Annotated in this window: 98 protein-coding genes and 3 tRNA genes (2 of these 101 running past the window's edge); 50 read left to right on the plus strand and 51 right to left on the minus strand. The window is 64.5% G+C overall.

Annotated elements, in window-relative coordinates; all coding sequences use genetic code 11:
- A protein-coding gene (locus AB4136_RS22690) for an MATE family efflux transporter (protein WP_024925993.1) crosses the window boundary here: on the plus strand, positions 1–916 show its 3' portion. 422 nt of this gene lie to the left of the window's left edge; the window shows 916 of its 1,338 coding nt (coding positions 423–1,338); its start codon lies off the left edge, out of view; its stop codon occupies positions 914–916.
- Here AB4136_RS22690 and AB4136_RS22695 read toward each other — a convergent pair.
- Positions 913–1,989: a quinone-dependent dihydroorotate dehydrogenase gene (locus AB4136_RS22695; protein WP_024925994.1), complete on the minus strand. Its 1,077-nt coding sequence runs from the start codon at positions 1,987–1,989 to the stop codon at positions 913–915. The genes AB4136_RS22690 and AB4136_RS22695 overlap by 4 nt on opposite strands.
- A complete protein-coding gene (locus AB4136_RS22700) occupies positions 1,986–2,336 on the minus strand; it encodes a DUF952 domain-containing protein (protein ID WP_024925995.1) in 351 nt (116 codons plus the stop codon). The genes AB4136_RS22695 and AB4136_RS22700 overlap by 4 nt, the downstream gene beginning before the upstream one ends.
- Positions 2,337–2,446: 110 nt before the next feature.
- Between AB4136_RS22700 and AB4136_RS22705 the strand changes: the two genes are divergently transcribed.
- Together AB4136_RS22705 and AB4136_RS22710 are read left to right on the plus strand one after the other, a co-directional pair.
- On the plus strand, positions 2,447–2,881 hold the full coding sequence (locus AB4136_RS22705) for a hypothetical protein (RefSeq protein ID WP_024925996.1): 435 nt from the start codon (positions 2,447–2,449) through the stop codon (positions 2,879–2,881).
- A gap of 163 nt (positions 2,882–3,044) precedes the next feature.
- Positions 3,045–3,701 carry a response regulator transcription factor gene (locus tag AB4136_RS22710; protein ID WP_024925997.1) on the plus strand — a complete coding sequence of 219 codons (657 nt, stop codon included), beginning with the start codon at positions 3,045–3,047 and terminating at the stop codon, positions 3,699–3,701.
- A 1-nt stretch (position 3,702) separates the two neighbouring features.
- On the opposite strand, the gene AB4136_RS22715 is transcribed toward AB4136_RS22710, so the two are convergent.
- A complete protein-coding gene (locus tag AB4136_RS22715) occupies positions 3,703–7,197 on the minus strand; it encodes a NahK/ErcS family hybrid sensor histidine kinase/response regulator (RefSeq protein WP_171020907.1) in 3,495 nt (1,164 codons plus the stop codon).
- 246 nt (positions 7,198–7,443) lie between these two features.
- Here AB4136_RS22715 and mscL point away from each other — a divergent pair, with 246 nt between their 5' ends.
- From mscL to AB4136_RS22735, 4 genes are all read left to right on the plus strand, one after another.
- Entirely contained in the window at positions 7,444–7,863 is a 420-nt protein-coding gene (gene mscL, locus AB4136_RS22720; protein ID WP_137900272.1) for a large conductance mechanosensitive channel protein MscL, read from the plus strand.
- Positions 7,864–7,972: 109 nt separating this feature from the next.
- A complete protein-coding gene (locus AB4136_RS22725) occupies positions 7,973–9,139 on the plus strand; it encodes a pyridoxal phosphate-dependent aminotransferase (protein ID WP_137900271.1) in 1,167 nt (388 codons plus the stop codon).
- An 80-nt stretch (positions 9,140–9,219) separates the two neighbouring features.
- Complete coding sequence (locus tag AB4136_RS22730; RefSeq protein ID WP_137900270.1) at positions 9,220–10,299, plus strand: branched-chain amino acid aminotransferase; 1,080 nt, start codon at positions 9,220–9,222, stop codon at positions 10,297–10,299.
- 82 nt (positions 10,300–10,381) lie between these two features.
- Positions 10,382–10,870: a molybdopterin-dependent oxidoreductase gene (locus AB4136_RS22735; RefSeq protein ID WP_137900269.1), complete on the plus strand. Its 489-nt coding sequence runs from the start codon at positions 10,382–10,384 to the stop codon at positions 10,868–10,870.
- A gap of 17 nt (positions 10,871–10,887) precedes the next feature.
- Here AB4136_RS22735 and AB4136_RS22740 read toward each other — a convergent pair whose 3' ends face one another.
- Positions 10,888–12,396 (minus strand): SecDF P1 head subdomain-containing protein, encoded by a 1,509-nt coding sequence (locus tag AB4136_RS22740; protein WP_171020906.1) that lies wholly within the window; start codon positions 12,394–12,396, stop codon positions 10,888–10,890.
- Positions 12,397–12,538: 142 nt separating this feature from the next.
- On the minus strand, positions 12,539–13,816 hold the full coding sequence (hemA, locus tag AB4136_RS22745; protein WP_024926004.1) for a 5-aminolevulinate synthase: 1,278 nt from the start codon (positions 13,814–13,816) through the stop codon (positions 12,539–12,541).
- A 260-nt stretch (positions 13,817–14,076) separates the two neighbouring features.
- On the opposite strand from hemA, the gene galE reads away from it, so the two are divergent.
- The 4 genes from galE (at position 14,077) to ggt (ending at position 19,762) form a co-directional block, all read left to right on the plus strand.
- Positions 14,077–15,075, plus strand: coding sequence for a UDP-glucose 4-epimerase GalE (gene galE, locus AB4136_RS22750; RefSeq protein ID WP_137900268.1), 999 nt, complete (start codon positions 14,077–14,079; stop codon positions 15,073–15,075).
- 121 nt (positions 15,076–15,196) lie between these two features.
- Complete coding sequence (locus AB4136_RS22755; protein ID WP_137900267.1) at positions 15,197–16,447, plus strand: D-amino acid dehydrogenase; 1,251 nt, start codon at positions 15,197–15,199, stop codon at positions 16,445–16,447.
- A gap of 261 nt (positions 16,448–16,708) precedes the next feature.
- The gene (locus AB4136_RS22760) at positions 16,709–17,872 is read left to right on the plus strand and encodes a dipeptidase (RefSeq protein ID WP_024926007.1); all 1,164 of its coding nucleotides are present in this window, start codon (positions 16,709–16,711) and stop codon (positions 17,870–17,872) included.
- 144 nt (positions 17,873–18,016) lie between these two features.
- A complete protein-coding gene (gene ggt / locus AB4136_RS22765; protein ID WP_024926008.1) occupies positions 18,017–19,762 on the plus strand; it encodes a gamma-glutamyltransferase in 1,746 nt (581 codons plus the stop codon).
- 35 nt (positions 19,763–19,797) lie between these two features.
- Here the strand turns inward: ggt and AB4136_RS22770 are convergent, their stop codons facing one another.
- Positions 19,798–22,896 (minus strand): efflux RND transporter permease subunit, encoded by a 3,099-nt coding sequence (locus tag AB4136_RS22770; RefSeq protein ID WP_024926009.1) that lies wholly within the window; start codon positions 22,894–22,896, stop codon positions 19,798–19,800.
- Positions 22,893–24,062 (minus strand): efflux RND transporter periplasmic adaptor subunit, encoded by a 1,170-nt coding sequence (locus AB4136_RS22775; protein WP_024926010.1) that lies wholly within the window; start codon positions 24,060–24,062, stop codon positions 22,893–22,895. The genes AB4136_RS22770 and AB4136_RS22775 overlap by 4 nt, the downstream gene beginning before the upstream one ends.
- 183 nt (positions 24,063–24,245) lie before the next feature.
- Here AB4136_RS22775 and AB4136_RS22780 point away from each other — a divergent pair, with 183 nt between their 5' ends.
- The 3 genes from AB4136_RS22780 (at position 24,246) to AB4136_RS22790 (ending at position 26,397) form a co-directional block, all read left to right on the plus strand.
- Positions 24,246–24,860 (plus strand): TetR/AcrR family transcriptional regulator, encoded by a 615-nt coding sequence (locus AB4136_RS22780; RefSeq protein ID WP_024926011.1) that lies wholly within the window; start codon positions 24,246–24,248, stop codon positions 24,858–24,860.
- Between the two features lie 64 nt (positions 24,861–24,924).
- Positions 24,925–25,134, plus strand: a complete 210-nt coding sequence (locus AB4136_RS22785; RefSeq protein WP_137900266.1) for a hypothetical protein — start codon at positions 24,925–24,927, stop codon at positions 25,132–25,134.
- Between the two features lie 9 nt (positions 25,135–25,143).
- Entirely contained in the window at positions 25,144–26,397 is a 1,254-nt protein-coding gene (locus AB4136_RS22790; protein WP_137900265.1) for an MFS transporter, read from the plus strand.
- Positions 26,398–26,428: 31 nt separating this feature from the next.
- Here the strand turns inward: AB4136_RS22790 and AB4136_RS22795 are convergent, their stop codons facing one another.
- The 4 genes from AB4136_RS22795 to AB4136_RS22810 form a co-directional block, all read right to left on the minus strand.
- Entirely contained in the window at positions 26,429–27,340 is a 912-nt protein-coding gene (locus AB4136_RS22795) for a polysaccharide pyruvyl transferase family protein (protein ID WP_024926013.1), read from the minus strand.
- Between the two features lie 339 nt (positions 27,341–27,679).
- Positions 27,680–27,931: a DUF1127 domain-containing protein gene (locus AB4136_RS22800; RefSeq protein WP_024926014.1), complete on the minus strand. Its 252-nt coding sequence runs from the start codon at positions 27,929–27,931 to the stop codon at positions 27,680–27,682.
- Between the two features lie 124 nt (positions 27,932–28,055).
- Positions 28,056–28,742 carry a hypothetical protein gene (locus AB4136_RS22805; RefSeq protein WP_024926015.1) on the minus strand — a complete coding sequence of 229 codons (687 nt, stop codon included), beginning with the start codon at positions 28,740–28,742 and terminating at the stop codon, positions 28,056–28,058.
- Positions 28,743–28,840: 98 nt separating this feature from the next.
- Positions 28,841–29,218: a MerR family transcriptional regulator gene (locus AB4136_RS22810; protein WP_024926016.1), complete on the minus strand. Its 378-nt coding sequence runs from the start codon at positions 29,216–29,218 to the stop codon at positions 28,841–28,843.
- A gap of 163 nt (positions 29,219–29,381) precedes the next feature.
- Here AB4136_RS22810 and AB4136_RS22815 point away from each other — a divergent pair, with 163 nt between their 5' ends.
- Positions 29,382–30,902 (plus strand): winged helix-turn-helix domain-containing tetratricopeptide repeat protein, encoded by a 1,521-nt coding sequence (locus AB4136_RS22815; RefSeq protein WP_171020905.1) that lies wholly within the window; start codon positions 29,382–29,384, stop codon positions 30,900–30,902.
- 22 nt (positions 30,903–30,924) lie between these two features.
- On the opposite strand, the gene AB4136_RS22820 is transcribed toward AB4136_RS22815, so the two are convergent.
- The 10 genes from AB4136_RS22820 to AB4136_RS22865 form a co-directional block, all read right to left on the minus strand.
- Positions 30,925–31,317, minus strand: a complete 393-nt coding sequence (locus AB4136_RS22820; protein WP_024926018.1) for a GFA family protein — start codon at positions 31,315–31,317, stop codon at positions 30,925–30,927.
- 188 nt (positions 31,318–31,505) lie between these two features.
- Positions 31,506–31,581, minus strand: a tRNA-Phe gene (locus AB4136_RS22825).
- A gap of 182 nt (positions 31,582–31,763) precedes the next feature.
- Complete coding sequence (yacG, locus tag AB4136_RS22830) at positions 31,764–31,976, minus strand: DNA gyrase inhibitor YacG (RefSeq protein ID WP_024926019.1); 213 nt, start codon at positions 31,974–31,976, stop codon at positions 31,764–31,766.
- 33 nt (positions 31,977–32,009) lie between these two features.
- Positions 32,010–32,639, minus strand: coding sequence for a Maf-like protein (locus AB4136_RS22835; RefSeq protein WP_024926020.1), 630 nt, complete (start codon positions 32,637–32,639; stop codon positions 32,010–32,012).
- Between the two features lie 22 nt (positions 32,640–32,661).
- On the minus strand, positions 32,662–32,880 hold the full coding sequence (gene infA / locus AB4136_RS22840) for a translation initiation factor IF-1 (RefSeq protein ID WP_006200926.1): 219 nt from the start codon (positions 32,878–32,880) through the stop codon (positions 32,662–32,664).
- Positions 32,881–33,104: 224 nt separating this feature from the next.
- Positions 33,105–33,590, minus strand: a complete 486-nt coding sequence (locus tag AB4136_RS22845) for a UPF0262 family protein (RefSeq protein ID WP_024926021.1) — start codon at positions 33,588–33,590, stop codon at positions 33,105–33,107.
- A 6-nt stretch (positions 33,591–33,596) separates the two neighbouring features.
- Positions 33,597–34,889, minus strand: a complete 1,293-nt coding sequence (hisD, locus tag AB4136_RS22850) for a histidinol dehydrogenase (protein ID WP_024926022.1) — start codon at positions 34,887–34,889, stop codon at positions 33,597–33,599.
- Positions 34,890–34,892: 3 nt separating this feature from the next.
- Positions 34,893–35,327 carry a DUF2948 family protein gene (locus AB4136_RS22855; RefSeq protein WP_024926023.1) on the minus strand — a complete coding sequence of 145 codons (435 nt, stop codon included), beginning with the start codon at positions 35,325–35,327 and terminating at the stop codon, positions 34,893–34,895.
- 302 nt (positions 35,328–35,629) lie between these two features.
- Positions 35,630–36,928: a UDP-N-acetylglucosamine 1-carboxyvinyltransferase gene (gene murA, locus AB4136_RS22860; protein ID WP_024926024.1), complete on the minus strand. Its 1,299-nt coding sequence runs from the start codon at positions 36,926–36,928 to the stop codon at positions 35,630–35,632.
- A 138-nt stretch (positions 36,929–37,066) separates the two neighbouring features.
- Positions 37,067–37,243 carry a hypothetical protein gene (locus tag AB4136_RS22865; RefSeq protein ID WP_162835301.1) on the minus strand — a complete coding sequence of 59 codons (177 nt, stop codon included), beginning with the start codon at positions 37,241–37,243 and terminating at the stop codon, positions 37,067–37,069.
- Positions 37,244–37,371: 128 nt separating this feature from the next.
- Here AB4136_RS22865 and AB4136_RS22870 point away from each other — a divergent pair.
- Positions 37,372–37,446: transfer RNA gene (locus tag AB4136_RS22870), tRNA-Thr, on the plus strand.
- Between the two features lie 702 nt (positions 37,447–38,148).
- Here AB4136_RS22870 and AB4136_RS22875 read toward each other — a convergent pair.
- Positions 38,149–38,319: a hypothetical protein gene (locus tag AB4136_RS22875; protein WP_161773078.1), complete on the minus strand. Its 171-nt coding sequence runs from the start codon at positions 38,317–38,319 to the stop codon at positions 38,149–38,151.
- A 74-nt stretch (positions 38,320–38,393) separates the two neighbouring features.
- On the opposite strand from AB4136_RS22875, the gene AB4136_RS22880 reads away from it, so the two are divergent.
- Positions 38,394–39,779: a helix-turn-helix transcriptional regulator gene (locus AB4136_RS22880; RefSeq protein ID WP_244431216.1), complete on the plus strand. Its 1,386-nt coding sequence runs from the start codon at positions 38,394–38,396 to the stop codon at positions 39,777–39,779.
- A 595-nt stretch (positions 39,780–40,374) separates the two neighbouring features.
- Here AB4136_RS22880 and AB4136_RS22885 read toward each other — a convergent pair.
- The 11 genes from AB4136_RS22885 to AB4136_RS22935 are packed head-to-tail and all read right to left on the minus strand — an operon-like array spanning position 40,375 to position 50,807.
- Positions 40,375–41,232, minus strand: coding sequence for a MipA/OmpV family protein (locus tag AB4136_RS22885; RefSeq protein ID WP_137900263.1), 858 nt, complete (start codon positions 41,230–41,232; stop codon positions 40,375–40,377).
- Positions 41,233–41,240: 8 nt separating this feature from the next.
- The gene (locus AB4136_RS22890) at positions 41,241–42,617 is read right to left on the minus strand and encodes a sigma-54-dependent transcriptional regulator (protein WP_024926027.1); all 1,377 of its coding nucleotides are present in this window, start codon (positions 42,615–42,617) and stop codon (positions 41,241–41,243) included.
- Positions 42,592–44,355: a sensor histidine kinase gene (locus tag AB4136_RS22895; RefSeq protein WP_024926028.1), complete on the minus strand. Its 1,764-nt coding sequence runs from the start codon at positions 44,353–44,355 to the stop codon at positions 42,592–42,594. Before AB4136_RS22895 ends, AB4136_RS22890 begins: the two co-directional genes overlap by 26 nt.
- Positions 44,356–44,386: 31 nt before the next feature.
- Positions 44,387–44,914 carry a DUF2147 domain-containing protein gene (locus AB4136_RS22900; protein ID WP_024926029.1) on the minus strand — a complete coding sequence of 176 codons (528 nt, stop codon included), beginning with the start codon at positions 44,912–44,914 and terminating at the stop codon, positions 44,387–44,389.
- Complete coding sequence (locus AB4136_RS22905) at positions 44,911–45,297, minus strand: DMT family transporter (RefSeq protein ID WP_024926030.1); 387 nt, start codon at positions 45,295–45,297, stop codon at positions 44,911–44,913. Before AB4136_RS22905 ends, AB4136_RS22900 begins: the two co-directional genes overlap by 4 nt.
- Positions 45,294–46,508: a GNAT family N-acetyltransferase gene (locus tag AB4136_RS22910; protein WP_024926031.1), complete on the minus strand. Its 1,215-nt coding sequence runs from the start codon at positions 46,506–46,508 to the stop codon at positions 45,294–45,296. The genes AB4136_RS22905 and AB4136_RS22910 overlap by 4 nt, the downstream gene beginning before the upstream one ends.
- A complete protein-coding gene (locus tag AB4136_RS22915; protein ID WP_024926032.1) occupies positions 46,483–47,358 on the minus strand; it encodes an alpha/beta hydrolase in 876 nt (291 codons plus the stop codon). The genes AB4136_RS22910 and AB4136_RS22915 overlap by 26 nt, the downstream gene beginning before the upstream one ends.
- Positions 47,358–47,729 carry a hypothetical protein gene (locus AB4136_RS22920; RefSeq protein ID WP_051504845.1) on the minus strand — a complete coding sequence of 124 codons (372 nt, stop codon included), beginning with the start codon at positions 47,727–47,729 and terminating at the stop codon, positions 47,358–47,360. Before AB4136_RS22920 ends, AB4136_RS22915 begins: the two co-directional genes overlap by 1 nt.
- Positions 47,723–48,655 (minus strand): hypothetical protein, encoded by a 933-nt coding sequence (locus tag AB4136_RS22925; RefSeq protein ID WP_051515440.1) that lies wholly within the window; start codon positions 48,653–48,655, stop codon positions 47,723–47,725. The genes AB4136_RS22920 and AB4136_RS22925 overlap by 7 nt, the downstream gene beginning before the upstream one ends.
- A 4-nt stretch (positions 48,656–48,659) precedes the next feature.
- Positions 48,660–50,087, minus strand: a complete 1,428-nt coding sequence (locus tag AB4136_RS22930) for an aminotransferase class III-fold pyridoxal phosphate-dependent enzyme (RefSeq protein WP_137900261.1) — start codon at positions 50,085–50,087, stop codon at positions 48,660–48,662.
- 18 nt (positions 50,088–50,105) lie between these two features.
- On the minus strand, positions 50,106–50,807 hold the full coding sequence (locus tag AB4136_RS22935; protein WP_137900260.1) for an MtnX-like HAD-IB family phosphatase: 702 nt from the start codon (positions 50,805–50,807) through the stop codon (positions 50,106–50,108).
- A gap of 363 nt (positions 50,808–51,170) precedes the next feature.
- On the opposite strand from AB4136_RS22935, the gene AB4136_RS22940 reads away from it, so the two are divergent.
- From AB4136_RS22940 to AB4136_RS22975, 8 genes are all read left to right on the plus strand, one after another.
- Complete coding sequence (locus AB4136_RS22940; protein WP_024926037.1) at positions 51,171–52,133, plus strand: sugar-binding transcriptional regulator; 963 nt, start codon at positions 51,171–51,173, stop codon at positions 52,131–52,133.
- 405 nt (positions 52,134–52,538) lie between these two features.
- Positions 52,539–53,849: an ABC transporter substrate-binding protein gene (locus AB4136_RS22945; RefSeq protein WP_024926038.1), complete on the plus strand. Its 1,311-nt coding sequence runs from the start codon at positions 52,539–52,541 to the stop codon at positions 53,847–53,849.
- A 357-nt stretch (positions 53,850–54,206) separates the two neighbouring features.
- Positions 54,207–55,079, plus strand: coding sequence for a carbohydrate ABC transporter permease (locus AB4136_RS22950; protein ID WP_024926039.1), 873 nt, complete (start codon positions 54,207–54,209; stop codon positions 55,077–55,079).
- Positions 55,080–55,258: 179 nt separating this feature from the next.
- A complete protein-coding gene (locus AB4136_RS22955; RefSeq protein ID WP_024926040.1) occupies positions 55,259–56,083 on the plus strand; it encodes a carbohydrate ABC transporter permease in 825 nt (274 codons plus the stop codon).
- A 60-nt stretch (positions 56,084–56,143) separates the two neighbouring features.
- Complete coding sequence (locus tag AB4136_RS22960; RefSeq protein WP_024926041.1) at positions 56,144–57,142, plus strand: ABC transporter ATP-binding protein; 999 nt, start codon at positions 56,144–56,146, stop codon at positions 57,140–57,142.
- Between the two features lie 2 nt (positions 57,143–57,144).
- Entirely contained in the window at positions 57,145–57,915 is a 771-nt protein-coding gene (locus AB4136_RS22965; RefSeq protein WP_024926042.1) for an L-iditol 2-dehydrogenase, read from the plus strand.
- A 162-nt stretch (positions 57,916–58,077) separates the two neighbouring features.
- On the plus strand, positions 58,078–59,556 hold the full coding sequence (locus AB4136_RS22970; protein ID WP_024926043.1) for a mannitol dehydrogenase family protein: 1,479 nt from the start codon (positions 58,078–58,080) through the stop codon (positions 59,554–59,556).
- A gap of 180 nt (positions 59,557–59,736) precedes the next feature.
- The gene (locus AB4136_RS22975) at positions 59,737–61,362 is read left to right on the plus strand and encodes an FGGY-family carbohydrate kinase (protein WP_024926044.1); all 1,626 of its coding nucleotides are present in this window, start codon (positions 59,737–59,739) and stop codon (positions 61,360–61,362) included.
- Positions 61,363–61,384: 22 nt separating this feature from the next.
- Here AB4136_RS22975 and dapA read toward each other — a convergent pair whose 3' ends face one another.
- From dapA to AB4136_RS22990, 3 genes are all read right to left on the minus strand, one after another.
- Positions 61,385–62,323 (minus strand): 4-hydroxy-tetrahydrodipicolinate synthase, encoded by a 939-nt coding sequence (gene dapA / locus AB4136_RS22980; RefSeq protein WP_024926045.1) that lies wholly within the window; start codon positions 62,321–62,323, stop codon positions 61,385–61,387.
- Between the two features lie 145 nt (positions 62,324–62,468).
- Positions 62,469–62,690, minus strand: a complete 222-nt coding sequence (locus AB4136_RS22985) for a hypothetical protein (protein ID WP_024926046.1) — start codon at positions 62,688–62,690, stop codon at positions 62,469–62,471.
- A 24-nt stretch (positions 62,691–62,714) separates the two neighbouring features.
- A complete protein-coding gene (locus AB4136_RS22990; RefSeq protein ID WP_024926047.1) occupies positions 62,715–62,897 on the minus strand; it encodes a hypothetical protein in 183 nt (60 codons plus the stop codon).
- A 293-nt stretch (positions 62,898–63,190) separates the two neighbouring features.
- Here AB4136_RS22990 and AB4136_RS22995 point away from each other — a divergent pair, with 293 nt between their 5' ends.
- Positions 63,191–66,829 carry a putative Ig domain-containing protein gene (locus AB4136_RS22995; RefSeq protein ID WP_161773077.1) on the plus strand — a complete coding sequence of 1,213 codons (3,639 nt, stop codon included), beginning with the start codon at positions 63,191–63,193 and terminating at the stop codon, positions 66,827–66,829.
- A gap of 25 nt (positions 66,830–66,854) precedes the next feature.
- Here AB4136_RS22995 and AB4136_RS23000 read toward each other — a convergent pair whose 3' ends face one another.
- On the minus strand, positions 66,855–67,574 hold the full coding sequence (locus tag AB4136_RS23000; protein ID WP_024926049.1) for a type 1 glutamine amidotransferase: 720 nt from the start codon (positions 67,572–67,574) through the stop codon (positions 66,855–66,857).
- Positions 67,575–67,781: 207 nt separating this feature from the next.
- Between AB4136_RS23000 and AB4136_RS23005 the strand changes: the two genes are divergently transcribed.
- Positions 67,782–69,098, plus strand: coding sequence for an NAD(P)H-dependent oxidoreductase (locus AB4136_RS23005; RefSeq protein ID WP_024926050.1), 1,317 nt, complete (start codon positions 67,782–67,784; stop codon positions 69,096–69,098).
- Between the two features lie 5 nt (positions 69,099–69,103).
- On the opposite strand, the gene proC is transcribed toward AB4136_RS23005, so the two are convergent.
- Entirely contained in the window at positions 69,104–69,919 is an 816-nt protein-coding gene (gene proC / locus AB4136_RS23010) for a pyrroline-5-carboxylate reductase (RefSeq protein ID WP_024926051.1), read from the minus strand.
- Between the two features lie 376 nt (positions 69,920–70,295).
- On the opposite strand from proC, the gene AB4136_RS23015 reads away from it, so the two are divergent.
- The 4 genes from AB4136_RS23015 to AB4136_RS23030 all read left to right on the plus strand — a co-directional run bounded on the left by AB4136_RS23015 (position 70,296) and on the right by AB4136_RS23030 (position 75,062).
- A complete protein-coding gene (locus AB4136_RS23015; protein ID WP_024926052.1) occupies positions 70,296–71,090 on the plus strand; it encodes a WecB/TagA/CpsF family glycosyltransferase in 795 nt (264 codons plus the stop codon).
- 259 nt (positions 71,091–71,349) lie between these two features.
- Positions 71,350–72,249 (plus strand): bifunctional methylenetetrahydrofolate dehydrogenase/methenyltetrahydrofolate cyclohydrolase FolD, encoded by a 900-nt coding sequence (gene folD / locus AB4136_RS23020; RefSeq protein WP_024926053.1) that lies wholly within the window; start codon positions 71,350–71,352, stop codon positions 72,247–72,249.
- A 61-nt stretch (positions 72,250–72,310) separates the two neighbouring features.
- A complete protein-coding gene (locus AB4136_RS23025; RefSeq protein WP_024926054.1) occupies positions 72,311–73,273 on the plus strand; it encodes a GlxA family transcriptional regulator in 963 nt (320 codons plus the stop codon).
- Positions 73,274–73,367: 94 nt separating this feature from the next.
- The gene (locus AB4136_RS23030; protein ID WP_024926055.1) at positions 73,368–75,062 is read left to right on the plus strand and encodes a vWA domain-containing protein; all 1,695 of its coding nucleotides are present in this window, start codon (positions 73,368–73,370) and stop codon (positions 75,060–75,062) included.
- A 53-nt stretch (positions 75,063–75,115) separates the two neighbouring features.
- On the opposite strand, the gene edd is transcribed toward AB4136_RS23030, so the two are convergent.
- The 3 genes from edd to zwf all read right to left on the minus strand — a co-directional run bounded on the left by edd (position 75,116) and on the right by zwf (position 79,175).
- Entirely contained in the window at positions 75,116–76,933 is a 1,818-nt protein-coding gene (gene edd, locus AB4136_RS23035; protein WP_036254523.1) for a phosphogluconate dehydratase, read from the minus strand.
- A 71-nt stretch (positions 76,934–77,004) separates the two neighbouring features.
- On the minus strand, positions 77,005–77,721 hold the full coding sequence (gene pgl, locus AB4136_RS23040) for a 6-phosphogluconolactonase (protein ID WP_024926057.1): 717 nt from the start codon (positions 77,719–77,721) through the stop codon (positions 77,005–77,007).
- Positions 77,703–79,175 (minus strand): glucose-6-phosphate dehydrogenase, encoded by a 1,473-nt coding sequence (gene zwf, locus AB4136_RS23045; protein ID WP_024926058.1) that lies wholly within the window; start codon positions 79,173–79,175, stop codon positions 77,703–77,705. The genes pgl and zwf overlap by 19 nt, the downstream gene beginning before the upstream one ends.
- 248 nt (positions 79,176–79,423) lie before the next feature.
- On the opposite strand from zwf, the gene AB4136_RS23050 reads away from it, so the two are divergent.
- Together AB4136_RS23050 and AB4136_RS23055 are read left to right on the plus strand one after the other, a co-directional pair.
- Complete coding sequence (locus AB4136_RS23050; RefSeq protein ID WP_024926059.1) at positions 79,424–80,899, plus strand: aldehyde dehydrogenase family protein; 1,476 nt, start codon at positions 79,424–79,426, stop codon at positions 80,897–80,899.
- Positions 80,900–81,005: 106 nt separating this feature from the next.
- Positions 81,006–81,752 (plus strand): SDR family oxidoreductase, encoded by a 747-nt coding sequence (locus AB4136_RS23055; protein WP_024926060.1) that lies wholly within the window; start codon positions 81,006–81,008, stop codon positions 81,750–81,752.
- 295 nt (positions 81,753–82,047) lie between these two features.
- Here AB4136_RS23055 and AB4136_RS23060 read toward each other — a convergent pair whose 3' ends face one another.
- On the minus strand, positions 82,048–82,920 hold the full coding sequence (locus AB4136_RS23060; protein ID WP_024926061.1) for an SH3 domain-containing protein: 873 nt from the start codon (positions 82,918–82,920) through the stop codon (positions 82,048–82,050).
- Between the two features lie 588 nt (positions 82,921–83,508).
- On the opposite strand from AB4136_RS23060, the gene AB4136_RS23065 reads away from it, so the two are divergent.
- The 3 genes from AB4136_RS23065 to AB4136_RS23075 all read left to right on the plus strand — a co-directional run bounded on the left by AB4136_RS23065 (position 83,509) and on the right by AB4136_RS23075 (position 86,165).
- The gene (locus AB4136_RS23065) at positions 83,509–83,892 is read left to right on the plus strand and encodes a hypothetical protein (RefSeq protein ID WP_024926062.1); all 384 of its coding nucleotides are present in this window, start codon (positions 83,509–83,511) and stop codon (positions 83,890–83,892) included.
- Between the two features lie 126 nt (positions 83,893–84,018).
- On the plus strand, positions 84,019–84,693 hold the full coding sequence (locus AB4136_RS23070) for a response regulator transcription factor (protein WP_024926063.1): 675 nt from the start codon (positions 84,019–84,021) through the stop codon (positions 84,691–84,693).
- Positions 84,690–86,165 carry a sensor histidine kinase gene (locus AB4136_RS23075; RefSeq protein ID WP_024926064.1) on the plus strand — a complete coding sequence of 492 codons (1,476 nt, stop codon included), beginning with the start codon at positions 84,690–84,692 and terminating at the stop codon, positions 86,163–86,165. Before AB4136_RS23070 ends, AB4136_RS23075 begins: the two co-directional genes overlap by 4 nt.
- On the opposite strand, the gene AB4136_RS23080 is transcribed toward AB4136_RS23075, so the two are convergent.
- Together AB4136_RS23080 and AB4136_RS23085 are read right to left on the minus strand one after the other, a co-directional pair.
- A complete protein-coding gene (locus AB4136_RS23080; protein WP_024926065.1) occupies positions 86,134–87,420 on the minus strand; it encodes an NAD(P)/FAD-dependent oxidoreductase in 1,287 nt (428 codons plus the stop codon). The two genes, AB4136_RS23075 and AB4136_RS23080, sit on opposite strands and share 32 nt — an antisense overlap.
- Positions 87,421–87,565: 145 nt before the next feature.
- Entirely contained in the window at positions 87,566–88,999 is a 1,434-nt protein-coding gene (locus AB4136_RS23085; RefSeq protein ID WP_024926066.1) for a glutamine synthetase family protein, read from the minus strand.
- Between the two features lie 138 nt (positions 89,000–89,137).
- Here AB4136_RS23085 and AB4136_RS23090 point away from each other — a divergent pair, with 138 nt between their 5' ends.
- Positions 89,138–89,854: an HAD family hydrolase gene (locus AB4136_RS23090; protein ID WP_024926067.1), complete on the plus strand. Its 717-nt coding sequence runs from the start codon at positions 89,138–89,140 to the stop codon at positions 89,852–89,854.
- Between the two features lie 104 nt (positions 89,855–89,958).
- On the opposite strand, the gene AB4136_RS23095 is transcribed toward AB4136_RS23090, so the two are convergent.
- From AB4136_RS23095 to aceA, 3 genes are all read right to left on the minus strand, one after another.
- Positions 89,959–90,366, minus strand: coding sequence for a transcriptional regulator (locus tag AB4136_RS23095; protein WP_024926068.1), 408 nt, complete (start codon positions 90,364–90,366; stop codon positions 89,959–89,961).
- A gap of 316 nt (positions 90,367–90,682) precedes the next feature.
- Positions 90,683–90,925 carry an SMc00767 family acetate metabolism repressor gene (locus AB4136_RS23100; protein ID WP_024926069.1) on the minus strand — a complete coding sequence of 81 codons (243 nt, stop codon included), beginning with the start codon at positions 90,923–90,925 and terminating at the stop codon, positions 90,683–90,685.
- 94 nt (positions 90,926–91,019) lie between these two features.
- Positions 91,020–92,309: an isocitrate lyase gene (gene aceA / locus AB4136_RS23105; RefSeq protein WP_024926070.1), complete on the minus strand. Its 1,290-nt coding sequence runs from the start codon at positions 92,307–92,309 to the stop codon at positions 91,020–91,022.
- Between the two features lie 457 nt (positions 92,310–92,766).
- On the opposite strand from aceA, the gene AB4136_RS23110 reads away from it, so the two are divergent.
- From AB4136_RS23110 to AB4136_RS23140, 7 genes are all read left to right on the plus strand, one after another.
- Entirely contained in the window at positions 92,767–94,209 is a 1,443-nt protein-coding gene (locus AB4136_RS23110) for a helix-turn-helix domain-containing protein (protein ID WP_024926071.1), read from the plus strand.
- Positions 94,210–94,289: 80 nt separating this feature from the next.
- Entirely contained in the window at positions 94,290–95,717 is a 1,428-nt protein-coding gene (locus tag AB4136_RS23115; protein ID WP_024926072.1) for a S41 family peptidase, read from the plus strand.
- A gap of 165 nt (positions 95,718–95,882) precedes the next feature.
- Positions 95,883–96,842, plus strand: coding sequence for a DMT family transporter (locus tag AB4136_RS23120; RefSeq protein WP_024926073.1), 960 nt, complete (start codon positions 95,883–95,885; stop codon positions 96,840–96,842).
- A 345-nt stretch (positions 96,843–97,187) separates the two neighbouring features.
- A complete protein-coding gene (locus AB4136_RS23125) occupies positions 97,188–98,288 on the plus strand; it encodes a polyamine ABC transporter substrate-binding protein (RefSeq protein ID WP_024926074.1) in 1,101 nt (366 codons plus the stop codon).
- A 69-nt stretch (positions 98,289–98,357) separates the two neighbouring features.
- Positions 98,358–99,497, plus strand: coding sequence for an ABC transporter ATP-binding protein (locus AB4136_RS23130; protein ID WP_024926075.1), 1,140 nt, complete (start codon positions 98,358–98,360; stop codon positions 99,495–99,497).
- A gap of 9 nt (positions 99,498–99,506) precedes the next feature.
- Positions 99,507–100,478 (plus strand): ABC transporter permease subunit, encoded by a 972-nt coding sequence (locus AB4136_RS23135; RefSeq protein ID WP_024926076.1) that lies wholly within the window; start codon positions 99,507–99,509, stop codon positions 100,476–100,478.
- Position 100,479: 1 nt separating this feature from the next.
- Positions 100,480–101,301: an ABC transporter permease gene (locus tag AB4136_RS23140; protein ID WP_024926077.1), complete on the plus strand. Its 822-nt coding sequence runs from the start codon at positions 100,480–100,482 to the stop codon at positions 101,299–101,301.
- 146 nt (positions 101,302–101,447) lie between these two features.
- Here AB4136_RS23140 and AB4136_RS23145 read toward each other — a convergent pair whose 3' ends face one another.
- Positions 101,448–103,454 carry an AsmA family protein gene (locus tag AB4136_RS23145; protein WP_024927274.1) on the minus strand — a complete coding sequence of 669 codons (2,007 nt, stop codon included), beginning with the start codon at positions 103,452–103,454 and terminating at the stop codon, positions 101,448–101,450.
- 182 nt (positions 103,455–103,636) lie between these two features.
- On the opposite strand from AB4136_RS23145, the gene AB4136_RS23150 reads away from it, so the two are divergent.
- Positions 103,637–105,595, plus strand: a complete 1,959-nt coding sequence (locus tag AB4136_RS23150; RefSeq protein ID WP_024927273.1) for an acetoacetate--CoA ligase — start codon at positions 103,637–103,639, stop codon at positions 105,593–105,595.
- A 290-nt stretch (positions 105,596–105,885) separates the two neighbouring features.
- Here the strand turns inward: AB4136_RS23150 and AB4136_RS23155 are convergent, their stop codons facing one another.
- The gene (locus tag AB4136_RS23155; protein WP_137900259.1) at positions 105,886–109,794 is read right to left on the minus strand and encodes a sensor histidine kinase; all 3,909 of its coding nucleotides are present in this window, start codon (positions 109,792–109,794) and stop codon (positions 105,886–105,888) included.
- 256 nt (positions 109,795–110,050) lie between these two features.
- On the opposite strand from AB4136_RS23155, the gene AB4136_RS23160 reads away from it, so the two are divergent.
- From AB4136_RS23160 to AB4136_RS23175, 4 genes are all read left to right on the plus strand, one after another.
- The gene (locus tag AB4136_RS23160; protein ID WP_024927107.1) at positions 110,051–110,500 is read left to right on the plus strand and encodes a phasin; all 450 of its coding nucleotides are present in this window, start codon (positions 110,051–110,053) and stop codon (positions 110,498–110,500) included.
- Between the two features lie 334 nt (positions 110,501–110,834).
- Positions 110,835–110,911, plus strand: a tRNA-His gene (locus AB4136_RS23165).
- A gap of 171 nt (positions 110,912–111,082) precedes the next feature.
- Positions 111,083–111,325: a DUF768 domain-containing protein gene (locus AB4136_RS23170; protein ID WP_024927108.1), complete on the plus strand. Its 243-nt coding sequence runs from the start codon at positions 111,083–111,085 to the stop codon at positions 111,323–111,325.
- A 55-nt stretch (positions 111,326–111,380) separates the two neighbouring features.
- A complete protein-coding gene (locus tag AB4136_RS23175; RefSeq protein WP_024927109.1) occupies positions 111,381–111,743 on the plus strand; it encodes a VOC family protein in 363 nt (120 codons plus the stop codon).
- 22 nt (positions 111,744–111,765) lie between these two features.
- Here AB4136_RS23175 and xseA read toward each other — a convergent pair whose 3' ends face one another.
- Complete coding sequence (xseA, locus tag AB4136_RS23180) at positions 111,766–113,355, minus strand: exodeoxyribonuclease VII large subunit (RefSeq protein ID WP_024927110.1); 1,590 nt, start codon at positions 113,353–113,355, stop codon at positions 111,766–111,768.
- 136 nt (positions 113,356–113,491) lie between these two features.
- Between xseA and AB4136_RS23185 the strand changes: the two genes are divergently transcribed.
- Positions 113,492–114,442: a DMT family transporter gene (locus tag AB4136_RS23185; protein WP_024927111.1), complete on the plus strand. Its 951-nt coding sequence runs from the start codon at positions 113,492–113,494 to the stop codon at positions 114,440–114,442.
- A 6-nt stretch (positions 114,443–114,448) separates the two neighbouring features.
- Here AB4136_RS23185 and AB4136_RS23190 read toward each other — a convergent pair whose 3' ends face one another.
- Positions 114,449–114,746, minus strand: the 3' portion of a protein-coding gene (locus AB4136_RS23190; protein WP_024927112.1) for a LysR substrate-binding domain-containing protein. Its footprint extends 659 nt past the window's final position; 298 of the gene's 957 nt are visible here — the last part of the coding sequence; its start codon lies beyond the right edge, outside the window; it ends in the stop codon at positions 114,449–114,451.

Here is a 114,746-nt window from a genome sequence, read left to right on the forward strand (position 1 = left end):
CCGCATCCGCCTGCTTGCCGCGCCCTTCTCGCTCGTCAACTACGCCATCCTCGGCTACGTGCTGGGCCGTGGCGAAGGCAATCTCGGCCTGTTCCTGCAGATCGTTCTCAACGGCATCAACATCGCGCTTTGCATCGTGCTCGGCCTGGAGCTCGGCTGGGGCGTGGCCGGCGTTGCCTGGGCGACGCTGACCGGCGAGTTTTGCGCGATGTTGCTGGGATTGGCGATTGTGCTGAGGCGCTTTTCCCGTGCGCCCCGCTTGCCGATGAGCCGCATCCTCGACTGGTCGGCCTTCAAGCACATGATGTCGCTGAACCGCGACATCATGATCCGCTCCTTCTCGCTTCTGGCCGCATTCGCTCTGTTCACGCGCCAGGGCGCGCAGTTCGGCACGGTCACGCTCGCCGCCAATGCCGTGCTGATGAACTTCTTTCTCATCGCAGGCTATTTCCTCGACGGTTTCGCCACAGCTGCCGAGCAGCTGGCGGGACGCGCCATCGGCGCCCGCGCCGAACGTTCGTTCCGGCGCGCGGTGCGGCTGACGCTTCTGTGGGGTTATGGCCTCGCCGGTGTCGCGACGCTGGTGCTGCTCTTTGGCGGTGCCGCCCTGGTCGGTGTCGTCACCACCTCCGATGCCGTGCGCACGGTGGCCGACACCTATCTGCCCTGGGCCGCGTTCACAGCGCTGAGCGGCGTGCTCGCCTTCCAGATGGATGGCGTGTTCATCGGCGCCACCTGGTCGCGCGACATGCGCAACATGATGCTGTTGTCGTTCTGCGTGTTCCTGGCAGCGTTGCTGACACTGACACCAGCCTTCGGCAATCACGGCCTGTGGGCGGCGCTGCACGTCTTCCTGCTGGTGCGCGGCATCAGCCTGTTCTCGATCATGCAGCGGCGGGTGCGCGAAGCCTTTTAGATCGGTTTCGCCAGCCAGTCGGCGAGCTTGCTGTCGCGAAGCTCGCGGATGGACTTCAGTCCCTCGCGGTCGGCGAGACTGGACATGCCGGCGACGATGCGTCCCGGCAAGGATGGTCCGGCATAGATCATGCCGGTATAAAGCTGCACGAGATCGGCGCCGGCGCGGATTTTCTCCAATGCGGTCTCTGCCGAATCGACGCCACCGACCCCGATGATCGCGCGATCCGCACCAAGCAGCTTGCGCATCCTGGCCAGCACGGCGGTCGAGCGCTCGAACAGCGGCTTGCCCGAAAGGCCGCCGGTTTCGCCGGCATGGCTGGTGCTCTTGAGCGCCGGCCGGGCGATCGTCGTGTTGGAAACGATGACACCGTCCACCGCGTTTTCGGTGACTTCCGCGGCGATGTCCTCGAGTTCGGCCTCGATGAGGTCCGGTGCGATCTTCAGAAACACTGGTGGCCTGGCGGCGGCGGCTTCACGCGCGGCCATGACGCGCGAAAGAAGCTCGGCCAGTTGCTCGCGCGCCTGCATGGTGCGCAGGCCAGGCGTATTGGGCGACGAGATGTTGACCGTGAGGTAAGAGGCAAGCGGTGCGAAACGCGCGATACCCTTCTCATAGTCGTCGATGCGGTCGGCGCTGTCCTTGTTGGCGCCGATGTTGACGCCGATGATGCCGCCACGCTGCCTGCGGGCAGCAAGCCGTCTTTCGGCGGCGTCGTGGCCTTCATTGTTGAAGCCCAGCCGATTGATGACGGCGTCGTCGCGCGTCAGCCTGAAGATGCGCGGCTTCGGATTGCCCGTCTGCGGCAGCGGCGTCACCGTGCCGACCTCGGCGAAACCGAAGCCGAGCGAGAGCAGCGCGTCCGGCACTTCCGCATTCTTGTCGTAGCCGGCCGCCATGCCGAGCGGGTTCGGGAAATCGAGCCCGCACAGGCTTACTTTCAACCGCTCGTCGCGTGGCGGGCGTGTCGCCACGGGCAAGCCGCAGCGCAAGGCGGCGATCGTGAGCCCATGCGCGGTTTCGGGATCGAAGCTGAACAGAACCTGCTGGCCGATGCGGTCGATCAGGCTCATTCGGCCTCCAGTTCCGGAAAGACATGGCTGCTGTCGGGGCCGAGCGGCAGAGATCTCACCCAGGCAACGGCGTCGAATTCGAGGGGGGCGTAGAGGTGGGGGAACAGCGCGCCGCCGCGCGAAACTTCATATTTCAGCGCTTCGCCGAGCTTGGTCCCGTCGATCGCGGCCAGCAAAAGGTCGTTCTGGCCGGCGAAGTAGCGAGCCGCGGTTTCCTGGACCTGTGTGGCGGTCGAGAAATGGATGTAGCCGTCGGCGAAATCGATCGGAGCGCCGTCGAAGCGGCCTGCAAGTTCAGCTTCGCGCCACAGGGCCTGCGGCACGATCTTGTAGATAAATCGTGACATGGTTGCGCTATAGTCTGATTGTGACGGCCGGAAAAGAGCGCAGAAGCGGCTCTCCCCATTTCCGGCGCAAAGCGCAGACAGATTGCGCGCAACGGCTGAAGGAGGAAACCATGCGTTTCGAACACCTCATCGTTCCCGCTACGCTGGCCGCGCTGTTTGCCGCGCCCGCATTGGCCGAGGATGCCGGCCGCTACCGGCTGGAAAAGACTGACCAGGGCTATGTCCGCATGGACACCCAGACTGGGGCCATGTCGGTCTGCAACGAACGCGACGGGCAATTAGTGTGCCGCGTCGCCGCCGACGAACGCGCTGCCTTCCAGGACGAGATCGACCGTCTGCAAGGCACGGTCAAGGCCCTGGACGGTCGTGTCACCAAGCTCGAGAATTCGTTGTCGGCCAAGCTGGAATCCAAGCTGCCCAGCGAGGAGGATTTCAACAAGACGATGAGCTACATGGAGCGCTTCGTGCGCGGCTTCATGGGCATCGTGAAGGACATGGACAAGGAAAACGGCGACCCGACCAAGCCAAGTCTGCAGAAGACCTGAGCTTTCTGGGCGCCACCCGGATCGGATCGAAGTGATCCTGATCCAGGCTAGCTTGTTGGGAACCTTCCGACTGTCGTCTTTGCTGCTTGAAAACGACGTCCGCCACCGCATAATCCAATCGCTTGATCCTGCGGGAAGAGAACAGGGATCGGGGAGGGACATCTTGCCGGCAGGCTACAGCTTCGTCATCGCCGACGATCACCCCCTTTTTCGCGGGGCGCTCAAGGCGGCGCTTACCGGCGTCGGCGATGTGGCCGTCATTCATGAGGCCGGTGACTTCGACAGCGTCAAGGCGCTGGTCACCGCCAATGAGGACATCGATCTCCTGCTGCTCGACCTGTCCATGCCCGGCGCCAGCGGGCTGTCGGGCCTGATCTCGCTGCGCGGCATCCATCCGTCGGTGCCGATGGTGGTGGTCTCGGCGCATGACGACCCGGTCACCATCCGCCGCGCGCTCGAACTGGGCGCTTCCGGCTTCATCTCCAAGTCGGCCAGCATGGAAGACATCCGCGAGGCGGTGAAGGCCGTGCTCGCCGGCGATATCGCCGTCCCCGCCGGCATCGATCTCGGCATCGAGCGCGATCAGGAAATCTCCGATCTCATCAAGCGCCTGCAGACCCTGACGCCGCAGCAGACGCGGGTGCTTGGCATGTTGGGCGAAGGATTGCTCAACAAGCAGATCGCCTATGAACTCGGCGTCTCGGAAGCAACCATCAAGGCGCATGTCTCGGCGATCCTGCAGAAGCTCGATGTCGACAGCCGCACCCAGGCGGTGATCCAACTCGCCAAGATCGGCGGCGACCCGCTGCAGAACGGCTGATCTATTCCGCCGCAGGTGCCAGCGGCTTCACCCTTGCCATCATCGTGCGCAGCGCCGCCGGCTTCACCGGCTTGTTGATCACTGGCACGTCGAGTTCGGCGGCCGCCATGCGCACCTCGCTGGTGCGGTCGGCCGTCACCAGAACCGCCGGTATCGCCTCGCGATAGTGCCGGCGCAGATGGGCGACGACATCCAGGCCCGTTTCCCCATCAAGGTGATAGTCGGCGAGGATCAGGTCGGGTTGCGCCAGCGCGCTGGCCCTTGCCTTGAAATCGGCGGAGCCCTGCAAGGTCGTTGCCGTGCATCCCCAACCCTCGATCAGCAGCCGCATGCCTTCCAGGATGCGGGTGTCGTTGTCGATGCAGACGACTGAGAGGCCGGCAAGTGTCGAACCGAGACGCGCCGCCATGCGGGGCCTGGCTTCGGGTGCCGCTTCCGCGGCTGCCGCCACCGGCATGACGACGGAGAATCGGGTACCTCTGCCCTGGTTGGAAAAAAGCCTGATCTCCAGCCTGAGCACGCGGGCGATGCGGTCGACGATGGACAGCCCGAGGCCGAGCCCCTCTGCCTCGCGCGCGCCTTCGTCGAGCCGCGTGAATTCGTGGAAGACAGTGTTCAATTTGTCGCCGGCAATGCCGATGCCGGTATCGATCACTTGCAGCTCCACCAGTTCGCCGCGCCGCCGCACGCCGACCAGTATGTGGCCCTTGCGCGTGTATTTGATGGCATTTGACACCAGGTTCTGGATGAGCCGCCTGAGCAGGTTGCGGTCGGTTGTCACCGACAGCGACGAGGGCACGATGGTCAGTTTCAGGCGTTTTTCAGCGGCGAGCGGTTTGAAATCCGTGCCGACCTGTCGAAGCAGGCCGTCGAGGCGGAAGGTCGTCTCTTCTGGTTTCATCGCGCCCGCATCCAGCCGCGAGATGTCGAGCACGGCACCCAGAATGGTCTCCACCGATTCCAGCGAGGATTCGATGTTGATCGCCGCTTGTCCGCTTGCGCCCTTGCCGGCCTTCTCGATCAGCGAGGCGCAATAGAGGCGGGCGGCATTCAGCGGCTGCAGGATGTCGTGGCCGGCGGCGGCCAGGAACCGCGTCTTGCCGAGATTTGCCTCCTCGGCCAGCATCTGCGCCTGCGCCAGTTCTTCGTTGACCCGGGTGAGTTCGGCGGTGCGGCTCTTAACGCGCTGTTCCAGCGATTCATTGGCGCGCTTGAGCGCCAGATCCGCCTCGACGCGCGCGGAGATGTCGGCATAGGTGGCGACCAGGCCACCATCCGGCATCGGGTTCGATCGCAGCTCCAGAATGCGGCCGCTGGTTTTGAGCTCGAGTTGCCAGGGGCCGACGAAACTGGCCAGCCGGTCGAGCACGGCAAGCCCGGTTTCGGGTGAAATGTCGCCCCGCTCGGCCAGATGACCGAGGATACGGTCGAGCGACACGCCGACCTGGCCCATGTCGTCGGGCAAATCGAACAGGGACCGATACTGACGGTTCCAGCAGATCAGCCGGAAGTCACGGTCGAAGACGGTGATGCCCTGTTCCATCTGGTCCAGCGCGATCTGCAGAAGGTCGCGGTTGTGTTGCAGAGCCTCGGTGGCATCGTCGAGCAGCCGGAAGGCATCGCGGGACTCTCGGTCGTTGCGGCGAAACAGCAGCGACAGCACAAGCCTTGCCGAGGACGAGCCGACGGCGCTGGCCAGGAGCTGCTCGGAAAACCGGATCGTCTCCATGCTGGCCTGTTCGTTGCCATGCAGGGAAATGCCCTGGTCCCGTTCGAAGGTCTGGAACGAACGTTCGGTGCGTTCGACCCCGAGGTAACGGCCGATCGTGTCCTTCAGGTCGTTGACGGTGGTGGCGGTGCGAAAGCGACGCAGGCTGGGCTTCGGGCTCGTGTCGCGCGGCACGAAGATCGCGGCCTGGATGCGCTCAAGCGGAACCGAGGCGCGCGACAGCGAGCCGAACACGAAGAACAGCGCGTTGATGGCCAGGCTCCACATGACGCCGTGGTTGAGCGGTTCGGCAATCGTGCCGAATAGCGCCTGCGGTCGCAGCGCCTGGATGCCGAACAGGCCCTGCGCGACGATGGTGTTGTCGGGTGACGCGATCGAGGGAAACAAGAGCGTGAAGGCCCATATGGCAATGCCCGCCACCATGCCGAGCGCAGCACCCCGTCCGTTGGCGCGGCGCCATATCAGGCCCCCGATCAATGCCGGCGCGAATTGCGCGATCGCCGCGAAGGACATCAGGCCGATGGAGGAGAGCCGCGCGCTGTCGGTGGAGGCGCGATAGTAGAGAAAGGCGATGAACAGCACGATGAAGATCGAGGCGCGGCGCACATTGAGGATCAGCGTCGACCAATCCTCGTTTTCCGAAGCGCTGTTCTTCAACACACGGCGCACGAACAGCGGAATGACGAGATCGTTGGAAATCATGATCGCCAGCGCGACGCACTCCACGATGACCATGGCGGTGGCGGCCGAGAGCCCGCCGATGAACGCGGCCATCGCCAGCCCGTCATGGCCGCTGAGCAGCGGCAGCGACAAAACGTAGAGGTCGCTCGAGGTGCGGCCGCCGACAAAGCTCAGCCCGGCAAAGGCGATCGGCAGCACGAACAGGTTGATGGCGATCAGGTAGAGCGGGAAGACCCATGTCGCCGTGCGCAGCTCGCGCTCGCTGCGGTTCTCCACGATCATCACATAGAACTGGCGCGGCAGCATGACGATGGCGAAGGCGCTGAGCCCGGTCAGCACCAGCCATGTGGCCAGCGACGTGCCATAGCCCATGGCATCCTTGACCTTCGGCGTCGCCGCGAACTGCTCGAACATGTCTCCCGGTCCACCGAAGATCAGGAAGGTGACCATCAGGCCGATCGCCAGGAAAGCGGCGAGCTTGACCACCGATTCCACCGCCACGGCCAGAACCAGCCCGTCCTGATGTTCGGTGGCGTCGGCGTGGCGGGTGCCGAACAGCACGGCGAACACCGCCAGAAGCATCGCCACGATCAGCGAGATGTCTGAAACGAAGGGGTCGAAGGAGAGCGGCGAGCCGGAATAATGTTCGACCATCAGGTTGACCGAACCGGAGATCGCCTTCAACTGCAGGGCGATATAGGGCACGGCGCCGACGGCCGCGATCAGCGTGGCGATCGCCGCGACGGTGAAACTCTTGCCATAGCGCGCGCCGAGGAAGTCGGCCACCGAGGTGATCTTCTCCGCCTTGGCCAGCCGCACGATGCGCGACAGGAGCGGAAACCCGAAGACGAACAAAAGGATCGGGCCGATATAGATGCCGAGGAATTCCAGCCCGCGCTCCGACGACAGGCCGACCGAGCCGAAGAAGGTCCAGGACGTGCAGTAGATGGCGAGGCTGAGCGCATAGATGAACGGCCGTGGCCGCCCCGGGCCAGCGGCGATCGAGCGCCGGTCGCCGAGGCTGGCGATCCCGAACAGAAGCGTCACATAGGCAAGCGCTATGATGACGATGAACCAGCCCTGCACGCCGGGTCCTCCTCCCATATTGCGTTGCTCTTCCCGATCGAGGCAATCACAGCTTCCAGGCCAAGTCCATCACGACATTGGGCGCAGCCGGGAAGCCATGGAGATGCTGACGGCCGCGCAGTGCGGCGCGCGTCACTTCGCGTTTTTCGCCTGTGCAACCTGAGTTTTTTGCTGTTGTATGCTCGAATCGGGACAGGGGACCGATAGTCCGCTGTGGAAGCAGCCTGCGCGACCAAGAGGGAAAAGATGCTGAAAGAGTTTCAGGAATTTATCTCCAAAGGCAATGTCATGGATCTGGCGGTCGGCGTCATCATCGGCGCTGCCTTCAGCAAGATCGTCGATTCGCTGGTCAACGACATCATCATGCCCTGGATCGGGGCGCTCGGTGGTGTCGATTTCTCGAACTATTTCTGGGCGCTTTCGTCGACGGTGACCGCCACCAATCTCGCGGATGCGCGCAAACAGGGTGCTGTGTTCGCTTATGGTAATTTCATCACGGTGCTTCTGAACTTCCTAATTCTTGCTTTCATAATCTTCATCATGGTCAAGGCCGTGAACAACATGCGCAAGCGCCTGGAAAAGGAAAAGCCGGCCCCGGCTCCGGCTGCACCGCCCGCCGATGTGGCATTGCTCACCGAAATTCGCGACCTGCTCGCCAAGAAGTAGCTTTTCGCCCGTCTGGACCAAGAACCCGGTCGCTTGCGGCCGGGTTTTTCTGTTTTCGGCCTTTGGGAAACGCGATAGCACTCGCCGGCAGGAAAACACGGAACCTGCCATGGACATGGTCGAGAATTTGCGCGCCGAGGCGCGCGCTGCTCCCGAAAGCGGCATCGTCGCGGTGATGAACCACGGGCGTGGTCGCGACGGGATGATCCCTCTCTGGGCCGGCGAGGGCGACCAGCCGACACCGGCCTTCATCTCTGAGGCCGCTAGCCGCGCGCTTGTCGGCGGCGAGACCTTCTACACCTGGCAGAAGGGCATCCCGGAAGTTCGGCAGGCTCTGTCCCGCTATTACGGGCGCCATTTCGGCAAGAGCTTCGCGCCGGAGGAGTTCATCCTGACCGGATCCGGCATGCACGCCATCCAGCTCGCTCTCGACGCGGTGGCCGGTGCCGGCGACGAGGTGATCTATCTGTCGCCCGCCTGGCCGAACTTTGCCGCCGCCGCGGGTATCGGCGGCGCCGTGCCGGTGCCGGTCGTGCTCGACCTCACCGACAATGGCTGGGTCTGCGATGTCGACAAGATCGCGGCGGCGATCACGCCGCGCACCAGGGCGCTGTTCGTCAACACGCCGTCCAACCCGACCGGCTGGACCGCCGACCGCGAGACCTTGCAGGCGATCCTCGACCTGGCCCGTGCCAGGAACCTGTGGATCGTCGCCGACGAGATCTATTCGCAGTTCCATTATGACGGCGGCCGGGCCGCCTCCTTCATCGACATCATGGCCGATGAGGACCGCATCCTGTTCGTCAACAGCTTCTCCAAGAACTGGTCGATGACCGGCTGGCGCGTCGGCTGGATCAAGACGCATCCGTCGTTGCAGCAGGTGTTCGAGAACCTGATCCAGTATTCGACCTCGGGCGTCGCGCAATTCATGCAGCGCGGAGCCGTCGCCGCCCTCGACGAGGGCGACGCCTTTGTCGCCGGCCAGGTCGCGCATGCCCGCCAGGCGCGCGATCTCGTCTGCGGCATCCTCGGCCGGTCGGGCCGGGCGCGTTTCGCCGTGCCGCCAGGCGCCTTCTATCTGCTCTTTTCCATCGACGGCCTTGTCGATTCGCGCGCCGCCGCCTTCGACATCGTCGACCATGCCAATGTCGGTCTGGCGCCGGGCACCGCCTTCGGTCCGGGCGGCGAACAGTTCCTCAGATTGTGCTTCCTGCGCCGTCTCGATCAGCTCGAGGAGGCAGCGACGCGTGTCGCGGACTGGATGCAGCGCTTGTAATTTCGCGCAAGATTGTTACGAGCCTGTGAGAAGGTGATATTTGCCGCTCCTGACCGGACGGCTTGAGGAAAGTACGCCAGATGACAGTAAAGCCGCGCATTGCTTTGATCCCGCATGCATCGCCGACATCGCCGGCCGCCCGTGCTGCGCTGATGGAGAATCCAGGTTTCGGCAAGGTGTTCTCCGACCACATGGTCACCATCACCTGGAGCGTCGAGCGCGGCTGGCACGATGGCGCGGTCAAGGCGCGCGCACCTTTCGCCATCGATCCGGCGGCGGCCGTGCTGCACTACGCCCAGGAAATCTTCGAGGGCATGAAGGCCTACCGCACCAAGGACGGGTTGGCACTTTTCCGCCCCGAGGAGAATGCACGCCGCCTGAACCTGTCGGCCGAGCGCATGGCGATGCCGCCTATCCCGGAAGACCTGTTCATCGAAGCCGTCGAGAAGCTGGTGCGCATCGACGCCGACTGGGTGCCGGAGGGCGACGGCAGCCTCTATCTGCGGCCCTTCATGTTCGCCAGCGAGGCGTTCCTCGGCGTTCGCCCGGCCACCGAATACATCTTCTGCGTCATCGCCTCGCCGGTCGGCGCCTATTTCAAGGGCGGCTATAAGGCGGTGACGGTTTGGGTGTCGGACGACTACACCCGCGCCGCGCCGGGCGGCACGGGTGCCGCCAAATGCGGCGGCAACTATGCCGCCAGCCTGATCGCCCAGGCCGAAGCCACCCGCAATGGCTGCGATCAGGTCGTCTTCCTCGACGCGGCCGAGCGCCGCTGGATCGAAGAACTCGGCGGCATGAACGTCTTCTTCGTCATGGACGACAAGCGCATCGTCACGCCGCCATTGGGCACGATCCTGCCCGGCATCACGCGCGCTTCCATCATGAAGCTCGCCGCCGAAGCCGGCTATACGGTCGAGGAACGCCTCTACGGCTTCGACGAATGGCAGGCCGACGCCAAGAGCGGCAAGCTGCGCGAAGCGTTTGCTTGCGGCACCGCCGCCGTCATCGCCGGCATCGGCACCGTGAAGTTCAGGGACGGCTCGTTTGCCATCGGCAACAGCGGCGACGGCGAGGTCACCTCGCAGTTGCGCGCCAAGCTGGTCGGCGTGCAGCGCGGCACCGTCAAGGACGACCACGGCTGGGTGCGCAAGATCTAGGGTTCCCGCGCCGGCGGCTCGTTGCCGTTGCCTTTCCCTTGAGGCTCCGTAATATCCAGGTGGATATGACGGAGCCTTTTGCATGAGATCTGCCCGCGCTTTTCTGGCCTTCCTCCTCGTGCTGGCCGTGCCATCCTGGGCACGTGCGGGAGATGGTGGCATCGCCATTTCGGGCGTCGGTATCACCTCCGCCACACTGACCCCGGCCGATCTCGCGAAATTTCCGGCGACGGAAATGGACGTCTCGTTCATGACCAAGAACGGGGTGGAGAAAGGGCACTACAAGGGCGTGCTTTTGTGGTCGCTGCTGCAGGAAAAGGGCCTGTCCAAGCTCAGCCAGAACCACCACGAAGACCTGCAGCATACGTTCCTGGTGACCGCCGAAGACGGCTACCGCATCGCCTTCTCGATCGGCGAGATCGCGCCGGATTTCGGCAACCGGGCGATCCTGATCGCCACGGAGCGCGACGGCAAGCCGCTGGCGCCGGACGAAGGGCTCCGGCTGGTGGTGCCGGGCGATGCCCGCGGCGCCAGAAGCGTCAAGGGCGTGGTCTCGATCGAGGTGAAGTAGGCGGGCGCAGGGCCTCGTCAGGGCGCCAGGCGCACGGTGATCGTAGCGCCGGGGGCTGACAGCTGTCGCGCCAGCGACTGCGCCTCGGTTGCAGTGTCGACGCTGATCATGACACTGCCGCCCGTGATCGGTTCTCTTATGATCGGCTCCGAGATCACCTTGCCGTCGACGACGAGCTGCGTTTGCCGTCCGACCGAGGCGGTCGTGAAATCCCGGAAAGCGCCGGCGCTGTCCGGTGTCATATCGATTTTGACTGCGGCTCCGTAGCTGACTGAGTCCGTCACCACTTCGGCTTTCGCGATCTTGAGCGAGACCGGAGCAACCGTTTTGGCCGGCTCGGCTGCAGCTTGTTGCTCGATTGGTATGCCAGGCTTTGCCTCACTGCCGGTTTTTTCCAGATCAGAAGGCCGGGACGCGGGTTGTTCCAGCGGACTGATCGCTTGGGCCGACACGCTCTTGGCATTCCATGTGGGTGGCTCGGGCAGGACCGGCGATTGGTCGTCGCGCCAGATATGCGTGACGATGGTGAGCTTCGTGCCGCCCGTGTCCACCGTCACGCTATCTAGCGCCTCCACGGTCGAACCGTCTTGCAGCGACATGACGAGCGTCAGGTCGCGCGATTTTTGGGAGCTTTGCACCCGCGCCATCTGTTCGTCCGTCAGCTGCTTTGAGCGTTCGGCGAAGGCGGCGATCATCTTTTCGATCCGCGCTTTCATGGCCGAATGCAGAGCCATCGCATCGAAACTCTGTTTCATGCTGAAGGTGGCCGTGCGCCTTGCGCTGTCGGTCGTTTCGAACTTCCACGCCGATGTCGCGGGAACGAGCGTGTCCCCCATGCTTTCGTCGCTTTTTGCGGTCCAGGTACTGCCGACCTCGGTGGTGCCCTCCTGCGTGGCCTGTCCTAGGCTGAGAACGATGACCTCGGGGAGAAGGACGTCGACGACCTTCAGCGGGTTGTCCTTGACCGCCTGAAGCATCTGGCTGGCAACGCTATCGGCCGGCAGTGTCGTGCCGGCAGCTCCCTGTGTGGCGATGAGGTTTTCCATATGGGCGATGATCTGGTCGGCTCCCGTCAGCGCGGTCGGATAGCCGGTCAGATCCGTGTCGAGATCCAGCTGCTGCACGCCATAGGCAGCCAGCGAATTCCGAAGCTGGGCATTCATCGCATAGGAATCCGCCGCGCCCGTCGTTCCCGGCGGCAGATCGGCGGAAAGGTTCCACCGGACGCGCATCGCCTTGTCGTCGCGCGAGAGAACGACCAGCTGATGGCGGAAGTCTCCGCGCATCACCACCGAAGACGCTTCCGGTTTGTCGAACCAGAGCGACATGTCGGTCTCGGTCGTCTTCTGGATACGGTAGCCATGCTCGGCGCCGACTGCCGGCTGATATGCAGGGATCGTGACGCTTTCCGCTGCCCTTATCGGGCCAACGGGGGTGAGGCCGAGGCAGCAGGCCAGCGCAAGAGTGAACGGGCCGGGCAAGCCGAATCCGGATTTGCGGCGTCGATGAATGGCGCGGACTGGCATGCGATATTTCCGGTCAAAAGCCCCGGTCGAGACCTGACACGTCAATCTCCGGCTGTCCACACAGCATGCTGGAATGGACGGAAACTATTTCCGGCTAGCACCTGCACACAGCCGGGGTCGTCGCTTAAGGAAGCGGCTGCCGTCAGCCGCCGGACTTGGGCACCAGCAGCGAAACGATGCGCTCGTTTTCGGTGACGGACGGACGGCCGGCGGCGCCGTAGGGGATGCCGAGGGCGTCCCAGGTCTCGACCAGCGCTGCCTGCAGTTCCGCGATCAGCTCGTCCGAATGGAACGGCGTCGGCGTGATACGCAACCGCTCGGTGCCGCGCGGCACGGTCGGGTAGTTGATCGGCTGGATGTAGATGCCATGCACGCCGAGCAGGCGGTCGCTGGCCATCTTGCAGAGTTCCGGGTCGCCGACCAGGACCGGCACGATATGGGTGGCGGAGTTCATTACCGGCAGGCCGGCATCGGCCAGCACCTGCTTGGTGCGTTCGGCCTGACGCTTCTGCGCGTCGCGTTCGGTCTGCGAATTCTTCAGATGGCGGATGGATGTCGTGGTGGCCGCCGCGAGCGCCGGCGGCAGCGCGGTGGTGAAGATGAAACCCGGCGCGTAGGAACGCACGGCATCGATGACCGCCTTGTTGCCGCTGATGTAGCCGCCCAGCGTGCCGAACGCCTTGGCCAACGTGCCCTCGATGATGTCGATGCGGTCGGCCAGGCCCTCGCGCTCGGTGATGCCGCCGCCGCGCGGACCGTACATGCCAACGGCATGGACCTCGTCGATATAGGTCATGGCGTTGTATTTGTCGGCGAGGTCGGCGATCGCCTCGATCGGTGCGATGTCGCCATCCATCGAATAGACGCTTTCGAAGACGATCAGCTTGGCGCGCTCGCGCCCGGCCGCCTGCAGCAGGCTCTCCAGATGCGCGACGTCGTTGTGGCGGAAGATCTTCTTTTCAGCGCCGGAGCGGCGCACGCCCTCGATCATCGAGGCGTGGTTGAGCTCGTCCGAGATGATCAGGCAGTTCGGCAACAGCCGCGCGATGGTCGAGATCGACGCCTCGTTGGACACGAAACCGGAGGTGAAGACCAGCGCCGCCTCCTTGGCGTGCAGGTCGGCGAGTTCAAGCTCGAGCTCGACCAGCGGGTGATTGGTGCCGGAAATGTTGCGGGTGCCGCCGGCGCCCGAGCCCATGCGGCCGGCCGCTTCCTGGAAGGAGGCGATCACGTCAGGATGCTGGCCCATGCCGAGATAATCGTTCGAGCACCAGACGGTGATTTCCTCGGCGCGGCCGTTGGAGCGCCAGATGGCGCGCGGAAATTTGCCGGCGATGCGCTCCAGGTCGGCGAAAACCCGGTAGCGGCGCTCCGCGTGGAGCTGGTCGATCGCTTCCTCGAAGAACCGCTGATAGTTCATCTTTGCTTCCCAATTTGCGTCCGGATCATAGTCATCGGCCCGTCTGACGTCCATGGACCAGCTTTGGTCAAAATGCCACGCCCTGAACCAAGTCCAACGAACACAAAGCGCTGCCTATTCCCTTGATGTGGATCAATATTGCGGTGAGGCGAAACCAAGCATCTACGATCATCCAGATTGCTTTTTAAGGCTTTCCCGTTAGCGTCGGCAACGATGCCGCACATGAGACTGTTTCGCGCAATCTTGAAGGGAGTGGCCGAATGGCGGTGTTGGTGACCGGTGGCGCCGGCTACATCGGCAGCCACATGGTGTGGGAGCTGCTGGATTCCGGCGAGGAAGACGTCGTCGTCATCGACCGCCTGTCCACCGGTTTCGACTGGGCGGTGGCCCCGGAGGCGAAATTTGTCGTCGGCGACGTTGCCGACAAGGAACTGGTCGGCGCGCTGATCCGCGAGCATGGCATTGACGCCATCATCCATTTCGCCGGCTCCATCGTCGTCCCGGAATCGGTCGCCGATCCGCTTGCCTACTACGAGAACAACACCTCCAAGACACGCACGCTGATCGAAACCGCGGTGCGGGCCGGCGTGTCCAACTTCATCTTCTCGTCTACGGCCGCGGTCTATGGCAGCGCCGGGCTGGAGCCGGTTGTCGAGGACGCCAGCACTGCGCCGGAATCGCCCTATGGCCGCTCCAAGCTGATGAGCGAGTGGATGTTGCGCGATGCGGCAGCCGCCCATGGCCTGCGTTACACGGCACTGCGTTATTTTAACGTCGCCGGCGCCGATCCCAAGGGCCGCACCGGCCAGTCGACACCGGGCGCCACCCACCTCATCAAGGTCGCCAGCGAGACGGCGCTGGGCAAACGCGCCGCCATGCAGGTGTTCGGAACCGACTATCCGACACCCGACGGCACCTGTATGCGCGACTATATCCATGTCAGCGATCTGGCCGCCGCGCACCGGCTGGCGCTGCAAAGGCTGCGCGCCGGCGGCGGCAATCTGGTCGCCAATTGTGGTTACGGCCACGGCTATTCCGTGCTCGAGGTGATCGATGCCGTGCGCCGCGCCTGCGGGCACGATTTCGCCGTCAATCTCGGCCCGCGTCGGCCGGGCGACGCCGCCGCGATCGTCGCGAATTCCGACCGGGCCCGCGGCGAGCTCGGTTGGGTGCCACGTCGCGACGATCTCGACCTGATCGTTGGCGATGCGCTGGAGTGGGAACGCATTCTCGCCAGGAAAAACTCCGCGCGCGGCTGAAGTTCGCCATTCTCCGGCCTGGCCCAGCGTCTCGAGGCTCGAAACGCCAGCCGATTGCGGTTATGAGAACGCCGACGCGGCTGGGGCTGGTCGCATTCGTCATCGCGTTGAGGGGGCGGCATTGAAGATTTTGGTTCTCGGCGCAGGCGTCGTCGGCACGGCGGCGGCCTATTCTCTCGCCAAGGATGGGCATGAAGTGACGGTCGTCGAACGCCACGAGATCGCGGCGCGCGGCACCAGCTATTCCAATGCCGGCCTGGTTTCGCCGGGCGATGCCACCGCCTGGGCCTCCCCGACGGCGCTGAAGACATTCCTGCGCGCGCTGTACAACCATGATCTCGGCATCAAGGTCAGGCTGCGCTTCGATCCCTATTTCCTGGCCTGGAGCATGCGTTTCCTCAGGCAGTGCACGCAGGAGCGGCTGCGCGCCAACACGGCGGTCAAGCTCAGGCTCGCGCTCTATTCGCGCGACTGCATCAACGCCATCTCGGACGAGACCGGCATCGGCTACGACGAGCGCCGCAAGGGCATCCTTTATTTCTTCCGCTCGCAGCAGAGCCTCGACACCGGAACCGACAACTACCGCTTCCTCGCCGAGCATGGCTTGCCGATCGAGATCGTCGATCGCAACCGGCTCATCGAGCTTGAGCCCGGGCTTGCCGGCGCCAAGGACAAGATCGCCGGCGGCGTCTATTCGCCGATCGACCAGACCGGCGATTCCAGGCAGTTCGTCGAGCGGCTCGCCGCCTATGCCGCCGAAAAACTCGGCGTGACGTTTCTTTATGGTACCACCGTCGAGGGACTGGACATCGAGGGCGACGCCGTGCGCCGGGTGATGACGTCGGCGGGGCCGCTTTCGGCCGATGCCGTCGTCATCTCGATGGGCCCGGAGAGCGGCCTGCTCGGCCGCCGCTACGGCATCGACCTGCCCGTTTACCCGGTCAAGGGCTATACCGCGACGCTGCCGCTGGAGGACGAAAGCAAGGGGCCGACCATGGGCGGCGCCGACGAAGACCAGTTGATCGCCTATTCGCGCCTCGGCAACCGGCTGCGGCTCGCCTCGACGGCCGAGTTCACCGGTTTCGATCGTTCGTTTCGCCCCAGCGACTACGCCGCCATGTTCAGGACGGCGAAGGACCTGTTCCCCGGCGCCTTCGACGAGAAAAAGGCCGAGCTCTGGGCCGGCCTGCGGCCAATGATGCCGAACTCCGTCCCGGTCATCGGTCGTGCGAAATACCGCAACCTTTATCTCGACACCGGTCATGGCCATGTCGGCTGGACCATGGCCTGCGGCTCGGGCCGCTTCCTGGCCGATCTGGTTGCCGGCCGCAAACCCGAGATCGACCCGCAGGGGCTTGTCTACAAGGGCTAGGCGGGAACGGTGCTGCGAGCGCGGGCATCGCGATGCGGAGCCACCTGGCGGAAGAGTTCGCCATCCAAACCGGTTGAGAACTCATGGATTGCCCAGCCTTCACCTCGACTTCCCGGTTTTGCCGGGAAATGATCGCTGCCTGAGCAGTTTCAGCAAAGGCGCGCGGCGATTTTGCGTCCGGAATTGTGCGAAAACAAAGCGCTCGAGCGCTTCGAGGGAAGCCGAGAGGCTCTGACGGTTGGGGGTATGATGCGGCGCTTCTTGAAGTTCATTCTCCCGGCATTGGTGGTGCTGCTCGCCGTCGGGCTCGGCTTTTTCTTCTTCGTGCTGCCGGCCCGCGTCGAACAGGCGATGAACCGCGTCATCAACCCGCCGCCCTATGCGGCTTCGGACAAGGCCAAGGCGCTGCATGAGACGCTCATCATCGCCGATCTGCACGCGGACCCGCTGCTGTGGGGGCGCGATCTGCTGGCGCGTGGCACACGCGGTCAGGTCGATATACCGAGGCTGGAGGACGGCAACGTTGCCCTGCAGGTGTTCGCCGTGGTCAGCAAGTCGCCGCGTGGCCAGAACATCGAGCACAATGACGGCTCGACCGACAACATCACGCTGCTTGCGATAGGCCAGCGCTGGCCGCTTTCGGCTATCCTCAGCCTCAAGCAGCGCGCGCTTTACCAGGCCGCCAGGCTGAACGACATGGCGGCACGCTCCGACGGCCACTTCGTCGTCATCAGGACGAAGCGCGACCTGCGCCGTTTCCTGGAACGACGCAAGGTCGAGCGCGGTATCGTCGCCGGTCTGCTCGCTATCGAGGGCGCGCAGGTGCTGGAAGGCGATCCGGCCAATGTCGACGCGCTCTTCGATGCCGGGTTCCGCATGATGTCGCCTGCGCATTTCTTCGACAGCGAGATGGGTGGTTCCGCGCATGGCGTCGACAAGGGCGGCCTGACCGACAAGGGTCGCGAGATGGTCCGCCGCATGGAGGAAAAGGGCATGATCCTCGATCTCGCCCACGCCTCGTCCGCCACCATCGACGATGCGCTCGCTGTCTCGACGCGTCCCGTCGTCATCTCGCACACCGGAGTGAAGGGCACCTGCGACAACAACCGCAACCTGTCCGACGACCAACTGAAGGCGCTGGCGGCCAAGGGAGGACTGATCGGCATCGGCTACTGGGAAACCGCCGTCTGCGGCAAGGATGCAGCCGCCGTTGCCAGGGCGATCCAGCATGCAGCCGGTGTCGCCGGCATCGATCATGTCGCGCTCGGCTCGGATTTCGACGGCGCCGTCGCGATGCCGTTCGACACCACCGGACTTGTCCAGATCACCGACGCGCTGCAGTCCGCCGGTTTCAGCGACGCGGATACCGGCAAGGCGATGGGTGGCAACGAAATCCGCTTCCTGCTCGAAAATCTGCCGGACTGAGGTTCACGGCTTTCGCCGCAAACGCCTGATCGTTGTGCCGATTATTTCCCGAATATGGCGCCTTGCATCGCAGCGGTTTTGAGGCGAGTCATTGGCCCCGTCGTGAATCACCACTCTGGGGCGGGGGATCTCTGGAGAACGGTCATGCAACGAATCCGCCACGCGCTGATTTCCGTCAACCTTGTTCTTGCGCTTGCCTGCGCGCCGATAGCGCCGGCGATAGCTGCGTCGCCGGAGCCGGCGAAGGGCGAAAACGGCATGGTCGTCACGGCGCAACGCCTGGCCACCCAGGCCGGCGTGGACGTTCTGAAGAAAGGCGGCAACGCCGTCGATGCCGCGGTTGCCGTCGGCTACGCACTGGCCGTTACCTATCCGACCGCGGGCAATATCGGCGGCGGCGGCTTCATGACCATTCGTTTCAAGGACGGCAAGACGACCTTCCTCGATTTCCGCGAGCGCGCGCCGCTTGCCGCCACCAAGACCATGTATCTCGACAAGGACGGCAACCCGGTCAAGGGCGCCAGCCTCGACGGTTATCTGGCGGTCGGCGTGCCGGGTTCGGTTGCCGGTTTCGAATATGCACGCGAGAAATACGGAACCTTGCAGCGCGCGGACCTGATGGCGCCGGCAATTCGCCTGGCCGGTGACGGTTTCACGCTTGAACAGGGCGATGCCGCCTCGCTCGCCGGTGGCGCGGAAAGGCTGGCCAAGGACCCGGCCGCGGCCGCCATCTTCCTGAAACCGGACGGCAAGCCGTTCGGTGTCGGCGAAAAGCTGGTCCAGCCGAACCTCGCCGCGACCCTTTCGACTATTTCCGACAAGGGCGCCGACGCGTTCTATAAGGGCGGTATCGCCGACGCCATCGTCGCCGCCAGCAGCGGCAAGGGCGGCATCCTCGCCAAGGCCGACTTCGAGCAGTACAAGGTGCGCGAACTCGCCCCGGTGACCTGCAACTACCGTGGCTACGAGATCGTTTCCTCGCCGCCGCCAAGCTCGGGCGGCGTCATCATCTGCGAGATCCTCAACGTTCTCGAGGGCTATCCGCTTTCCTATCTCGGCCCGGGATCGGCGGATACCGCGCATCTGATGATCGAGGCGATGCGCTACGCCTATGTCGACCGCAATTCGGCGTTGGGCGACCCGGACTTTGTCCAGAACCCGGTATCGAAGCTGCTGGACAAGAACTATGCCGCCGAAATCCGCGCCAAGATCGATCCGTTCCGTGCGGGCGTCTCCAAGGACCTGATGCCGAAAGGGTTCGGCGAGAGCAAGGAGACCACGCACTATTCGATCATCGACAAGGACGGCAACGCGGTTGCGGTCACCTATACGCTGAACGGCAGTTTCGGTGCCGGCGTGGTGGCCGACGGCACCGGCATCCTGCTCAACAACGAGATGGACGATTTCACCCAGAAGCCCGGCGTGCCCAACCTCTACGGGTTGGTTCAGGGCGAGGCGAACGCCATCCAGCCGAAGAAGACGCCGCTGTCTTCGATGAGCCCGACCGTGATCGCCAAGGACGGCAAGCCGTTCATGGTCATCGGCAGTCCCGGCGGCTCGCGCATCATCACTATCACGCTCGAGGCCATTATCAACGTCATCGACCACGGCATGAACATCCAGGAGGCGATCGATGCGCCGCGCATCCACCATCAGTGGCTGCCGGACACGGTCTATGTCGAGCAGGACGGCCTGTCGCCGGATACGCTGAAGCTGCTTGCCGGCATGGGTTACAAGCTGGATGTCGCCGAGGAAGGCGAGACTTGGGGCAAAGCTGCCGGTATCCTGATCGGCGGGCGCAGCCTGGGCGAAATCCGGAAGGGTGGCGGTGCACGCTACAACGGCGCCATCGACAGCCGCGCCACGGCTGGCGAGGCGCTGGGGTATTGACGTCCCCCAGCGCCTCCACCGGGCTCAGCTGGGGGTTAAGAGCCCGGCATTTCGGCTTGCCGCCTAGCAAGCAGTTCTCCCTGGAGCCGGTCGGCTTCCGTCACCGAGGTGAGTGGCTTTAGCCTGCGGGCCAGCCAGTTCTTCAGGTCGTCCATGACGGTGAACATCACCGGCACGAAGACGAGCGACAGAAGCGTCGAGGTGATCAGGCCGCCGATGACGGCGATCGCCATCGGGGCGCGGAAGCCGGCGTCAGCACCGACGCCGATCGCGGCGGGCACCATGCCGGCCACCATGGCGATGGTGGTCATGATGATCGGCCGCGCCCGCGTCGTTCCGGCCTTCAACAAGGCGGCGCGTCGGTCGAGGCCTTCGCGCCGCGCCTCGATCGCGTAGTCGACTAGCAGGATCGAGTTCTTGCCGACGATGCCCATCAGCATCAGGATGCCGATGGTCGAAGACAGGTCGAGCGCCGAACCGGCCAGCAGCAATGCCAGTGCCGCGCCGCCAAGCGACAGCGGCAGCGCGATGAGGATGGTCACCGGCTGCAGGAAGTCCTTGAACAGGAGCATCAGCACCGCCGCCACCATCAGCACGCCGCCCAGCACAGCGAGCGCGAAGTTGCGGAACATCTCGGCCATGTATTCGGCGTCGCCATATTCGGCCAGCGTGACGCCCGCCGGTAATTGCTTGTAGGCCGGCAGCTCGGCAATCGCGGCCATCGCGGTGCCCAGCGTCACGCCGTTGAGATTGGCTTCGATGGCCACCAGCCGCTTGCGATTCAGCCTTTCGGCCTGGCCTTCCTCGGCTCCGAACGAGATGTCGGCAACCGAGGTCAAGGGTACCATCTTGCCTCTCGACGTGCTGACGCGCAGCTTGCGCAGCGTCTCCAGATCGGCCCTGGCCGATGTGTCCAGCATCACGCGGATCGGCACCTGGCGGTTGCCGAGATTGAACTGCGCCGAATTGGCGTCGGTCTCGCCCAATGTGGCGATGCGGGCGACGGTGCCGAGCGTTGCCGAGGAGACGCCCAGACGGGCGGCTTCGTCGGGGCGGGGTTTTACTATCAGCTCCGGCGCGAGCGGGGGCTCGGTGGACAGCACGTTCGCCAATTGCGGCAGCCCGCGCATCTCCATTTCCAGTTTCCGCGCCGCGTCGGAAAGTTGCACCGCGTCCTCGCCGACGAGATAGATCGAGACCTCCTTGCCGCCGCCGTCGGACAGGAAGGTGAATTGGATGTCGGGTGTCGCGGCCAAGATCGGCCGCACCTCCATCTCGAACGATTTGCGGTTAAGCTTGCGTTCGCTGCGCGGTGTCAGCCGGATGAGCAGGTTTGCCTCGTTGACGCTTTCCGAGGTGGCGAGAACGGCCTCTACCTCGGGTCGTGTCATGAGTTGCTTGACGATGCCATCGGTCACGCTCTCCGTCTCGGGCAGCCTGGTTCCGGGCGGCAGGGTCACTTTGACCTGCGAGAGATTGCCGTCGCTGGTTGGCAGGAAGCCGGTCGGCAAAAGGGTCAAAAGCCCAAGGGAGCCGGCGAAGATCACCGCGACGATGCCCAGAGCGGTCTTGCGATGGTCGAGCGTCCAGCCGAGCAGCTTGAGATAGCCTGCGGAAAAGGTGGACGGCGCAGCGTCGGCGTGGGTGGGGTGCGCCGCCGGCTGCATCAGGTAGGCGGCCATCAACGGTGTCAGCAAGCGGGCAACGAGCAGCGAGAACAGCACGGCGATAGCGACCGTCAGGCCGAATTGCTTGAAATACTGACCGACCGCACCACCGATGAAACTGACGGGCGCGAAAACAGCAACGATGGTGAGCGTGGTGGCGACCACCGCCAGGCCGATCGCATCGGCCGCCTCGATCGAAGCGATATAGGGCCGCTTGCCCATATGGATGTGGCGTTCGATGTTCTCGATCTCGACGATGGCGTCGTCCACCAGGATGCCGATGACCAGCGTCAGGGCCAGCAGGCTGATCGAGTTCAGCGTGAAGCCGAGCAGCGCCATGATGGCAAAGGTCGGCAGGATGGAAAGCGGCATCGCCAGCGCCGAGATCAGCGTCGCGCGCCAATTGCGCAGGAACAGGAACACCACGACGACGGTCAGGATCGCGCCCTCGACCAGAGCGGTCGAGGCGGCGTCATAACTTTCCATCGTATATTGCACCGTCGAGATCATTTCCTTCATCTCGATGTCGGGGGTGCGCGCCTGAATCTCGGCGATACGCCCTTTCGCGGCCTCGGCGACGGTGGTGTCGCTGTAGCCCTTGGCGCGTGAAACCGAAAAGCCGACTACTTGTTCGCCGTCCAGCCGGGCGAAGCTGCGCGGCTCGGCCGAAGTGTCGGCTACGGTGGCGATGTCTGCCAGTCGCACCCAGCGATTGCCGGGCAGGGGGACGGAAAGCTGCGACAGTTCCTCGACGGTCTTGACGCTGCCCAGCGCCCGGATCGCCTGCTCTCGCCCGCCAATCGTGCCACGTCCGCCGGGAATGTTGGCGTTCATGTCGCGCAAGGTCGAATTGACCTGGTCGGCGGTGACGCCGAGGGCCAGCAGCTTGTCCGGATCGAGCGACACGCGGATTTCGCGGTTGACGCCGCCAAGCCGCTGCACCTTCTGCACGCCCGGGACCGCGAGCAGTTCGCGATTGACGGTATCGTCGACGAACCACGACAGCTCGACGGGCGACAGGCGCGGTGCCCTGATCGTGTAATAGAGGATGGCGCTGCCGTCGACATCGACGCGCGAGATCACCGGTTCCTGGATCGATTGCGGCAGATCCGAGCGGATCTGCGTGACCGCCTCGCGAACGTCGGTGGTGGCGCGGTCGGGATCGGTGCCGATCTTGAACTCGACCGTTGTCGTCGAGACGCCGGTGCTGATCGTCGAACGGATATGATTGACGCCGGGAAGGCCGGAGGCCGCACCCTCGACGCGGCGCGTCACCTGCGTTTCCAGTTCGGCGGGCGCGGCGCTGGCTTGCGTCACCGTCACCGTCACGATCGGGAAGGAGACATTCGGGTTGGCGTTGATCGGCAGCCGCATGAACGCGGCCATGCCAGCAAAGGTCAGGACGACAAACAGGACGATGGTAGGGATCGGCTTGCGGATCGCCCAGGCGGAAATGTTGCGGGTCATCGCTTCACGCTCCCGGCGGCCGGCACCAGGTCGACGACGGTGACGGCGTCGCCTTCGCGCAGGGCGGCCCCTGCCTTGGCGACGATGCGCTCACCTGGTTCAAGCCCGGTCCGGATTTCAACCTTGCCACTCTTGCGCAAGCCGGTCTCGACCGGGCGTCGTTGCACGCGGCCGCTTTCGACAACGAAAACAGCGGAATCGTCGGTACCGCGCCCATAGACCAGCGCGCTGTCGGCGACGACGATGGCTTCGCGCTTGGCAAACACCACTTCGGCCCTGCCAAAAGCGCCGGCGAACAGCGGTTCGTTGGTGTCGAGCGCGATCTGCGCCGCGCCGAGCCGGGTTTCGCGATCGATCTTCGGCGCCACAACGCGCACGGTGCCGCCGATCTCGCTTGTCCGTCCGGCCAGCCTGATCTTGACCGGTTGGCCGACCGCCAGCGACGGCAGGTCTGCTTCCGGGATTTCCGCGGCGAACTCCACCAACCCGTCGCGGATGATGCGCACCAGCGGCTCGGCGCCGGCCTGTGCGCCGGCGCGCGCCTGCCGTTCCGAGACCACGCCGTCTGCCGACGCGCGAATGATGGCGCGTTCCAACTGCCGCGTCGCTTCTGCGCGCTGCGCTTCCGCTTCGGCGTTTTCGGCGCGCTGCACGGCCACGCCCTGCGTTGCAACGGCCACGGTGGAGGTGCGCTCCTCATAGGTCTGTTCGGAAATGATACGGCTCAGCTTCAGCCGCTCCGCACGATCGAGCGCCGCCCGCGCCTGTGCCAGGGTTGCTTCCTGCTGGGCGAGTGACGCCTTGCTGCGGGCGACGCGGCCTTCCGCCTCGCGCAACTTGTTTTCCAGCATCGCCGTTTCCAGCCTGACCAGCACCTGGCCGGCGGTAACCCGCTGGCCGACCTCGACCTCCACGGAGGCGATGCGCTGGTCCTGTTGCGCTGTGCCGACCGCAATCTCGTCGCGGGCCACCAGGACACCGGTGAAGGTCAGCGTCCATTCGGCCGGCTGCCGCTCGGCGATCAGGGTCGAAACGGTGCGCTGCGACAATGTCGGCTGTGCCGACGCGGCTGCGGAAGCGCCGTCGGCCAGCAGCGGGCTTGTGCCCGCCAGCAGAAGGGAAAACGAGGCCGCGGCTGCCCGAACGAAGTGAGGGACGTCACGCATGGATGTTGCTGCCTATGTCTGGGGCGAAGTCGCCACGTCTTCATTATTAGACTAGTCGATCTAATAAATCACCGGAGAGCGTGTCAAGCCATGCAATAACTGGCTTTTTTGCGTTGACACGTCGTCATACGGAATTTATTAGACTGACTAATCTAATAAAACGGCGGCGGAATTGAGGCAAGCATGCGCAAGGTCGACCCCGAGAAGCACGAAGCAAAACGTCGGCAGATTCTTGAGGCTGCGGTCGCTTGTTTCGCGCGCAAGGGCTTCCATCGCACCTCTACGGCCGAGATTTGCGCCGAAGCCGGCATGAGCCCGGGCAATCTCTTCCACTATTTCCCGACCAAGCAGTCGATCATCGCCGCTATCGTCGAGGAGGAACGGCGCCAGACCGCCGACTACTTCGAGGGCATCAATCCCTCTTCGGACCTCTTTGCCGAGTTGCTCGATTTCATGGACATCGTGCTCGAACTGGCATCGGATCCGACCTACCTCAAGCTCGCGCTCGAAATCGCCGCCGAGGCCATTCGTGACGAGGAGATCGGCAACCTCGTCGCCAAAACCGACACTGAACTGCAAACGGCTCTGAACACGCTGTTGCGCAATGCCGCCGCGCGCGGCCTTGTCGATCCGACGCTGGATCCGGCCGACAGCGCGCGCTGGATCGCGGCGCTGGTCGACGGCATTTTCAGCCGCGTCGCCGTCGACCCTGGCTTCAGCCCGCTGGAGCAGCGGCCGATGCTGCGGCTTCTCATCACGCGCTTCCTGCGGCCGGGTGCTGCGCCGGCGACCGCCTGAACGGCCTCGTCGGTTGTGAGGGCCTTTCCCTCAGCCGCGACCGCGACCTTGGAAAGATAAGGCGATGCAGATGCAGAAACGCTGGTGGCTCGGCTTTTTGGGCCTCATTGGCATCTATAAATTTCCCGACGCGATCGCCGCCTACAACGGCCAGGCCAGCGCCTGGGAATATATCTACCTCTCCTGGTTCATCTGGCTGCTCTATCTCGTGCCGGAGAAAGCGCCGAAGGCTGGTGCGGGTAGCCCGGCGGCATTGCGGCGTTTGGAAAAATGACGATCCGTCATGACGGTTGAGCAGCAACCGGTAAAGACGCTTCGTCAGGCCCGCAGCCGTTGGCCTTTTACCGGGCTGCAGCTTGCCAGTGTCACCGTTAATTTCGCCAATGCGATCGGCGCCGTCGTCTATCCCTGGCTGGTCTACGACCTGACGGGCAGTGCCGGCTGGATGGGCATCGTCGCCGCACTGGCGCTGTTGCCTGCCATCGTCGGCACCGCCTTCGGCGGCATAGTTGCGGAACGGGTCGGCATTCGCCGCATGGCGATTGCCTCGGTGACCATGGGGGCGGCGGCGTCCGTTGCCGCGGCGGCTGCTTACGATGCCGACATGCTCACCATCGGCGTGCTGGCGACCCTGACCTTTTTAGGCGCCGTGCTCGACGGGCCGGGCGGCATCGCCATCGAAGCGCGTGTGCCTGAAATCACCAGGCTGGCGCGCATGCCGTTGATCCGTGCCAATGCCATCGATGACCTGATCGACAACAGCGCCGCCGTCGCCGGGCCCGCGGTCGCCGCTTTCCTGGTCGCTGCCGTCTCTACGACGGCCCTGTTGTGGATCGTCGCCGCCATCAACCTGCTGGCGGCGGTGCTCGTGGCGGCAAGCCTGCCACGCTTTCGCCTGCGCCGCGCCGCCGGAACGACATTCGACCAGATGAAGGCCGGGCTCGGTTTCATCTTCGGCCAGCCGGTGCTGCGCGCGGCGTTGATATTGGCCGGTGTCGGCACCAGCATCTTCGTCGCTCTGGAGGCGATCGCGCTGCCGGCGATCCTGCGGACCGAAGGCCGTTCGGCGGCGCTGCTTGGCATGTTCCTCGCCGCGGCCTCGGTCGGCGCCATCGTCGCCAATCTGACGCTCGCTTTTGCCGAACGGGCGCCGTCGCTGCGCGGTGTCTTCACCGCCGCTTTCGCCGGGCTCGCCATTGGCGTCGCCTTGCTCTTGTTGGGCCGGTCGGTGCCGATCCTTGTCGCTTCGGGTGCCATGCTGGGTGTCGCCGCCGGTCCGCTGTCGCCGGTTTTCGCTACCCTGCTTCAATCGAGCGTGCCGAAGGAATTGCGCGCCAATGTCATCGGCATTTCAATGAGCCTGATCCTGATCGGCGCGCCGGTGGCGGCTCTTGGCGCCGGCGCCGCGCTCGACGCCTTCGGTGCGACGGTCGTTCTGGCCACCTGTTCGGCGCTGCTGTTCGCCTGCGCCCTCGCCGCTTTCCTCATGCCCGGCTTGCGCGGGGTTACGGCCAAACTGTCAGGCGAGAAGGAGTGACGATTGTGAGAATCGGCCTAGACGTCTCGGGTCACGACCTGGGAGTGTTGAAGGCGCCGCACCGATTGAGGTCGGTGAAGCGCATCACCGCGTCGTCGAGCTTGCCGATCGACTGCATTCTGACGGGGCGCTCGGACTTTACGAAGGGGCCTGTCCGTAGTTTCGCCAATGAGGTCTCGAGCGCGCCGAGAGCGGATTGGCTGGTCTTCCTGACCGGCAGATAGCGATAGGCGGGCTTGCCGAGCCTTGCCCGCCCCAAGGCATGTTTGAGGACGTTCGCCAGGCGCACATCGCCATCGAAGGCGATGTTGGTCGATATGTCGACCGGTCGGTAGTCTGTGCCGATCGTAGCCGTGAAATCGCGCCACTTCTTCTCCAGCACCTTGCTGGAGAAGATCACCGGCACCCACGGAACGTCGTAGGACTCGGCCACCACCGCGCCATGCAGGGCTTCGGTGATCAGGCACGACGCGCCGGCGATGCGGGACAGCGTCGCCTCGGCGTCGCTCAGCGGTGAAATGTAGGTGATCCCCAACGCACCGCAGAGCCCGGCCAGGATTTCACCCGCCGTGGTGTGCGAGTGATGATGCGGCATGAAGGCCGGCCCGCCGGCCCTCGAATGCGTGAAATGGCGCGATGCCAGAATGGCGGGATCGATGCCGGCATGGGACCGGTCGATGCCGAGGAGCTTGCAGGTCAGCGGCCCGCGCACGCAGAACACCGTCCTGTTTTCCGTGTCGTATCGACCGCGCTTGTAGCCGGCGCCCGCGCCGATGATGATCTCGTGGGCGTCCTGTGGCGCGGAACGCCCGATCACGGTGCCGATGAACAAAACGCGGCTGGAGCGATCGTCGTCGAAAATGTCGCCGAACACGCATCGCGCCAGAAGCGGACTTAGGACGTCCCCGAAATTTGGAAGGTCGCGATAGTAGCCGAGCTGCATTCTTCTCTGCCTGGGCCGAATGCTCGGCCGGGGTATCTGTGCGGTGCCCGTGACGCGAACAACGGGTTGGCGAAATCTGCGGGAGCGGCGCGGATTGCGCCACGGAACCCGTCAGGGGAGGCTTGATCTTCTAGGATGTCAGGGCGGCTGGGGGTGATAGACCACTGTGGCTTTGACTTATTGGATCGCATCGGATGTACGGGGCTTTATAAGCCCCGTCGCGACGCGTCCGTGATCAAAGCGGTGTCACTGTTTTGTGAAGGCGCTATCGGGCTAGAACAGCGGCTACTGGGCACCCTCACAGGTAGGGAAGGATTCGGTTCGGACGTAAACGCGCTCTTATCGTTGCCAGAAGGGCAGCTTGGCGATCTCTTCCTCGGCCTGCCGCCTCGTCAGGCCGATATCGTCGATCAAATGCGGATTGTCCTTCGCCATTTGCTTGAGGTCCCAGCGAAAGCGTATCTGCTCACGCCAGGTCGCGATCCTACGGCGCAGGCTCGCCACGCTGTAGCGCCGCGACATATCCGCCGGCGCAGCGAGCGTTCCCGACTGCGTTGCCCGATGCCGGGCCGGCGCAAGAATATCGTTCATGGCAACCTCCATATCGGTCGAGGGCCTGGAGCCCTCGACCTGAAAGAGGTTGAATTCTGCGGGATGCGGACGGCGGCGTAATTAAGCCGCCCCAAATAGTTCTCAAAACTTCCAAAACCGCCGATCAGGATTGACGGAGGCTGTGCCCCTTTTCGGCGAGCCAGGAATCGTGGAGCCATTTTTCCGTGCCGCGACGGCCGGGGAAACTGATCCAGTGAATGTCGCGCTCGAACACCATGACCTTGCTGTCCGCGCCGACGATGACCCACATCCAGAGGCCATCGGCAGTGTTGCGCATTTTGACCTTCATGCCGGTGAGGGTCAGGTCTTCCATGCGTCCGTTGTGGGTCACCCGCAGCGGCTCGTCATGCGGCTCGATCCAGCTGATATCGAGAACCGGCAAAAGATCGGGTGCCGCATCGCGCAGGAAATCCATGGCGATCGCCTGCGTCTCCTGCCGTGTCGGCAGTCGGCCGCCGACCAGATCGAGATCCATCCGGACGAAACCCTTGAGGCGACCATCGGCGGCGATGATCATACTGAAATGCTCGCCGCCCAGTGCGGCGTTGCGGCCGTCTGTTCGCTCGTGGCGGACAAGTTCAGCGGCTTCGCCGTCCACGGCAACGGTGCGGCGGGCCACCTCTCGGTAGCCGGCCGGCATGAACGTCTTGATGGTGGTGGCCACCGGTTCGCCGGCAAGCGTTGGGGAGGTCATGGTCTTTCCTTTCTGCGTGGAGGCGAAGGCAAGGCTGGCTGTGGTGGCCCCGACGACAAGGCCGAGAACGACGATGAGGGGGCGTATGCGAGGCATGTCGAAAACTCCTTCAGTTCGGTCGGGATTGCAGGTTGATGTGTAACTTGACGTCAAGTGTAGATTTAGAATGCACCTGTCCGTCGCTCCAGTCGCGCCTATTTCCGCTTCGCTTCCGCGATCAGGGCATGCATGCGGGCGATGTTGTTTTCCAGATCCTGTTTGAACGCGGTCAGTTCATGCAGTTGGGCATTCGCCCTCTTCAGCTGCGTTTGCAGGATTTCCAGCACCTTTTCCTTGCCCTTGATGCCGCTGGCATCCTCGAAATAGAGGTCGATGACGGCGGCGATCTCGTCGAGGCTGAGACCGAGGCGCTTCAGTGCCGCGATCTTTTCCAGCCGCTTGACGGCGATCTCGTCATAGTAGCGATAGCCCGCACCCTCGCGCTCGGTCGGCTTCACCAGCCCGAGCCGTTCGTAATAGTGGATCGTGCGGTGGCTGACGCCGGCACGTTCCGACAATTCTCCAATCTGCATGAGCGACGACAAACGACACCTATCTAAACCTGACGTTGGGTGTAGATCTAGGATCGAAGTGCATGTTCGTCAACCGCTGCGATGTTGCGCGCGGTTCCAATGTCCGGAAGCTGAAGCCCAGGGGCGGGCACCCGGTTCCATGCAAGCCTGAAAGGCTCTAAGGATGCGTCCTATGCAGGGATCGCGCTTTGCCTTTGGTTCGTTCGTGCTTGATCCGGATGCGGGAACGCTGCTTCGTGACGACGTTCCCGTTGCCGTGGGCTATCGCGCCCTGAAGCTGCTTGCGGCACTCGCCGGACAGCCCGGTGAAATCCTGGGCAAGGCCGAGTTGATGGACGCGGCCTGGCCGGGCATGGCTGTCGAGGAAGGCAACCTCACCGTCCAGATCGCGCAGCTCAGGAAATTGCTTGGTCCGGCTGACGACGGCGGCGGCGAGTGGATCGCCACGGTTCCGCGTGTCGGCTACCGTTTCACGGGCGCCGTCGAACGGCTCGGCGGCGCCAAGCGAAAACCCTTGCCGCTGCCCGACAAGCCATCGATCGCCGTGCTGCCCTTCGACAACATGAGCAACGATGCCGAACAGGGTGCCTTCGCCGATGGCCTGACCGAAGACCTGATCACCGACCTTTCCAGAAACGCCGACCTGTTCGTCATCGCGCGGAGCTCCGCCTTTGCCTACAAGGGAAAGGCACTGGCCGTGCGCGAGATCGCCGAGGACCTCGGTGTGCGCTACCTGCTCACGGGCAGCGCGAGGCGCGCAGCGGGCCGCGTGCGCATCAACGCACAACTGGTCGATACGGAGAGCGGCAACCAGCTGTGGGCGGAGCGCTTCGATCGCGGGCTGGAGGACATCTTCGCCGTTCAGGACGAGGTGACGGCCAGGATCGTCGAGGCGCTGCTCGGCCGGCTGCGCGCGCAATCGCCACGCAAACGACCCGGGAATCTCGAAGCTTATGATCTTTGCGTGCGGGCGCGCAGGCTGATGGATGATCAGCCGCAGTCGGCGCGGGAAGCGCATCTGATGCTGACGCGCGCGGTTTCTCTCGATCCGGGATATGCCGAAGCCTATCGTTGGCTTGCCATGAACCACTGGATGGGCCGGGTGCATTCGGGTGGACCGACGGAACCCGAGCGTGCCGTCGTCCTCGAACTGGCCCGCAAGGCCGTGGCGCTCGATCCCGACGATGCCGGCTGTCGCTGGGTCCTGGCTTACCTGCTTACGTTCAACGGCGACTTCGCCGAGGCGGACGCGGAATTCGAGCAGGCGATTGCGCTCGACCCGAACGAGGCTGACGCCTGGGCGGCCCTCTCCGACATCACGGTTCTGGCCGGTCGGATCGAGGAAGGCCTCGAGCAGAGCCGCAAGGCATTCCGGCTGAACCCCTACCCGCCGAGTTGGTATTATCTGACGCTCGGTCAGGCATTGTATGCGGCCCGCCAATACGAAGCCGTCATCGAGACCCTGCGCCGGGACGAAACTTACCGCACAACCTCACGCCGCTTCCTGGCGGCGAGCCTTGCCCAACTTGGCCGGCTGGACGAGGCGCGTGCGGAAACCGAACTGTTCCTCGTCGGCAGCCCGCATTTCACGATCAGCCACTGGCGCGCGCAGGAGCCGTTCCGCGACACCGCCACGCTCGCACATTTCGTCGACGGTTTCCGCAAGGCCGGCCTGCCGGAGTGACGAGCCGGCCGGTTTCCACCACCTAGTCCTCGAAGCGGCCGTCGGTCTCTCGATCGCGTTCGTAGCGTTTCGCAAATGGAAACGGCGGCAGCCAGGATTCGCGACGGACGGTCCAGAGTTCGTAGGTCGGCTTGAATTGGTCAGTCGCGTCCAGTGATCCGAGATTGACCTCGATCTCGTCCCCACTACGCCCGAAAACCGGCGAGCCGCAGCGGGGACAAAAGAAACGCCCGGCATAGTCGCGCGTTTCGCCTTCGATCGTCACCGCATCCTGAGGGAAGATCGCCGACGCGTGAAAAAGCGCGCCATGATGCTTGCGGCAGTCGAGGCAGTGACAGATGCCGACCCGGTAAGGTCGTCCCGACGCCACAAGGCGGACGTTCCCGCACGAACAGCCCCCGGTGTACCGTTCCATGTCGTGCCTCCTCCAAAACCGATTGACTGGGATGGCTATAGTGAACCCGGCCGTGATACCCGGAAAAGGTATGTCTGCCTTTTCGGCCGCTCACCTGCGCTGAACAAGAGATGAGCAACATCCCTGAACATGGCAAGTTCAGGATTTCTGCGTCAGAATTCGATGAAATCAAAGGCTGATTGGTTGAGTGGTGCCCAGGGGCGGAATCGAACCACCGACACTGCGATTTTCAGTCGCATGCTCTACCAACTGAGCTACCTGGGCATCTCGGTTCGGCCCATGGTCGGGGCCAACCTGCTTCGCCGGAACGCTGGGCGTCCCCCGGAAGCGCGTGGGTTATAGCACGAGATTTCCGCCTGTCCAGCACCGCGGCGGCGATTTCGCCGGGAAAACAATTGGTGTGCCAAAATGCCGGCAACGCGCCTTGTTGCCAGGGGCGCGGACGATCAATCCCGCGGCGGTTCCGGGGCCTTTTCTTCCGTGTCGGCGTCGTTATCGACGCCCGGAAGCACGTAGACGCCCTTCAGCCAGCGATTGAGGTCGAGTTCCTTGCAGCGGGTCGAGCAGAACGGATAGGTCTCGCGTGCGGAAGGGCGGCCGCATTCCGGACAGGGCCGCTTTGGCCGCAGCGGCGTGACGGTGGCGTCATTGGTGCTCATTGTCAGGTCTTCCCACGCCGGGCTTGGCTGTCGTCAAGACAGCGCGCGTGCCGGCCAGTTGCGGTGGGTGTCGAAGCCTTCGCCGTCCAAAAGCGCCGCTGTCTCGAAAAGCGGCAAGCCGACGATGTTGGAATAGGAACCGGTCATCTTGACGACAAACGCACCGGCCAGTCCCTGCACGCCATAACCGCCGGCCTTGCCGCGCCATTCGCCCGAAGCGACATAGCGGTCGATTTCGATGCGCGGCAGGCGCTTGAAGCGCACGCGCGTCTCCACCAGCCGCTGGCGCTGCTTTCCGGAGGGCGTGATCAGGCAGACGCCGGTGTAGACCCGGTGCGAGCGACCCGACAGCAATTGCAGGCAGAACGCGGCGTCTTCGCTGGTTTCCGCCTTGGGCAGGATACGGCGGCCGACCGCCACTACTGTGTCGGCGGCCAGCACATAGCCGCGCTCGAGCTCGGCTTCGTCCTGCAGCAGGGTGAAAGCCTTTTCCGCCTTTTCCTTCGACAGCCGCTTGGCCAGCGAGCGCGGGTGTTCGGCACGCTGCGGCGTTTCGTCGATATCGGCCGGCAGGATGCGGTCGGGCTCGATGCCGGCCTGTTGCAGGAGCTCGATCCGCCGAGGCGATCCCGAGGCCAGCACGAGCTTGTGCGAACTGCTCATCGCGTATCCAGCCGGAGGCCTGTTACTTGAAGCGATAGGTGATGCGGCCCTTGGTCAGGTCGTATGGCGTCATTTCGACCAGGACCTTGTCGCCCGTCAGAACGCGGATGCGGTTCTTGCGCATGCGGCCGGCGGTGTGGGCAATGATTTCGTGTTCGTTTTCGAGCTTCACGCGGAACATCGCATTGGGCAACAATTCTGTCACCACACCCGGAAACTCGAGGACTTCTTCCTTCGGCATTCGATACCTTTGGTTTGGATGGATTCCCGGCTGCCGGGCCGGAATTGGCGCGGAACCTATATGATTATCGCCCCTTTGTGAACACGCTTAATCGGCTTGCCGCCCGTGAGGCGTAGCAGGCCTATCCGCTTCGTTTCGCAAACGGCAGGGGGCTTGCAAGCTCAAGATGTCCGGTACTCGAAAAGCCGGGCCATTGGCTTGTCGTGGCCCGTGGCTACCGCTCGTCAGCCACGCCAGTGCAACACGCAAACCAGCGTGAACAACCGCCTAGCCGTGTCGAAATCGATCTCGATCTTGCCGGTCAGCCGGTCCATCAGCGTTTGCGAACCCTCATTGTGCAGGCCGCGCCTGCCCATGTCGATCGCCTCGATATGGCTCGGCGTCGAGGAGCGGATGGCGTCGTAGTAGCTTTCGCAGATCAGGTAGTAGTCCTTGACGATGCGCCGGAACGGCGTCAGCGACAGGATATGGGCGACGACATCCGAACCGTCCTGGCGGCTGATGGCGAAGATCAGCCGCGATTCGGCAAGCGACAGCTTGAGCTTGTACGGGCCGCCGCCATCGTCGTTGACCGGGCGGAAACTGTTTTCTTCGATCAGGTCGAAGATCGCCACGGCGCGTTCATGTTCGACGTCGGGGGTCGAGCGGCCGATCGTTTCGTCGAGTTCGACGTCGATCAGCCTCGCATTGGTTGCCTCGGCTCCCGACATGCTCGCCTACATGTTCAACCGGATGGAAACGGAGCGGCCATGCGCGTCGAGCCCTTCCGCCTTGGCCAGCGTAATGGCTGCCGGCGCCAGTTGCCGCAACTGTTCGGGGCCGAGCTTCAGCACCGAGGTGCGCTTGACGAAATCAAGCACCGACAGGCCGGATGAGAAGCGTGCCGAGCGCGCGGTGGGCAGAACATGGTTGGAGCCGCCGACATAGTCGCCGATGACTTCCGGCGTATGGCGGCCGAGGAATACGGCGCCCGCGTTGCGGATCTTTTTGAGGAATGCTTCGGGATCGGCGACCGCCAGTTCGACATGTTCCGCCGCGATGCGGTCGACAAGCGCCGGCGCCTCGTCGAGCGAGCCCACGATGATGACGGCGCCGAAGTCGCGCCAGCTCTCGGCGGCGTTCTGCGGCCTGGGCAAGGTCTTGAGCTGCGCCGCGACCGCCTGCTCCACATCGGCGGCAAGCCCCTCGTCGTCGGTGATCAGGATCGACTGTGCGCCCATGCCGTGTTCGGCCTGGGCCAGCAGGTCCGCGGCCAGCCATTGCGGATCGTTGTCGCGGTCGGCCACCACCAGCACTTCGGAAGGACCGGCGATCGAATCGATGCCGACCTTGCCGAACACCTGTCGCTTGGCAACGGCGACAAAGGCGTTGCCCGGCCCGACGATCTTGACGACGGGGCTGATCGTGTCCGTTCCATAGGCCAGTGCGCCAACGGCCTGCGCGCCGCCGACCCGGTAGATTTCGGTCACGCCGGCAATGTCGGCCGCCACCAGCACCAGCGGGTTGATCTCGCCGCCGGTTGGCGGCACCACCATGACGATGCGCCCGACGCCGGCAACCTTCGCCGGCACGGCATTCATCAGCACCGAGCTCGGATAGCTGGCAAGGCCGCCGGGAACATAGAGCCCGACCGATTCCACCGCGGTCCAGCGCGAGCCGAGCTCGACGCCGATCGCGTCGGTATAGCGGTCATCCTTCGGCATCTGCCGCTGGTGGTGCGAAAAGATGCGGTCGCGCGCCAGCTTCAGCGCATCGATGGTCTCGGGGTCGGCCTGCCGGTAGGCGGCGGCGATATCGTCCGGACCGACGGCGATGCCGATGCGATTGAGATCGGCCCGGTCGAACTTCAGCGTCAGCTCTTTCAGCGCGGCATCGCCGCGTGCCCGCACGTCGGCGATGATCTGGCGAACGACCAGGTCGACCTCGGGCGAATCCTCGCGCTTGGTGGAGAGGAAGGCGGCGAAGCGCTGTTCGAAATCGGCGGCGGAAGAACGCAGGGTCACGGCCATCGGTCAGCCCCTGTGCGCCGGGCGCGAAGAGGCTTGCCAGGCACCGCCGAGGTCGGCCAGCCGGGCCTCGACGCATTCGACTTCCAGCATGATGGTGCCACCACCGGAGAAGATCAGTTCGACGATGCCGGCCGGTGCCGTAATCGGCACGAAGCTGATGGCGAGCAGCGACAGCACTTCCTGCGGCTTGTCGCGCGCGATGCCGCTGGTCTTGGCCGCCAGCACCCGGTCGAAATGCAGCACGCTTTGCCGGCGTTCGTTGTGCTTGCGGAACAGCCCCTTTTTCACCTCCCAGGCGAAACGGTTCATCGGCAGCACGAAACGCTTGGCGGCCGGCAGATATTCGAGGTCGGCGACCTTCATCACGGCGTCCTGTGTATGGGCCGAGATGATGTTGAGGTCTTCGTCGTCGAGCGCGACCAGTTTCAGAGCGTTCATGCGGATTCCGCACCTGCGAAGGTTTTGTCGTTCAACCTTCTGTTAGGCGGTCTTTCCGGCGCGCGCAACCGGGGAGGCAGTCGGCAATCGGCAGTAGGCAGTCGGGATTAAAAGATCGGGGATTTGTCGGTGGCGATAAACAGCAAGTCCCATCGCCACCGTCGGCGGTATAACCGGCTAGACAGCCGATCAGCGTTTGCGACGCAGCTTCGACTGCCGACTGCCGACTGCCGACTGCCGACTGCCGACTGCCGACTGCCGACTGCCGACTGCCGACTGCCGACTGCCGACTGCCGATTCGCTTAGCCGCTGATCCGCTCGATCACCGCGCCGCAGCCGGAGAGCTTGTCTTCAAGCCGCTCGAAGCCGCGGTCGAGATGGTAGATGCGGTTGACCGTCGTTTCGCCTTCGGCGGCGAGCCCCGCGATGACCAGCGACACCGAAGCGCGCAGGTCGGTCGCCATCACCGGCGCGCCCTTGAGCTTGGAAACGCCTTCGACGATCGCCGTCTGGCCGGAGAGGTGGATACGCGCGCCGAGACGGGCCAGCTCCTGCACATGCATGAAGCGGTTCTCGAAGATGGTCTCGGTGATATGCGATTTGCCCTTGGCCTTAGTCATCAGGCCCATGAACTGCGCCTGCAGGTCGGTCGGGAAGCCGGGGAAGGGTTCCGTGGTCACGTCGACCGGCGAGATGCCGGCGCCGTTGCGCTTGACGCGGATGCCTTCGTTGGTCGGCGTGATTTCGGCACCGGTCTGGCTGATCACGTCGAGCGCGGTCTGCAACAGGTCCGGCTGCGCGCCCTGCAGCAGCACGTCGCCGCCGGTCATCGCCACCGCCATCGCATAGGTGCCGGTCTCGATGCGGTCGGGAATGACGCGGATGCTGGCGCCCGAAAGCTGGTCGACGCCATCGATGGTGATCGTGGGCGTGCCGGCACCGTGGATTTTCGCGCCCATGGCGTTCAGGCATTCGGCGAGATTGACCACTTCCGGCTCGCAGGCGGCGTTTTCCAGCACCGTTTCGCCGCGCGCGAGCGAGGCCGCCATCATCAGCACATGGGTGGCGCCCACTGAAACCTTCGGGAAGACGTAGCGGTTGCCTTTCAGCCGGTTGTGGGCCTTGGCCACGACATAGCCGTTGTCGACATCGATATCGGCGCCCAGCGCCTGCAGGCCATCGATGAACAGGTCGACAGGCCTGGTGCCGATGGCGCAGCCGCCGGGCAGCGAGACGCGGGCCACGCCCATGCGCGCCAAAAGCGGGCCGATCACCCAGAACGAGGCGCGCATCTTGGACACCAGCTCATAGGGGGCAACCGTGTCGACGATGTCGCGGGCGGTGAAGTTGATGGTGCGCGAATAGCCGCCGCCATTGCCGTTCTGATGGTCGCGCTTGCCGTTGACCGAATAGTCGACGCCGTGGTTGCCGAGGATGCGGGTCAGCTGCTCGACGTCGGCCAGATGCGGCACGTTCTCGAGCGTCAGCGTTTCGCTGGTCATCAGCGAGGCGATCATCAAGGGCAGCGCGGCGTTCTTGGCGCCCGAGATGGGGATGGTACCGGCGAGCTCGCGGCCGCCGACGATCCTGATGCGATCCATGAAAGAGTGTCCCTCGGCCGATTTGTCGGCTTTTCATCGGTTGCGTGTTGGGCGCCGTCTAAACCATTGGTCGACCCGGTTCAAGAAATAGGATTTCGCTGCAAGCCGGCGCAAGAGCGGCCCGCTCCCCCCGCTTGCCTACTCCCGGTCCTTCTGCGTCTTCGACGCGGACAAGCCCTCCGGCCGCGCATCGGCCTCGCCGGTGCGGCGTGAGCGTGTCTGTGCCTTGCGCTTCTGCAAATTTGCGCGCAATGCATCCGCCAGCCTGGTCTTGCGGTCGCTCGGCTGCTGCTTTGGCTTGGTCGTGTCCGTCATCGTCTCCAGTCCCCGGAATGGATAACCGACATTGTGGCGCGGCCATGTCGGAGCGTCTCTTGGAAATAGCTGTCATACACAACTTGCGCTTGGCGATTCATTGTGGCAGAAGGCGCCGCATTCAAGGCGCTGCCGTAGCTCAGTGGTAGAGCACTCCCTTGGTAAGGGAGAGGTCGAGAGTTCAATCCTCTCTGGCAGCACCATTCCATCTCCTTGATAGACAACAGCTATCTGACTTTCTTGGTCTTTTGCCGCCCTTCCGGTGCACGGGGTGGTACAGCTGAGCTTGAGAATGCCCGGACCTTGGTTGCTCTCGACGACGGGCGCCCATGCAGATTTGGTTGCGTTGGTGCGTATCTCCGACAACGAGTTTCCACAGATCTGAAAGGCGAAGCTCTGCCCGAACGGAGGCTGATACCCGTGAATCGCCCCTCAAGTCTGTGACAGTGAACGAGTTCGTCAAGGTCAGTTTGGAAACGAGGGTCCCCAACGAGACTAAGAGGCGGTTCCGTGAGGCCGATAATCTCACGCCAGACACCCGCAATTCAATCAAAGGGATGATCGTCGAAAATTGAGTGCCCAATCGTGTAGCCGCCGCACCGCATGGTTTTTTCGAATGTCCGGCCAAATTGGGGTGACCGCCCTGCTATTTCAGGGGCGTTGCGAATTGATCGAGAGCCGTGTCACCGATACAGGGCGACGACAGCAAAGACCGCCCCCAGCGGCAGTAGCTGCATCAGCAATTCAATCATCGTCACAAATCCTCGTACCTCATAGGGCGGCAACCTGGCGATCGCGCCCGCGCACCGGTCGAGCATTGAAAAGGCCTCTATGCGAGGAATCGATAGAGAGCCACCAGAACAACCAAAGCGACAATCGGAGCGACAAGGCTCATTTGCGAACCGTCAGTGAACGGTGTCAGCCAGGTCGTCATTGAGTTCTGGAATGCCGGGCAGCGGGCGTGCCTTCTCGAATGCAAGGCGTTTCGACCACGGATCGAACCACTCCACGTTGTTGACTTCAACGTCGCGGCTCTCTTCATCCTCGTCCTTCTTTATTTCTTCCATTGCTTGCATGCCCCTCTGCGCAAAGTCGTCCACATACAAACGCACAAGCCGCAAGTCATCCCCCGTTTGGGGGATCGTCCTGCTTGGGCCGCCGCTACGAAATGGAAGATGCTCTGGTCGAGAGGGTAATGTTTTTAGAACGGAAGCGCACGCGCAACATCTTGTTTCTGCCGCGTAAATTTCCATTCGTATCTCGCCAGTGCCGTCGGTTCGCCGTGCCGTTTGCAAATTTGCGATGCGCCCAGTCCAGCCGGGATATATATTCGAGATCGCGGGAGTTGGGGGCAAGGCATATGCAGTCTGGCAATCTTGATGCGTCGGATCATGAACTGATCGGACGGATTTACGAGGCGGCCGCGATACCGAGCCTTTGGGGTGGCAAAGGTGTCCTGGACCTTCTCGCCCAGGCAGGCGAGTGCACCGATGCCGCGCTGTTTGCGGTAGACAGCAAGGGGCTCAATGGTTGGTCTTCCAATGAGCGCTGTGTCGAAAAGATGCAGATCTACATCCGCGACAATTGGGTGGCGCGCAATCCATATATCGAGTCGGCGGAACGTCGCGCTCGCTTCGATGAGCCTCGTTTCGTGCTGGATACCGAGGTGATGCCGGCTGAAGAAATGGCGCGGCACCCCTATTATCTGAATTTCATGAAACCACACGGCGTCTACTGGCACACCGGCACCAATATCATTTCGCCGACCGGGGATACTCTCAAGATTTCGGTGCACCGGAGCTTCGATTCCGGTCCGCTAAGAAAGGAAGTGGCGATGCGCTTGACTGCGCTTCGCCCGCACATAGCGCGTGCTGCGCTTCTTACGGCTCGTCTCCGTTTTGAGCAGGTCCGCGCCGCCGTCGAGGCCTTTGATGTCATAGGGTTGCCGACCGCGGCTGTCCGTCGCGGCAGGTTGGCAATGGCAAACAGAGGCTTCGAGAAATTATTGCCGCGGGTGGTGCAAGACCGCCATTCCAGGCTGACCTTCTCGCAAGTGGCGGCGGATGCCTGTTGGCGCAAAATCCTGGAGGGACCGAGTGACCGGGGTGGCACCTTCCCGATTGCGGCCATCGACGAACATCCAACGATGGTGGTGCATGTGCTTCCGATTGTCGGAGCCAGTCGAGATATCTTCAATGTGGCTGACATGCTGCTGGTCATAACGTCGGCTGCCGAGGACGTTGGTGTCGACCCCAGGATCATGGAGGGCCTGTTCGATCTGACGGCAGCAGAGGCCGCAATCGCGCGCGATTTAACCCTTGGCAAGACGATCAATGAAATCGCGGACCTACGGGGGGTCGCAAATGGCACCGTGCGTTCGCAGGTCCGTTCGATCTTCGAGAAGACGGGTACGCATCGGCAGGTGGATTTGGTGAGGCTTCTGACCGGTGTGAGGACGGTTCTCGCCTTGAAAGCCGGTCTTGATCACATGTCCGGCCTCAATGATGAGCCCGGTTCGAGAAAAGAAAAGAAGTAAGCACAGAACCTCCAGCAAGCAGCAATTGCAAGCTGAAGGCTGATTGGATTGCGTTTCGCTTATTGCGGTTCGAAAGGCCGCACACGCCGCGCTCAGATCGTTCACGTGCTGTCTCAGGCACTTTCCGGCCTTGGCCTGGGTTGTGCCGGTGAACACAGTCCGTCCTGATCATTGTGGCATGGTGCCCGCGCGGAGCCGCAACGGGTTTCATTGGTGGCTGAAGAGGCCCCCCAACGCGCGCCGAAATCCCACCAGATTCGCGTCGATATCGCCGACGATCGAGCCCCATCACCCGACGAGTGCTCCCATGCTTGGGACGTTGATTACGGATTATGTCACCCGAACGGAGGATGCCAAATGGGTTCATTTAAGGGATAGCTCGAAAGTCATCGTCGCTCGCGGGCACGGCCAGCTGGCGAGAATCTCTTTTGTCGTTGGCTGGAGACGGCTAGGATACAGCAGGCAAGTCGATGTTGAGGGGCTTCGGTTTCAGCCTTCAAAAGTTGGATCGGCACCTGGAGGTTGAGCGACCCGAACGCTGGAAGCGCTGAAAGCCGCGATCAATAGCCTCGTCTCGCCTGGATCGCGGCGCGCTCTAGTCCACCGTGAACGAATACGTCGCGCCGATGCCGAAGGTGAACTGGTTGCGCGAGCCTAGGTCTTTCACGATCGGGCTGTTGGCGGCATCGCCGACCAGATAGTCGAACCGTTCGTAGAGCGTCGTCGTCCATTCCTTCGACCAGACATAGCTCTGCGCCACCGACAGGCCGACGCTGGCGATGCCGCCCTTCGGGTCATAGGCCGCAACCGTGCCGTTGCGGATGGCCGCCTCCGGCGAGACGCCGTATTTGATACCCATCACCTTGTCGTCGGCCAGCACCAGCCGCGGGCCGCCGGAGAGCGTCAGCGCACCGTAGTTTTGCACATAGTCGGCCATCAGGTCGGCGCTGAAGCCGTCATTGTTGCGCAGCCCGTGGCGCAGTTCGCCGCGCAGGCGCAACTGGTCCTCGACCGGCCAGAATTCGGCGAAGGCGCCGACTTCCACGGTCCAGGGATAGGTGTCGAGCCCGTTCAACCGGCCGCCCTCGCTCGAACGGCCGGAACGCAGGCTGGCGACGGGACCAATTGCAAAACGTTTGCCGGTGAAGAAGGTGATGTCGAAATTGTCGTCCGGCGCCGAGAAGCTCTCGCGCTCGGAAGCGCGGCGGAACGAGATCGACGGCATGCCGCCCAGCCCGTAGCGCGAGGAGCCGTCCCATCTCGGGCTGACCGTCGCCATGCCGCCGATGCTGATGATCCAAGGATCGTTGGAAGCGAGCGGTTTTTCGGCCACGCTGTCGGCCGCGCGGGCTGGAAGCGCCAGTACGACAAGCGAGACGGCAACGCCGCCTGCCAGCAAATCAAGGGCAAGCGGACCACGCCCCTTGCGGTCTCGTCGGGAAAAGCAACGCAAAACGAACCTCACTTCGCAGTCTTGGCGATCTTGATACCAAGTTTTTTGATCCGATGCCAAAGGCTCCGTTCGGCGATGCCCAACCTTTCCGCTGCCTTCACTTGGATGCCGTCGGTTTCCTGCAGCGCGGCCAGGATGAAGTCGCGCTCGATGCGTTCCAGTTCGCCGTCGAGATCGGCGGGCAGCGCGGCGCTGGCGGCCGGCTGGCGCCTGGTGCGCGTCACATAGCCCGGCAGGTCTTGCGGGCCAACGACGTTGCGGGCGGCCACGATCGTTGCTCGTTCCACCGCGTTCTGCAGTTCCCTGATGTTGCCGGGCCATTGGTAGGTGGCAAGCGCGGCCTCTGCCTCCGGCGCGAAGCCGGTGATCTTCTTGTTCATCTCGGCGGAGAAATGCGCCAGGAAATGCGTCGCGATCGGCAGGATGTCGCCGGCGCGCTCGCGCAGCGACGGCACGCGGATGGGATAGACCGCCAGCCGGTAATAGAGATCCTCGCGGAAATCGTTGGCCTGCATGGCAGCTTCCAGGTCGCGGTGGGTGGCGGTGATGATGCGCACGTCGACCTTGACGCTGCGGTCGGAACCGACCGGCTCGAACACCTGGTCCTGCAGCACCCTCAAAAGCTTGGGTTGCAGCGAAAGTGGCAGGTCGCCGATTTCGTCCAGGAACAGCGTGCCGCCATTGGCGGTGACGAAGCGACCGTCGCGGGCGGCCACCGCACCGGTGAAGGCGCCCTTGGCATGCCCGAACAGTTCGCTCTCGAGCAGGTTTTCAGGGATGGCCGAGCAGTTCATGGCAATGAACGGGCCGTCGCTGCGCGGGCTGTTGAAATGGATGGCGCGGGCGACCAGTTCCTTGCCGGTGCCGCTTTCGCCCTGGATGAGCACTGTGGCGCGGCTGGCGCACACTTCGGTGATCTGCCGCAGCACCTCGCCGAAGGCCGGGCTGGAGCCGATCAGGTTGCCGAAGGAGTATTTCTCTTCCAGTTCGGCGCGCAGGCGCCGGTTCTCGTTGACGATCTGGGTGAGTTGCAGCGCGCGCCTGGCGGTGGCGATGACGTCGTCGATCTCGAACGGTTTGGAAATATAGTCGAAGGCGCCTTCCTTGACCAAGGCGACGGCATCGCGCAGCGAGGCATAGGCCGTCATCACCACCACCGGCATGTCGGGGCGCCTGCGCCGCAATTCCTGCAACAGGTCGCGGCCGCCGCGACCCGGCATTCTGAGGTCGGTAATGACGAGGCCGAATTCGCCCTGTTCCAGTCGCTGCAGCGCGCTGGTGGCATCGGTCACGAAATCGCTGGAAAGGCCGCCGCCTTCGAGCGCCAGCGCCAGTGTTTCCGCCAGGCGGGGCTCATCGTCAACGACCAGTATCGAGCTCGGCATAGGCGATCTTCTTCTGCTTCAGCGGCAAGCGTATCACGATGCTGGTGCCGTTCTCCAATGCACTGGTGCAGGTGATGGCGCCACCGTGATGTTCGATCACGGAGAGCACCTTGGCGAGGCCGAGGCCCGTGCCTTTCGTCTTGGTGGTGAAGAACGGATCGAACATGCGATGCACCACATCCGGTTCCATGCCGATACCGGTGTCGGCAACGGTCAGCACGGCTTCGGTCGTTTCCTGGTCAGCCTCGACCTTGACGGTCAGCGCGCCGCCCTCGGGCATGGCCTCCATGGCGTTGAGGACCAGGTTGATGATCACTTGGTGGATCTGGTCGGCATCGGCATCCACCGCAATGTGGTCGGCGAGTTCGACATTGGCGGTGATGTTGCGCTTTTCCAGTTCCGGCATCATGAAATCGATCGCCTTGCGCACGATCCCGTCCAGGAGCGCAAGCCGCATGGTCGGGCGGTTCGGCCGCACATAGTCGAGCACTTCGGTGACGAGGCGATCGATACGGCCGACCTCGTCGAGCACGAAGCCGAGCAGCCGCTCGTCCGGCGGAGCCAGATAGGTGCGCTGGGCCACCAGCTGGCTCGACGTCTTGATGATGCCGAGCGGGTTCCTGATTTCATGGGCGATCACCGCGGCCGCTTCACCGAGCGCCGCCAGCTGCTCGCGCCGCCGCATCTCGCCTTCCATCTGCCGCAGCCGCTCCAACTGGCGCGTCATGACGTTGAAGCCGCTCGTCACTTCCTCGATTTCCGGACCGCCGTTTTCCGGCAGCTGCAGGCGATAATTGCCCGAAGCGACCTCGCGCAGGCCGCGCTTCAGCGTCTGCAGCGGGATCGTAAGCCGGCGTGCAAGCACAACGCCGACGGTAATCGACAGGCTGGACGCGATCAACGCCAGGATGGTGAACAGCCGCCAGTCGATCAGCTGTTCGAAGACCGGTCGTTTGGCGGTGAGGCCGAAGGTGACCAGGCCGACCAGCCGGCCGCCATCGTCCCGGATCGGCCCGTAGCCGGTCGCCAGCCCGCCGCCGGTCGTATCCGGCACCACGGTGTAGTTGTCGCCCCGGTTCAGTGGCGCCAGCACTTCGTCCGACACCGTCAGCGGCTGGCCGAGCCCCTGGCGGACCAGCGGCAGCATGGAGTTCCCCTGCAGCCGGTAGGCATGGATGACGATTGCCGTCTTGGCGCGCGGCACAGAGAAGAAGGAGTCGTCGAGCAGATTGGCGACCAGAACATGCAGCACCTGCCCGTCGCGCTCGAGCATGCGCGCGGCACCGACCAGCAGGGCCGGGCGCCCTTCCTTTTGTGCTGTGAAGATCGAGCGCACCGAGGTGCGCGGCAGCGCAATGTCGAGCATCGCGGTGCCGAAGCGATAGAGCGTGTTGCCCTTGTCGTCATAGATCAGCACGAGATCGTAGCCGACCGAGGAGAGCAGGTCGGAATAGATGCGCAGCGGCGTGGAGTTCTCGTTCACCTCGCCGGCGAGCGCGCTGCCATGGGCGGGCAGCGATGCGGCGATGATGGCGGCGGCGCGGTCCGCCTCGTCTTCGCTCGACATCGTTTCGCTGACCAGGAAGTCTGCGGCGCGGCCAAGCAGGCGCTCGACATTGTGCTTGAACGTGGCCGAGATCAGCGCGGCGGCGACATAGGACGCGATCAGCACCGGCGGCACCGACACCGCCAGGAAGGCGACCACAAGGCGCCAGCGCAGGGTGAGCTTGCTCAGCACTGTGCGCTTCTCCGTGGTCGCGGCATCGTCGTCATGGCTGCTGGGCCTTGGTCACGGTGTCGCAACGCTGGTCGGCGGGTAGCTGATGCCGCCGCCATGTGAACTGCTGGCCGAGCGCCTTGACGCCGAGATAGCCGGTAACGATGAGCTTGTCCGGCCCTGTCAGCGAAAGCGCGACATCGTAGGCGCTGCCTTCCTTGGGATCATAGATTTGCCCGTCATCCCAGCCGCCGGAGCCGTCCTGCGCCAGGCCGGTTATCACGCTGAGCCCGCAGATCGGCCGCTGGCGCAGTTTCGGATTGGGATTGTTGCGGTCGGTCAAAGGCGCGCCGTTGTCGTCGATCGGCGTCTTCAGCCACACGATATGACCGCACAATCTGTTGCCGCAGGGTGCGAATTCCACGACACCCTGGCCGTCATGGGTAAGCCATGTGGTGGCGATGGCATCGGCCGGCGCGGCATCGGCGCTTGTCGCCAGAAGGAACAGCCCGGCCGCCCAGCCAAGGGCCTGGAGAGCCGACGCGCGGCGATACGAGAGCTTGCGATCTGGTGCCGTCACGACGGTTTTCCTCTGCCAATCAGCACGACCCCGGAAATGATCAGCGCAATGCCTGCCGCCTGCGGCCAGGAGAGATGCTCGCCAAACAGGAGCATGCCCGCCGCCGGAACGGTGACATAGGTCAAAGCCGAAAGCGGAAACGCGCGCCCGAGATCCATACGCGCCAATATCAGCATCCAGAACACGAAAGTAAGGCCATAGAAGAAGACGGCCAGCCAGAGCGCCGGCGTCTCCAGCGCCGAAACGACCCAGGCTATGTCGAGCGTGCCGGCACCGATGCGCTCGCTCGCCCATTTGAAGGCGATTTGCGTCGCGGTGTCGACGACAATGAAGGCGGCGATGATGCCGCGCAGACTGGATTGGTTGGCCGTCGTCACGCTCATTGTCCGTCTTCCTTGGCCGGCCCCTTGGCGCGGTCGCGCGCTTTCGCATTTGCCTCGCGCAGGTCCGGGTCCCAGCGGTCGAAGGCGAGCCAGGGGGCGATTGCGGCAAGGCCGCGATTGAGCAGGCCGTTGGTGTGCTTCACATAGATCGCCGATGGTTCCAGCCGGCTGCCCATCCTGATCTTGGAGGCATAGGCGGTCTGGCCGGTCTGCAGCAGTGGTCGCCCGATCTCGCGGCAGAAGCTGAGGTTCTCCATCCAGCTCACGACATAAAGATTGTGATCGCGCGCCAGCGGATAGGCCATGCCCAGGAACTTGTCGACGACCCGGTCGACACCGACGAGAAGCAGGTTGAAGGCGGCGAGCCTGTCGCCGATCCAATAGAGCTGGAAAACGGCGTCCTTGCCCAGGCGGCGCGACACCTCCTCGAAATAGCGGCTAGGCAATTCCTCGAAATCGCCATAGCGCAGCTGGCTGTTTTCCTGGGTGGAACGGTAGAGGGCCGCGATTTCGCTTTCCAGGCCGGTAATGTCCGTGCGCCGCTCAACGCGCACCGCATCGCGCGTCTTCAGTTTGCGCTTCACGTCCTTGCGGGTCGCTGCGGAAAGCCGCGCCAGATAGGCGTCTTCGTTCTCACACACCTCGGCAACCGCGACGGGCAGGCTGGTCAGCCGCGCGAAACCCTTGCCGGCAAGCAGGCCGCCGATCAGCGCTTCTTCAGGCGGCGCGACGTCCTTGAAGGCGATCAGCGCAGCCTTGCGCTTGCGCGCCTCTGCCTCCACCGTCTCGATCAGTGTGGCGAGGGCTTCGACGCGCTTGTCCGCCGACAGCCTGTCGGCCAGCAGGAGATGGCAATGGTCGACCATCGGCGAGCCGACACCGAGCAGGCCAAGCGCGAAGATGCCGGGGAACTGGTCGGCCAGCCGTCCGGCCCAGGCGCCGAGCTTGCCCTGGAACGGCGTGTCGAGGCGATAGGACAGCGAAAACAGCGGCGCAGCGGCAAGCAGTTCGCGGTCGTCGCGCTCCACGACGACGGCCTGCGGGGCCGTGCCGTCGACCGCCGCGGCGGTCTCGAATGCCGCGTGATAGTGGACGCCTTCGGCATTGGCGCGGCTGAGCTCGGGCCAAGAGGCCGGATCGAGCGAAGACAGGCCCGCCCGGATCGTGCCGCTCGCCGCGCCAGCGTCAGGCGACGACCTGAAGGCGCTCATGTTCATGCGATCCAGACCGTTGATGCAGTTGCGCCACGCTGTCGACGAAGGCGGCTGCCTTGGCGATGACCAACCGCCTTTGGCGGTCGAGCGTGACCAGGTGGTAGCTGTCGTCGAGTACGAGCGATTCGACCGTGCCGCCGAGATGGCGCTGGAAATACTCCATGTTCGACAGGCTGGCTATGTCGTCCTCGCGGGCATGCACCACGAAGGTCGGCTGGCGCAGGTCCGGCAGTTCCGGCTTCAACGCGTCGACCAGTCGCCACAGTTCGCGCAGCGCCAGCGCCGGCGTCGCCGCCAGGCCCGCCGAAGTCGAGTCGCCGGAGAACATCGACTGCGCCAGCACCATGCGCAGCCGCTCGTCCTTCAGGCCGTAGGGCTCCTGTTCGACGAAACGATATTTGCGGCCGCTCGGCGTGTTGATGAACAGTTTGAGCAAGAAGCGATACCAGGGGATCGACCAGCCATCGTACCAGAGTGTCGGTGCGAACATCACCAGCCCCTGCACGCGCTGCGGCTGGCGCGCGGCGAGCATGGCGGCCAGCACGGCGCCCATCGACAGGCCACCCACCAGCACGACACGGCAGCGCTGCTCCAGGGTCGTGAGTGCGTCCTCGGCGCTGGCATACCAATCCTTCCAGCTCGTCGCGGTCAGGTCCGCCTCCGTGCCGCAATGGCCGGCAAGGGTCGGGCACAGCACCGTCGAGCCGCGCTCGGCGAAGTTGCGCGCCACATTGTTCATTTCTATTGGCGTGCCGCCCAGCCCGTGCAGCAGAAGCACGCCGACGTCCCCGCGCGGCAGGAAGATGCTGCGGTCCTTGGTTCTCAGTTTTGTGGTGGTTTCAACCATCAGATCGTACCTGCGACTAGAATGACGCCTGCCGTGATGAGCAGCGCGCCGAACCATTGAGAGGGACCGGTCTCTTCACCCAGCCACAGCCGCCCGGCGAGCGTGATGGCGAGGATGTTGAGACTGGCGAGGGGAAAGGCGATGCCGAGCGGCGCGAGCGCGAGGATGCGCACCCAGATGATGAACTCGGCGACATAGATGATGAGCCCGAGGCCGACCCAGCGGTCGCTGAACAGCGCGCGGGCAAAGGGCCGCCAGCTCTGGGCGGAGAATTCGGGCAGGGTGTCGGCGCCGAACTTGAAGGCGATCTGGCCCGCCACGTCGCAGACGATCGACAGCACGAAGAGGACGATCAGCTCGGTGCTCAGCATGCCAGCACCTGTTCAAGGCTGTTCACGATGCGCGCGTTGGCGGCATCGTTGACGGCGGCCATCGCCGCGTCGAATTTCGGCTGGCGCGGATGGTCGAGCTTGGCCAGCGTATAACGGAACGGGTCGCGGAAGAGCGGCGGCGAATAATCGCCGCAGACATCGACGCCGAGAACGCGCCGCTTTTCGGCCAGGCGCTCGATCGCGTAGAGGACCTGATCGAGCCGCATCGCGCCCTGGTCCCAATTGGTCACGGCTTCGTCGGTGGCCAGCACGTCCTTGTCGAAGGTGATCCAGATCGCCTCGGGTCCGAGCCGGGCGATCAGGTCTTCGACGAAGGCTTCCCAGTCCTCGTCGGCCAGATTGCGCCAGACAAGCTGCTTGGCGAAGCCGTCGCCGCTAGTGGTGGAGCCGGGGGAATCGACCGCCGCGCCCAGAAGCCTGGTCGACGGCACCCGCCAGGCATACATTTCCAGCCGGCCGTCGCGGATCGCATCGAGATTGGCGGACTTCATCTGCGGCAGCACGAGGTCGGTGCTGGTCGGTCCGATGGTGATGACACGGCGAACATTGCGGCGCTCCAGCGCCCGGTTGACCCAGCCGCCGCAGTTGGAGGTCGCCGGAAAGGTCACCCAGTCGGGATGGTTGTCGAACTGGATCACCGTGACCGGCTTCTCGACGCGAGCGAGAAACAGGTCGGCGACATGATGGAAGTCGCCCGACCCGTAGAAGATCAGTTCCGGCTCGTCGGCCGGGCGCGGGCCGATCCGGTTGCCGAGCTCGCGCAACGCGTCCCTGGCCGCAACGATGCGCAGCCGGGGCGCGAGGTCCCCGGCTGGCACGATGTCGGCTGGTTCCGATCGGGAGGGGGCTCGATGGAAACCCTGGTCCGTCACGGCGCCGTCGAGATCGACGATGCGCACACGCACTCAATCACCCCTTGGTTACGCGGGTGAACAGCTGGTCGAGCAGCGCCAGCGCCAGATCGATTTCGGCGTGGCTGATGGTCAGCGACGGCGCCAGCGTGATGACGTTCTTGTAGTAGCCGCCAATGTCGAGCACGAGGCCATAGCGCTGGCCGTCATGCGTCAGGTCACCCTTCAGCGCCTCGTCCACCATGCGGTCGACCAGCGCCTTCGACGGCGTGTAGCTGTCATGCGGCTCGCAGATTTCGATGCGCAGCGCCAGCCCAAGGCCATCCACTTCGCCGACGATCTTGTGGCGACGCTTCAGCTCCTCCAGACCGCGCAGGAAATAGGCGCCCTTTTCCGGCACCGTCGTCTCGTAGTCGTCCTCGGCCATCATCTTCATGGCTTCCAGCGCGACAGCGGTGCCGAGCGGGTTGGCGTTGAAGGTCGAGTGGGTCGAGCCCGGCGGGAAGGCGGTCGGGTTGATCAGCTCCTCGCGCGCCCAGACGCCCGACAGCGGGTTGAGGCCGTTGGTCAGCGCCTTGCCGAAGACGACGACGTCCGGATTGACGCCGAAATGCTCGATCGACCACAGCTTGCCGGTACGGTAGAAACCCATCTGGATCTCGTCCACCACCATCAGGATGTTGTGGCGGTCGAGCACCTTCTTCAGTTCGATGAAGAAGTTCTGCGGCGGAACGATGTAGCCGCCGGTGCCCTGCAGCGGCTCGATATAGAAGGCCGCATATTCGGCCTCGCCGGCCTTCGGGTCCCAGACGCCCTGATATTCGCTTTCGAACAGGCGCTCGAACTGGCGCACGCAATGCAGCCCGTATTCTTCCTTGTTCATGCCCTTCGGCGCGCGGAAGTGGTAGGGGAACGGCACGAACTGCGCGCGCTCGCCGAAATGGCCGTAGCGGCGCCGATAGCGGTAGGACGAGGTGATGGCCGAAGCGCCCAGCGTGCGGCCGTGGTAGCCGCCTTCGAAGGCGAACATCAGGCTCTTGCCCTTTGAGGCGTTGCGCACCAGCTTCAGCGAGTCCTCGATCGCCTGCGCGCCGCCGACATTGAAGTGGACGCGGCCCTTGAGGCCGAATTTCTGCTCGGCGTCGCGCGCGATCAGCGCGGCCAGCTCGATTTTCTCGCGGTGCAGATATTGGCTGGCCACCTGCGGCAGCCGATCGATCTGGCGCTTCAGCGCATTGTTGAGACGCTGGTTGGCGTAGCCGAAATTGACAGCCGAATACCACATCTGCAGATCGAGGAACGGCGTGCCGGCCGCATCGAACATGTAGGAGCCTTCGCAACGGTCGAAGATCTTCGGAAAGTCGGTGTAGTGCACGGTGTCGCCATGCGAGCAATAGGTGGCCTCGAGGGCCAGCAGCTCGGCCTCGTCGAGGGCAGGTTCGGAATCGTTCCCGGCAGCGAGCCGGAATGCGGCATTGGTAGGCATGAACAGATCCTTGTCAGGTCACAGAAGTTGGGCCGACTGGACGGTCTGGACGTTGGCCAGCCAGTCGGAGAAGAGCACCGGCAGGTCGGCAAACGTGCCGAATGCGCGATGGGTGATGCCGTTGGTACGGCAATGGTCGGCGAGCTTGCCCTTCGCGAACACCATGTCGGAGATGGAGGCGGCGCAGAAATCGGAACGGCCGTCGCCGATCAGCACGCGCAAGGCGCTGTCGGGCGCCCGGTCGAAGGTGGCGCATTTGCAATGCGCGGAGTTGGCGCGGCAATTGTCGGAAGCATGCGGGCAGTCCAGCCGCCAGCGGTCGCCGCCGGTGGCGGCAAGGCCATTGGCCAGGACCGGCAGTTCAAGCCCGTAGCCCTTCAAGGCGTGGGCGATGACACGGTCGAGCCCGTCGGAAACGATGGTGACCTTGATGCCGCTTTCCTGCAGCGCTTCCACGAACGGCACGAAGCCGGGGTCGATCTGGAGACAGTTGGCGAACAGGTCGAGCATCACCGGCTCGACGCGCAGGAGGTCGACCTGCCTGGACATGCATTCGCGCGAGCCGATGGTGCCGCGCTCCCAGGCGGCCTCGACCGTGCGCCACGCCGGTTCGGCGAATTGCGCAAGCAGAAGGTCGGTTGTGTCTTCCAGCGAGATGGTGCCGTCGAAATCGATGAAGCACTCAATGCCGGGGAGGGGAAGAAGATCGATACTGGCCATGCTGCAACGCAGCAAGCAAGGTGCGTGCCAATCTCAAAAACGCTAGTGGAATCAGTGGATGTGCCCGCGTGAGGGTCGGGAATTTCCTCCAAAAATTGGAGGAACCCTTGGCGAAAGAGGATGGTGGGCCTTGTCGGGCGGCGTTTCCACAGGGTATTTGCAGGGGGTATTATGCGGATCGCCCCTAAGGGCGTTTCGCGGAAACCGATAGGGTCCCGGGCCGCGCCGTCATACTCGAAACGAACCGTGGGCAGGCGGTCCGTTCGAAAACATGCTCGAACAATTGTATGTTTGGTGAGCGATTGCGCATTTTCGAAAAGCCTGCGACACTGGCGCCGATACATTTGAAATGAAGTGCCAGCCATGAGCGCCCGCTCGGAAACCAGCAATCCCAGGCTTGACGACGCCGCGCGCGCCGGTTGGCTGTATTATGTGGCCGGCAACACGCAGGACCAGATCGCGACCAAGCTCGGCATTTCGCGCCAGACGGCGCAGCGGCTGGTGTCGCTGGCGATGTCGGAGGGGCTGATCAAGGTCAGGGTGGATCACCCCATCGCCAATTGCCTCGACCTCGCCGCCAGGCTGCAGCAACGCTTTGCGCTGGATCTGGTCGAGGTCACGCCGAGCGATCCCGATTCTACCTCCTCGACCATCGGTGTCGCCCAGGCCGCGGCTGTGGAAATCGAAAAATGGCTGCGCAAGCCGGAGCCGGTGATCATGGCGATCGGCACCGGCCGCACGCTGAAGGCGGCGATCGAGCAACTGCCGCCGATGGAGTGCCCGCAGCACAAGGTGGTCTCTTTGACCGGCAACATCTCGCCGGACGGTTCGGCCGCCTTCTACAACGTCATCTTCACCATGGCCGACACCATCAAGGCGCGCTCCTTCCCGATGCCGCTGCCGGCCATCGCCTCGTCACCGGACGAGCGAAAAATGCTGCACAGTCAACCGCTTATCCAGCCAACGCTGGCGCTTGCGGCGCAGGCCGACGTCACCTTTGTCGGCGTTGGCGACCTTGGCCCGAAGGCGCCGCTGCTGGAGGACGGCTTCATCACCGAGACCGAACTCAAGGCACTGCAGCGGGCGGGCGCCGTCGGCGAGATCGTCGGCTGGGCCTTCGACCGCGACGGCCGGCTGATCGACGGCATCACCAATGACCGCGTGGCTTCCGCCCCGCTGCCGTCGCGCGAGCGGTCGCTGGTGGTGGCGCTGGCCATGGGCGAGCGCAAGCTGCCCGGCATCCTGGCCGCCGTGACGCGACGGCTGGTCAACGGCCTGATCACCGACGAACGCACGGCGGAAGGCCTGCTGACCGCCGGCGGCTAGCGCCGCGCCGGAATGCCGGTGGGCGGGCGTTGCGCCCGTGCCAGACCGCCCAAAGTGGAGAGAAGCGGCGTGCCGCGCTCCCGGGCAAATAATTTCGGACAAGAATAACAACGGCTTGGCGTCCGAGCGCCGCCAAGCCGGCCCGGAATTTATTCACGCCGGGTCGTTTGGCGCCGAAAATGACCCGGTTCCGTTCATTCGACGGCGATTTTCGCGTCTGTTCCGCCATTTCCCTCTAGCTGCCCTCTGGATGCGCCGGGTGTTGCACCGCCCGACACCGACTTGCCGCATGCGCTGGAGCGGCTGCAGCCCCGGCGCCCGCATTCGCGCTTGACATAAATCCTGGAAGATGAATAATTGCCCATAGCTAAAGCAAATGCTCACTTTGGCCTTGGGAGGAAACCAATGAAACTGCGCACCCTCATCGTGGGGCTGTGTTCGGCGAGCGCGTTTGCGTTCGCCGCGCATGCCGAAACCATCACCATTGCGACCGTTAACAATGGCGACATGATCCGCATGCAGAAGCTGACGGACGACTTCACCGCCAAGAACCCGGACATCAAGCTGAACTGGGTGACCCTGGAGGAGAACGTGCTGCGCGAGCGCGTCACCACCGACATCGCCACCAAAGGCGGCCAGTATGACGTGATGACGATCGGCACCTATGAAGTGCCGATCTGGGCGAAGCAGAACTGGCTTCTGCCGCTCGACAAGCTCGGCGCCGATTACGACCAGAAGGACATCATCCCGGCGATCGCCGGCGGTCTCTCCGTCGACGGCAAGCTTTTTGCGGCTCCCTTCTACGGGGAGAGCTCCTTCGTCATGTACCGCAAGGACCTGATGGAGAAGGCGGGCTTGAAGATGCCCGACGCGCCGACCTGGAAATTCATCCGGGAAGCTGCTGACAAGATGACCGACAAGGCGACCGGCGTGAACGGCGTGTGCCTGCGCGGCAAGGCCGGCTGGGGCGAGAACATGGCATTCCTGACTGCCATGTCCAACTCCTTCGGCGCGCGCTGGTTCGACGAGAAGTGGAACCCGCAATTCGACCAGCCCGAATGGAAGCAGACGCTGCAGTTCTATGTCGACCTGATGAAGGCCGACGGGCCGGACGGCGCCTCGTCCAACGGCTTCAACGAGAACCTGGCGCTGTTCCAGCAGGGCAAGTGCGGCATGTGGATCGACGCCACGGTGGCGGCTTCCTTCGTGTCGGACCCCAAGAACTCGAAGGTCGCCGACAAGGTCGGTTATGCGCTGGCTCCCGATAACGGGCTCGGCAAGCGCGGCAACTGGCTGTGGGCGTGGTCGCTGGGCATTCCGGCCGGCACGCAGAAGGCGGCCGCGGCCGAGAAGTTCGTCGCCTGGGCGACCGGCAAGGGTTATCTCGACCTCGTCGCCAAGAAGGAAGGCTGGGCCAACGTGCCTCCCGGCACACGCAGCTCGCTCTACGCCAATGCCGAATATGAGAAGGCCGCGCCCTTCGCCAAGATGACGCTGGACTCGATCAATTCCGCCGATCCGACCAAGCCCACGGTCAAGCCGGTGCCTTATGTCGGCGTGCAGTTCGTGGCGATCCCCGAATTCCAGGGGCTCGGCACCACTGTCGGCCAGCTCTTCTCGGCGGCACTTGCCGGCCAGATGTCCGTGGACGATGCCTTGAAGCAGGCGCAAGATGCCGCCAAGGCGGCGATGACCGAAGGCGGCTACATCCAGTAAGGGCATCCTTCAGGTGCCCCGGGGCATCCTCCCGATGCCTTGGCCGTCCGGGTCTTCCCGGTCCGGACGGCCGCTTACAGGGCTCACCCTCTTGCGTGAGGGTAGGGCCAAAACGGAATCGAGCGGCAGCGAGGGTTTCCGCTGCGGGCTGGGACGACGTGGGGGCACGTCGGGATATCTCTCATCGCCTCGCTGCGCTCGACACTTCTCTCCGCGAAGAAGGGATCGACATCACGCCGCCCCTTCCCGTCGCGGGGAAAAGCGATCGCGCGGCGGCTGGTGATGCGGTGTCGAAAAGGCTGCTTGCCGCCGCAACGATGATCGATCGCGGCTTTTGGGAACCGGTTGGAGGAGGCCATGGCAACCAAACAGACCCGTACGCTTGCACGCTTCATGGCCGCGCCCTCGGTGCTGCTGTTGCTGATCTGGATGGCTGTACCGCTGGCGATCACGCTGTGGTTTTCCTTCCAGCAGTACAATCCGCTGAACCCTATCCGTGACGGCTTCATCGGGCTGTCGAATTACGCGTTGTTCTTCAACAACCCGGCCTTCTTCACCGCGATCCTCAACACGCTGATCCTCGTGATCGCCGTGCTTGCCATCACCATCATCGGCGGCATCCTGCTTGCGCTGCTGCTCGACCAGCCGATGTGGGGCCAGGGTTTTGTCCGCATCCTGGTGATCTCGCCGTTCTTCGTCATGCCGCCGGTGGCAGCACTGGTGTGGAAGAACATGATCATGCATCCGGGCTATGGCGTGTTCGCCGACATCGCCCGCTTCTTCGGCGCGCAGCCGATCGACTGGTTCGCGCAATACCCGCTGTTCTCGATCATCCTGATTGTCGCCTGGCAGTGGCTGCCTTTCGCCACGCTGATCCTGCTCACCTCGCTGCAGTCGCTGGACGGCGAGCAGAAGGAGGCGGCCGAAATGGACGGCGCCGGAGTTCTCTCTCGGTTCTGGTATCTGACGCTGCCGCATCTTTCGCGCGCCATGACGGTGGTGGTGCTGATCCAGACCATCTTCCTGCTCTCGGTCTATGCCGAGATCCTCGTCACAACCAATGGCGGGCCGGGCTATGCGTCGACCAATCTGCCCTTCCTCGTCTACCAGAAGGCCCTGCTCGAATACAAAATCGGCCAGGCGTCCGCCGGCGGCATCATCGCCGTCATCCTTGCCAACATCGTTGCCTTCTTCGCCATGCGCGCCGTCGGCAAGAACCTGGACAAGTGAAATGTTCGGTTTCGTTTCGCGGCTCGACTGCCCCTCACCCTTACCCTCTCCCCGTGAAAAACGGGGAGAGGGGGTCGCCAGCGTTGCGGCAAATCTCTCTTCTCCCCGTCCCTTACGGGGAGAAGAAGCCGGCAGGCAGATGAGGGGCAGCGCAATCGTTTCAGGATTGGAGATCTGACATGGCACGTGCCGTCACCAACCGGCAGAAGACCATCGCGACCATAGTTGCATGGGCCGTCGCGCTCGTGATCTTCTTCCCGATCCTCTACACCATCATCACCTCCTTCAAGTCGGAACAGGAGGCGATCCAGGGCTTCAGCCTGATCCCGTCGGGCACGCTGGAGAGCTATTCGGAAGTCCAGTCGCAGTACAACTACTTCAAGCCGTTCATGAATTCGGTGATCCTGTCGCTGGGCTCCACCGTGCTGGCGCTGCTGGTCGCCATTCCGGCCGCCTGGTCGATGGCCTTTTCGCCGACCAAGCGCACCAAGGACGTCTTGATGTGGATGCTGTCCACCAAGATGATGCCGGCGGTGGCGGTGCTGTTCCCGATCTACCTCATCTTCCGCAATCTCGGCCTGCTCGACTCGCGCATCGGCCTCACCGTCATGCTGATGCTGATCAACCTGCCGATCGTCATCTGGATGCTCTACACTTATTTTCGCGAAATTCCGGGCGAGATCCTGGAAGCCGCCCGCATGGACGGCGCCACGCTGTGGGGCGAGATCCTCTATGTGCTGACCCCGATGGCGGTGCCGGGCATCGCCTCCACCATGCTCTTGAACATCATCCTGGCGTGGAACGAGGCGTTCTGGACCATCCGGCTCACCACCACCAACGCCGCCCCGCTCACCGCCTTCATCTCGTCCTTCTCCAGCCCGCAAGGCCTGTTCTGGGCAAAACTGTCGGCGGCCTCGACGCTGGCGATCGCGCCGATCCTGATCATGGGCTGGTTCAGCCAGAAACAGCTGGTGCGCGGCCTGACCTTCGGCGCGGTGAAATGATGACGGCCACATATCGCACGGTCGGGCAGCCCGGCACGAAAGAGCATAAGGGAGGACAAAATGGGTAAGATCGCTCTCAGAAACGTCTCCAAGTCCTTCGGGGCGACGACGATCATTCCCAATATCGACCTGGACATCGAGGACGGCGAGTTCGTCGTTTTCGTCGGACCGTCCGGCTGCGGCAAGTCCACGCTGCTTCGGCTGATCGCCGGGCTGGAAGACACCAGCGGCGGCACCATCTCGATCGACGGCCGCGACGTCACCGACGAGGCGCCGGGCAAGCGCAAGCTGGCCATGGTGTTCCAGTCCTATGCGCTTTACCCGCACATGACGGTGGGAAAGAACATCGCCTTTCCGCTCAAGATGGCGGGCGAGGACAAGGCGACGATCGACAAGAAGGTGGCGGACGCCGCCCGCGTGCTCAACCTCACCAACTATCTCGAACGTCGCCCCGGCCAGCTCTCCGGCGGCCAGCGCCAGCGCGTCGCCATCGGCCGCGCCATCGTGCGCCAGCCTTCGGCGTTCCTGTTCGACGAGCCGCTGTCCAACCTCGATGCAGCACTTCGCGGCACCATGCGGCTGGAGATTTCCGAGCTGCATAACCAGCTGAAGACGACGATGATCTACGTCACCCACGACCAGGTGGAGGCCATGACCATGGCCGACAAGATCGTGGTGCTGAACGCCGGCAACATCGAACAGGTCGGTTCGCCGCTGGACCTTTACCGCAGCCCGAAGAACCTGTTCGTGGCCGGCTTCATCGGTTCGCCCAAGATGAACCTCATCGACGGGCCGTCCGCCGCCAGGCATGGCGCCGCCACCATCGGCATCCGGCCTGAACATCTCAAGATCGCCTCGAGTGCCGGCGAATGGAAGGGCAAGGTCGGTGTCGCCGAACATCTCGGCGCCGACACCTTCCTGCATGTGCACACCGACGAGGTCGGCACCATCAATGTGCGGGCCGACGGCGAGATCGGCGTGCGCCACGGCGACATCGTCTACCTGACGCCGGACCAGGCCAAGCTGCATCGTTTCGACGCCGCCGGGACGGCGATGTGACCATGCGGCTTCAAGGCAAATCGGCACTGATCACCGGTTCGGCGCGCGGCATCGGCCGTGCCTTCGCCGAGGCCTATGTCGGCGAAGGCGCGATTGTGGCGATCGCCGACATCAACCTCCAAGCCGCCGAGAAGACGGCAGCCGAAATCGGACCGGCCGCCTATGCGGTGCGGCTCGACGTCACCGATCAGGCCTCGATCGATGCGGCGATTGCCGCGGTCGAGAAGAAGGCGGGCGGGCTCGACATCCTGATCAACAACGCCGCTTTGTTCGACATGGGGCCGATCGTCGAGATCAGCCGCGCCAGCTACGACAGGCTGTTCGCGGTCAATGTCGCCGGCACGCTGTTCATGCTGCAGGCGGCCGCCCGCTCGATGATCGCGCGGGGCAAGGGCGGCAGGATCATCAACATGGCGAGCCAGGCGGGAAGGCGTGGCGAGGCGCTGGTCGCGGTCTACTGTGCCACCAAGGCGGCGGTCATTTCGCTCACCCAGTCGGCCGGGCTCGACCTGATCAGGCACGGCATCAACGTCAATGCGATCGCGCCCGGCGTCGTCGATGGCGAGCACTGGGATCATGTCGATTCGCTGTTCGCCCGATACGAGAACCGGCCGAAGGGCGAGAAGAAGAAGCTGGTCGGCGAGAGTGTTCCTTTCGGCCGCATGGGCCGCGCCGAGGACCTCACCGGCATGGCGGTGTTCCTGGCCAGTGCCGAGGCCGAATACATCGTCGCCCAGACCTACAATGTCGATGGCGGCCAGTGGATGAGTTGAGGATAGCGCTCCTCTCCCCGTTCACGGGAAGAGGATGCCGGCAGGCAGGTGAGGGGCAGCACCGTCCCGGCAAAAGCTGGCGCCGCCCCTCATCCGACCCTTCGGGCCACCTTCTCCCCGTGAACGGGAGAAGGAAACGGCCTCTACGAAAGGCGTTTTGACATGACGACAAAACTCTCGCTCGCCAATCTCAGCAAGCTGCCGAAGGGCGTTGCGGTGCCAGCCTACGGTCGCGCGGCGCTGAAGGCCGGCATCGTGCATTTCGGCGTCGGCAATTTCCACCGCGCGCATCAGGCCGTCTATCTCGACGATCTGTTCAATGCCGGCGAGGGTCGCGACTGGGCGCTGGTCGGTGCAGGGGTGTTCGAGGGCGAGAAGGCCGGCCGCGCCAGGCTCGCCGAACAGGACTGGCTGACCACCGTGGTCGAGCAGGACGAGGGCCATATGGCGGCCCGCGTCACCGGCGCGATGATCGACTATCTGGTGCCTGGCGATACGGCGGCGATCATCGACAGGCTGGCCGATCCGGCGATCCGCATCGTCTCCTTGACCATCACCGAAGGCGGCTATTTCATCGACCCGGCCTCGGGCTATTTCAATCCCGAGCATCCCGACATCGTCGCCGACGCCAACGATCCGGAGCATCCAAAAACCGTGTTCGGCCTCATCCTGGCCGGACTGGCGCGCCGGCGCGGGGCGCGCGTGGCGCCCTTCACGGTGATGTCCTGCGACAACATCCCCCACAACGGCCGCGTCACCTCCGACGGCGTCATCGGCCTTGCCCGGCTGTTCGACCGCGATCTCGCGATCTGGGTAGCCGGCAATGTCGCCTTCCCGAACGGCATGGTCGACCGCATCACGCCCGCCACCGGCGACCGCGAACGCGGCATCCTGGCCAAGGACTTCGGCGTGGAAGACGCTTGGCCGGTGTTCTGCGAACCGTTCCGGCAATGGGTGCTGGAGGACAAGTTCCCGACCGGTCGCCCGGCGCTGGAAAAGGTCGGCGTGCAGTTCGTGCCCGACGTCTCGCCCTATGAGCTGATGAAGATCCGCATCCTCAATGGCGGCCATGCCACCATCGCTTATCCGGCCGGGCTGATGGACATCCATTTCGTGCATGAGGCGATGCAGGAACCGCTGGTGCGCGGCTTCCTGGCCAAGCTTGAGCACGAGGAGATCATCCCGACCGTGCCGCCGGTGCCGAACACCGATCTTGAGGATTATTACCGGCTGATCGAGCGCCGTTTCTCCAACCCCAAGATCGGCGACACGGTGCGCCGGCTCTGCCTTGACGGCTCGAACCGGCAGCCGAAATTCATCATCCCGACCATCGCCGACCGGCTGAAGGCAGGCGCCGGTGTGACCGGTCTGGCGCTCGAATCCGCGTTCTGGTGCCGCTACTGTTTCGGCACCACGGACAGCGGCGCGGTGATCGAAGCCAACGACCCGAACTGGGACCGCATGCAGGCCACGGCCCGGGCCGCGAAAACCGACCCGCTGGCCTGGCTCGCCATGGAGGATATCTATGGCGACGTCGGCAAGGCGCCGGCCTTCGCCGGCGCCTTCTCCCATGCGCTGAACACGGTCTGGGGCGTGGGCGCCCGCGAAACGCTGACATGGTACCTGGCCGGCTCGCTCTGAGCCGGCGGCCCGCATAACGCGGACGGTAGCGCGGGGCAAAACGCGCATATAGAGTGCGCCCATGCTCCATGCCGCTGCTCCTTCCTTGCCCCTCTTGCCACAGCCGGAACGGGCCTGGGGAGCGGGAGCTATCCGTCTCGATGCCTCGCCCCTGACAGCCAGTCGGACGCAGCCCCGCTGATGCCGGCCTGTCTCGCAGCCATCGATGTCGGCACCGGCAGCGCCCGCGCCGGTATTTTCGATCGTCATGGCACGCTGCTCGGCCGCGCCGAGCGGCCGATCGCCATGAACCAGGCGACCGCCGGCCATTACGAGCAGGATTCGGAAAACATCTGGGCAGCCGCCTGCGAGGCCATGCGCGCCGCGCGCTCGCTCGCCAATGTGGCGGCAGAAGATGTCGTCGGCATCTCCTTCGACGCCACCTGTTCCACCGTGTTCCGTGGCCGCAACGGCGAACAGGTCGGCGTCTCGCTCAAGGGCGAAGACCAGGTTGGCGCTGCGCCCAAAGGCGAAGACCAGGTTGGCGCCGCGCCCAAAGGCGGCGACCGCTGGGACACGATCGTGTGGATGGACCACCGCGCGCTGGCCGAGGCCGACGAATGCACGGCTACGCGCCATCGGGTGCTCGACCATGTCGGCGGCGTGATGTCGCCCGAGATGACGACGCCGAAGCTGATGTGGGTGAAACGGCATCTGCCGGCGGCGTGGGCCCGCATCGGCCAGATCTTCGACCTCGCCGATTTCCTGACCCACCGGGCCTGCGGCTCGCTCGCCCGCTCGCAATGCACGCTCACCGCGAAATGGACCTATCTGGCGCATGAGCCGTCCGGCTGGCGCCCGGATTTCTTCGAGGCCGTCGGGCTGGGCGATATTTTCGAACACGGCGCGCTGCCGGAGCGGGCGAGCCCGGTCGGCGCCGATCTCGGCCCGCTGACGCCTCAGGCGGCTGAAGCGCTCGGCCTTTCCACAAGCTGCCGCGTCGGCGCCGGGCTGATCGACGCCTTCGCCGGCACGCTCGGCGTCATCGGCGGCCTGTCCGATCTCGACCGGCATCTGGCGCTGGTCGCCGGCACGTCGAGCTGCGTCATGGCGATGTCGGCCGAGCCGCGCGGTTTCGCCGGCGTCTGGGGCCCGTATCTCGCCGTCGCGCTCCCCGCGCTCTGGCTGAGCGAGGGCGGACAATCCGCCACTGGTGCGCTGCTCGACCATCTGATCCGCTGGCGCGGCGGCGAGCCGGACGCGGCAACGCACCGGCGCATCGTCGAGCGGGTGATGGAGCTGAGAGCCGAACACGGCCTCGATCTGGCCGGCCGGCTGCACGTTCTGCCGGATTTCCACGGCAATCGTTCACCATTGGCCGACCCGCATGCGCTGGGTGTCATCAGCGGGCTGACGCTGGACACCTCCTTCGACAGCCTGTGCCAGCTTTATTGGCGGAGTTCCGTCGCCATCGCGCTCGGCATCCGCCATGTGCTGGAGACGCTGAATGCCAATGGCTATGTCATCGACACGCTGCATGTCACCGGCGGCCACACCCGCAACCCGCTCCTGATGGAGCTTTATGCCGACGCCATCGGCTGCGCGGTGGTCGAGCCGCCGGCGGGCGACCCGACGCTGCTCGGCACCGCGATGGTCGCGGCCGCGGCGGCCGGACTGCACCCGACGCTGACCGAGGCCTGCGCCGCCATGCATCAGCCCGGCCGGCAGCGACTGCCGAACCCGGCAGCCCGCGACCGCTTCGACCGCGACTATCGCGTCTTCCTGGAAATGCACCGCCAGCGTCGGGCGCTGGATGCGCTGATCTAGCGCCCGACGCCGGGCTCCGACCCTAGCGGCGGGCGGCAAGGCTCCGGGGCTGCGGCTGGTCGAAATCGAACGGGAACAGCCCGGTGATCGCCTCCTCGATGGCGGCTTCCGTTTCCGGCAGGGCCGGCGTCAGCGGCAGCCGCACCTCGGGGCTCAGGCCCAGCAGGCGGTGCATGGCGTATTTCACCGGAACCGGGTTGGTCTCGCACTCCAGCGCTGCGACCAGCGGTTCCAGCCGGCGCTGGATCGTGCGCGCCGAAAGCTGGTCGCCCTGGCGGCAGGCGCGATGCATGTCGGCGCACAGCCGTGGCGCCATATTGGCCACGACCGAGATCGTGCCCACGCCGCCCGCGCTGTTGAAGGCGAGCGCCGTGGCGTCATGCCCCGAAAACTGCAGGAAATCCTGGCCGGCCAGCTTCGTCGTGCGTTCGACGCGGCTAAGGTCGCCGGTGGCGTCCTTGATGCCGATGATGGCCGGGAAGGCGGCAAGCCTGCGCACTGTGTCGGGCAACAGGTCGACACCGGTGCGGCATGGCACATTGTAGAGAATGATCGGGATGGTCGTCGCCTGCGCGATGGTGGCGAAGTGGCGGTAGAGACCCTCCTGGCTCGGTCTGTTGTAATAGGGCGTGACGATGAGCGCCGCATCCGCGCCGCATTCGGCGGCGGCGAGCGTCGACAGGATCGTTTCCAGCGTGCTGTTCGAGCCGGTACCGGCGATGACCGGTACTTTGCCGGCAACAATTTCCACCGCGCGGCGCGTCACCGCGAGGTGCTCGTCCGGCGTCAGCGTCGGCGCCTCGCCGGTGGTGCCGCAGACCGCGATGCCGTCTATGCCCTGGTCGAGCTGCCAGCGAATGAGGAAATCGAGACCGGCCATGTCGACCGCTCCCTTGCGGAACGGTGTCGGCAGGGCCGAGATGGCGCCCTTGAAGCGCGTTCTGTCGATATCGGCAACCATGGTGGTGAACCTCTTTTCTCAAAGCCCGTTCCGGACTTCGCCGGCGGGTGCCCGCGGGGCACTTGCGCGGCCGGCGGGATGCGTCCGGGAACGTGGCGGCATGTGAACGATGCCGGCCGGCGCGGAGGCCGACCGGTTTTCAGGGTCAGTTGAAAAGCGAAAGCCGCGCATCGTCGGGCGCCAGGCTGACGCAGCCGGCCCTGTGGTCGCTTTCCGTCTCCGCGAAATGGATGGCCGAAGCCTTGTCGGCGAAAACACCGCCGGTGGAGCCGCGTTCGTCGCGGGCGATCCAGCGTCCTTCATGGTCGCGGCCCACCAGGAAACGGTGGCTCGTAGAAGGAGGCTCCGAAATCAGGGAATTGCGCATGGGTGTCTTCCTTGCCGCTAACGATCAGGCGACGAGATGCTGGAAAGTGGTGATGGCGGCGAAGAAGATGCCGACCACCAGGAAAAGCCGGGCAAACATCAGCGGCTCGGTGACTTCGCCTGCGCGCCGGTTGTCGTTCAGCGCGCGCGCCGTGCGGGCCAGCGCCTGCGGATGGTGGCTGCCTCTATAGGTGTGGAACCTGTGCATGTCTTTTTCCTTTCGTGCATCGCCGCAGGCCTGAGCCGGGCGGTTGCAGCCGGAAAATAGGAGCCCCGACATAAGGGTTCGAGTGAGAAGGCCGCGTCAAAAAATAAGGAATTCATAAGGATAGGGCCGGGCGGCGAGCGTCCAATGCCAATCAATTAATTGAGCGCTCGCGCGCAAAATACGGCATTTGCCGTATTTACCGCGGCCGCCACATCGTGAAGTTCGCTGGAATTTGGTGGACGTATCGCGGGGCTTCGATGGGGTGGCGGGGAAACGATCGCGCGCGCGGCGCTATGCCCGCCGGGCTGGCAATCGTGTTCGGCACGGCGCTGTTCGTCCTCGCGGCGCTTGTGTCGTCCACGACGGCCCAGGCCGGAACGCCCACGACAACCACGTTCTTAGTGTCGCCCAATCCAGCCGCGGAGGGAGGTACTGTTAATTTTAGTGTTGCCGTCAGAAACGCGGGTCTTGGTCCAACGCCGACTGGACTGGTGAACGTGAAAGTAAATGGGGGGTCGGCCATCACCGTCGTCCTGGCTTCCGACGGAACGAGTTCGTGGAGTTCGGGCTCAATGGCTGCGGGCGCTTATCTGATCGATGCCCAATATCCCGGCGATGCGAACAACGATCCAAGCACATCGGCTTCGATTACACTGGTCGTCAAGACGCCCATCACCATCAACCCCGCCACCTTGCCGGTCCCCGCCGTCGGCGTGGCCTACAGCACGACATTCACCGCTTCCGGGGGGACAGGATCTTCTACGTTTTCCACAACCGGCGCTATTCCGGCGGGCATGTCCCTTAGCGCCAACGGCGTATTATCCGGCACGCCGACGCAGGCCGGACCCAACAATTTTACCATCAAGGCGACAGACGCCAGCGGTTGGTCTGGCGAACAGGGCTATACGCTGGTCGTGAACTCGACGCTCACGATCACGACTGCCAGCTTGCCGCAAGCCAGGGTAGCGGATACCTACACACAGTCCCTGTCCGCGTCGGGCGGAATCGCGCCCTACAGCTACACGATAACGTCAGGTTCCCTGCCTGCCGGTTTGGGATTGGCTGCGGACGGCACGATTTCCGGCACGCCTACGCAGGCCGGTGCTTTCAACGTCAACGTTATGGTGACGGATTCAGTCGGACAACAGGCATCGGCTTCAGCTCAACTCTCCTTGGCCGTGCAGGCGCCATCCCTTGCCATCACGCCTCCCACCCTGCCAGCCCCCGTCCTCGGATCGGCTTACAGCCAGACCGTGGTCGCATCGGGCGGCACAGCGCCATACTCCTATGCGATAACGTCAGGCGCTTTCCCCGCCGGTTTGAGTCTCAATCCAACGACGGGCGAGATCTCCGGCACGGCGATAGAAGCGGGCGGCTTCAGTTTCACGGTCGCCGCGAGGGACAGTTCCACGGGCGTCGGTGCTCCGTTTATGGCCAGCCAAGGCTACACCTTCACAATTACTGCCCCAACAATCTCGCTCACCCCGAACCGCCTTCTCGATCCGGCAGTGGGGGTGCCTTATGCCCAGAAAGTGACCGCCTCGGGAGGCTCGGGGTCCTATACCTATTCGGTCTTCGGTGCCTGGCCTGGCGGGTTGACGCTTTCGCCCGACGGCAACATCACCGGCACGCCAACGCAAGCGGGCATGTTCCGTTTCACGATCACCGCGACCGATCGCAGCGGCGGTTTCTCCGGCGGCCAGATGTATGAAATCACAATTGGCTCGCCAACGATCACCGTTGCCGGAAATCCATCCGACGCCACCGGCGGGGTGCCTTACACCGGCAAAGTGACCGCTTCCGGAGGGACCGGGCCGTACAGGTTTGAAATCTTGACCGGCGCCCTGCCGTCCGGGCTGACACTGGACCCCGGCGGCACGATCTCAGGTACACCGAGTGTCTCCGGCAGCTTCGACTTCACCGTCAAGGCCACCGACGATTCGACGGGAACGGGCGCCCCCTTCTTCGGCACCAAACAGATGACGCTGAAGGTGGCAGCCCCGGGAATCGCGATCGGGCCAAGCAGCCTGCCGAACGCGACCGGCGGCGTCGTCTACAGCCAGGCGTTGGACGCGTCTGGCGGCGTCGGCCCCTACAGCTTCTCCGTCTTGTCGGGCGCCATGCCCGCCGGCATCAACCTGAGCACCAAAGGTGTGGTTTCCGGTACGCCGACGGTGTCGGGATCGTTCGATCTCACCGTCCGGGCGGCCGACAAGTTCGGCTTCACGGGCGATCAAAAATACACGCTGGTTGTCGCCGCGCCGGAAATCAGGCTCACGCCGGCTTCGCTCCCCGCCGGGGTGGGGGGCGATGCCTATGCGCAGGTGCTGAACGCCACGGGCGGCACCGGCCCCTACAGCTTCGCCGTCAGCGACGGCGCGCTGCCCTCGGGCTTGACGTTGAATACCGACGGCACGCTGTCGGGCACGCCGGCGCAAGCCGGCAGTTTCGCCGTCACGGTGACCGCCACCGACGCGCATGGCTTCGCGGGAACGCAGGCCTATGCACTCGCCATCTCCGCCCCGCTTCCTGTGGCGAAGAATATCAGCGTGGATGTCCTGGCCGGAACCTCGGCGAGGATAAACCTGACGGCCGGCGCGACAGGCGGACCGTTCACGACGGCATCGGTCGTCAGCCCACCTGCCGCTGAGCACGGCAGGGCGTCGATCGAGGGCAATGGCGGCAACTACGAACTGGTCTTCGCTTCCGCCGCCACCGCGTCCGGCAAGGTGGCGATTTCCTACACGGTGTCGAACAAATGGGGCGCTTCGGCGCCCGCGACCATCACCTTCAACGTCGCTGCCCGGCCCGACCCGGCGCGGGACCCGGAAGTGACCGGCCTTATCGCAGCGCAGATAGAATCGGCGAACCGCTTTGCCGCGGCGCAAATCCGCAATTTCAACGGGCGGCTGGAGCAGCTGCACAGCGAAAGCGAGCGGCAGGCCGGTTCGGTCAATATCCAGCTGGGTCTCAGCGAGAAGACCAATGCGCGCAAGCCGCTCTCCTATGCCGAGGACGAGCGCGGCACGGCGCGGTCCGGCACCACGCTCGGCTTTCCGATGGACAGGCTTTCGGGCGAGCCGGCCGCGAACGCTGCGCCGAAGGCCATGGCGTTCTGGGCCGGCGGCTTCGTCAATTTCGGCCAGCGCGACAATGGCGGCATCGACATCAAGAACACGCTGGCTGGCGTCAGCGGCGGCGTCGATTATCGCTTCTCGCCGCGCTTTGTCGGTGGCATCGGTTTCGGTTATGGCCGCGACATCGCCGACATTGGCGAAAACGGCACGAGAAGCCAGGCGCAGGCGATCAGCATCGCCGCCTATGGCAGCTACAATCCCGTCGCCAATGTCTTCGTCGACGGCCTGCTCGGCTACAGCCGGCTCGATTTCGACAGCCGCCGCTTCGTGACGAACGGAGGTGGTTTCGCTGAAGGCGGCCGCGACGGCCAGCAGCTGTTCGGCTCGCTCACCACGGCCTACGAACACCGCCAGGATGGCCGGTTGCTGTCGCCCTATGGCAGGCTCGAAGCGTCATGGTCGCGGTTGGATGCCTACACCGAGACAGGCGCCGGTCCCTACAATCTGACCTATGGCGCGCAATCGCTGTCGACGGTGGCCGGCGTGCTGGGCCTGCGGGCCGAATATGCGATGCCGATGGCCTGGGGCGTGTTCACGCCAAAGGCGCGGCTTGAATACACGCATGATTTCAGCGGCTCCAGCCGCGCCTCGATGGGTTATGCCGACCTCGGCAACGGCTTGCCTTATGGCTTCGACGTCAAGGCCGAAAGCCGCGACTATCTCGGGCTGGGACTGGGCTTCGAGGCCAGTATCGCCAATGGCTGGCTGTTCGGCTTCGACTACAGCACCGCGCGCGGCACCGGCGGCAATGCGCAGGACCACACCATGGCGGTGAAAATCGGCGCGCGGTGGTGAGCCACAGCCGTGGTGGGGTCACGCGCTATGCCGACGCAACGATTGCGGCGAGATTGTCGTTGAGTTTCCTGGCCGCGGCGCGGAAATCGGCCAGCCGGGAGGCCATGGCTTCATCCAAGGTTGCGGCGGCGGATGCGCCCATCGCCCGTTCGAGGCTTTCCTTGTATTCGGGGATCGCCGCCCAGTCGGCCACCGTCGTGTCCATCACCTCGAGATGATACTGGAAACCATAGGCGTGGCGGCCCCAGCGGATGGCCTGCGTGGCGCAGGCGGCGTTGGCGCCGAGGATTTCCGCGCCCTGCGGCGGCTTCGAGATCTCGGCGCCATGCCATTGCAGGCATTCGACGGTCGGTCCCAATCCGGCAAAGATCGGATCGGCCCGCCCGGCATCGGTGAGCCCGACCGTCGTCAGTCCGACTTCCGGCGTCTTCATCGGCCCGACGGTGCCGCCGAGCGCGGCGCCCAGCAATTGGTGGCCGAGGCAGATGCCGAGATAAGGACGCTTGAGCTCCATCACCCAGCGGCGGATCGCGGCCTTCTCCGCCACCAGCCATGGATGGGTCGCTTCCTGCCACACGTCCATCGGCCCGCCGAACACGGCGAGAAGGTCGAACCCGTCGAAGGAGGGGATCGCCTCGCCGGCATCCAGCTCCACCGGCACCCATTCATGCCCCTGTTCCGCCCAGAATTCGCGAAAAATACCGGGATGCTCGACATCGACATGCTGGAAGACGAGAATGCGCATGATCGTTTCCCTATGGCCTGGAGGCCTGTTGAAAAGAAGCCGGGTCGACGGAGCCAATAAACATGGAGGCGCCGGGTTCCCAATGATCCAGATCGGATGTTTTGGCGTAACAACCGCAAGGTGCACCGCGCGGCGCGGCGGCGGTTTTGTTGACAAGCTCCGGCCGTTTCCGGCAAGAGCCGGCAAATCAGCCACTGGACTTCGTTCATGACCAATGTCGCCCTGACCGGACTTGCCCGCGATCTCGCCCGGCGCGCCGCCGACAACAAGCCGGTCCGCATCGGCGTCATCGGCTCCGGCGAAATGGGCACGGATCTGGTCACCCAGGGCATGCTGATGCCGGGCATCGAGATTTGCGCCATCTCGACGCGGCGCCCGCACACCGCGCGCGACGCCATCCGCATCGCTTATGGCGACGAGGCGATGGCGTGCGAGGCTGACACCCAGTCGAAGGTGACCGCCGCCATCGAGGCCGGCAAGATCGCCATCACCTCCAATGAGATGCTGGTCACCAACCCGCTGGTCGACGTGGTGATCGACGCCACCGGCAAGCCCGGCGTCGCCGCAGATTTCTGCTTGTCGGCGATGGAGCACGGCAAGCACCTGGTGATGATGAATGTCGAGGCCGACGTCACCATCGGCTGCCTCTTGAAGCGGGAGGCCGACCGGCTGGGCGTCGTCTATTCGCTGGGCGCCGGCGACGAGCCATCCTCCTGCATGGAACTGATCGAATTCGTCTCGGCGCTCGGCTGCACGGTGGTGGCGGCCGGCAAGGGCAAGAACAATCCACTCAACCACGACGCCGTGCCCGACGACTATCGCGCCGAAGCCGAACGCCGCAACATGAACCCGCGCATGCTGGTCGAGTTCGTCGACGGTTCCAAGACCATGGTCGAGATGTGCGCCATCGCCAATGCCACCGGCCTGGTGCCGGACCGACCCGGCATGCATGGCCCGGCCGCGCATCGCGACGAACTGGCGAAGGTGCTGATCCCGCGCGCCGACGGCGGCGTGCTGTCGAAGAAGGGCGTGGTCGACTACACGATCGGCAAGGGCGTGGCGCCCGGCGTCTTCGTCATCGTTGAGGCGACGCATCCGCGCATCATCGAGCGGCTGGACGATCTGCATGTCGGCAAGGGGCCGTATTACGGACTGTTCAGGCCCTATCACCTGACCTCGCTGGAGGTGCCGCTGACGGCGGCGCGCATCATGCTTTACGGCAAGCCCGACATGGTGCCGCTGCCGAGACCTGTGGCCGAAGTCTGCGCGGTTGCCAAGCGCGACCTCGCCGCCGGCGAGACCTTCGATGCGATCGGCGAAACCTGCTACCGCTCCTGGACGATGACGGTGGAGGACGCCCGGGCGCAGCGCGCGCTTCCCGTCGGGCTGCTTGAGGGCGGCAAGGTGCTGAAGGCCGTGAAGAAGGGCGAATTGATCACCGCCGGCAACGCCGCGCCGGACACCTCGACGCGGCTCTACGCGCTGCGCCAGCGGCAGGACGAGATGCTCTACGGGGCGGGCTAGTTTTTCTACTTGCCGAGTTCGACCGACCTCGCCCGCGCCGCTTCCACGGCCTCGGTGACAAGCGTCTTCAGCCGGTCGCCACCCATCAAAACGCCAAGTGCCGCCGCCGTGGTGCCGTTCGGGCTGGTCACCTGCTGGCGCAAAAGGCCGGGGTCTTCCTTGCTTTCGGCCGCCAGCGAGGCGGCGCCATAGACGGTCTGCATGGCGAGCAGCCGGGCCGTTTCCGCCGGCAGGCCGGCCTGTTCGGCGGCCGCCGTCAGGCACTCGATGAAGTGGAAGATATAGGCCGGGCCGGAACCCGAAACCGCGGTCACCGCATCCATCAGCCCCTCGTCGTCGATGGTGGCGACGGCGCCGCTGGCCGAGAGCAGATCGGCCACAGTGGTGCGTGTCGCTTCGGAAACCAGGCTGTTGGAAAACACCACCATCATGCCCTTGCCGATGGCGGCGGGCGTGTTGGGCATGCAGCGCACGATCGGCGTGCGTTCGCCGAGAATGCCGGCGAAGGTGGCGACCGGCGTGCCGGCAGCAACGCTGACGAAGGTGGTCGCGCCATTGCCCAGCCGCTTGTAGGCTTCCGTCACCTCGCGGATCACTTGCGGTTTCACGGCAAGGACAACAAAGGCGGGGGTGGAAGCGGACGGAATGTCGCCGGCATCGGCGGCCACGGCACAGCCCAGCGCTGCCGCGCGGGCCCGCAAGGCCTCGTTCGGTTCGACCACGAACACATCGGCCGGTTTCAGCTTGGCCGATTTCAGCCAGCCGACCAGCATGGCGTAACCCATATTGCCGCAACCGGCCAGAACGAGCTTGATGGTCATGAAAAGCCTCCCGGAAAGCCTTTCCATAGACGCTCGCGCGGCGCGGGGAAAGACCGGACGCCAGGGCGCAATTTTCCGAAATGTGTGTGCCAGCCGCAGGGCCCGATGGCCGGGTTCGGCCAAAACCCGCGCGTATGGGCGCTGTGAAGGGGCATCGGCACCGGCGGCGATTCTTAATTATCGCTTCACCGTCCCTTGTTAATGCTGGGTCCAGGAAAGTAGTGATGCGGCCCTGTTTGTGTCATCGTCCGGCTCTGGCGGTGCCCATGCCGAAGGCAGGGGCCTAGGATGCCTGCGCGAACCATTGCGAAGGCGGGGGTATAGAGTGTCTGCGCGAACCATGGCGAAGGCCTCGATAAAGGGGACGGCAGCGGAGATGCCGGCCGGCGGGAATAGCGGCGTGGGTGAAACAAAATCGATCTTGGGCATTCCGGTCGCGAGTCTCGGTTGGGAAGAGGCGCTGTCGCTTCTGACCGGGCTGGTGCGCGAGAAGCGTTTCACCAAGATCACCTTCCTCAACGCCCACAATGCCAACACCGCCTGCGTCGATCCGGTCTTCGCCCATGCGCTGGACGATTTCATGATCCTTCCGGACGGCGTCGGCGTCGATATCGCTTCCAAGCTGCTTTATGGCGCGCCGTTTCCGGCCAATCTCAACGGCACCGACCTGGTGCCCGGACTTTTGCGGGCAATCGACGAACCGCTGACCGTCGGCTTGCTGGGCGCCACGCGCGAGAATGCCGAAGGCGCCTGCGAGCGGCTGCAGGAGATGGCGCCGCAACACCGCATCGTCGTCGTGCAGGACGGGTTTTTCTCGCCGGCGCAGGAGCCGGAAATCGTCCGCCACCTTGCCGAATTGCGCCCGGACATCCTGCTTGTCGCCATGGGCGTGCCGCGCCAGGAATTGTGGATTTCCCGCAATCTCGACGGGCGCCATTGCACCCTGCCATTCGCCGTCGGCGCGTTGCTCGATTTCATGAGCGGCTCGATGCCGCGCGCGCCGCTATGGGTGCGTCGGGCGCGGCTCGAATGGGTCTACCGGTTGATGCTCGAACCGGGCCGGCTCTGGCGCCGCTACGTCGTCGGCAATCCGCTGTTCCTGTGGCGTGTCATGCGCCAGAAGCTGACCGGCAAGGAAATGCTGGCCAGGCGGCAGCGGCTAGCCGACTGACGGCCGCGGTAACCAATCGACGCGGCCGTCGACGCCGAAGCTTATGGAAAATGAGCGGCGCGTGTCGCCCTCGCAACCGTCGTCGCGCGGCGCGATGGTTGCTCGCCTGTCCGGCGCCGGCATGGGACAGGATTGCGACATCGGTTTCGAGTTTACGGCATTTGACGGCGCTGGCACGGGATTGCGCCAACGATTTTTCGTGAAAATTCCCCTCCGCATACTTTAGCATGGCGAGTGATTTGGATTTCAGGGTGGCTTCATGGCTGACGTGATCGACGGGAAGAAGGTTGCCGAGGAAGTGGTCGGCAAGGTCAAGACTTTGAGCGGCGCGCTGCATGCCAAGGGGGCGAGCAGGCCCGGCCTTGCCGTGGTCATCGTCGGCGAGGATCCGGCCAGCCAGGTCTATGTCTCCTCGAAGTCGCGCACGGCCAAGGAATGCGGATTTCATTCGGTGCAGCACACGCTGCCCGCCGACACCACCGAGGACGAACTGCTCGGCCTGATCCACGACATGAACGCCGATCACGCCATCCACGGCATCCTGGTGCAGCTGCCGCTGCCCAGCCATATCGATGCCGGCAAGGTCATCCAGGCCATCGCGCCGGACAAGGATGTCGACGGTTTCCATTTCGTCAATGTCGGCAAGCTGGGCGCCGGCGAGATGGAAACCGCCTTCGTGCCCTGCACGCCGGCCGGCTCCATGCTCCTGATCGAGCGCGTGCGCGGCAAGGACCTGTCCGGTCTCAACGCCGTGGTCGTCGGCCGCTCCAACATCGTCGGCAAGCCGATGGCCAATCTGCTGCTCGCCGCCAATTGCACGGTCACCGTCGCGCACAGCCGCACCAAGGACCTGCCGGCGCTGGCGCGCACCGCCGACATTCTGGTCGCCGCCGTCGGTCGGCCGGAAATGGTCAAGGGCGATTGGGTCAAGCCGGGCGCCACCGTCATCGATGTCGGCATCAACCGCATCCCCGCGCCCGACAAGGGGCCGGGCAAGTCGCGGCTGGTCGGCGATGTCGCCTATGAGGGTGCGGCCCAGGTCGCCGGTGCCATCACCCCGGTTCCCGGCGGCGTCGGGCCGATGACCATTGCGATGCTGATGGCCAACACGGTCACTTCAGCCTATCTTGCCGCCGGCCTCGACCGGCCATCCTTCTGACCGCCCGCATCGAAAGAGCTCAGCTTTGCCGACGCCTTCAGTTCCTGTAGAACGGCCCATCATGGCGGACGCCGTTCAAGGCGGCAGGCGGTTTGCCTTCCTGCTGGTCGACAAATTTCCAATGTTTTCCGTGGCGGCGGCGATCGATGTCGTCCGCTCGGCCAACCGTCTGGTTGGCCGCGATTTCTATTCCTGGACCACCGTTTCGCCGGACGGCGATGCCGTCACCGCCTCCAACGACCTGCCGCTGAAGGTCGACTATTCGGTTGCCGACATTCCGGCGGTCGACATTCTGTTCGTCTGCGTGGCACTCAATCTCGAATTCCCCGGCAAGTCGAAGGTGCTCGGCGCCCTGCGCGCCTGGGGCCGGCGCGGCGGCGCGCTCGGCGCGCTGTCGGTGGGCTCCTTCGTGCTGGCCGAGGCCGGCCAGCTGGAAGGCCACCGCTGCACCATCCATTGGGAAAATCGCGCCGGTTTCATGGAGCGTTTCCCTGACATCGAATGCACCGGCAACGTCTTCGAGATCGACCGCAAGCGCTATACGTCGGCCGGCGGCACGACCTCGATCGACCTGATGCTGGAGATCGTGCGCGGCGATTTCGGCACCAACATCGCCAATGCGGTCGCCAACCAGTTCCAGCACGAGCGCATCCGCTCTGCCGGCGACCGCCAGCGTGTCGGCCCCGAACGCGATCTCACCGGCAAGTCGGAGAAGCTGCGCAAGATCGTCGAACTGATGGCCGATCATCTCGACGAACCCCTGTCGGCGGTCCAGCTCGCCAAGTCGGCCGGGCTCTCGGTCAGGCAGGTGGAGCGGCTGTTCCTGCGGCATCTCACCATGACGCCGGGGCGCTATTACATGCGGCTGAGACTCGAGCGGGCGCGCGAATTGCTGCGCCAGACCAACATGCCGATCCTCGACGTGGCGATCGCCACCGGCTTCACCTCGCATTCCTATTTCGCCCAGAGCTACCGGCTGCAGTTCGGCCGCCCGCCGAGCGAGGAACGCCGCACCGCCTATTGAAGCCAGTCCGTCGCTTGCCACGATGGCGCGGGTCACATAGCTTCCGCGCATCCATGCCTGTCGATTGGTCCCGAATCTTCCTGGAGTTTGCCTGATGCCTGTTCTTGCGCGGGTCGCCGTCGCGGCGATCGTGCTTTCATGGTCGACGGCAATCGCCGCCGCCGCCGATCGCACCATCGTCATCCTTGACGCGTCGGGTTCGATGTGGGGGCAGATCGACGGCAAGCCCAAGCAGGAGATCGCCCGCCAGTCGCTGCGCGGCGTCCTGCAATCCTTGCCCGCCGACAAGGAAATCGGCTTCATGGCCTATGGCCACCGCGACAAGGCGAGCTGCAAGGACATCGAGCTGATCGTACCGCCGGCGGCGGGCACGGCGAACGCCATCCTGAGCGCGGCCGATAATCTGAAATTCCTCGGCAAGACGCCGCTCGCCGCCGCCGTCAAGCAGGCGGCCGAGGCGTTGCGCTACACCGAAGGCACGTCCAAGGTGGTGGTCATCACCGACGGGCTGGAGAGCTGCGGCGGCGATCCCTGCGCGCTCGGCAAGGAGTTGAAGGCGGCCGGCACCGGTTTCGTCGCTGATGTCGTCGGTTTCGGCCTCAATGCCAATGAGGGCCGGGAGGTCGCCTGTCTGGCCGAGGCCACCGGCGGCAAATACATCCAGGCTTCCGACGAGAAGGGATTGCGCGAGGCGCTGACGGCAACGGTCGCGGCACCCGCTCCCGCTCCGGCGTCGACCTCTGCCCCAGCCCCGGCCGTTGCCGAGACGACACCCGCGACCACGCCGGCACCTCAGGCGCCGGCGGAGACACAGAAACCCGGGGTCAACTTCCAGCCGACGGTGACGCTCACCCAGGGCGGCGCGCCGGTGAAGGGCAGCAATATCTGGGAGATCTACAAGGCCGGCGCCGACGGCAGCCGCGGCTCCTATCTCGATACGCAATATGGCGACTATGCCGGCACGCTGGCGCCCGGCGCCTATGTCGTCGTGGCGCGGCTTGGCGAAGCGCGGGCCGAGCAGAAGCTGACGGTCGTTGCCGGCGAGACCTACAAACCGGCCTTCGTGCTTAATGCCGGCACGTTGCGCGTCCATCCGCGCCCGAGCGCCGGCGCCGAGGTCGATCCCGTCGCCCATATCGAGGTGAGCTATCCCGGCGATCGCGCCACCACCTATGGCGACGCGACCTTGGTGCTGCCGGCTGGCGAGCAGACGGTGACCGTCTCGATCGGCAGCGGCAAGAAGACGGAGACCGTGCAGCTCGCCGCCGGCCAGACGCTCGACAAGGACATCATCGTCGGCGTCGGCAGGGCGACGCTCAATGCCTATTACGCCGAGGGTGGCGACAAGGTGGACGGCAACGCCGTCTCGTTCCGGATCGTCAAGGCCGAGAAGAAGGCCGACGGTTCGCGCGAGGACATCGAGCGCGCCTATGGCGCCGGCGCGAAATTCGACCTGCCGCCCGCCGACTATGTCGCCATCGCCAACGCCGACCTCGCCAGCGCCGAGCAGCCTTTCACCGTCAAGGTGGGCGAGGCCAACAATATCAAGATCAATCTCAATGCCGGCGTTCTTATCATCAGCGCGCCGGGTGCCGACACGACGGAACTGTTCGCCAGGGATGCGCAGGGCAACCGCAAGTCGTTGGGGCTGGATTACGGCGACAAGCGCCAGGAGGCGGTGCCGGCCGGCGATTACATCGTCGTGCGCAACCTGCCCGACGACGGCGGTTCGAAGGAGATGCCGGTGACGGTGAAGCCCGGCGGCCGCACCGAGATCACTGTGCAGTAGGGACGGGCTTGGCCTCTATCTCCCCGCAAGGGGAGAAAGAGGCGCCGCCTAACTCACCCAAATGCACTGGCGCCATGGTCGGCGCGGGTGGCCATCTGGCGGAAGCCGGCAAACAATTCGCGGCCGAGGCCGAACTCGTGCTCCGACAGGTCGGCTGAAGCGGCCGGCCGCACCGCGAATTCACCGGCCTCCACCAGCACTTCCAGCGTGCCGGCATCGGCGTCGAGACGGACGATGTCGCCATCGTGCACGCGCGCGATCGGACCGTCTTCCAGCGCTTCCGGCGTCACATGGATCGCCGCCGGCACCTTGCCGGAGGCACCCGACATGCGCCCGTCGGTCACCAGCGCCACGCGCTGGCCGCGATCCTGCAGGATGCCCAGCACCGTCGTCAGCTTGTGCAGTTCCGGCATGCCATTGGCCTTCGGCCCCTGGAAGCGGATGACGGCGATGAAATCGCCGGTCAGTTCGCCGGCCTTGAAGGCATCGCTCAGCCCCTGCTGGCTGTGGAACACTTTCGCCGGCGCCTCGATGACGCGCCGCTCCGGCTTCACCGCCGAGGTCTTGATGATGGCGTGGCCGAGATTGCCGCTCAGCACCTTGAGGCCGCCGGTCGGCTGGAAAGCCTGCTTCACCGGCGCAAGCACCTTTGCGTCGCCGCTTGTTGCGGGCGCCGCCTCGCGCACCACCTGGCCGTCGGCGCCAAGCTTGGCCTCGACCGCATAGGGACGCAGGCCCTCGCCCCACACCGTCTGCACGTCCTCGTGCAGCAGGCCGGCGTCGAGCAACTCGCGGATCATGAAGCCAAGACCGCCAGCGGCGTGGAAATGGTTCACGTCGGAGAGCCCGTTCGGATAGACGCGCGCCAAAAGCGGCACGGCTTCCGAGAGATCGGAAATATCCTGCCAGGTCAGCTTGATGCCGGCCGCCGCCGCCATCGCGATCAGATGGATGGTGTGGTTGGTCGAGCCGCCGGTGGCGTGCAGGCCGACGACGCCGTTGACGAAGGAGCGCTCGTCGATCATGCGCCCGACCGGCGTATAGGCATTGCCCATGGCGGTGAGGCTGAGCGCGCGCTTGGCGGCTTCGCGGGTCAGCGCGTCGCGCAGCGGCGTGCCGGGATTGACGAAGGAAGCGCCCGGCGTGTGCAGGCCCATGATCTCCATCAGCATCTGGTTGGAGTTGGCGGTGCCGTAGAAGGTGCAGGTGCCGGGGCCGTGATAGGATTTGGATTCGGCTTCGAGCAGTTCGGCGCGGCCGCATTTGCCCTCGGCGTAGAGCTGGCGCACGCGCGCCTTCTCGTCATTGGGAATGCCGGAGGTCATCGGCCCGGCGGGAATGAACACCGCCGGCAGATGGCCGAAGGTGAGTGCCGCGATCACCAGCCCCGGCACGATCTTGTCGCAGACGCCGAGATAGACGGCGGCGTCGAACATGTTGTGCGAAAGCCCGATGGCCGCCGCCATGGCGATGACGTCGCGCGAGAACAGCGACAGTTCCATGCCGGGCTGGCCCTGGGTGACGCCGTCGCACATCGCCGGCACGCCACCCGCCACCTGCGCGATGCCGCCGGCTTCCGCCGCCGCCTGCTTGATCAGCTGCGGGAAGGTCTCGAACGGCTGATGCGCCGACAGCATGTCGTTGTAGGAGGTGATGATGCCGAGGTTCGGCACGCGGTCGGCGCCGAGCGCCACCTTTTCCGAAGGGCTGCAGACGGCAAAGCCGTGGGCAAGGTTGCCGCAGGACAGCACGGCCCGGTTGGCGGCGCGGCCGGAGGCTTCGCCGATGCGGCTAAGATAGATGTCGCGGCTGGCGCGCGAGCGCTCGCGAATCCGCTGGGTGATGGCTTCGATGTCTTTCCTGGCGGTCATGGCGTTCAATCCTGTTCGAACGAGGTCCCGGAGCGCGGCCTCCCTCCGGCCGGGACCGACGGCTTGGCTGCTTACGGCGCCCAGTAGATCTCCGCGGGCACGGGGGCGGCGTCGAGCACCGCGCGGATCGGCTTTTTCGGGCCGGGTCCCATCGCCTCGTCGAAGGCAGCGCGCTTTTCGGCGCCCTCGATGTGCACGGCGACGAAATCCGCTTCCAGGATGCGCGCCGCCGAAAGCGTCAGCCTCGGCTCGCCGGCGCTCACCGCATGCACCGGCAGCACGATGCGCGGCGAGGCGGGATCGAGCAGCGTCGGCAGCGTGTCGGCGTCGGGGAAGAAGGATGCGGTATGGCCATCGCCGCCCATGCCGAGAATGGCGACGTCGAGCGGCCAGGGCAGCGCCTTCAGCTCCTCATTGTCGGCACGCGCGGCATCCTCGATGCTGGCCGCCTCATGATAGAGCGGCACGAAACGCGCGGCGGCTGCCGCGTTCTGCAAGAGGTTCGCCGCCACCAGCCCGGCATTCGAGCGCGGCGAGGAGGCCGGCACGAAGCGTTCGTCGATCAGCGTCACGATGACCTTGTTCCAGGCGATCTGTTCCCGCGACAGTGCGGCGAAGAACTTCGCCGGCGTCGTGCCGCCGGAAACGGCCAGCAAGGCGGTGCCACGCCGTTCGACCGACCGGGCGAGCAGGGCGGCAACCTTGCCGGAAAGCGCGAAAGCCAGGGCCGCGCGGTCGTCGAATTCGTTCCAATGGTAAGCCATGGCTATCAGTTGCTCTCGTGCCAGGTGCGGCCGTCGCGCTCGATCAGCGCGATCGAGGCCGACGGTCCCCAGGTGCCGGCGGTATAACCCTGGGCGTCCTGCTTGGCGTTTTCCCAGGCGTTCTGGATCGGGTCGATCCACTTCCATGCCGCCTCGACCTCGTCGCGGCGCATGAACAGCGTCTGGTTGCCGCGGATCACGTCCATGATCAGGCGCTCATAGGCGTCCGGCGCGCGGCTTTGGAACTGCTGCGCGAAGCTCATGTCGAGCGAAATCTGGCGCAGCCGCATGCCGCCCGGGCCCGGGTCCTTGATCATGATGTATTGTTTGACGCCTTCGTCCGGCTGCAGGCGGATGACCAGCTGGTTGGCGAAGATCGGCCCGGCGCTGTCGCCGTTGAAGATCGAGTGCGGGATCGGCTTGAACTCGATGACGATCTCGGAAACGCGCGCCGCCAGCCGTTTGCCGGTGCGCAGGTAGAAAGGCACGCCGGCCCAGCGCCAGTTGGCGATCTCGGCCTTGATGGCGACGAAGGTTTCGGTGTTGCTCTCCGAGCCGAGTTCCTCGACGTAACCCTTGACCGGCCCGCCGGCGGAAGCGCCCGCGCGATACTGGCCGCGCACCGTGTGTTTCGGCGCCTCGGTGCCATTGATGCGCTTCAATGCACGCAGCACCTTGAGTTTCTCGTCGCGCACGGCATCCGCATCCATCGACGACGGCGCTTCCATGGCGACGAGGCACAGCAGCTGCAGCATGTGGTTCTGCACCATGTCGCGCAGGGCGCCGGCCTTGTCGTAATAGGTGACGCGGTCTTCCAGGCCGACGGTTTCGGCGACCGTGATCTGCACATGGTCGATATGCGCCGAATTCCACAACGGCTCGTAGAGCGCGTTGGCAAAGCGCAGCGCCATCAGGTTCTGCACCGTCTCCTTGCCGAGATAATGGTCGATGCGGAAGATCTGGCTTTCGTGGAAATCGTCGCCGACCAGATCGTTCAGCGCCTGCGCCGAAGCGAGGTCGCGGCCGATCGGCTTTTCCACAACGATGCGGGAAGCCGGCGTGATCAACTCATGTTTCTTGAGCTGGTCGGAAATGGAACCGAACAGCGACGGCGACACGGCCATGTAGAAGGCGCGGATCGCCGTGGAGGCGCCGATCGCCTTCTTCAGCGCGTCGAAACCGGTGCCGGTGGTGGCGTCGGCCGGCACATAGGAAAGCCGTGCCAGGAACTTCTCCAGCTCCTTCTCGTCGACATCGGCGGCGGCGACATGGCTGGCGATGGCCTTGCGGGCGAAGGTGCGGAATTCCTCGTCGCTCATCTTGGTGCGCGAGGTGCCGATGATGCGGGTCGGCTCGGAAAACTGATGGTCGCGCTGGCGATAATAGAGCGCCGGCAACAGCTTGCGCTCGGAAAGGTCGCCCGTGCCGCCGAAAATGATGAAGTCGAACGGGTCGACGGGGATGATCTGCCTTGTCATGCTCTATCCGATCTCGCGCGCTGCTTTCGCCATTCAACGGGTGCGTCACCATGCGCTAACAACACTGCCGCAATGCGACGAAAGCCGATATAATCTAATCGATTTAATTTTACCAGTGTAATGGTGACACAGCATCGCCCTTGACACTGGTCCAGCACGGACGATGTTCCTTGCGCGATAGTGTCGCCACGCTTGCGTCCGGCAGAGAATAGGGCGCCTTAGCCAAAAGGCCACAGGAGAAGCCAGGTATGGACGGACATCTTTCGAGCACGGTGGCGGAAGGCCGCAGCTTCCGCCAGATCATCGGCGGCAAGCAGGTGGACGCCGTTTCCGGCCTGCGCATCGATGTCGCCTGCCCCTCGGACGGCCAGGTTTTCGCCTCCATCCCCGCCTCCGGCCAGGCCGATGTCGATCTGGCCGTCGCCAGTGCCCGCCATGCCTTCGAGCACGGCCCTTGGGCGAAAATGCCGGCGGTGGAACGCGGCCGCTGCCTGACCAGGCTGTGCCATCTGGTCGAGAAGCACAGCGCCGAACTCGCCGCGCTGGAATCGCGCGACACCGGCAAGCCGGCGCGGCAGGGCAAGGCCGACGTCGCCGCCACCATGCGTTATTACGAATTCTACGGCGGCGCCGCCGACAAGATCCATGGCGACACCATTCCTTTCCTCGATGGTTACACCGCGCTTACATTGCGCGAGCCGCATGGCGTCGTCGCCGGCATCATCCCCTGGAACTACCCGCTGCAGATCCTGGCGCGGGTGGCCGGCGCAGCGCTCGCCATGGGCAATACGCTGGTGGTGAAACCGGCCGAGGATGCCTCGCTCACCACCATCCGCATGGCGGAACTGGCGCTGGAAGCCGGCATCCCGGCGGGCGTCTTCAACGTCATCACCGGTTATGGCCGCGAGGCCGGCGCGCTGTTGTCGGGCCATCGCGACGTCGACTACGTCACCTTCACCGGCTCGCCGGCCACAGGCACGTCGATCCAGCAGGCGGCGGCCATCAACAATCGCGGCGTCACCATGGAACTCGGCGGCAAGTCGCCGCAGATGGTGTTCGCCGACGCCGATCTGGAAAAGGCGGTGCCGGTGCTGGTCAACGCCATCATCCAGAATGGCGGTCAGACCTGCTCGGCCGGCAGCCGCGTTCTGGTCGAATGGCCCGTCTACGACGAGGTCGCCAAGGCATTGGCCGAGCGTTTCGCCAAACTGGTCGCCGGTCCGCACGATGCCGATCTCGACCTTGGCGCGCTGATCAATCCACGCCAGCAGGCGCGGGTCGCCGGCATGGTGGCCGACGCCGAGAAGGCAGGCATAACCGTTCTGGCGCGCGGTTCGGTGCACAAGGATGCCCCGGCCAGCGGCTATTATTTCGCCCCGGCGCTGTTTGGATCGGTCGACCCCGCTGCAGCAATCGCGCAGGAAGAGGTGTTTGGCCCGGTGCTGACGCTGTTTGCCTTCGACGGCGAGGACGAGGCGGTCAAGCTCGCCAACGGCACCGAATTCGGCCTCGTCGCCGGCATCTGGACAAAGGATGGCGCCCGCCAGCACCGGTTGGCCAAGCGCGTGCGTTCCGGCCAAGTGTTCGTCAACGGTTACGGAGCCGGTGGCGGCATCGAACTGCCCTTCGGCGGCTTCAAGCGTTCCGGCCACGGCCGCGAGAAGGGTTTCGAGGCGCTCTACGACATGTCGGCGACAAAGACGGTCGTCTTCAATCATGGCTGAGCAGCCGACACCCGGCTGGTCTTGGCAGTGCTGCTTACCCTTTCCCCAAGGGAGGGTAATCTGCGCGGGGCTCTCGGCCGAAGTAAACTTCTCACAAGGATGAAAAATGCGCTTGAAGGATAAGGTCGCGATTGTCACGGGCGCCGCGTCGGGGTTCGGCGAGGGCATGGCCAAACGCTTCGCGGAGGAGGGGGCCAGGGTGGTGGTGGCGGACCTCAATGCCAAGGGTGCGGAGCGCGTCGCCGACGAGATCGGTCCGTCGGCGATTGCCGTGGCCAGCGACGTTTCAAGCCGCTCGGAAGTCGAAGAGATGGTCTATGCGGCCAAGAACACTTTCGGCCGCGTCGACATCATGATCAACAATGCCGGCTACACCCATCGCAATGGCGACATGCTGGCGGTGGACGAGGCGACCTTCGACCTGATCACCGCCGTCAACATGAAGGCGATCTATCATTCCGCGCTGGCGGTGGTGCCGATCATGGAGCGGCAGGGCGGCGGCGTCATCTTGAACACCGCCTCGACCGCCGGCCTGCGCCCGCGCCCGGGGTTGACCTGGTACAACGCCTCGAAGGGCTGGGCGATCACCGCCACCAAATCGATGGCGGTGGAACTCGCGCCAAAGAACATCCGCGTCAATTGCCTCTGCCCCGTCGCCGGCGAAACCGGAATGCTTGCCCAGTTCATGGGCGAGGACACGCCCGAGCTGCGCGCGAAATTCCGCGCCTCCATCCCGCTCGGTCGCCTGTCGACCCCGCTCGACATCGCCAATGCGGCGCTGTGGCTGGCCTCCGACGAAGCCGCCTTCATCACCGGCGTGGCGCTGGAGGTGGATGGAGGGCGGTGTATTTGAGGCCGCGCATCCTTCTCCCCTTGTGGGAGAAGGTGGCTCGGCGCGCAGCGCCGAGACGGATGAGGGGTGTTGGACGGAGCGCTGCCTGGGAGATGTGAGGTGATATTGGAGTGAGGCGCTGATCCTGAAACGTCTCGTTTCTTCCATCACCCCTCATCCGCCTTCGCTTCGCTCAGGCACCTTCTCCCACGAGGGGAGAAGGGAAGGGCGCCAAACCCACCGCTTCGCACGACACGAGATGTCCCTAGTCAGAAAACCAAGCACTTGGCTTTTCGTCCGCGACACGGACAGCTTCTCACCCGCGGTTGAGGAAGCCCTGGTAAACCCAGCCGCGCTTGTTCTGGTAGACGATCTCGCACCATTTGGCCTTGGTGCAGGAAATCACCTCGACGGCTGCCTTGCCGGGCACGGTCGCGATGGCGTCGGCGCCCTTTTTCGGGCCCGAACGCATGGTGACGGCGCGCAAGGTGGTGCCGTTGCCGGTTGCCTTGGCTTGCTTGGCATCGGCGGGTGCCGCCTCTTGCGTATCCTGCGTTTCATCCGCTGGCGGAATGCCTGCGGTCAGCGCCTTGTCGGGCTTGGCGTGTGGCACTGGCGGCTTGGCGATGACGGCTTCCGTGGGCGACGGGGCCTTGTTCGTCTCCGCATAGGCGCTCTGCGTCGTGTCGTCCGTAGCTGCCTCGTCGTCCGCGCTGGCATCGTCGGGATTGGCATCGCCCGGCTTGGCGACGACTACCGCCTTGGCGGCTTCCTGGATCGCGGCGGCCGACTGCGGGGCCGACGTGCCGTTGGAATTCACAGCGCTCGGCTCGGTGGAGGCAGGCTGGTTGACCGCGACAAGCGTCTGGGCGGGTTGCGGCTTTGCATCGGCCACGGCAGGCGTGGCGGCGGGCGTCTGTCCGGCGACCTGCACCGTCTTGGCCTGCGGCGCCGGCGCTTCGGTGGCCGGCGGATGCTTGGCTTCGGCGAAAGCCTGGCGCTCGCCGGTCGGCAGCGCCAGCCACAAGGCGATGCCGGCGACGCCGAGCAACGCGGCGGTACCGACCGCGGCGATCACCAGATGCGAATTCGTCTGTAGCTGCTGCCAGAAAGACGGCTTGGTGTTGTAGCCGAACTGCATCGAAATGCGATGCTGCTTGGGCCCGCCGAAACCGAGCGGCCCTTTCAAAACGGCCTCCAGCGGCCGCAACGACCGTTGGCCGGCAAGCCTGGGGCGGCCACCGCTCGGGTTTTGTTGTCCTGGCTGACGGTCCTGCCGTCCACGAAACAGAACTGGACCAATTTTGGCATCTGAGGTTCTGGTTACCCCCGAACACGGCCGACGTTCTTGCGATCGCGGTTGACAACACCTGGATCAGCGTCGGTCCCGAAATCCTGGCTGGCAACGCAAGGTTCGAGGTCTTCCGTTTCCAGCTTGTGGATCATCTTGCAGACGATTGTGGCATCTATGCGCCTTTGGCACCTCAACGGCAACGGGTGTCCACATATTCTGTGCATTTTTTGACTGTCGCGGGCGGGAAAACCTCGTTGTTTCCGCAACGTAAGGTACAGCTTGCCATTGTCGTCTGGCGCCGCCGAATCAGTCTCCGGTGTCGAAGCGGCACCCGTTTCGATTGGAAACCGGCCTTCCGCGGGGCCTGGAGCGGTCCGTGGGATATGCTGAAAGATGGGCTCGGGGATCTGCCCGGAAATGTGCAATGTCCCTGCAATCTTGCCGCGATAGCTGCCGGGTCAGGGACGAAAACCGGATCAGATCATGTCTTTCATCACCTTTCGCGCTGCCTGCGGCGCTGTTGCCGTGGCCTCGGTCGCGCTGCTTGCCGGCTGCGCATCCGACATCATGAAGAATTACATCGGCCAGCCGGTGGAAACGGTCATTCTCGACTACGGTCCGCCCTCTACCATCCTGGACATCGGTCGTGGCGAACGCGCCTATCAATGGCGCAAGGTTTCGACCAATGTTGTGCCCGGCTCGACCAGCGGCGAGATCAAGGACACCAGGCGCGGCACCCGCTATGAGGAAACCGTCAGGCCGGGTTATGTCGAGGAGCAGGAATGTTTCTACACATTCTATGCGCGCTGGTCCGCGGGGCGCTGGTATGTCACCAATTTCCGCAAGCCGAAGCTGGAATGCGAATGAAACGCCGGAAAAGCGCCGCGATGCGTCATTAGAGCGCTGCGCGTCCGTTCGGACGTGCAAAGGACGCTCTAACACTTTGAAGCGCCGGCATCGCCCGGTGTCGCGGGTGAAGGAAAGAAGAAAACCATGCGTATCCTGCTGCTCGAGGACGAGCCGGAGATGGCCTCGGTGCTGAAGACCGCGCTGGAGCGCCGTCACGTCATTGTCGATCACGTTTCGACCATCGCCGATGCCGAGGCGGCGGCCGCTTTCGGCCCCTATGATGCGCTGGTGCTCGACCGCCGTTTGCCTGACGGCGAGGGGCTCGACCTCATTCCGAAGCTACGCGCCAGCCGCATCGAGGCGCCGGTGCTGATGCTGACGGCACTGGGCGGCGTCGACGACCGCGTCGCCGGCCTCGACTCTGGCGCCGACGACTATCTGGCCAAGCCCTTCTCGGTGGAAGAGTTGATGGCGCGCCTGCGTGCCTTGCAACGGCGGCCGGCGGCGCTGCGCTCCGACCTCACGGTGGTCGGCCGGCTCACCTATGATTTCCGCCATCGCGAAGCGCTTGTCGGCGATAAGCCGCTTGACCTTCTGCGCCGCGAGCAACTGGCGCTGGAGGCGCTGATCCGCCGGCCGGGCCGCGCCGTGCTGCGCTCCACGCTGGAGGAATCGGTCTACGCCATGGATGACGAGATCGGCTCCAACGCGTTGGATTCGCACCTGTCCAGGCTGCGGCGCAAGCTCGACGAGGTCGATGCCGGCGTCGAGATCCGGGCGATCCGCAACCTCGGTTATCTGCTGCGCGCCGTCGCATGAGAAAGCCGCGTCCACGTTCGCTGCAATGGGTGCTGGTGCGCCGCCTGATCATACTGCAGGCGGTCATGCTGGTTGTCTTCCTCGGCTTGATCACGCTGGTGTTCTTCGTCGCGCAGCCGCGCCTGGTGGTCGATAATGAGGCAGCCGCCCTTGTCGTGGGAGAAGCGCTGGGCCGCGACGCGGCCGGCCAGCTCGTTCTGCGCGACACGGAAGAACTCACCAATTTCCGCAAGAGCTTTCCGAACATGTGGTTCGTTGCACGCGACGAAAAAGGCGGAGTGCTGAAACAGGGCAATGTGCCTGCCGTCTATGCCAGCGGCGGCGACGGCCTGCTCAAAAGTGTCGACCGTGCGGCCTTGACCTTCGCGCAGCTGGATTTGCGGCCTGCCGCTTCCTACGCCAATCTGGAAACGTCGGCCGGCCGTGTCGGCGTACTCGCCTCCACCATGTCGTCGCGCGAGGAAAACACCGGCGTCGAAGCCAATATCGATCTGCAGATCGATCTCGCCCGCAATCCGGACGGCACCACCAATTGGGTGCGGGTCGGCCCGATCCTGGTCATCCTCACCATCATCATGCTTTTGCCGATCATCATCGTGATGGGCGTCACCACGCTGGTAACGACACCGGCCGTGGTGCGCCGCTCGCTGGCCGGCCTCGTCGCCACCGCCAGGGAAGCCGGCAACATCGACATCGACAACCGCGCCGTGCAATTGCCGACCGAGCGCGTGCCACAGGAGGTGGCGCCGCTGGTGCAGGCCTTCAATCGCGCGCTGGCTCGTCTCGGCGAAGGTTACGATAAGCGTAACCGTTTCCTTACGGATGCCGCGCATGAACTGCGCACGCCGATCGCCATCCTGCGCACGCGTGCCGAATTGCTGCGCGAGGATCCCGAGAGCCGGCGCCTGCAGAAGGACATCGAGCGCCTGTCGCATCTGGCGCAGCAATTGCTCGACCGCCAGGTGCTCGACCACGCCGCCGGTCCGCGCGAGGTGGTCGATCTGGTGGAACTGGCCAGAACGCTGGCCGCCGATTTCGCGCCGCTGGCGCTGGAGGCCGGCTATGACCTCTCTTTCGAGCCGGCCGGGCGCCCGGTGCTGGTCGATATCCGCTCGCAGCAAGTCGAGCGGGCCGTCGCCAATCTGCTGCGCAACGCCATCGAGCATGGCGGCGGCTCGGGCACCATCACCGTGTTGGTCGACGGCGAGGGCGGCCTGGAAATCCACGACGAGGGCCCGGGGATCCCGCTGGAGGAACGCGAGCGCGTGTTCGAGCCGTTCTACCGGCTGCGTCCGCGCTCCAGCGGCGCCGGGCTCGGCCTCAATCTCGCCCGCGAGATCGCACGCCTGCATGGCGGCCGTATCGATATCTTGAACGGACGCTGGAACGGCACGCATATCCGCCTGCAACTGCCGCTGGCGGAGACCCCGGCCAAAAAAATCAGATCCGGTCCCGCAGCGCGAACCAGTTGAGCGCCAGGAACAGCATCGGCGCGCGGAAGCGGCGACCGCCGGGGAAGGGCGGTATCTTCAGCTCCTCGATCAGCTTCAGCCGGTCGCGGTTGCCCGACACCGTCTCGGCGTAAAGCTTGCCGAAGAAGTTGGACAACATCACGCCGTGACCGGAATAGCCGCCGACGGAGATGACATTCGGCATCACCTCGCGCACGAACGGCTTTCGCGGCACGGTGATGCCGACATAACCGCCCCAGCCATGGGTGATCTCGACATCCTTCAGCTGCGGATAGATTTCGCTGATCTGCTTGCGGATATGGATGTGGATGTCCTTGGGGTCGTTGACCGCGTAGATTTCGCGGCCGCCGAACAACAGCCGGCCATCCCTGGATTTGCGGAAATAGCGCACCACGAAGCGGGAATCGTCGACGGATTCGCCGCCGGGCAACACTTTCGACGCATCGCCGAGCGGCACGGTGGCGCCGATGAAGGAGCCGATCGGCATGATATGCGCCGCACTCATCGGTTCCAGCGTGCCGCCATAGGCATTGGTGGCGATCAGGCACTTGTCGGCGGTGATCGTGCCGCGTTGCGTCGTCACCTTGACCTTGCCGCCTTGCGTGGTGAGGCCGGTCGCCGGCGTCTTCTCGAAGATATGCGCGCCCGCCGCGGCCGCCACGCGCGCCGTGCCGATCACCAGCTTCAGCGGATGGATATGGCCGGTGCCGGTGTCGCGGGCGCCGCCGTAATAATGCGTCGAGCCCAGCCGCTCCGCCGTTTCGCGCGCATCCATGAAGGTGATGTGCGGATAGTTGAAGCGCGTCGCCATGATGTCGGCATGCGCCTTGTAGTCGTCGACATAGCGCTGTTTGTGCGCCACCGAGATCTGGCCGGGCATGTAGTCGATGTCGATGCCATTGGCGGCCGAGAAGTCGTGAAGATGTGTTTTCGCCTCCTCGGCCAGGTCGAACAGTGCCTTGGCGCGGGTGAGGCCGTAATCATCCTCGAGTTCCTCGGCCCAGGCGCGCTGGCCGGTGCCCATCTGGCCGCCATTGCGGCCCGAAGCACCGTCGCCAAAACGATGGCTTTCGATCAGGACGACATTGGTGCCGGCCTTGGCCAGGTGCACCGCCGCCGACAGCCCGGTGAAGCCGCCGCCGACGATGACGACATCGGCCTGCCGGTCGCCGTCGAGCGAGGGATATTCTGGCCGCGCGCCGACGGTGTCTTCATACCAGGAACGGCCGGGGGAGATGGGGGATTGGTAGGGCATGGTGGCTTTCGGGTGGTGAGGCAGTCGGGAGTGGGCAGTCGGCAGTCGGGTTTGGCTTCAGCGAATTACAGATCGGAGCACAGTTCGCGGAGTTCCCCGCCTGCTTTCCCGACTGCCGATTGCCTACTCCCGACTGCCTGTTGCTTCAAACATTCAGCAACAAATACTCCCGCTCCCACGGGCTGATCACTTCCATGAAGGTCTCGAACTCCGCCCGCTTGATCGCCGCATAGGTGGAGGTGAAGGCGCGGCCGAGCATGCCCGCCAGCTCCTCGTCGCCCTCGAACAGGTCGACGGCTTCGAGCAGGCCGCGCGGCAGGTCGATCTCGTCCTCGTTGGCCGTCGTCAACACCGGCGGTTCGGCCTGCAACTTGTTGTTGATGCCGATCAGGCCGCAGGCGAGCGAGGCGGCGAGTGCCAGATAAGGGTTGGCATCGGAAGACGGGATGCGGTTTTCGACGCGCCGGGCGTTGGGGTCCGAGCGCGGCACGCGGAAGGCGGTGGTGCGGTTGTCGTAACCCCATTTGTTGTTGACGGGGGCGGACGCCGCCTGGGTCAGGCGCCGGTAGGAGTTCACGTAAGGCGCGAACATCACCAGCGCGTTAGGCACGTGTTTCTGCATGCCGCCGATGAAGTTGAAGAAGGCTTCGGTCTCCGAACCGTCCTCGGCCGAGAAGATGTTGCGGCCGGTCTTCTTGTCGACGATCGACTGGTGGATATGCATGGCTGAGCCTGGCTGGCCCTGGATGGGCTTGGCCATGAAGGTGGCGTAGACGTCGTGCTTCAACGCCGCTTCGCGCAAGGTGCGCTTGAACAGGAAGACCTGGTCGGCCAGTTCGACAGGGTCGCCATGACGCAGGTTGATTTCGAGCTGGCCAGCGCCTTCCTCGTGGATCAGCGTGTCGATCTCGAGGCCCTGGCTTTCCGAGAAATGGTAGATGTCGTCGATCAATTCGTCATATTCGTTGACGCCGGCGATCGAGTAACCCGAGCCGCCGGCAATCGGCCGGCCGGAACGGCCGACCGGCGGGGTCAGCGGATAGTCGGGGTCGGGGTTCTTGCGAACCAGGTAGAATTCGATCTCGGGCGCGACGACGGGTTTCAGCCCGTGCCGGTCATAGGCGGCGACCACGCGCTTCAGCACGTTGCGCGGCGTGAATTCCACGGCGCGACCGTCCTGATGGACGAGGTCGCAGATGACGGCGGCTGTCGGGTCTTCTTCCCACGGCACCGCGGTCAGCGTCGAAAGATCAGGCACGAGCTTCAGGTCGCCATCGTCTTCCGGATATTCAAAACCGTTGCCGTTTTCCGGATACTGGCCGGAAATCGTCATCATGAACGGTGCGGAAGGCAGCGCCAGCGAGGTGTTGGAGGTGAATTTGGAAGACGGCATCATCTTGCCGCGGGCAACGCCGGCCTGGTCGGGGGTGATGCATTCGATGTCTTCGATACCGCGCGATTCCAGCCAGGCGCTCGCCTCCTTCCAGCTCTTCACTCCCCTGAGGTTTTTCAGAAAGGCAGGCGCACGGGTTCGCGTCCCCCGAGTTGACGGACGGACTTCCTTTTTTGCAGGCGGCATCAATCACCAGATATGGTTGCGGATTGCCGAGTATAGCCGTGGCCCCTTGCGGAAGAAAAGGGGGGCTCGCTCTCGTTTTCGTGGGCGCAAGCATCCAAAGTGCTGGTTTTTGGCCGTTTTTCGCCCTAGATGGGCATCATGTCCACGTCTTCCAACAGCTTGACCACCATCGGTTTCGACGCCGACGACACGCTCTGGCAGAACGAGCAGTTCTTCCGTTTGACCGAGGCGCATTTCGTCGAACTGCTCGCCGGCCATGGTGAAAAGGACAGCTTGCTGGCGCGCCTGCTGGAAGCCGAAAAGCGCAATCTCGGCGCCTATGGCTTCGGCATCAAGGGTTTTACGCTTTCGATGATCGAGACGGCGATCGACGTCACCGACGGCAAGGTGCCTGGCGAGGTCATCGGCAAGATCCTGGCCGCTGGCCGCGAAATGCTGAGCCATCCTGTCGAGACGTTGCCGCATGTCCATGACACGCTGGAGGCGTTGGCCAGCCGCTATCGGCTGGTGCTGATCACCAAGGGCGACCTGTTCGACCAGGAGCGCAAGCTAGCGCAGTCGGGCCTCGGCGATTTCTTCAACGCGGTGGAGATCGTCTCCGACAAGTCACGCCCGACCTATGAGCGCATCTTCGCGCGCCATGGCGACGGCCCCGAGCGCGCCATGATGGTCGGCAATTCGCTGAAATCCGACGTGGTGCCGGCGATCGAAGCCGGCAGCTGGGGCATCTTCGTGCCGCATGATCTGACCTGGGTGGTGGAGCATGTCGAGCCGCCCGCCACCGCGCCGCGCTTCCGCGAAATCGCCCATCTCGGTGAATTGCCGGGCCTCGTGCTGGGCATCGACAACGACTGACGGCGCCGTCGCCTGCATTGTTCCTGGCGTTATTTCGCCGGCTCAACAGGCGCGGGCCTTGCCTCGTTCCCCGGCCTTCCCTGGCTCACCGAGCAGGGCGAGCCTCAGCCTGCTTCCGGGGCGGGTATGCTGCGCGAACTGTGCTTCAGGCGTTCGATGATCTGCTGCAGGCGCTCGGGCGTGATCGGCTTGGCCACGACGTAATCCACGGTGCGCGGCAGGCCGAGGCTTTCCTGCGTGCCGGTGCGGTTCGACAGGAAGATGACGGTGGGCGAAGCCTTGCCGGCAACGCCGCGGATCGAAGCGACCCCCGCCAGCACTGCGTCGCAATCGCTGTTTTCCGGTCCGCCGTCCAGCACGACCGTTCCCGGAACCAGCGTGGTCAGCGCTGCCGGGGCCGTTTCTGGCGATTCAGCCACCGGCTTCAACCCGCCCTGCTCGATGATCCTCGACACGACGATGCGATTGATCTGCGATCGGCTGACCACGAGCACTTTCGAAAAATCCAGCAAAGCCCCTCCACGTCCCAGGCCGGTCGCGCCACCGGTCGGCCTGCCGTTGTCGCCACTCAGCGGCGGTTGTCTGTTTCCACCGCGAGTCTTCATTTCAATGCTAGGTTGAAACCATTCGACAATCGGTTGAGACCGCCGTCATGTCAAGCGCATGTAGGCGACTGGCGTTATATTCCAGCATCACAATAAAATCAGTAGCGGTCATGCAACAAAAATTGTAGCCACGGCCGCTTCAAAACAGGATCGAAAACAAAAAACCCGCCGCGTGGCGATGCACGCGGCGGGTTTGTTTGGCTTTGGTAAGTCTTGACTTTCGTCAGCCGTGGCTTTGCTGGGTGACGATGACCGGGATCAGAAGATCGCCCCAGTTGCCGTCGCCGCCATGATGGCGGGCCGAACGGACCAGTTCGACCGAGACGCCGGCCTCGACCGCCTTCATGACCGACTGGTTGAGACGGTGCAAATCGTTAGCGACGATGCGGATGACCGCCTGCTGGTCGGCGCTCATGGTGGTGGCCTGTTCTTCTGCCCTTTCCTTGACACGGGTACGCGGTGCCATTGTCGTTCTCCTCGAATGTTCCTTCGCCTTTCGGGCGGTTCCTCTGTTTTGGACCCCGGCGCGGCCCGCGCCGGGGGAAGCTGTGCGGGCCGGCCTATTCGGCGGCCGGGCGGAACTGTTCGTGTTCGGTCGATTCCTTCATGGCGGTGGTCGACGACTTGCCACCGGAGATCGCCATCGACACGGCATCGAAATAGCCGGTGCCCACTTCGCGCTGGTGCTTGGTCGCGGTGTAGCCGTTCACCTCGGCCGCGAATTCGGCCTCCTGCAGTTCCGAATAGGCCGCCATCTGGCGATCCTTGTAGCCGCGGGCCAGTTCGAACATGCCGAAGTTCAACTGGTGGAAGCCGGCCAGCGTGATGAACTGGAACTTGTAGCCCATGGCGCCGAGTTCGCGCTGGAACTTGGCGATGGTGGCGTCGTCGAGGTTCTTTTTCCAGTTGAACGACGGCGAGCAGTTATAGGCGAGCTTCTTGCCCGGATGCGCCTTCTGCACCGCCTCGGCGAACTTCTTCGCCTGGGCAAGATCCGGCTTGCCGGTCTCCATCCAGATCAGGTCGCAATAGGGCGCGTAGGCGATGGCACGCGCGATGCAAGGCTCGATGCCATTCTTCACCTGGTAGAAGCCTTCCACCGTGCGTCCGGCATCCTTGTCGACGAAGGGCTGGTCGCGCTCGTCGATGTCGGAGGTGAGCAGCTTGGCGGCTTCCGCATCGGTGCGGGCGACGATCAGCGTCGGCACGCCCATGACGTCGGCGGCGAGCCGAGCGGCGGTGAGGTTGCGGATATGGGCCGCGGTCGGGATCAGCACCTTGCCGCCGAGATGGCCGCACTTCTTTTCCGACGCCAACTGGTCCTCGAAATGGACGCCCGCGGCGCCGGCTTCGATGAAGGCCTTCATGATCTCGAAGGCGTTCAACGGTCCGCCGAAGCCGGCTTCCGCGTCGGCGACGATCGGCGCGAACCAGGTGTCGACCGACAGGCCCTTGCCTTCCGACGTCTCGATCTGGTCGGCGCGCTGCAGCGTGCGGTTGATGCGCTTGGCAAGCTCGGGCGCCGCATTGGCCGGGTAGAGCGATTGGTCGGGATACATGGCGGACGCCGTGTTGGCATCGGCCGCCACCTGCCAGCCGGACAGGTAGATCGCCTTCAGGCCGGCGCGCACCATCTGCATGGCCTGGTTGCCGGAGAGCGCGCCGAGCGCGTTGACGAAATCTTCCTCGTGGATGAGCTTCCACAGCCGGTTGGCGCCCATTTCGGCCAGGCTGTGCTTGATCTGCACGGAGCCGCGCAGCCGCTTCACATCCTCCGGCGAATAGGGCCGCTCGATGCCGTCGAAACGGCCTTCGGCGGCCGAGGGGACGAGGTTGTAAAAATCAGTCATGGTCTGCTCCGCTTACTGAAAGACGTTTGTCGAAAACCGCCATTCGTCGTGAATTCGCGGCGGCTTTCCTGTGACTTGATTTACATTGCGGTGCGAAATCGGCCGAATGAATTCGAGGCTTAGGCGATAAAATAAGGGAAAACCTGTGTTGCGTTTGACAGGGAGACGCTGTAAATTTGTAAAAGATGTAAAATGCGACGAGCGGCCAAAATGGCGATTGAGCCTGTCAAGGTTTGTAAAATCCGGCCGGCCTTTCCTTCTCCCCTTGCGGGAGAAGGTGGCCGAGCCCGGCGGCGCGGCTGCCATAGGCGAGGTCGGATGAGGGGTGCTGCGAGGAACGCGACAGAACCAAGGTCGGGGCTCTTCAAGCCCTTCGCCGCCGCCTCGTTTCTTCCAACACCCCTCATCCGCCGCCTATGGCGACACCTTCTCCCACACGGGGAGAAGGGAGAAGCGCATGGCTGAGCAGAAAATCTTCGCCGGACCGCGCATTCGCCGCATCCGCAACCAGAAGGGCCTGACCCAGACGGCGATGGCCGAGGGGCTGGGCATCTCGCCCTCCTATCTCAACCTGATCGAGCGCAATCAGCGTCCGCTGACCGTGCAGCTCATCCTGAAGCTCGCTTCCGTCTACAAGGTCGAGCCCGAAGAACTGCAGGGCGAGGCGCGCGGCTCGATCGCGGCACTGCGCGAGGTCTTCGCCGACCCGCTATTGTCCGGCGAACTGCCGGGCGACCAGGAACTGGTCGAGATCGCCGAGGCCGCGCCCAATGCGGCGGCCGCGGTGATCAAACTGTTCCGCGCCTATCGCGAGCAGGCCGAGCGCCTGTCGGACCTGACCGAGCTGCTCGCCCGCGAGGGGCGCACCACGGCGCTGTCCGGCGCGCGCCTGCCGATCGACGAGGTGCATGAGGTGTTCGAGCGGCGGCCGAACCATTTTGCCGCTCTGGAGGAGGAGGCCGAGGCGTTCACGACGCTGCTCGAGCCCGGCGACGACCTGTTCGGCGCCTTGAAGGCGTGGCTGAAGCGCGAGCACGGCATCGTCGTGAAAGTTCTGCCGGTCGCCACCATGCCCAATTGGCGGCGTCGCTACGACCGCCATTCGCAGCGCCTGTTCCTGTCCGAGCGGCTGTCGCCGTTCGACCAGCTGCGCGAAGTGGCGATGGAGGCAAGCCTCATCCGCATGCAGGTGGCGGTGGCGGCCGAGATCCAGGCATTGAAACTGTCGTCCGACGAGGCCAAGCGGCTGGCCCGGTTCGAGCTCGGCCGTTATGCCGCGCATGCGCTGACGATGCCCTATCAGGCCTTCCATTCCGCCGCCCAGCGCGCCCGCTACGACATCGATGTCCTGCGTTCGCGCTTCGGCGTTTCCTTCGAACAAGCGGCGAACCGGCTGACCATGCTGCAGCGTTCCGGCGCCTCCGGCGTGCCGTTTTTCATGCTGGAGGTCGACAATGCCGGCAACCGCTTCCGCCGCGCCGGCGCCCAGGGCTTTCCGCACAGCCGCTTCGGCGGCGGCTGTCCGAAACTCGCGGTACATGCCGCCTTCACCCAGCCCGGCCAGATCTTCGTCGAAGCGGTGGAAATGCCGGACGGCGCCGAATTCCTCACCGTCGCCCGCACGCTGGAAGGCCCGCAAGGCGCCTTTTCGGAGCGCCCGCGCCGCACCGCCATCCTGATCGGCTGCGATATCGGTTTTCGCGACGAGATCGTCTATGGCGCGGCCCTTCCGGCACTTGGCGTTGGCGCAAAACCCGGCGCGGTGGCGGCAACGCCGGTCGGGCCGGCCTGCCGGCTGTGCGAGCGCTCCGGCTGCCTGTCGCGCGCCGAGCCGCCGGTCACGCGTCCGCTAGGGCTGGACGAGATGGTGACGGGCCTGTCCGCCTTCGACTTCCAGTAAAGCGTGGGTCTTTTACCCCGGCGTCGATGTCTATAGATATATGATCATATTCTAATAGATTCTCCGACATCGAGGCATTCATGGCTGGTTCCGTTCGTCCCGCCCGGCGCTGGCTGAAGCGTATCGCGATTGCCCTGGTCGCGGTTCTGCTCCTCGTCGTGGCACCCGCCGCCTTCATTTTGTATCCGGCGCTGAAATCTTATCCGGCTATGGATTTTCCGCTGGCCGCATCGCCAGCCGAGAAGAATCTGCGGGATCTGGCCTATCTTCGGCTGTTGCCGCAGGTCGAGCGAAGCTTCACCGATCAAACCCGCGCCGCCTTTGAAGCCGCGCTCGACAAACTGGTGGCGCGTGCGCCGGAACTCGATCGCGCCGGCCTGGCGATGGGCGCGGCGCGTGCCGTGGCATTGGCCGACAATGGCCATACCAACATATTGGGCCTGGTCGGCGGAAACGGTTTCAACGCCGTGCCCGTTCGCCTGGGCTGGTTCGCCGACGACCTGTTTGTGGTGAGTGCAGCCGCGGATCAGCGCGATCTGCTCGGCGCGCAGGTGCTGGCGCTGAATGGCCATTCGCCCGAGCAACTGGTCGAGGCGTTACGCCCCTACACCGGTGGTCCGGCCAATCTGGCGCGCGAATTCGTGCCGAATTTCCTCATCTCGCCGGAACTGCTTCACGCGGCGGGTCTCGCCGAAAATGCGGATGCCGCCGAATTCCGCGTCCGGCAGCGCGATGGGGTCGAAGTCGTGCGCCGGCTTGCCGCGGTCGCCGGGACGCCGGAGCCGCTAGCCAGAAGTTCCTGGCCGAAGCGGGATTTGAGCCCGGTCCGGAGGAAGGACAGCGAAGCTTCCTGGGTTCATGTCCTGGATGGTGCAGCACCCCCGTCCTATCTCTCGCGGCCGGACGACAATTTCTGGCACAGCTATCTCGAAAACGACGGCATCCTCTACGTCCAGCTGAACCGTATCGGCGATCAGGAAAAGGCTTCCATCGAGGACTATCTCTCGGGCCTGCTGGCGGAAGTGGCCAAGCGGAAGGTGAAGCATGCGGTGGTCGATCTGCGCTTCAACCCGGGCGGCAACTACCTGCTCGCTGCCGATTTCACGCGGCGGCTGCCGGAGCTCTTGCCGCCGGACGGCAAGGTGTTCATCCTGACCAGCGGCAACACCTTTTCCGCCGGCATCAGCACCGCGGCGCGGCTGAAATATTTTGCCGGCTCGCGCGCCGTCCTGATCGGGGAAGCGATGGGCGACAGGCCGCAATCCTGGGGTGAGGGCGGCACGGCCCGGATGCCGAATTCCAAACTGGCGATCCGCTACACGACCGGCTATCACGATTGGCAAAACGGCTGCGGCTTGGCTCAGATCCGGACATGCTTCGTCCTCAATTATTTCTACGGCACGCCGTCCGGTTCATTGACACCGACGGTGCCGGTTGCGCCGACCTTCGCCAGCTACGCCGCCGGCGACGATGCCGTGCTCGCCGAGGCCTTGAAACTGGCGAAATAGGCGTCGCCACCGGTTTGCGGCGGGCTGACATAGCCGATGCATGTGGCTGGACCATCTCCAGGGCCCGCCTTCGCGCTACGCCAGAAGGCATGGATTTGCCGCGTCTGCGATATCGCGCGGGTGGCAAAACGACGATGATGAGCCGAACCATCAGACAGTAGCGCCATGGCCGACGCCGCTTCCCCATCGCCTGCAACCGCACAGGCCCAGCCGGTGTCGCGGCGCGAGGAGCGCGTGGGTTATCTGCTCGTCTTCCTGTCCGCACTGATGTGGAGCCTCGGCGGTACCATCGCCCGCTTCATCGAGGCCGATGGAAGCTGGACCGTGGTGTTCTGGCGCTCGGTATGGGCGGCCGCCTTCCTGCTCGGCTTCATGGCCTGGCGCGACGGCCTGCGCGGCACCGTGAAACTGTTCCGCGACATGGGCTTGCCCGGGCTGGCGGTGGCCATCTGCTTCGCCACCGCCTCCACCTGTTTCGTCGTCGCGCTGTCCTACACCAAGGTCGCCAACATCTTGCTCATGCAGGCCGGCGTGCCGCTGCTCGCGGCGCTGCTGTCGTGGCTGTTGTTCCGCGAAAAGGTCTCGGCCGCCACCTGGGCGGCGATCGCCGGCGTCATCGCGGGTGTCGCCATCATGGTCTCGGAATCGCTGGGCGGCACCGTCTCGCCGGTCGGCGACGGGCTGGCGCTGTTGATCGCCTTCATGTTTTCGGTTGCCACCGTCATCACGCGCCGCTTCGCAACCGTGCGCATGACGCCGGCCACTTGCCTCGGCACGATCTTCGCCGCCATCTTCGCGGCATCGCAGGTCACGCAATTCGCCGTTTCGCCGCGCGATATGGGTTTTTTGTTCGCTTTTGGTGTCATCAATCTCGGCGTCGGCCTCGCTTTCTTCGCCACCGGCGCGCGCCTCATCCCGGCGGCGGTCGCGGCTCTTCTCGGCACGTTCGAGCCGATCCTGGGGCCGATCTGGGTGTGGCTGGTACATGGCGAAGTGCCGTCGGCGCGCACCATCATCGGCGGTGCGATCGTCTTCGCCGCACTGTTCATCCACATCGGCATGGAAATGTGGCGCCAGTCCAAGCCGCAGCGTCCGGGCGCGGTCGGCATCCCGTCGCCGAACTGATCGCGAAAGCAAAACAGAATGGTTTTGCCCATTGACAAGCAACTAGCCCGGCGGGCAGGCTGTGGGCACGGCAACAACAAAACAGGCGTATCTTGCCACGTGCAACAGCCGGCCAAACCAGGACCGAGCCTTCCAGCCCGCACGAGCCCCCGCAACCTCGCAGGGCGCTCTTTCGTTTAGGCAGCAGCGCTAACTGCTCCCTTTCTTCCAGGCTTGAATACGCCCCGACGGACCGCAACGCGCCGGTTCTCGCAAAAAATCTGCCTTACCAAACCATGCCACGCCGGCTGCAAAAACGATCCGGCGGGCGGGGAACACTCGTCATGACAATAGGAGCAAACCGAAATGACCCGCAAAGCGATCTGGCTGGCGGCAACGGCCGTATTCCTGGCCCTGCCGATAACGAGCGCTCAGACACAGGAACGTGTCGTCAACGTCTACAACTGGTCTGACTATATCGATCAGTCGATCATCCAGGACTTCACCAAGGAAACCGGCATCAAGGTCGTCTACGACGTCTACGATTCCAACGAGATCCTCGAGACCAAGCTGCTCGCCGGCGGCTCGGGCTACGACGTCGTGGTGCCCACCGCCAGCCCGTTCCTGGTGCGCCAGATCGCGGCCGGCGTCTACCAGAAGCTCGACAAGTCGAAGCTGCCCAACCTGAAGAACATGTGGGACGTCGTCGAGCAGCGTGTCGCCGCCTTCGACCCCGGCAACGAACATTCGGTCAACTACATGTGGGGCACCGTCGGCATCGGCTACAACCCCGACAAGGTGAAGGCCGCGATCGGCACCGACAAGATCGAGAGTTGGGATACGCTGTTCAAGCCCGAGAACATCGCCAAGCTGAAGGATTGCGGTGTCTATGTGCTGGATTCGCCGACCGATATCGTCCCGACCGTGCTGAAATATCTCGGTCTCGATCCGACCGACAAGTCGCCGGAAAGCCTGCAGAAGGCCGAAGATCTCTTGATGTCGATCCGGCCGTCGATCCGCAAATTCCATTCGTCCGAATACATCAACGCGCTCGCCAACGGCGACATCTGCGTGGCCATCGGCTGGTCGGGCGACGTCTTCCAGGCACGCAACCGCGCCAAGGATGCCAAGGCCGGCGTCAACGTCGCCTACACCATCCCGAAGGAAGGCGCCGAGATGTGGTTCGACCAGATGGCGATCCCGGCCGATGCCAAGCATGTGCCGGAAGCCCTGGAATTCATCAACTACATGATGAAGCCCGAAGTCATCGCCAAGTCGTCGGACTATGTCTACTACGCCAACGGCAACAAGGCGTCGCAGCAGTTCATCAACAAGGACATCACCAGCGATCCGACCATCTATCCCGACGAGCCGATGCTGAAGAAGCTGTTCACCGTCGCCCCGTACGACCCCAAGACCCAGCGCACCATCACGCGCCTCTGGACCAAGGTCGTCACCGGCCAATAAGCGTCGACAGACGTGAACCCCGGCGGCTGGGTCGCCGGGGTTTTTCCCGGGAAAAGGACGGAGAGGGACATGAAATCGCTGGGCAGCATCCGCAGGGACTTTGCGCCGTGGAACGACCCGAAGGCAAAGCCATACATCCAATTCGAGAATGTCACCAAGCGGTTCGGCGACTTCACCGCCGTCGACAATCTGTCGCTGACCATCTACGAGCGTGAGTTCTTCGCGCTGTTGGGCGCGTCGGGTTGCGGCAAGTCCACGCTTTTGCGCATGCTGGCCGGCTTCGAGCAGCCGACCTCCGGCCGCATCCTTCTGGACGGCGAGAACCTCGCCGGCATCCCGCCCTACAAGCGCCCCGTCAACATGATGTTCCAGTCCTATGCGCTGTTCCCGCATATGACGGTGGAAAAGAACATCGCCTTCGGCCTGAAGCAGGAAGGCATGCCCAGGGCGGACGTTGAAAGGCGCGTCGCTGAGATGCTGAAGCTGGTGAAGCTGGAGAAATTCGCCAAGCGCAAACCGCACCAGCTCTCCGGCGGCCAGCGCCAGCGCGTGGCGCTCGCCCGTTCCGTCGCCAAGCGGCCAAAGGTGCTCTTGCTAGACGAGCCGCTGGGCGCGCTGGACAAGAAGCTGCGCGAGGAGACCCAGTTCGAACTGATGGATCTGCAGCAGGAACTCGGCCTCACCTTCGTCGTCGTCACCCACGACCAGGAAGAGGCCATGACCATGGCTGACCGTATCGCCATCATGGACAAGGGCGAGGTCATGCAGGTGGCAACGCCGGCCGAGGTCTATGAGGCACCGGCTTCGCGTTTCGTCGCCAACTTCGTCGGCAATGTGAACATGTTCGAGGGCAAGGTCGCCGAACGCACGGAAAAGACCGCCAGGATCACCGGCGCCACCGGCGCGCAGATACTGGTCGAGAATGCCGGCGAGGCCCGTGCCGGTGCCGACGTCGCCTTCGCCATCCGCCCCGAAAAGATCCGCATCTCCTCGGCCAAGCCGGACAACAACGTCAACGCGCTGGAAGGCGAGGTCTACGACATCGCCTATCTCGGCGACATGACCGTCTATCACGTCAGGCTGACCGACGGGCAGGTGGTGCGCGCCCAGAGCATGAACGCCGCCCGCATCTCGGACGATCCCCTGACCTGGAACGATCGAGCCTGGGTTTCCTTCCGGCCGGACGCCGGCGTCGTGTTGACGCGGTAGGGGGCGATCATGGCGGGTGCTACACTTTCCGCGACCGGCACGGCGAATGGAGCCGTGTCGGCCCAGCCGGCCACGCAGCTTGCCAGCGGCTTCGTCAGCAAGCTGGTCATCATCGTTCCTTATGTCTTCCTGCTGATCTTCTTCCTCGTTCCCTTCTTCATCGTCTTCAAGATATCGCTGTCGCAGGTGGCGATCGCGATGCCGCCCTATACGCCGGCGCTCGATTTCGGCGGCGGCATCTCCGGCATCCTCGGTCAGCTGAAGAGCCTGAATTTCGACAATTACGTCTTCCTCACCCAGGACCCGCTCTACTTCAACGCCTATGTCACCAGCGTCATCGTCGCCGGTATCTCGACGTTCCTGACGCTTTTGATCGGCTATCCGATCGCCTACGGCATGGCGCGGGCACCGGCGACGCTGCGGCCAACGCTGCTCATGCTGGTCATCCTGCCGTTCTGGACCTCGTTCCTGATCCGCGTCTATGCCTGGATCGGCATCCTCAAGCCGGAAGGCCTGCTCAACCAGCTCCTGTTGTCCACGGGCGTCATCAACGAGCCCTTGATCATCCTCAACACCTATTGGGCGATCTTCATCGGCATCGTCTATTCCTACCTGCCCTTCATGGTGCTGCCGCTCTATTCGGCCCTGGAAAAGATGGATTATTCGCTGGTCGAGGCGGCCGAGGATCTCGGCTGCCCGCCGATCACCGCCTTCTGGAAGATCACCTTCCCGCTGTCGCTGCCAGGCGTTCTGGCCGGCAGCCTTCTGGTGTTCATCCCGGCCGTCGGCGAGTTCGTCATCCCCGACCTGCTCGGCGGTTCGCAGACGCTGATGATCGGCCGCACGCTGTGGACCGAATTCAACGCCAACCGCGACTGGCCGGTATCTTCCGCCGTGGCGGTCATCCTGCTTCTGGTGCTCATCATTCCCATCGTCATCTTCCAGCACGCACAGGCGCGCGCTCAGGAACAGGGGCGCTGACATGAACACGACCTGGAGCCGCTTCAACATCACCTCGATCACGCTAGGCTTTGCGTTCCTCTATCTGCCCATCGTTCTCCTGGTGGTCTTCTCCTTCAACGAATCCAAACTGGTCACCGTCTGGGGCGGGTTCTCGACCAAATGGTATGTGTCGCTGTTCCAAAATCAGGGCCTGATGGACGCCGCCTGGGTGACCATCCGCGTCGGCCTGATCTCGGCGACGGTGGCGACCGTGCTCGGCACGCTGGCGGCGCTGGCGCTCACCCGCTACACGCGCTTCCGTGGCCGCATGCTGTTTTCCGGCATGGTGTTCGCGCCGCTGGTCATGCCCGAGGTCATCACCGGCCTGTCGCTGCTGCTTTTGTTCGTCGCCATCGGCTTCGACCGCGGTTTCTTCACGCTGACGCTGGCGCATATCTCCTTCACCATGTGCTTCGTTGCCGTGGTGGTGCAGTCGCGCCTCGTCTCCTTCGACCGCTCGCTGGAGGAGGCGGCGATGGACCTCGGCGCGTCGCCGGTCGCCACCTTCTTCCAGGTGACGCTGCCGGTCATCCTTCCGGCGATCGTTTCGGGCTGGATGCTGGCCTTCACGCTGTCGCTGGACGATCTGGTGACGTCGTCCTTCACCTCGGGCCCCGGCGCCACCACGCTGCCGATGAAGATCTACAGCCAGGTGCGCCTCGGCGTGACGCCGGAGATCAACGCCGCCTGTACCATTCTGATCGGCATCGTCTCCATCGGTGTCATCACCGCCTCCATCGTCAACAAGCGCCGTGAGGTGCAACGCCAGCGCGACGAGCAGGCGGCGCAGCGCGGCGGTTAGCAAGCTGCGTCTCCGTTGGGGACGCGGGACGGACGCTCCAACGTTTTGAACACACGCACAGGCCCGGAAATCGAGATCGATTTCCGGGCCTGTGCGTTGGTGTTTCCTGATATCCGAGTTGCCCGGCGCGGGCCTTGATAGCCGCTTTATTCGCCGGCGTTGCGGCGGATGATCGGCGACACGAACGGCGTCGTCCAGGTGCCGCCGACAAAGAACGTCGCCTGGTTGCCGTTATTGACGGGCGGGGTTGGCGCCGGCGGCGGCGGGGTAGCCGATGTCGTCGTCTGGCCTGCTGGCGTGGGTGTTACGGAAACCGGTTGACCGTTCTGAGTAGGAGCAGGCTGCGCGCCCGGTATCGGCTGTGTGCCGGTCGCCGGTTGCGCGGGCGCCGGCTGCGGCGCCGGGGTGGCTGCCGGCTTGGGTTGGTTGACGCCGCCGGACAGCGCCAGGCCACGCCCGGCATAAGGCACGATGCCGGACAGCCAGATCTTGGTCTGCGCCGATTTCGCCTCGGCGCGGTCGATGCGCGCCACGCCTTTGGAAATGGTGGCCTTGAGCTCGGCGCCGTCGATCGGCAGGGTGCCGTTGGAGACGTCGTCCAGCGCGAAGAAGCCGCCTTCTTCGTTGCGCTTCAGGAAGGCCGGCAGGTTCAGCCCGGTCAGATTGCCCGGTCCGAAGGTCGCCGATACCGAGCCGTCGGCATTCTGCAGGATCGAGTTCCAGGATTTGCCCGGACCTTTCAGGATCAGCGATACCGTTCCGGTGCCGGTTGGCGTCAGCCGCGTCATGCCGGCGGCGGCGGTGAAATCGGCGCCGTTCACATCGGAGGCGAGAAGTTTCATCTCGACTTGCGTGCCTTCCGGGCGGCGGTCGATGCGCAGGCTGGTCTGTATATTGCCGCCGAAAGCGGTGGCGTCGGAAATGTCGAAGACGGCGAGCCCGTTCTTCACCTGCGCGGTGGCGGCGACATCCGCCAGTTGGATCCGCCCGGCCGTGGCATGCGCGGCCGACAGCCTGAGGTCGAGGTTGAAGCGGTCGGCGAACGACATGTCGATAACGTCGAGATCGGTGCCGGAGGAAGCCGTCGGCGAGGTGAAGGCCGACAGGAAGGCGGCAAGGTCGACCGTGTCGAAGGCCAGCGTGCCGGAAATCATCGGCATCGGGTCGACGAAGGAGAGGTCGAGCGCGCCCATGCCGGGGGTCTTGTCGAGATCGATCTCGGTCTTGTCGAACTTGATGCGGCCGGTGTCGCCGCTGACCTTGCTGGTGATGGAGACGGGACCGCGTGCCGCGCCCGGCGCGATGCCGGCCTCCAGCCATTGCAAGGCCCGGCGCAGCGAAGGGGCGGTGAACTTGGCCTGGCCGTCGAAGAAGGATTGCCCGGAAAGATTGCCGGTGCCGTCGAAGGAGAAATTGGCCGGCGCGGCTTTCAGCGACAGTGTCACCGGTGCCGCCGCACCCGCAAACAGAAGCATTGGCCCCGGCGAGGCCGCCTCGACCGCGACGGTCTCGCCGCGCCACACGCCGCTGGCCGTCAGCGAGCCGGCGGCGTTGAGCGCCGACCAGTCGAGCTGGCCGGACAGATTGGTCAGCATGTCGGTATCGGTGCCGTCGATGGCGGCGATCACCTTGCCGTCCTGGAACTCGACAGTGCCGAAGCCCTCGGAGGCCAGCTTGCCGGTGTCGGGCTTGTCGGGCTTGGCCTTGACCAGTTCGCGCGCCGCGTCGATGGCGCGGGCGACGCGGCCGCCCGAAGGCATCGGCGGCAGGAACAGCCCATGCGCGGCCGGCTCGACCCGGAACACCGGCTTGACCAGCCGCACGCCGGAAAACACCACGTCGCCGCGCAGCGCCGACATCGCCGAAAGGTCGATCTCGACACGGTCGGCCTGCATCACCGGCGGCGCCTTGTCGTCGCTCCAGTTCGACAGGGTGACGCCGGTCAATATGGCGCGGAACTGCGGCCAGATCTCGATTTCCGGCGTGCCGTCGATGGTGACGCGAAAACCGCTCCAGGCGCTCATCTCCCAGGCGATGCGGTCGCGCACGATGCGGTTCGAGGCGAAATAGGGCACTGCCACGAACGCCAGAACGGCGACAATGACGGCAATCGCTACCGCCCATATGGCTCGCCAGATCAGGGGTGAAGGCATCAGATCCCTAGGGGTTCGTGGTGGTTCGTTTTCGATCGCCAGACGGGTGTAAACCCTGGCGGATGCTTTTCAAGCCCTTGTGGCCGGGTGATGGCGATTGCGCACACGCTGTCGCAATTGCATGAGCCTTGCCTTGCTGCAACGCGATATGCTTAACCGGTGTCGCTTCGGGAGGAACATTCATGGCCGCAGACATGCCCCTTTGGACCCCGTCGGAGGCGCAGATCGCCTCGGCGCCGCTGACCGCCTTCACGCGTGCGGCGGAGGAACGGAGCGGCCGCAGCTTTGGCGATTATCCTGCGCTGCATGCCTGGTCGGTGACCGAACGCGAGGCTTTCTGGGACCTGGCCTGGGATTTCTGCGCTGTGGTCGGCGAAAAGGGCGAGCGCGTCCTTGCCGATGGCGATCGCATGCCGGGCGCGCAGTTCTTCCCCGACGCACGGCTGAATTTCGCGGAAAACCTCCTGAAGAAGACCGGTTCCTCCGACGCGCTGGTGTTTCGCGGCGAGGACAAGGTGGAGCGGCGCCTGTCCTGGGATCGCCTGCGCGCCGAGGTCTCGCGCCTGCAGCAACTGTTCGTGAAGCTCGGTGTTACCAGGGGCGATCGCATCGCCGCCATGATGCCCAATATGCCGGAGACCGTCGCCGCCATGCTTGCCGCCGCCTCGATCGGCGCGGTGTGGTCGTCCTGTTCGCCCGACTTCGGCGAGCAGGGCGTGCTCGACCGTTTCGGCCAGATCGAGCCGGTCGTCTTCATCGTTCCGGACGGCTACTGGTATGCCGGCAAGGCCATCGAGGTCGCCGACAAGGTGGCGGCGGTGGCAGGCAAGCTGAAGAGCCTGCGCAAGGTGCTGGTGGTGGACTATCTCGGCACCGCCGAGGATGTCGCCGCCGCCATCGACGGCGCCGAGGCCATGGAAACGGCCCTGCAGCCCTTCGCGGCCAGGGTGGTGACGTTCGAGCGGCTGCCTTTCGCGCACCCGCTCTATATTCTCTTTTCTTCCGGCACCACCGGCATCCCCAAATGCATCGTGCATTCGGCCGGCGGCACGCTGATCCAGCACGTCAAGGAACAGCGCCTGCACGCCGGCCTGCTCGACGGCGACCGCTTCTTTTATTTCACCACCTGCGGCTGGATGATGTGGAACTGGCTGGTCTCCGGCCTCGCTTCCGGCGCCACGCTGCTGCTCTATGACGGCTCCCCGTTCCATCCCTCGGGCAATGTGCTGTTCGATTTCGCCGACGCCGAGAAGATGACCTATTTCGGCACTTCGGCGAAATTCATCGATTCCGTGCGCAAGGCCGAGCTGAAGCCGATCGCCACGCATGATCTGTCCACTGTCAGGACCGTGTCCTCCACCGGCTCGCCATTGTCGCCGGAGGGTTTTCGCTTCGTCTATGAAGGCATCAAGAAGGACATCCACCTGGCCTCGATCTCCGGCGGCACCGACATTGTCTCGTGTTTCGTGCTTGGCGTGCCGACCGCGCCGGTGTGGGAAGGCGAGATCCAGGGGCCGGGGCTGGGACTGGCCGTCGATGTGTGGAACGACAACGGCCAGCCGGTCCGCCAGGAAAAGGGCGAGCTGGTCTGCACCAAGGCGTTTCCGGCCATGCCGATCGGCTTCTGGAACGACGCCGACGGCAGGAAATACCACGGCGCCTATTTCGAACGTTTCGACAATATCTGGTGTCATGGCGACTTCGCCGAATGGACCCGGCATGGCGGCATGATCATCCACGGCCGCTCGGACGCCACGCTGAACCCCGGCGGCGTGCGCATTGGCACGGCCGAGATCTACAATCAGGTCGAGCAGATGCCGGAAATCCTCGAGGCGATCTGCATCGGCCAGGATTTCGACAATGATGTGCGCGTCGTGATGTTCGTGCGGCTGGCTGCCGGTGTCGCGTTGGACGAGGCGCTCGAAAAGCGCATCAAGACAAAAATCCGCACCGGCGCCAGCCCGCGCCATGTGCCGGCCAGGATCGTTGCCGTCACCGACATTCCACGCACCAAATCGGGCAAGATCACCGAGCTGGCGGTGCGCGATGTCGTCCATGGCCGGGCGGTCAAGAACAAGGAGGCGCTGGCGAACCCCGAGGCGCTGGACCAATTCAAGGACAGGGCGGAACTCGCGAATTGAGGCGGCGCCGGACCGGAGGTTTTTCGGGCAACCGCCGAAACAACGCCGCCGGCAGGGTAAACAAAACGTAAAGCTCGAATTTACCTCGTTTTCACGAATGGTACACAATCGTAAACTTTTACCCATCCAGGTAAGGATTTGTTTACGAGACCGCCGCGATAGTCGCGGGTAACTTGAGGGAGAAATCCCAATCCCGCTAGGCGGGACCAGTATCGCTCAAGCCCGTTGTGACAATTCTCAATTCAGGCGCCCTCGGGGCGCCTTTTTTCTTGAGGGCGCCTGCCGTGGCCTCAATCGGCCAGCACGCGGGTCGACGGGAAGGCGACTTCCACCAGCGTGCCTTCGCCGGGCGTCGAATTGATGGTGAATTTGGCGCGGTTCGCCTCCACCATCGCCTTGGTCAGAGGCAGGCCAAGGCCGGTGCCGTCGCCGCGTCCGCGTTTCAGCGCGTTGACCTGCTTGAACGGCTTCAGCGCGTGCTCGATCTCGGCCTGCGTCATGCCGACGCCGGTGTCGCGCACCCGCATCACCACGTCGCCGGATGTCTCATAGGCGGTGGAAACGATGACCTGGCCGCCGGCCTGCGTGTAGCGCACGGCATTGGACAGGATGTTGAGCGCGATCTGGCGGATCGAGCGCAAATCGGCCACCACTTCCGGCAGGCGCGAGGCGAAGGACGAGCGGATGATGACACGCTCGCGGTTGGCCTGCGGCTGCATCATGGCGACGGCCTCTGCCAGTGCGTCGTTGAGCGACACCGCCTCGTAGTCCATCTCCTGCTGGCCGGCTTCGATCTTCGAAATATCGAGCAGGTCGTTGACGAGGTCGAGCACGTGGTTGCCGGAGCGGTTGATGTCGCGCAGATAGTCGCGGTAGCGCTCATTGGCGATCGGCCCGAACTTCTCGTCCACCATCAATTCGGAGAAGCCGATGATGGCATTGAGCGGCGTGCGGATTTCGTGGCTGATGCGGGCAAGGAAATCGGTCTTCTGCGACGACGCCCGCTCGGCCACGGCGCGCGCCTGGGTGAGGTCTTCCTCGGCCCGCTTCCACTGGGTGATGTCGCGCACCACCGCGCAATAGCCGCTGTCGCCGGGCAGGCGGCCGATGGTCATGAACAGCGGAATGAAGCGCCCCTGCGCCTCGCGGCCGATCACCTCGCGTCCGTCATTGAGCACGCTGGCGACACCATGGTCGGAAAGCCCGGCCAGATAGTCGCGCGCCGCGCGCTGGCTCTCGATGGCGAACAACGAAGCGAAGGGTTTGCCGGCAACCTCGTCGCTGTCGACGCCGAACAGCGCCTCGGCCGGCCGGCTGATCGAGCGGATGGCGCCATCGCGGCCGATCAGCACGACGCCGTCGGTGGCGGTGTCGATGATGGTGCGCATTTCGGCGACGCGCGCCTTGAGCTCGGCCGTATCGGGCTGCGCCGCCTCGCCGAGCGTCGCAGCTGTAATCGGCTGGCCGGTCTCGCCGGACCCGTTCAGCACCAGCATCAGCGCCTTGCCTTCGCCCCACGGCACCGAGCGCAGCACGACGTCGACCGGCGTCTCCTCGCCATTGGCCTTCCTCAGCCGCAGCTTGTGGTCGGCATGGTCGGCCGTGCTGTCGCTTGCATAGGGGGCGGCGAACAATGCATCCAGCCCGCCGGCAGCGCCGAGCGCGGCGAGATTTTCATAGCCGGTCAGCGCCAGGAATTCGCCATTGGCATAATGCAGCACGTCGCCCGAATGGATCAGCAACGGCACCGGCAGCCGCGACAGCAGCGAAGTGTCCGGCTCCTTTTCGCCGGTCGCGAAGGCGGCGGGCACGAAGCCGCCCGCCTGCAGCGGTGGCACCAGGCGCGGCGTGGGCAGCGGTGGCGCCGGTTGGGGGGCCACGGCTTCCTCCGCGTCATCGCGCGGATGCGTCAGGTCGCCGTCGTCCTCCAGCCGGGCAAGGTCTTCTTCTTCATCGTCCTTGCTCGCTTCGTCGCGCCGCGCGGCGTGGCGCTGTCCGGCAACCTTCGCGGCGGCGGCCTTGATGTCGCCGATGTCGTTCAGCGCTTGTGTCTGTCCGTTGTCCTCGGCCACCGGATCGCTGTCCTGCGGCGCGAAGGCCAGCAGCGAACGCGGCGCGGCAGGTTCTGCCACCGGTTCCGCGGCCGCCCCGCCCTCGTCCGCCCCGGCGCCGTCGAGCCGGGTTAGATCGGCGATGTCCTCGGCCTCCTGCGCCTCGGTCAGCGCGGCGCTGTCGTCATCCTCGTCGGCGGTTGTCGCTTCGTCTGGCCGGGCAATCGCCTCGGCAACGACAGCGGTCGTTTCTGCCTCGGAAGAGGTGTGTTTGCTTTCAGTTGGCGCGACGGTGATGGCCGCCTCGGCCGTCACCGCAGCCTCCGCCGCTTGTTCGGCCTTGACGGTGTCCACGGCCGTCGCGGGTTCCGCCGTGTTGATGGCTCCTGCGGCCTCGACGATATCCGCCGCGACAGGTCGTGCGCGCTCGACCGGCTTTATGACCTCGCCTTGGCCGGCGGGCGCATCGGCGCCGTCCGCCTGCCGCATGGCGATCGCATTGTCCGCCTGCGCGGTTGCGGGGGCAGGCGGGTCTTTCGCCGGAGCGGCTTCGCCTCGGCCGGCCTCGGAACCCAGCACGCCGTCCTTCTTCAGCCGTTCGCCGATCTCGCGGAAGGCGCTGCGCTCCAGTGTCGAAAGGCCCTTGTCGTTGGCCGCCGGCCGGTGTTCGGCCAGCCGGATCACCTTGTCGCTGAAGCGGCGCTCTGGGGTCGGCGTGATGGTCAGCGCCGGCGCCTCGCCATGGAACGGGTTCTGTCCGCCGGTGGTCATCGGCGCGGCGTGCGGGGGCTCCTGCGGCCTGGCCGTCGCTTCGTGTGTGGTTTTGGCGGGCGCTGGCGGGGTTTCGGATGCCACCCAGCCGGGTGTCAGCGCCAGACCGACCTTCTCGTGATCCTCGGTGGCGTCCGCCGGCCTTGCGACGCCGAAGCCGCGAAAACCTTCGAACGTGCGGTTGCGGTCGTAGACGGGTAGGGCGGCGAGATCCACCGGCACCTTCAGGCTGCTGCCGGCGATCGGCCAGGCGACCGAGCGGCCCGACCATGTGTCGCGTCGTTCCAGCAGGCCGGCGATCTCGCCGGACGGGTCGAAGCCGAATGTGGTGGCGACATCCTTGAAGCGCCGGCCGATGACATCGGCGGCGGCCTCGCCAACGACGGCGGCGAATTCCGGCGAGATGGCGCTGAAGTGGCCGGCGGCGTCGGTGCGCCACACAAAGCGTACCGGTGTGGTGTTGCGTTCGACCGGTTGCGACGCCGGAACTGTCTCATTCTGCACCGGGGCAACCGGCGTCGTACCATCGCCCTGGGCGGCTTCGGCGGCCTTGTTGGCGTCGCTGAAATACCAGCGGTCGTGCTGGTGTTCGCCGGCCGTCGTCGAAACGCTGTCGTCGGCCGCCCGCCAGCCTTCGGCGGTCGTGGCCCTTGGCCGATCGCCCTCGGATGCGGTCTGGCTTGCCGGCGCCGGCTGGGTTGCGCCAGCCTCGGTGCCTTCGTCGATCACCACCAGAAGGTGGCGCGCCGGTTCGTCGGTCAACCGGGCGATGCCGGCCGGATAGGAGCTTTTTGCAGCCGGCACTAGCCGCTTCAGCACGCGATCCTGCTCGCGCGCGACATCGGCGACGAGCGCGCTGAGCGTCTGCTCGGTAATGCCAAGCGCCGAAAATCCTTGCGAGGCGGCCTCGACGCCGCCCTTGCCGTCGATGAAGGCGAGGAACTGGCCGTCCGCCTTGAAACCGCTGATTGCACGCGTGGCGATCTCGGCGGCGTTATGGGAGGCGCCTTGCGTGGCCGGCAGGGCAAGCATGATCGCCGCTTCGCCGTCGGGCATGGTGAGCGCGCTGGCCAGAAAGCCGACCGCATTGCTGGTCATGCCTGCCGCCAGCCGCACCAGCAGCGCGCGGTCGCTGCCGATGGCCGGGAAGCCGGCGGTTGCCATGATCTGGCGTCGCGCCACCGGCGGCAGCCCGGCCGGCGCGCCGATGGCGGCCTCGACATCGGCATGGCCGAACAGGGCGGCTCCGGGCCCGTTTGCCCACAGCACCTGCTCGAGGTCGGCCGACAGGACGACGATCGCGTCGCCGCTGGCAAAACGCGATCGCACGTCATCAAGGACGGCAACATCGAGGAACGAATAGTTCTCGGACGGCATGCGCTCTGGCTATCCTCCAAGGAGATGGCCGCGGTTAATGCTTCGTTAATAAATGGGAGCCGCCGCAACGTCCACAAGCGTAAGGCGAGCCCACTTGAATAATAGGGCTCGTGGTTAACGGCATCCCTATGTTTCGCTTCGATAATGTTGCATTGCAGCAGAAATGTTGCGTTGCACAACAAAATGCGCTATACCCATCTCACACATGAACGAGACGGCACGTCGAATGTGTCCGTCCACCCTATGAGGATGGAAAATGTCCAAGACCAAGACCACCGAGACCGTTGAATTCCCGACCTTCGACGCTTCGCAGGCCACCGACCAGATCCGCGCCTTCGCCGAGAAGGGCGTCGAGCAGTCGAAAGAGACCTTCGCCAAGCTGAAGACCGGCGCCGAAGAAGCCAAGAAGGCCTTCGAGACCAGCTACGAAACCGCCAAGACCGCTTCGAACGACCTGTCGCTGAAGGCGATCGCCACGCTGCGCACCAACGCCGAAGCCAATTTCTCGCATCTCGAGGCCCTCGTCGGCGCCAAGTCGCTGTCGGAAGTCGTCGAGCTGCAGACCTCCTTCCTCCGTTCGCGCGTCGAGACCGCCGTCGAGCAGGCCAAGGATTTCCAGGCCGCCGCCTCGAAGGTCGCCGAAGAAGTCGCCAAGCCGTACAAGACCGCCTTCGAGAAGGCCATCAAGGACGTCAAGGCGGCCTGATTGCCGGAAGATGCGGCGAGGGCTTGCAACGCTGTCGCCGGCTTCCTAGCTGAACAGGACAAGAGTTTCTCCGGGGCGGATCCTCCTCCCTTCTTCCCCGGAGAGCAGCCGGCACCTCCTCCCGCCGGCTCAAATTGGGAAAAAGGCCGGCACCTCCTCCCGCCGCCTTTTTCTTGACCGTTTGCCGGGGAGGAACATGGGTGCGGATGAGCGTCGTTTTGCTTTTGCAAAAGCCTTGAATTACGATCCGATTGCCCGTATGCACGCTTCGCCGAACGATGGAGCACGGCTGACAGAAGTGGGTCACTCGTTTCGATCGTTGACGGGCACGCGTGCCGTTGTAGCTCAGATGGTTAGAGCGCCGGATTGTGGATCCGGAGGTCGCTGGTTCGATCCCAGCCAACGGTACCATTCCTCTCGCCGGGTGGATGCCCCGCACGACAATCGCACAGTTCAGAACTTGTTCTTTGGTACCGGCCCGGTTGCCGCAAGCGCGCGACTCGGCTTCAATTGGATAGGGAATACCGACTGCCTGGCTGCGGCCACGGCGTGATCGGCACAGACCGAAACGGGTAATTCAGAATGAGCGTACACGCCATCGAGTTTCTGCAGGATTGGATCGGCAAGGAATGCTGCGCCCCATCCGAAGCGGTCAAGCTCGACAAGCATGCCGAGACGCTGGCCAAGCGCTGCGCCGCCAAGGCCGCCGAAGCCGGCATTCCGCTGGAAGACCTCCAGGAAGAAGTCGGCGACATCCAGGACCTGATCGCCTCGCGCCTCGAAGAGGCCGTCGAAGCGGAAACGGCCGCCGACAAGGCGGCGTGAGCCTGCCTCCTTCTCCCGTGGGCGGGGAAGGGCACCACCGTTATCGGGGTTAACGATGCCACTCGGCCGGGTCGTCATCTACGCCAGGGATGTCGAGGAAACCGCCCGCTTCTACGAACGGCATTTTGGCTTCACGGCAACCCGATTGCCCGGAGACAGGATTGTCGAGCTTGTCGCCAGCGATGGCGGCGCCAACATCCTGCTTCATCAGGCCGCAAAAGGTCAGCGCAGCGGTCAGTCGATCGTCAAGCTGGTCTTTGATGTCGAAGACGTCGAACTGTTCTGCAGGCAACGCGCCGCAGACGGCCTCGATTTCGGCACGATCCATAAGGCCGACGGCTATCTGTTCGTGAACGCGAAAGACCCTTGCCAGAACTCCATCTCGGTTTCGAGCCGGGCCTTCCGAAAAGATAGCTGAGAAGTCTGCCTGCCCCGCAGGCTTAAAACAACGATCCCTGGCCGCCAGCGCCCTTGTCCTTGGGCGAGGCTTTGGCCGGCCTGGGCGTTGCAGGGCCGGGTGTCGGACCGGCGCCATCGGCCGTTGCATGCGCCGAACCGTCGGCGAAGCGCAGTTCCAGCGCAATGCCGGGCGTCACCTCCGCAGCGCGCTTGACCAGCGCACCGGCGCTGTCGAGCACCAGCGCATAGCCGCGCTCCAGGATCGCCTGTTCCGACAGTTTCAGCGTCGAAAGCAGCCGGTCGGCCTGGGTGAGGCGGGCGCGCAGCCGGTCCAGCCGCACCGTCATCGCCTGCTCCTGCCGCCGCGCCAGCGCGGTCAGCGTATCGCCCTGCAGCTTCTGCCGCCGCGCGATCGGCGCCGGCGACAGCCGTGCCATCGTCCGCGCGAACCGCGCGCGGCGCTCGCGCACGATGCCAAGGAAGGCGGCCTGCGCCCTGGCGAGGTCGCGCGAAGCCAGCCGCCGTGCCTCGGCCATGCGCCGCGACAGCGTCGCCGGCGTCAGCCGGATCGCGACGAGGCGACCGCGCTTGCGCTCGATCGACACCGCCAGCGCGCGGGCCAGCCGGTTTTCCGCCTCGTCGAAACGGCGTCTCGGCAAGGCCAGCAACTGGTCGGGCGAGGGCAGCGCGCGGGCCGCCGCCCGCGCCGCCTGGCGCCGGCGGTCGATGCCGCGGACCAGCGCCGCCGCAAGCCGTGCCGACAGGCTTGCCAGCGTCGCCTCCAGTTCCGCTCTCACCGGCACGGCGATTTCGGCCGCGCCCGTCGGCGTCGGCGCGCGCACGTCTGCGGCAAGGTCGATCAGTGTCCAGTCGGTCTCATGGCCGACCGCCGAGATGACCGGGATGTCGGAAGCGGCAACCGCCCGCGCCAATCCTTCGTCGTTAAAACCCCAGAGGTCTTCCAGGCTGCCGCCGCCGCGCGCCACGATGATCAGGTCCGGCCGCGGGATCGGCCCGCCCGGCTCCAGCGCGTTGAAGCCGTTGACGGCGGCCGTCGCCTCGGCGCCGGCGGTCTCGCCCTGCACGCGCACCGGCCACACCACGACGGTGAGCGGGAAACGGTCGCGGATGCGGTGCAGGATATCGCGGATCACCGCACCGGTCGGCGAGGTGATCACGCCGATGACCGAGGGCATGTAGGGCAGGAGCTGCTTGCGGGCGGGATCGAACAGGCCTTCGGCGGCGAGGCGGCGCTTGCGCTCCTCCAGCATCGCCATCAGCGCGCCGGCGCCGGCGGGTTCCAGATTGTCGATGACGATCTGGTATTTCGACGAGCCGGGATAGGTGGTGAGCTTGCCCGACGCGATCACCTCCATGCCCTCCTCGGGGCGGAAGCGCAGCTTGTTCATCGTGCCCTTCCACACCACGGCTTCCAGCCGGGAGCGGTCGTCCTTCAGCGCGAAATAGGCATGGCCCGACGAATGCGGGCCGCGATAGCCGGAAATCTCGCCGCGCACCCGCACATTGCCGAACGTATCTTCCACCGTGCGCTTCAGCGCGCCGGAAATCTCGCTCACCGTATATTCGGTGGCGTTGGTGGGTCTCGAATCGTCGTCGAAGAATTCGCTCATGCGCCGATTGGCGCGCTGGATGGGGAGTGGGTCAAGCCCTTACCCGCGTTGGCTGCACGGGTGAGACTGGACCACACGATTGCCATGGACGCCCCAAGGCTCCAAGTCTACCCATGCGTGCCAAGGAGCACACCCCATGAACATCCAGCAATCCAGGCCGGCGGCGGCCGCGCCTGTCGCATCGGGCCGGCCCAGCGAACGGCCCTTCGAGGCGCTCGACTACGGCCTCTATGCGGTGACGGTGGTCGCCTGGAGCCTGTCGTGGTTTGCCATCGAATTCCAGGTCGGCCGCGTCGCCAACGAAGTCACCATCGTCTGGCGCTTCGCCATCGCCACTGTCCTGATGTTCGGCTGGGTGGCGCTGAAGCGGGGCCAATTGCGCTTCGCGCCGGCCGAGCATCTGCGGTTCGCGGCACTTGGCGTGCTGATGTTTTCGTCCAATTTCCTGCTGTTCTATTACGGCGCCAGCTATCTGGTCAGCGGGCTGCTTTCGGTGGTGTTCTCGCTGGCCTCGGTCGTCAACATGCTGTTGGGCGCCGTGGTGATGCGCGAGCGGCCGTCGCCGCGCATCCTGGCCGGCGGGCTCATCGGCTTCGCCGGCATCGCGCTGATGTTTTTGCCGGAGGTCGCCGCCCACGGTCTTTCCGGCGGAACGCTTATAGGCCTCGGTCTTTGCGTGGCCGGCACGCTCTCCTTCTGCGTCGGCAATTTGATTTCGGCGGGAGGCATGCGCAACGGGCTACCGCTGATCTCGATGAATGCCTGGGGCATGCTCTACGGCACGCTGTGGTCGGCCCTTCTGGCGTTCCTGTTCGGCCGCACCTTCACCATAGACCCGAGCGTTACCTATCTCGGCTCGGTGCTGTTCTCGGCGGTGGTGTCCACTGTTCTGGCCTTTGCCGCCTATCTGACGCTGCTCGGCCGCATAGGTGCTGCCCGCGCCGGCTACGCCACGGTGATGTTCCCGATCTTCGCGCTGCTCATCTCCACCACGCTCGAAGGCTATCGCTGGACCGCCTTCGCCATCGCCGGCCTTGTCCTGGTCGCCATCGGCAACGTGCTGGTGGTGCGCGGCGGCAGGCGTTAGCTCGGCCTACCAGCCCGGCATCACCTGGCTCGGCTTGGTGCGCTTCATCTTGGTGAAGGCCAGCGAGGCGAAGTCGAAGCTGCCGGTCTCCTCGGTTATCGGCACGGTGATGTTGTCCAGGCTTTCGGCGATGTGGCGGGCCAGCGCCTCGACGATCTCGGGCCGGCTGGTCTGGCCGCGCATCAGGCCAATGCGGCAGTCGGGCAACTGGCCGAAGCCGTCGGCCTCGCCAAGCACCCGCATGCCGGGCCTGAGCGCGCATTCCGGCAGCACCGAAATCGCCAGCCCCGACAGCACGGCGGCG

Source organism: Mesorhizobium sp. 2RAF21 (assembly GCF_052115345.1).
Taxonomy (GTDB): domain Bacteria; phylum Pseudomonadota; class Alphaproteobacteria; order Rhizobiales; family Rhizobiaceae; genus Mesorhizobium; species Mesorhizobium terrae.

Bases quoted from the DNA above. Each gene is read 5' to 3' on its own strand.
- AB4136_RS22695 (WP_024925994.1), bottom strand. From the start codon at position 1,989: ATGAGCCTGATCGACCGCATCGGCCAGCAGGTTCTGTTCAGCTTCGAT.
- AB4136_RS22700 (WP_024925995.1), bottom strand. From the start codon at position 2,336: ATGTCACGATTTATCTACAAGATCGTGCCGCAGGCCCTGTGGCGCGAA.
- AB4136_RS22705 (WP_024925996.1), top strand. From the start codon at position 2,447: ATGCGTTTCGAACACCTCATCGTTCCCGCTACGCTGGCCGCGCTGTTT.
- mscL (WP_137900272.1), top strand. From the start codon at position 7,444: ATGCTGAAAGAGTTTCAGGAATTTATCTCCAAAGGCAATGTCATGGAT.
- AB4136_RS22725 (WP_137900271.1), top strand. From the start codon at position 7,973: ATGGACATGGTCGAGAATTTGCGCGCCGAGGCGCGCGCTGCTCCCGAA.
- AB4136_RS22730 (WP_137900270.1), top strand. From the start codon at position 9,220: ATGACAGTAAAGCCGCGCATTGCTTTGATCCCGCATGCATCGCCGACA.
- AB4136_RS22735 (WP_137900269.1), top strand. From the start codon at position 10,382: ATGAGATCTGCCCGCGCTTTTCTGGCCTTCCTCCTCGTGCTGGCCGTG.
- AB4136_RS22740 (WP_171020906.1), bottom strand. From the start codon at position 12,396: ATGCCAGTCCGCGCCATTCATCGACGCCGCAAATCCGGATTCGGCTTG.
- hemA (WP_024926004.1), bottom strand. From the start codon at position 13,816: ATGAACTATCAGCGGTTCTTCGAGGAAGCGATCGACCAGCTCCACGCG.
- galE (WP_137900268.1), top strand. From the start codon at position 14,077: ATGGCGGTGTTGGTGACCGGTGGCGCCGGCTACATCGGCAGCCACATG.
- ggt (WP_024926008.1), top strand. From the start codon at position 18,017: ATGCAACGAATCCGCCACGCGCTGATTTCCGTCAACCTTGTTCTTGCG.
- AB4136_RS22770 (WP_024926009.1), bottom strand. From the start codon at position 22,896: ATGACCCGCAACATTTCCGCCTGGGCGATCCGCAAGCCGATCCCTACC.
- AB4136_RS22775 (WP_024926010.1), bottom strand. From the start codon at position 24,062: ATGCGTGACGTCCCTCACTTCGTTCGGGCAGCCGCGGCCTCGTTTTCC.
- AB4136_RS22780 (WP_024926011.1), top strand. From the start codon at position 24,246: ATGCGCAAGGTCGACCCCGAGAAGCACGAAGCAAAACGTCGGCAGATT.
- AB4136_RS22785 (WP_137900266.1), top strand. From the start codon at position 24,925: ATGCAGATGCAGAAACGCTGGTGGCTCGGCTTTTTGGGCCTCATTGGC.
- AB4136_RS22790 (WP_137900265.1), top strand. From the start codon at position 25,144: ATGACGGTTGAGCAGCAACCGGTAAAGACGCTTCGTCAGGCCCGCAGC.
- AB4136_RS22795 (WP_024926013.1), bottom strand. From the start codon at position 27,340: ATGCAGCTCGGCTACTATCGCGACCTTCCAAATTTCGGGGACGTCCTA.
- AB4136_RS22800 (WP_024926014.1), bottom strand. From the start codon at position 27,931: ATGAACGATATTCTTGCGCCGGCCCGGCATCGGGCAACGCAGTCGGGA.
- AB4136_RS22805 (WP_024926015.1), bottom strand. From the start codon at position 28,742: ATGCCTCGCATACGCCCCCTCATCGTCGTTCTCGGCCTTGTCGTCGGG.
- AB4136_RS22810 (WP_024926016.1), bottom strand. From the start codon at position 29,218: ATGCAGATTGGAGAATTGTCGGAACGTGCCGGCGTCAGCCACCGCACG.
- AB4136_RS22815 (WP_171020905.1), top strand. From the start codon at position 29,382: ATGCGTCCTATGCAGGGATCGCGCTTTGCCTTTGGTTCGTTCGTGCTT.
- AB4136_RS22820 (WP_024926018.1), bottom strand. From the start codon at position 31,317: ATGGAACGGTACACCGGGGGCTGTTCGTGCGGGAACGTCCGCCTTGTG.
- yacG (WP_024926019.1), bottom strand. From the start codon at position 31,976: ATGAGCACCAATGACGCCACCGTCACGCCGCTGCGGCCAAAGCGGCCC.
- AB4136_RS22835 (WP_024926020.1), bottom strand. From the start codon at position 32,639: ATGAGCAGTTCGCACAAGCTCGTGCTGGCCTCGGGATCGCCTCGGCGG.
- infA (WP_006200926.1), bottom strand. From the start codon at position 32,880: ATGCCGAAGGAAGAAGTCCTCGAGTTTCCGGGTGTGGTGACAGAATTG.
- AB4136_RS22845 (WP_024926021.1), bottom strand. From the start codon at position 33,590: ATGTCGGGAGCCGAGGCAACCAATGCGAGGCTGATCGACGTCGAACTC.
- hisD (WP_024926022.1), bottom strand. From the start codon at position 34,889: ATGGCCGTGACCCTGCGTTCTTCCGCCGCCGATTTCGAACAGCGCTTC.
- AB4136_RS22855 (WP_024926023.1), bottom strand. From the start codon at position 35,327: ATGAACGCTCTGAAACTGGTCGCGCTCGACGACGAAGACCTCAACATC.
- murA (WP_024926024.1), bottom strand. From the start codon at position 36,928: ATGGATCGCATCAGGATCGTCGGCGGCCGCGAGCTCGCCGGTACCATC.
- AB4136_RS22865 (WP_162835301.1), bottom strand. From the start codon at position 37,243: ATGACGGACACGACCAAGCCAAAGCAGCAGCCGAGCGACCGCAAGACC.
- AB4136_RS22875 (WP_161773078.1), bottom strand. From the start codon at position 38,319: ATGCAAGCAATGGAAGAAATAAAGAAGGACGAGGATGAAGAGAGCCGC.
- AB4136_RS22890 (WP_024926027.1), bottom strand. From the start codon at position 42,617: ATGCCGAGCTCGATACTGGTCGTTGACGATGAGCCCCGCCTGGCGGAA.
- AB4136_RS22905 (WP_024926030.1), bottom strand. From the start codon at position 45,297: ATGAGCGTGACGACGGCCAACCAATCCAGTCTGCGCGGCATCATCGCC.
- AB4136_RS22910 (WP_024926031.1), bottom strand. From the start codon at position 46,508: ATGAGCGCCTTCAGGTCGTCGCCTGACGCTGGCGCGGCGAGCGGCACG.
- AB4136_RS22915 (WP_024926032.1), bottom strand. From the start codon at position 47,358: ATGGTTGAAACCACCACAAAACTGAGAACCAAGGACCGCAGCATCTTC.
- AB4136_RS22920 (WP_051504845.1), bottom strand. From the start codon at position 47,729: ATGCTGAGCACCGAGCTGATCGTCCTCTTCGTGCTGTCGATCGTCTGC.
- AB4136_RS22930 (WP_137900261.1), bottom strand. From the start codon at position 50,087: ATGCCTACCAATGCCGCATTCCGGCTCGCTGCCGGGAACGATTCCGAA.
- AB4136_RS22935 (WP_137900260.1), bottom strand. From the start codon at position 50,807: ATGGCCAGTATCGATCTTCTTCCCCTCCCCGGCATTGAGTGCTTCATC.
- AB4136_RS22940 (WP_024926037.1), top strand. From the start codon at position 51,171: ATGAGCGCCCGCTCGGAAACCAGCAATCCCAGGCTTGACGACGCCGCG.
- AB4136_RS22945 (WP_024926038.1), top strand. From the start codon at position 52,539: ATGAAACTGCGCACCCTCATCGTGGGGCTGTGTTCGGCGAGCGCGTTT.
- AB4136_RS22950 (WP_024926039.1), top strand. From the start codon at position 54,207: ATGGCAACCAAACAGACCCGTACGCTTGCACGCTTCATGGCCGCGCCC.
- AB4136_RS22955 (WP_024926040.1), top strand. From the start codon at position 55,259: ATGGCACGTGCCGTCACCAACCGGCAGAAGACCATCGCGACCATAGTT.
- AB4136_RS22960 (WP_024926041.1), top strand. From the start codon at position 56,144: ATGGGTAAGATCGCTCTCAGAAACGTCTCCAAGTCCTTCGGGGCGACG.
- AB4136_RS22965 (WP_024926042.1), top strand. From the start codon at position 57,145: ATGCGGCTTCAAGGCAAATCGGCACTGATCACCGGTTCGGCGCGCGGC.
- AB4136_RS22970 (WP_024926043.1), top strand. From the start codon at position 58,078: ATGACGACAAAACTCTCGCTCGCCAATCTCAGCAAGCTGCCGAAGGGC.
- AB4136_RS22975 (WP_024926044.1), top strand. From the start codon at position 59,737: ATGCCGGCCTGTCTCGCAGCCATCGATGTCGGCACCGGCAGCGCCCGC.
- dapA (WP_024926045.1), bottom strand. From the start codon at position 62,323: ATGGTTGCCGATATCGACAGAACGCGCTTCAAGGGCGCCATCTCGGCC.
- AB4136_RS22985 (WP_024926046.1), bottom strand. From the start codon at position 62,690: ATGCGCAATTCCCTGATTTCGGAGCCTCCTTCTACGAGCCACCGTTTC.
- AB4136_RS22990 (WP_024926047.1), bottom strand. From the start codon at position 62,897: ATGCACAGGTTCCACACCTATAGAGGCAGCCACCATCCGCAGGCGCTG.
- AB4136_RS22995 (WP_161773077.1), top strand. From the start codon at position 63,191: ATGCCCGCCGGGCTGGCAATCGTGTTCGGCACGGCGCTGTTCGTCCTC.
- AB4136_RS23000 (WP_024926049.1), bottom strand. From the start codon at position 67,574: ATGCGCATTCTCGTCTTCCAGCATGTCGATGTCGAGCATCCCGGTATT.
- AB4136_RS23005 (WP_024926050.1), top strand. From the start codon at position 67,782: ATGACCAATGTCGCCCTGACCGGACTTGCCCGCGATCTCGCCCGGCGC.
- proC (WP_024926051.1), bottom strand. From the start codon at position 69,919: ATGACCATCAAGCTCGTTCTGGCCGGTTGCGGCAATATGGGTTACGCC.
- AB4136_RS23015 (WP_024926052.1), top strand. From the start codon at position 70,296: ATGCCGGCCGGCGGGAATAGCGGCGTGGGTGAAACAAAATCGATCTTG.
- folD (WP_024926053.1), top strand. From the start codon at position 71,350: ATGGCTGACGTGATCGACGGGAAGAAGGTTGCCGAGGAAGTGGTCGGC.
- AB4136_RS23025 (WP_024926054.1), top strand. From the start codon at position 72,311: ATGGCGGACGCCGTTCAAGGCGGCAGGCGGTTTGCCTTCCTGCTGGTC.
- AB4136_RS23030 (WP_024926055.1), top strand. From the start codon at position 73,368: ATGCCTGTTCTTGCGCGGGTCGCCGTCGCGGCGATCGTGCTTTCATGG.
- edd (WP_036254523.1), bottom strand. From the start codon at position 76,933: ATGACCGCCAGGAAAGACATCGAAGCCATCACCCAGCGGATTCGCGAG.
- zwf (WP_024926058.1), bottom strand. From the start codon at position 79,175: ATGACAAGGCAGATCATCCCCGTCGACCCGTTCGACTTCATCATTTTC.
- AB4136_RS23050 (WP_024926059.1), top strand. From the start codon at position 79,424: ATGGACGGACATCTTTCGAGCACGGTGGCGGAAGGCCGCAGCTTCCGC.
- AB4136_RS23055 (WP_024926060.1), top strand. From the start codon at position 81,006: ATGCGCTTGAAGGATAAGGTCGCGATTGTCACGGGCGCCGCGTCGGGG.
- AB4136_RS23065 (WP_024926062.1), top strand. From the start codon at position 83,509: ATGTCTTTCATCACCTTTCGCGCTGCCTGCGGCGCTGTTGCCGTGGCC.
- AB4136_RS23070 (WP_024926063.1), top strand. From the start codon at position 84,019: ATGCGTATCCTGCTGCTCGAGGACGAGCCGGAGATGGCCTCGGTGCTG.
- AB4136_RS23075 (WP_024926064.1), top strand. From the start codon at position 84,690: ATGAGAAAGCCGCGTCCACGTTCGCTGCAATGGGTGCTGGTGCGCCGC.
- AB4136_RS23080 (WP_024926065.1), bottom strand. From the start codon at position 87,420: ATGCCCTACCAATCCCCCATCTCCCCCGGCCGTTCCTGGTATGAAGAC.
- AB4136_RS23085 (WP_024926066.1), bottom strand. From the start codon at position 88,999: ATGCCGCCTGCAAAAAAGGAAGTCCGTCCGTCAACTCGGGGGACGCGA.
- AB4136_RS23090 (WP_024926067.1), top strand. From the start codon at position 89,138: ATGTCCACGTCTTCCAACAGCTTGACCACCATCGGTTTCGACGCCGAC.
- AB4136_RS23100 (WP_024926069.1), bottom strand. From the start codon at position 90,925: ATGGCACCGCGTACCCGTGTCAAGGAAAGGGCAGAAGAACAGGCCACC.
- aceA (WP_024926070.1), bottom strand. From the start codon at position 92,309: ATGACTGATTTTTACAACCTCGTCCCCTCGGCCGCCGAAGGCCGTTTC.
- AB4136_RS23110 (WP_024926071.1), top strand. From the start codon at position 92,767: ATGGCTGAGCAGAAAATCTTCGCCGGACCGCGCATTCGCCGCATCCGC.
- AB4136_RS23115 (WP_024926072.1), top strand. From the start codon at position 94,290: ATGGCTGGTTCCGTTCGTCCCGCCCGGCGCTGGCTGAAGCGTATCGCG.
- AB4136_RS23120 (WP_024926073.1), top strand. From the start codon at position 95,883: ATGGCCGACGCCGCTTCCCCATCGCCTGCAACCGCACAGGCCCAGCCG.
- AB4136_RS23125 (WP_024926074.1), top strand. From the start codon at position 97,188: ATGACCCGCAAAGCGATCTGGCTGGCGGCAACGGCCGTATTCCTGGCC.
- AB4136_RS23130 (WP_024926075.1), top strand. From the start codon at position 98,358: ATGAAATCGCTGGGCAGCATCCGCAGGGACTTTGCGCCGTGGAACGAC.
- AB4136_RS23135 (WP_024926076.1), top strand. From the start codon at position 99,507: ATGGCGGGTGCTACACTTTCCGCGACCGGCACGGCGAATGGAGCCGTG.
- AB4136_RS23140 (WP_024926077.1), top strand. From the start codon at position 100,480: ATGAACACGACCTGGAGCCGCTTCAACATCACCTCGATCACGCTAGGC.
- AB4136_RS23145 (WP_024927274.1), bottom strand. From the start codon at position 103,454: ATGCCTTCACCCCTGATCTGGCGAGCCATATGGGCGGTAGCGATTGCC.
- AB4136_RS23150 (WP_024927273.1), top strand. From the start codon at position 103,637: ATGGCCGCAGACATGCCCCTTTGGACCCCGTCGGAGGCGCAGATCGCC.
- AB4136_RS23155 (WP_137900259.1), bottom strand. From the start codon at position 109,794: ATGCCGTCCGAGAACTATTCGTTCCTCGATGTTGCCGTCCTTGATGAC.
- AB4136_RS23160 (WP_024927107.1), top strand. From the start codon at position 110,051: ATGTCCAAGACCAAGACCACCGAGACCGTTGAATTCCCGACCTTCGAC.
- AB4136_RS23170 (WP_024927108.1), top strand. From the start codon at position 111,083: ATGAGCGTACACGCCATCGAGTTTCTGCAGGATTGGATCGGCAAGGAA.
- AB4136_RS23175 (WP_024927109.1), top strand. From the start codon at position 111,381: ATGCCACTCGGCCGGGTCGTCATCTACGCCAGGGATGTCGAGGAAACC.
- xseA (WP_024927110.1), bottom strand. From the start codon at position 113,355: ATGAGCGAATTCTTCGACGACGATTCGAGACCCACCAACGCCACCGAA.
- AB4136_RS23185 (WP_024927111.1), top strand. From the start codon at position 113,492: ATGAACATCCAGCAATCCAGGCCGGCGGCGGCCGCGCCTGTCGCATCG.